Annotated in this window: 96 protein-coding genes, 1 rRNA gene and 4 pseudogenes; 32 read left to right on the top strand and 69 right to left on the bottom strand. The window is 44.2% G+C overall.

Annotation, left to right across the window (positions count from 1 at the left end; translation table 11 throughout):
• The 5 genes and pseudogenes from GVV58_RS11790 to GVV58_RS11770 form a co-directional block, all read right to left on the bottom strand.
• Positions 1-76, bottom strand: a pseudogene (locus tag GVV58_RS11790) (elongation factor Tu); the annotation flags it as partial.
• Positions 77-168: 92 nt separating this feature from the next.
• A complete protein-coding gene (fusA, locus tag GVV58_RS11785; RefSeq protein ID WP_074384132.1) occupies positions 169-2,304 on the bottom strand; it encodes an elongation factor G in 2,136 nt (711 codons plus the stop codon).
• A gap of 128 nt (positions 2,305-2,432) precedes the next feature.
• The gene (gene rpsG, locus GVV58_RS11780; RefSeq protein ID WP_004279240.1) at positions 2,433-2,903 is read right to left on the bottom strand and encodes a 30S ribosomal protein S7; all 471 of its coding nucleotides are present in this window, start codon (positions 2,901-2,903) and stop codon (positions 2,433-2,435) included.
• 178 nt (positions 2,904-3,081) lie between these two features.
• A complete protein-coding gene (gene rpsL, locus GVV58_RS11775; protein ID WP_002050319.1) occupies positions 3,082-3,456 on the bottom strand; it encodes a 30S ribosomal protein S12 in 375 nt (124 codons plus the stop codon).
• A gap of 154 nt (positions 3,457-3,610) precedes the next feature.
• A complete protein-coding gene (locus tag GVV58_RS11770; protein ID WP_159516626.1) occupies positions 3,611-5,113 on the bottom strand; it encodes an EcsC family protein in 1,503 nt (500 codons plus the stop codon).
• 275 nt (positions 5,114-5,388) lie between these two features.
• Here GVV58_RS11770 and GVV58_RS11765 point away from each other — a divergent pair, with 275 nt between their 5' ends.
• The 3 genes from GVV58_RS11765 (at position 5,389) to GVV58_RS11755 (ending at position 8,568) form a co-directional block, all read left to right on the top strand.
• On the top strand, positions 5,389-6,618 hold the full coding sequence (locus GVV58_RS11765) for a beta-ketoacyl synthase N-terminal-like domain-containing protein (RefSeq protein WP_005096011.1): 1,230 nt from the start codon (positions 5,389-5,391) through the stop codon (positions 6,616-6,618).
• 23 nt (positions 6,619-6,641) lie between these two features.
• Complete coding sequence (locus GVV58_RS11760; protein WP_159516625.1) at positions 6,642-7,094, top strand: CopD family protein; 453 nt, start codon at positions 6,642-6,644, stop codon at positions 7,092-7,094.
• A gap of 349 nt (positions 7,095-7,443) precedes the next feature.
• Entirely contained in the window at positions 7,444-8,568 is a 1,125-nt protein-coding gene (locus GVV58_RS11755) for a hypothetical protein (protein WP_100357335.1), read from the top strand.
• 111 nt (positions 8,569-8,679) lie between these two features.
• Here the strand turns inward: GVV58_RS11755 and GVV58_RS11750 are convergent, their stop codons facing one another.
• From GVV58_RS11750 to GVV58_RS11735, 4 genes are all read right to left on the bottom strand, one after another.
• Positions 8,680-10,119: an amino acid permease gene (locus GVV58_RS11750; protein ID WP_074384173.1), complete on the bottom strand. Its 1,440-nt coding sequence runs from the start codon at positions 10,117-10,119 to the stop codon at positions 8,680-8,682.
• 151 nt (positions 10,120-10,270) lie between these two features.
• Entirely contained in the window at positions 10,271-10,636 is a 366-nt protein-coding gene (locus tag GVV58_RS11745) for a RidA family protein (protein WP_171063333.1), read from the bottom strand.
• Between the two features lie 42 nt (positions 10,637-10,678).
• Positions 10,679-11,791 carry an alanine racemase gene (gene alr, locus GVV58_RS11740; RefSeq protein WP_100534696.1) on the bottom strand — a complete coding sequence of 371 codons (1,113 nt, stop codon included), beginning with the start codon at positions 11,789-11,791 and terminating at the stop codon, positions 10,679-10,681.
• Positions 11,792-11,814: 23 nt separating this feature from the next.
• Positions 11,815-13,074 carry a D-amino acid dehydrogenase gene (locus tag GVV58_RS11735; RefSeq protein ID WP_159516624.1) on the bottom strand — a complete coding sequence of 420 codons (1,260 nt, stop codon included), beginning with the start codon at positions 13,072-13,074 and terminating at the stop codon, positions 11,815-11,817.
• Between the two features lie 138 nt (positions 13,075-13,212).
• Here GVV58_RS11735 and GVV58_RS11730 point away from each other — a divergent pair, with 138 nt between their 5' ends.
• Positions 13,213-13,680 carry an Lrp/AsnC ligand binding domain-containing protein gene (locus GVV58_RS11730; protein ID WP_005095994.1) on the top strand — a complete coding sequence of 156 codons (468 nt, stop codon included), beginning with the start codon at positions 13,213-13,215 and terminating at the stop codon, positions 13,678-13,680.
• A gap of 110 nt (positions 13,681-13,790) precedes the next feature.
• On the opposite strand, the gene lysM is transcribed toward GVV58_RS11730, so the two are convergent.
• From lysM to GVV58_RS11700, 6 genes are all read right to left on the bottom strand, one after another.
• Positions 13,791-14,288, bottom strand: a complete 498-nt coding sequence (lysM, locus tag GVV58_RS11725; protein WP_005095992.1) for a peptidoglycan-binding protein LysM — start codon at positions 14,286-14,288, stop codon at positions 13,791-13,793.
• Positions 14,289-14,473: 185 nt separating this feature from the next.
• On the bottom strand, positions 14,474-14,710 hold the full coding sequence (gene acpP, locus GVV58_RS11720) for an acyl carrier protein (RefSeq protein WP_004646101.1): 237 nt from the start codon (positions 14,708-14,710) through the stop codon (positions 14,474-14,476).
• 83 nt (positions 14,711-14,793) lie between these two features.
• Positions 14,794-15,528 (bottom strand): 3-oxoacyl-ACP reductase FabG, encoded by a 735-nt coding sequence (gene fabG / locus GVV58_RS11715; RefSeq protein WP_005095990.1) that lies wholly within the window; start codon positions 15,526-15,528, stop codon positions 14,794-14,796.
• Positions 15,525-16,511, bottom strand: coding sequence for an ACP S-malonyltransferase (gene fabD / locus GVV58_RS11710; protein WP_005095987.1), 987 nt, complete (start codon positions 16,509-16,511; stop codon positions 15,525-15,527). Before fabD ends, fabG begins: the two co-directional genes overlap by 4 nt.
• A 222-nt stretch (positions 16,512-16,733) precedes the next feature.
• A complete protein-coding gene (rpmF, locus tag GVV58_RS11705; protein WP_004279227.1) occupies positions 16,734-16,916 on the bottom strand; it encodes a 50S ribosomal protein L32 in 183 nt (60 codons plus the stop codon).
• Between the two features lie 77 nt (positions 16,917-16,993).
• On the bottom strand, positions 16,994-17,551 hold the full coding sequence (locus GVV58_RS11700; protein ID WP_005095985.1) for a YceD family protein: 558 nt from the start codon (positions 17,549-17,551) through the stop codon (positions 16,994-16,996).
• Positions 17,552-17,648: 97 nt separating this feature from the next.
• On the opposite strand from GVV58_RS11700, the gene GVV58_RS11695 reads away from it, so the two are divergent.
• The 6 genes and pseudogenes from GVV58_RS11695 to rluB form a co-directional block, all read left to right on the top strand.
• Entirely contained in the window at positions 17,649-18,311 is a 663-nt protein-coding gene (locus GVV58_RS11695; RefSeq protein WP_159516629.1) for an elongation factor P hydroxylase, read from the top strand.
• An 87-nt stretch (positions 18,312-18,398) separates the two neighbouring features.
• Positions 18,399-19,016 (top strand): L-threonylcarbamoyladenylate synthase, encoded by a 618-nt coding sequence (locus tag GVV58_RS11690; RefSeq protein WP_005095982.1) that lies wholly within the window; start codon positions 18,399-18,401, stop codon positions 19,014-19,016.
• Between the two features lie 41 nt (positions 19,017-19,057).
• Complete coding sequence (locus tag GVV58_RS11685; RefSeq protein ID WP_005095980.1) at positions 19,058-19,342, top strand: hypothetical protein; 285 nt, start codon at positions 19,058-19,060, stop codon at positions 19,340-19,342.
• 310 nt (positions 19,343-19,652) lie between these two features.
• Positions 19,653-20,447, top strand: a complete 795-nt coding sequence (locus GVV58_RS11680) for a segregation/condensation protein A (protein ID WP_159516623.1) — start codon at positions 19,653-19,655, stop codon at positions 20,445-20,447.
• Positions 20,444-21,034, top strand: coding sequence for an SMC-Scp complex subunit ScpB (scpB, locus tag GVV58_RS11675; RefSeq protein WP_159516622.1), 591 nt, complete (start codon positions 20,444-20,446; stop codon positions 21,032-21,034). The genes GVV58_RS11680 and scpB overlap by 4 nt, the downstream gene beginning before the upstream one ends.
• A gap of 41 nt (positions 21,035-21,075) precedes the next feature.
• Positions 21,076-21,966, top strand: a pseudogene (rluB, locus tag GVV58_RS11670) (23S rRNA pseudouridine(2605) synthase RluB); the annotation flags it as partial.
• Between the two features lie 255 nt (positions 21,967-22,221).
• On the opposite strand, the gene GVV58_RS11665 reads toward rluB, so the two are convergent.
• The 6 genes from GVV58_RS11665 to GVV58_RS11640 are packed head-to-tail and all read right to left on the bottom strand — an operon-like array spanning position 22,222 to position 31,690.
• Positions 22,222-23,958, bottom strand: coding sequence for an ABC transporter ATP-binding protein (locus GVV58_RS11665; RefSeq protein ID WP_005172396.1), 1,737 nt, complete (start codon positions 23,956-23,958; stop codon positions 22,222-22,224).
• Between the two features lie 10 nt (positions 23,959-23,968).
• Positions 23,969-25,120, bottom strand: a complete 1,152-nt coding sequence (locus GVV58_RS11660) for an ABC transporter permease (RefSeq protein WP_005172399.1) — start codon at positions 25,118-25,120, stop codon at positions 23,969-23,971.
• 7 nt (positions 25,121-25,127) lie between these two features.
• Positions 25,128-26,066 (bottom strand): ABC transporter permease, encoded by a 939-nt coding sequence (locus GVV58_RS11655; RefSeq protein WP_005172401.1) that lies wholly within the window; start codon positions 26,064-26,066, stop codon positions 25,128-25,130.
• A 12-nt stretch (positions 26,067-26,078) separates the two neighbouring features.
• Positions 26,079-28,085 (bottom strand): M3 family metallopeptidase, encoded by a 2,007-nt coding sequence (locus tag GVV58_RS11650; RefSeq protein WP_100534700.1) that lies wholly within the window; start codon positions 28,083-28,085, stop codon positions 26,079-26,081.
• A 19-nt stretch (positions 28,086-28,104) separates the two neighbouring features.
• Entirely contained in the window at positions 28,105-29,910 is a 1,806-nt protein-coding gene (locus GVV58_RS11645) for an ABC transporter substrate-binding protein (protein ID WP_100534764.1), read from the bottom strand.
• A gap of 22 nt (positions 29,911-29,932) precedes the next feature.
• On the bottom strand, positions 29,933-31,690 hold the full coding sequence (locus GVV58_RS11640; protein WP_159516621.1) for an ABC transporter substrate-binding protein: 1,758 nt from the start codon (positions 31,688-31,690) through the stop codon (positions 29,933-29,935).
• A gap of 737 nt (positions 31,691-32,427) precedes the next feature.
• Here GVV58_RS11640 and GVV58_RS11635 point away from each other — a divergent pair.
• From GVV58_RS11635 to GVV58_RS11615, 5 genes are all read left to right on the top strand, one after another.
• Entirely contained in the window at positions 32,428-35,094 is a 2,667-nt protein-coding gene (locus GVV58_RS11635; protein ID WP_159516620.1) for a TonB-dependent receptor, read from the top strand.
• 150 nt (positions 35,095-35,244) lie between these two features.
• Positions 35,245-35,946 (top strand): energy transducer TonB, encoded by a 702-nt coding sequence (locus tag GVV58_RS11630; RefSeq protein WP_159516619.1) that lies wholly within the window; start codon positions 35,245-35,247, stop codon positions 35,944-35,946.
• A gap of 36 nt (positions 35,947-35,982) precedes the next feature.
• Complete coding sequence (locus tag GVV58_RS11625) at positions 35,983-36,882, top strand: MotA/TolQ/ExbB proton channel family protein (protein WP_159516618.1); 900 nt, start codon at positions 35,983-35,985, stop codon at positions 36,880-36,882.
• A gap of 16 nt (positions 36,883-36,898) precedes the next feature.
• A complete protein-coding gene (locus GVV58_RS11620; RefSeq protein WP_159138568.1) occupies positions 36,899-37,324 on the top strand; it encodes a biopolymer transporter ExbD in 426 nt (141 codons plus the stop codon).
• A 21-nt stretch (positions 37,325-37,345) separates the two neighbouring features.
• The gene (locus GVV58_RS11615) at positions 37,346-37,762 is read left to right on the top strand and encodes a biopolymer transporter ExbD (RefSeq protein ID WP_159516617.1); all 417 of its coding nucleotides are present in this window, start codon (positions 37,346-37,348) and stop codon (positions 37,760-37,762) included.
• A gap of 57 nt (positions 37,763-37,819) precedes the next feature.
• On the opposite strand, the gene bfr is transcribed toward GVV58_RS11615, so the two are convergent.
• Positions 37,820-38,284, bottom strand: coding sequence for a bacterioferritin (gene bfr, locus GVV58_RS11610; RefSeq protein WP_159516616.1), 465 nt, complete (start codon positions 38,282-38,284; stop codon positions 37,820-37,822).
• A gap of 341 nt (positions 38,285-38,625) precedes the next feature.
• On the opposite strand from bfr, the gene GVV58_RS11605 reads away from it, so the two are divergent.
• On the top strand, positions 38,626-39,693 hold the full coding sequence (locus GVV58_RS11605; protein WP_159516615.1) for an aldehyde reductase: 1,068 nt from the start codon (positions 38,626-38,628) through the stop codon (positions 39,691-39,693).
• Positions 39,694-39,814: 121 nt separating this feature from the next.
• Here GVV58_RS11605 and rlmF read toward each other — a convergent pair whose 3' ends face one another.
• From rlmF to GVV58_RS11575, 6 genes are all read right to left on the bottom strand, one after another.
• Positions 39,815-40,789: a 23S rRNA (adenine(1618)-N(6))-methyltransferase RlmF gene (gene rlmF / locus GVV58_RS11600; RefSeq protein ID WP_100357348.1), complete on the bottom strand. Its 975-nt coding sequence runs from the start codon at positions 40,787-40,789 to the stop codon at positions 39,815-39,817.
• 226 nt (positions 40,790-41,015) lie between these two features.
• Entirely contained in the window at positions 41,016-43,055 is a 2,040-nt protein-coding gene (gene ligA, locus GVV58_RS11595; RefSeq protein ID WP_159516614.1) for an NAD-dependent DNA ligase LigA, read from the bottom strand.
• Positions 43,056-43,163: 108 nt separating this feature from the next.
• Positions 43,164-44,156 (bottom strand): cell division protein ZipA C-terminal FtsZ-binding domain-containing protein, encoded by a 993-nt coding sequence (locus GVV58_RS11590; protein WP_100355523.1) that lies wholly within the window; start codon positions 44,154-44,156, stop codon positions 43,164-43,166.
• A gap of 1 nt (position 44,157) precedes the next feature.
• Positions 44,158-47,610 carry a chromosome segregation protein SMC gene (smc, locus tag GVV58_RS11585; protein ID WP_159516628.1) on the bottom strand — a complete coding sequence of 1,151 codons (3,453 nt, stop codon included), beginning with the start codon at positions 47,608-47,610 and terminating at the stop codon, positions 44,158-44,160.
• Between the two features lie 11 nt (positions 47,611-47,621).
• Positions 47,622-48,317 (bottom strand): GntR family transcriptional regulator, encoded by a 696-nt coding sequence (locus GVV58_RS11580; protein WP_005095938.1) that lies wholly within the window; start codon positions 48,315-48,317, stop codon positions 47,622-47,624.
• Between the two features lie 199 nt (positions 48,318-48,516).
• Positions 48,517-49,320: a sulfite exporter TauE/SafE family protein gene (locus GVV58_RS11575; RefSeq protein WP_005172427.1), complete on the bottom strand. Its 804-nt coding sequence runs from the start codon at positions 49,318-49,320 to the stop codon at positions 48,517-48,519.
• Positions 49,321-49,347: 27 nt separating this feature from the next.
• Here GVV58_RS11575 and GVV58_RS11570 point away from each other — a divergent pair, with 27 nt between their 5' ends.
• The gene (locus tag GVV58_RS11570; RefSeq protein WP_159516613.1) at positions 49,348-50,103 is read left to right on the top strand and encodes a biotin--[acetyl-CoA-carboxylase] ligase; all 756 of its coding nucleotides are present in this window, start codon (positions 49,348-49,350) and stop codon (positions 50,101-50,103) included.
• 13 nt (positions 50,104-50,116) lie between these two features.
• On the top strand, positions 50,117-50,860 hold the full coding sequence (locus GVV58_RS11565; protein WP_005172432.1) for a type III pantothenate kinase: 744 nt from the start codon (positions 50,117-50,119) through the stop codon (positions 50,858-50,860).
• Here GVV58_RS11565 and GVV58_RS11560 read toward each other — a convergent pair.
• The 3 genes from GVV58_RS11560 to ffh form a co-directional block, all read right to left on the bottom strand.
• On the bottom strand, positions 50,811-51,416 hold the full coding sequence (locus GVV58_RS11560) for an alpha/beta hydrolase (protein WP_005172434.1): 606 nt from the start codon (positions 51,414-51,416) through the stop codon (positions 50,811-50,813). The genes GVV58_RS11565 and GVV58_RS11560 overlap by 50 nt on opposite strands.
• A gap of 137 nt (positions 51,417-51,553) precedes the next feature.
• Positions 51,554-52,126 carry an alpha/beta hydrolase gene (locus GVV58_RS11555; RefSeq protein WP_005095930.1) on the bottom strand — a complete coding sequence of 191 codons (573 nt, stop codon included), beginning with the start codon at positions 52,124-52,126 and terminating at the stop codon, positions 51,554-51,556.
• 150 nt (positions 52,127-52,276) lie between these two features.
• Positions 52,277-53,683, bottom strand: a complete 1,407-nt coding sequence (ffh, locus tag GVV58_RS11550; protein WP_100355530.1) for a signal recognition particle protein — start codon at positions 53,681-53,683, stop codon at positions 52,277-52,279.
• Positions 53,684-53,821: 138 nt separating this feature from the next.
• Between ffh and ccsA (GVV58_RS11545) the strand changes: the two genes are divergently transcribed.
• From ccsA (GVV58_RS11545) to GVV58_RS11520, 6 genes are all read left to right on the top strand, one after another.
• Positions 53,822-54,631 carry a cytochrome c biogenesis protein CcsA gene (ccsA, locus tag GVV58_RS11545; protein ID WP_159516612.1) on the top strand — a complete coding sequence of 270 codons (810 nt, stop codon included), beginning with the start codon at positions 53,822-53,824 and terminating at the stop codon, positions 54,629-54,631.
• Positions 54,632-55,187: 556 nt separating this feature from the next.
• Positions 55,188-55,604, top strand: a complete 417-nt coding sequence (locus GVV58_RS11540; protein ID WP_100534712.1) for a type IV pilin protein — start codon at positions 55,188-55,190, stop codon at positions 55,602-55,604.
• Between the two features lies 1 nt (position 55,605).
• Complete coding sequence (locus tag GVV58_RS11535) at positions 55,606-56,121, top strand: prepilin-type N-terminal cleavage/methylation domain-containing protein (protein ID WP_159516611.1); 516 nt, start codon at positions 55,606-55,608, stop codon at positions 56,119-56,121.
• The gene (locus GVV58_RS11530) at positions 56,093-56,503 is read left to right on the top strand and encodes a type II secretion system protein (protein ID WP_159516610.1); all 411 of its coding nucleotides are present in this window, start codon (positions 56,093-56,095) and stop codon (positions 56,501-56,503) included. Before GVV58_RS11535 ends, GVV58_RS11530 begins: the two co-directional genes overlap by 29 nt.
• Positions 56,504-56,505: 2 nt before the next feature.
• Complete coding sequence (locus GVV58_RS11525; protein ID WP_159516609.1) at positions 56,506-57,132, top strand: prepilin-type N-terminal cleavage/methylation domain-containing protein; 627 nt, start codon at positions 56,506-56,508, stop codon at positions 57,130-57,132.
• Positions 57,133-57,147: 15 nt separating this feature from the next.
• Positions 57,148-59,616 carry a hypothetical protein gene (locus GVV58_RS11520; RefSeq protein WP_159516608.1) on the top strand — a complete coding sequence of 823 codons (2,469 nt, stop codon included), beginning with the start codon at positions 57,148-57,150 and terminating at the stop codon, positions 59,614-59,616.
• A 60-nt stretch (positions 59,617-59,676) separates the two neighbouring features.
• Here GVV58_RS11520 and GVV58_RS11515 read toward each other — a convergent pair.
• Positions 59,677-59,946: pseudogene (locus GVV58_RS11515) on the bottom strand (class I SAM-dependent methyltransferase); the annotation flags it as partial.
• Here GVV58_RS11515 and ccsA (GVV58_RS11510) point away from each other — a divergent pair.
• Positions 59,935-60,327, top strand: a pseudogene (gene ccsA / locus GVV58_RS11510) (cytochrome c biogenesis protein CcsA); the annotation flags it as partial. The pseudogenes GVV58_RS11515 and ccsA (GVV58_RS11510) overlap by 12 nt on opposite strands.
• A 102-nt stretch (positions 60,328-60,429) precedes the next feature.
• Complete coding sequence (locus GVV58_RS11505) at positions 60,430-60,906, top strand: hypothetical protein (RefSeq protein WP_005172445.1); 477 nt, start codon at positions 60,430-60,432, stop codon at positions 60,904-60,906.
• A 55-nt stretch (positions 60,907-60,961) separates the two neighbouring features.
• Here GVV58_RS11505 and GVV58_RS11500 read toward each other — a convergent pair whose 3' ends face one another.
• From GVV58_RS11500 to paaA, 12 genes are all read right to left on the bottom strand, one after another.
• Positions 60,962-61,561: a DapH/DapD/GlmU-related protein gene (locus tag GVV58_RS11500; RefSeq protein ID WP_005172447.1), complete on the bottom strand. Its 600-nt coding sequence runs from the start codon at positions 61,559-61,561 to the stop codon at positions 60,962-60,964.
• Between the two features lie 31 nt (positions 61,562-61,592).
• Positions 61,593-62,531, bottom strand: a complete 939-nt coding sequence (gene paaX / locus GVV58_RS11495; RefSeq protein WP_159516607.1) for a phenylacetic acid degradation operon negative regulatory protein PaaX — start codon at positions 62,529-62,531, stop codon at positions 61,593-61,595.
• 63 nt (positions 62,532-62,594) lie between these two features.
• The gene (paaK, locus tag GVV58_RS11490; protein WP_159516606.1) at positions 62,595-63,887 is read right to left on the bottom strand and encodes a phenylacetate--CoA ligase PaaK; all 1,293 of its coding nucleotides are present in this window, start codon (positions 63,885-63,887) and stop codon (positions 62,595-62,597) included.
• A gap of 60 nt (positions 63,888-63,947) precedes the next feature.
• Positions 63,948-65,159 (bottom strand): 3-oxoadipyl-CoA thiolase, encoded by a 1,212-nt coding sequence (gene pcaF, locus GVV58_RS11485; RefSeq protein ID WP_159516605.1) that lies wholly within the window; start codon positions 65,157-65,159, stop codon positions 63,948-63,950.
• Between the two features lie 11 nt (positions 65,160-65,170).
• Positions 65,171-66,724, bottom strand: a complete 1,554-nt coding sequence (locus GVV58_RS11480; protein WP_159516604.1) for a 3-hydroxyacyl-CoA dehydrogenase — start codon at positions 66,722-66,724, stop codon at positions 65,171-65,173.
• A 3-nt stretch (positions 66,725-66,727) separates the two neighbouring features.
• Positions 66,728-67,519, bottom strand: coding sequence for a 2-(1,2-epoxy-1,2-dihydrophenyl)acetyl-CoA isomerase PaaG (paaG, locus tag GVV58_RS11475; protein WP_159516603.1), 792 nt, complete (start codon positions 67,517-67,519; stop codon positions 66,728-66,730).
• Positions 67,519-68,289 carry an enoyl-CoA hydratase-related protein gene (locus tag GVV58_RS11470; RefSeq protein WP_074384104.1) on the bottom strand — a complete coding sequence of 257 codons (771 nt, stop codon included), beginning with the start codon at positions 68,287-68,289 and terminating at the stop codon, positions 67,519-67,521. Before GVV58_RS11470 ends, paaG begins: the two co-directional genes overlap by 1 nt.
• A gap of 40 nt (positions 68,290-68,329) precedes the next feature.
• The gene (locus tag GVV58_RS11465; RefSeq protein ID WP_159516602.1) at positions 68,330-69,388 is read right to left on the bottom strand and encodes a 2Fe-2S iron-sulfur cluster-binding protein; all 1,059 of its coding nucleotides are present in this window, start codon (positions 69,386-69,388) and stop codon (positions 68,330-68,332) included.
• A gap of 75 nt (positions 69,389-69,463) precedes the next feature.
• Positions 69,464-69,964, bottom strand: coding sequence for a 1,2-phenylacetyl-CoA epoxidase subunit PaaD (paaD, locus tag GVV58_RS11460; protein ID WP_131269247.1), 501 nt, complete (start codon positions 69,962-69,964; stop codon positions 69,464-69,466).
• 28 nt (positions 69,965-69,992) lie between these two features.
• Positions 69,993-70,748 carry a 1,2-phenylacetyl-CoA epoxidase subunit PaaC gene (gene paaC, locus GVV58_RS11455; RefSeq protein WP_159516601.1) on the bottom strand — a complete coding sequence of 252 codons (756 nt, stop codon included), beginning with the start codon at positions 70,746-70,748 and terminating at the stop codon, positions 69,993-69,995.
• Positions 70,749-70,765: 17 nt separating this feature from the next.
• Positions 70,766-71,056: a 1,2-phenylacetyl-CoA epoxidase subunit PaaB gene (paaB, locus tag GVV58_RS11450; RefSeq protein WP_004279183.1), complete on the bottom strand. Its 291-nt coding sequence runs from the start codon at positions 71,054-71,056 to the stop codon at positions 70,766-70,768.
• 31 nt (positions 71,057-71,087) lie between these two features.
• Complete coding sequence (paaA, locus tag GVV58_RS11445; RefSeq protein ID WP_159516600.1) at positions 71,088-72,032, bottom strand: 1,2-phenylacetyl-CoA epoxidase subunit PaaA; 945 nt, start codon at positions 72,030-72,032, stop codon at positions 71,088-71,090.
• 262 nt (positions 72,033-72,294) lie between these two features.
• Here paaA and paaZ point away from each other — a divergent pair, with 262 nt between their 5' ends.
• The 3 genes from paaZ to GVV58_RS11430 all read left to right on the top strand — a co-directional run bounded on the left by paaZ (position 72,295) and on the right by GVV58_RS11430 (position 77,163).
• A complete protein-coding gene (gene paaZ / locus GVV58_RS11440) occupies positions 72,295-74,406 on the top strand; it encodes a phenylacetic acid degradation bifunctional protein PaaZ (protein ID WP_100357368.1) in 2,112 nt (703 codons plus the stop codon).
• A gap of 194 nt (positions 74,407-74,600) precedes the next feature.
• Positions 74,601-76,040, top strand: a complete 1,440-nt coding sequence (locus tag GVV58_RS11435; protein ID WP_159516599.1) for an MFS transporter — start codon at positions 74,601-74,603, stop codon at positions 76,038-76,040.
• Positions 76,041-76,227: 187 nt separating this feature from the next.
• Complete coding sequence (locus tag GVV58_RS11430) at positions 76,228-77,163, top strand: tRNA-dihydrouridine synthase (RefSeq protein WP_005095890.1); 936 nt, start codon at positions 76,228-76,230, stop codon at positions 77,161-77,163.
• A 52-nt stretch (positions 77,164-77,215) separates the two neighbouring features.
• Here the strand turns inward: GVV58_RS11430 and GVV58_RS11425 are convergent, their stop codons facing one another.
• From GVV58_RS11425 to rpe, 4 genes are all read right to left on the bottom strand, one after another.
• Positions 77,216-77,878 (bottom strand): nuclease-related domain-containing protein, encoded by a 663-nt coding sequence (locus tag GVV58_RS11425; protein ID WP_159516627.1) that lies wholly within the window; start codon positions 77,876-77,878, stop codon positions 77,216-77,218.
• A gap of 33 nt (positions 77,879-77,911) precedes the next feature.
• Positions 77,912-78,394, bottom strand: coding sequence for a methylated-DNA--[protein]-cysteine S-methyltransferase (locus GVV58_RS11420; RefSeq protein WP_005095887.1), 483 nt, complete (start codon positions 78,392-78,394; stop codon positions 77,912-77,914).
• Between the two features lie 74 nt (positions 78,395-78,468).
• Complete coding sequence (gene sugE, locus GVV58_RS11415; protein WP_005095886.1) at positions 78,469-78,786, bottom strand: quaternary ammonium compound efflux SMR transporter SugE; 318 nt, start codon at positions 78,784-78,786, stop codon at positions 78,469-78,471.
• A gap of 629 nt (positions 78,787-79,415) precedes the next feature.
• Positions 79,416-80,102, bottom strand: a complete 687-nt coding sequence (gene rpe / locus GVV58_RS11410) for a ribulose-phosphate 3-epimerase (RefSeq protein ID WP_005172476.1) — start codon at positions 80,100-80,102, stop codon at positions 79,416-79,418.
• A gap of 171 nt (positions 80,103-80,273) precedes the next feature.
• Here rpe and GVV58_RS11405 point away from each other — a divergent pair, with 171 nt between their 5' ends.
• The gene (locus tag GVV58_RS11405) at positions 80,274-80,552 is read left to right on the top strand and encodes a DUF2218 domain-containing protein (protein WP_100357371.1); all 279 of its coding nucleotides are present in this window, start codon (positions 80,274-80,276) and stop codon (positions 80,550-80,552) included.
• A gap of 399 nt (positions 80,553-80,951) precedes the next feature.
• Here the strand turns inward: GVV58_RS11405 and fghA are convergent, their stop codons facing one another.
• The 7 genes from fghA to GVV58_RS11370 all read right to left on the bottom strand — a co-directional run bounded on the left by fghA (position 80,952) and on the right by GVV58_RS11370 (position 86,955).
• Positions 80,952-81,788 (bottom strand): S-formylglutathione hydrolase, encoded by an 837-nt coding sequence (fghA, locus tag GVV58_RS11400; protein WP_159516598.1) that lies wholly within the window; start codon positions 81,786-81,788, stop codon positions 80,952-80,954.
• A 44-nt stretch (positions 81,789-81,832) separates the two neighbouring features.
• On the bottom strand, positions 81,833-83,215 hold the full coding sequence (locus GVV58_RS11395) for a C13 family peptidase (protein ID WP_159516597.1): 1,383 nt from the start codon (positions 83,213-83,215) through the stop codon (positions 81,833-81,835).
• Positions 83,216-83,336: 121 nt separating this feature from the next.
• On the bottom strand, positions 83,337-84,146 hold the full coding sequence (locus tag GVV58_RS11390; protein WP_171063363.1) for a class I SAM-dependent methyltransferase: 810 nt from the start codon (positions 84,144-84,146) through the stop codon (positions 83,337-83,339).
• A 5-nt stretch (positions 84,147-84,151) separates the two neighbouring features.
• The gene (locus GVV58_RS11385) at positions 84,152-84,976 is read right to left on the bottom strand and encodes an undecaprenyl-diphosphate phosphatase (protein ID WP_005095875.1); all 825 of its coding nucleotides are present in this window, start codon (positions 84,974-84,976) and stop codon (positions 84,152-84,154) included.
• A 16-nt stretch (positions 84,977-84,992) separates the two neighbouring features.
• A complete protein-coding gene (tsaB, locus tag GVV58_RS11380; protein ID WP_005095873.1) occupies positions 84,993-85,658 on the bottom strand; it encodes a tRNA (adenosine(37)-N6)-threonylcarbamoyltransferase complex dimerization subunit type 1 TsaB in 666 nt (221 codons plus the stop codon).
• Between the two features lie 136 nt (positions 85,659-85,794).
• Complete coding sequence (locus GVV58_RS11375; RefSeq protein WP_005095871.1) at positions 85,795-86,325, bottom strand: gamma carbonic anhydrase family protein; 531 nt, start codon at positions 86,323-86,325, stop codon at positions 85,795-85,797.
• A gap of 21 nt (positions 86,326-86,346) precedes the next feature.
• Complete coding sequence (locus tag GVV58_RS11370) at positions 86,347-86,955, bottom strand: CoA pyrophosphatase (protein WP_005095870.1); 609 nt, start codon at positions 86,953-86,955, stop codon at positions 86,347-86,349.
• A gap of 123 nt (positions 86,956-87,078) precedes the next feature.
• Here GVV58_RS11370 and GVV58_RS11365 point away from each other — a divergent pair, with 123 nt between their 5' ends.
• Complete coding sequence (locus GVV58_RS11365; protein WP_167381261.1) at positions 87,079-87,627, top strand: NUDIX hydrolase; 549 nt, start codon at positions 87,079-87,081, stop codon at positions 87,625-87,627.
• Between the two features lie 66 nt (positions 87,628-87,693).
• On the opposite strand, the gene GVV58_RS11360 is transcribed toward GVV58_RS11365, so the two are convergent.
• The 6 genes from GVV58_RS11360 to GVV58_RS11335 form a co-directional block, all read right to left on the bottom strand.
• A complete protein-coding gene (locus tag GVV58_RS11360) occupies positions 87,694-89,625 on the bottom strand; it encodes a hypothetical protein (protein WP_159516596.1) in 1,932 nt (643 codons plus the stop codon).
• A gap of 21 nt (positions 89,626-89,646) precedes the next feature.
• Complete coding sequence (filE, locus tag GVV58_RS11355; RefSeq protein ID WP_159516595.1) at positions 89,647-90,762, bottom strand: putative pilus assembly protein FilE; 1,116 nt, start codon at positions 90,760-90,762, stop codon at positions 89,647-89,649.
• 7 nt (positions 90,763-90,769) lie between these two features.
• On the bottom strand, positions 90,770-92,434 hold the full coding sequence (locus tag GVV58_RS11350) for an outer membrane protein transport protein (protein WP_005095864.1): 1,665 nt from the start codon (positions 92,432-92,434) through the stop codon (positions 90,770-90,772).
• A 12-nt stretch (positions 92,435-92,446) separates the two neighbouring features.
• A complete protein-coding gene (locus tag GVV58_RS11345; protein ID WP_159516594.1) occupies positions 92,447-93,652 on the bottom strand; it encodes a hypothetical protein in 1,206 nt (401 codons plus the stop codon).
• 34 nt (positions 93,653-93,686) lie between these two features.
• Entirely contained in the window at positions 93,687-94,520 is an 834-nt protein-coding gene (locus tag GVV58_RS11340; RefSeq protein ID WP_005095859.1) for a C39 family peptidase, read from the bottom strand.
• A 188-nt stretch (positions 94,521-94,708) separates the two neighbouring features.
• Positions 94,709-95,827 carry a DUF6160 family protein gene (locus GVV58_RS11335; protein ID WP_159516593.1) on the bottom strand — a complete coding sequence of 373 codons (1,119 nt, stop codon included), beginning with the start codon at positions 95,825-95,827 and terminating at the stop codon, positions 94,709-94,711.
• Positions 95,828-96,087: 260 nt separating this feature from the next.
• Between GVV58_RS11335 and GVV58_RS11330 the strand changes: the two genes are divergently transcribed.
• On the top strand, positions 96,088-97,419 hold the full coding sequence (locus GVV58_RS11330) for an anthranilate synthase component I family protein (protein ID WP_159516592.1): 1,332 nt from the start codon (positions 96,088-96,090) through the stop codon (positions 97,417-97,419).
• A 119-nt stretch (positions 97,420-97,538) separates the two neighbouring features.
• Here GVV58_RS11330 and hisC read toward each other — a convergent pair whose 3' ends face one another.
• The 8 genes from hisC to rrf all read right to left on the bottom strand — a co-directional run bounded on the left by hisC (position 97,539) and on the right by rrf (position 104,992).
• Entirely contained in the window at positions 97,539-98,630 is a 1,092-nt protein-coding gene (hisC, locus tag GVV58_RS11325; RefSeq protein ID WP_100357378.1) for a histidinol-phosphate transaminase, read from the bottom strand.
• 151 nt (positions 98,631-98,781) lie between these two features.
• A complete protein-coding gene (hisD, locus tag GVV58_RS11320; RefSeq protein ID WP_081273097.1) occupies positions 98,782-100,083 on the bottom strand; it encodes a histidinol dehydrogenase in 1,302 nt (433 codons plus the stop codon).
• A 186-nt stretch (positions 100,084-100,269) separates the two neighbouring features.
• On the bottom strand, positions 100,270-100,971 hold the full coding sequence (gene hisG / locus GVV58_RS11315) for an ATP phosphoribosyltransferase (protein ID WP_004646025.1): 702 nt from the start codon (positions 100,969-100,971) through the stop codon (positions 100,270-100,272).
• Positions 100,971-102,227 (bottom strand): UDP-N-acetylglucosamine 1-carboxyvinyltransferase, encoded by a 1,257-nt coding sequence (gene murA / locus GVV58_RS11310; protein WP_005172524.1) that lies wholly within the window; start codon positions 102,225-102,227, stop codon positions 100,971-100,973. Before murA ends, hisG begins: the two co-directional genes overlap by 1 nt.
• Positions 102,228-102,234: 7 nt before the next feature.
• Positions 102,235-102,486 (bottom strand): BolA family iron metabolism protein IbaG, encoded by a 252-nt coding sequence (gene ibaG, locus GVV58_RS11305; protein ID WP_004730742.1) that lies wholly within the window; start codon positions 102,484-102,486, stop codon positions 102,235-102,237.
• 133 nt (positions 102,487-102,619) lie between these two features.
• Entirely contained in the window at positions 102,620-102,952 is a 333-nt protein-coding gene (gene raiA, locus GVV58_RS11300; protein WP_005172527.1) for a ribosome-associated translation inhibitor RaiA, read from the bottom strand.
• A 183-nt stretch (positions 102,953-103,135) separates the two neighbouring features.
• Entirely contained in the window at positions 103,136-104,587 is a 1,452-nt protein-coding gene (locus tag GVV58_RS11295) for an RNA polymerase factor sigma-54 (RefSeq protein ID WP_159516591.1), read from the bottom strand.
• A 290-nt stretch (positions 104,588-104,877) separates the two neighbouring features.
• A 5S ribosomal RNA gene (rrf, locus tag GVV58_RS11290) occupies positions 104,878-104,992 on the bottom strand.
• Positions 104,993-105,261: the final 269 nt, after the last annotated feature.

Below are 105,261 nucleotides of genomic sequence, written 5' to 3'. Positions count from 1 at the left end.
TTTTACCATGGTCGACGTGACCAATTGTGCCCACGTTAACGTGTGGCTTATTACGTTCAAACTTAGCCTTAGCCATGAGATCTTCCTTTTTAAACTACTCATGCAGGATCACTGCATGAGCACTTGGGTTTAACTATGAATTAGTTTGGGCTTATAGTAATCGAAAGATTACTCGTCGTCACCTTTTTTACCGCCAGACTGGAACTTAGAAATGATGCCTTCAGCCACGTTACGTGGAGTTTCAGCATATTTAGCAAATTCCATAGAGTAAGTCGCACGACCTTGAGACATAGAACGCATATGAGTTGCGTAACCAAACATCTCAGCCAATGGAACTTCAGCACGAATGGCTTTAGTACCACCAGGTAAATCGTCCATACCCTGAACCATACCACGACGACGGTTTAAGTCACCCATGATATCGCCCATGTAGTCTTCTGGAGTTTCTACTTCAACTTTCATGATTGGTTCAAGCAAGATTGGATCTGCTTTCATGAAACCATCACGGAATGCGTAAGAACCTGCCATTTTGAACGATAATTCGTCAGAATCGACATCATGGTAAGAACCGTCGAACAATGTCGCTTTGATGCCCACTACTGGATAACCAGCAAGTACACCATTCTTCATACGTTCTTGGATACCCTTGTCAACCGCGCCGAAGAATTCTTTAGGTACTACACCACCTACAACTTCTTCAACGAATTCGTAGTCTTTACCAGCGTCTTCAGCAAGCGGTTCTAGACGTACGTATACGTGACCGAACTTACCTTTACCACCAGTTTGACGTACGAATTTACCTTCTTGTTCAACTGACTTTTTGATCGTTTCACGGTAAGAAACCATTGGTTTACCAATGTTGGCTTCAACACCGAATTCACGCTTCATACGGTCAACAATGATGTCAAGGTGAAGTTCACCCATACCAGCAATAATGGTTTGACCTGATTCTTCATCAGTACGTACGCGGAATGATGGATCTTCTTTCGCCAAACGACCTAAAGCAACTGACATTTTTTCTTGGTCAGCTTTAGTTTTAGGCTCAACTGCAAGTGCAATTACTGGCTCAGGGAATTCCATACGCTCTAGTGTAATTACGTGGTTTTCATCACATAATGTATCACCAGTCGTTGTGTCTTTAAGACCTACACATGCCGCGATGTCGCCCGCACGAATTTCTTCGATATCTTTACGGTCATTCGCATGCATCTGTACGATACGGCCAACACGCTCACGCTTCATTTTTACTGGGTTATAACACGGGCTACCCGCTTTAAGAACACCTGAGTAAACACGAACGAAAGTCAAGTTACCTACGAATTTGTCATTCATAATTTTGAATGCAAGTGCAGAGAACGGAGCTTCGTCAGACGCTTCACGAGAACCTTCAGATTCGTCTTTGTCGTCAAGGATACCCTTGATCGCTTCAACGTCAGTCGGTGCTGGCAAGAATTCAATTACAGCATCCAACATACGTTGAACACCTTTGTTTTTGAATGCCGAACCACAAAGCATCGGTTGAATTTCGTTTGCCAATGTACGCTTACGGATACCAGCAACGATTTCTTCTTTAGTTAGCTCTTCGCCTTCTAAGTACTTGTCCATGAGTTCTTCTGATGCTTCCGCAGCAGCTTCAACCATGTTAGTACGCCATTCTTCAGCAGTAGCAACTAAGTCAGCAGGGATGTCGCCATATTCGAATTGCATACCTTGAGATGCTTCATCCCAAATGATTGCTTTCATTTCGATCAGGTCAATAACACCCTGGAAGTTTTCTTCTGCGCCGATTGGAACAACGATTGGCACTGGATTACCGCCAAGACGTGTTTTAACTTGTTCAACTGCGCGGAAGAAGTTCGCGCCAGTACGGTCCATTTTATTAACGAACGCAATACGTGGAACTTTATATTTATTTGCTTGACGCCATACCGTTTCTGACTGAGGCTGAACACCACCTACAGCACAGTAAACCATGCACGCACCGTCAAGAACACGCATAGAACGCTCAACTTCAATCGTGAAGTCAACGTGTCCCGGGGTGTCAATTACGTTAATACGGTGTTGTTCGAACTGGTTCGCCATACCTTTCCAGAAGCATGTTACAGCTGCTGAGGTAATGGTAATACCGCGTTCTTGCTCTTGTTCCATCCAGTCCGTAGTTGCCGAACCTTCGTGAGTTTCACCAAGTTTATGGCTCTCACCTGTGTAGAACAAAATACGTTCAGAAGTGGTTGTCTTACCTGCGTCAATGTGCGCAGAAATACCAATGTTACGGTAACGAGAAATTGGGGTTTGACGTGCCATGATTTCTAGCATTCCTAAATTTTGTTGTTTAAAACAGGACGCTTTAAGCTGCATAGCAACTTAAAGCGCTTTGGTGACAAAACCATGACGGTTTTAGCACTTTCCTGAATAGGGCCTGTTTTATCTGCTTAGAAACGGTAGTGAGAGAATGCTTTGTTGGCTTCAGCCATACGGTGCACATCTTCACGTTTCTTAACCGCAGCGCCTTTGCCTTCAGATGCATCAAGCAACTCGCCAGCAAGACGTAAAGCCATAGTTTTTTCAGAACGCTTAGCAGCAGCATCTACTAACCAACGCATAGCTAGGGCAGTACGACGGGATGGGCGTACTTCCATAGGTACTTGGTATGTAGCACCACCAACACGGCGTGCTTTTACTTCGACCATAGGACGAACTTTTTCAAGAGTAGTCTCGAAAAATTCAACTGGGTCTACTTTAGATTTTTCTTGAACGCGGTCTAAAGCACCGTAAACGATACTTTCAGCAATAGATTTTTTACCATCTTGCATTACGTGGTTCATGAATTTAGCGATTGTTTGGCTGCTGAACTTAGGATCCGGAAGGATTTCACGAGCAGCGACTACGCGACGTCTTGGCATTTTAAACTACCTATAAAGATGACACTTCAGGTTTATCCAGCATGAGCACAAAGTGTCATGTGCATTCGCTGGCCTTACTACACGTCGCTTGAATTTCACAAAATTAAATGCAGAAATCAGACAAGCGAGACGATAAAGGATTGCGGTTCTACGTTCTTAAAATTTAATTCTCGACGAATTATTTCTTAGGACGTTTAGTACCGTATTTAGAACGAGACTGGTTACGATCTTTAACACCAGCACAGTCTAAAGAACCACGAACGGTATGGTAACGTACACCTGGTAAGTCTTTAACACGACCACCACGGATAAGAACAACACTGTGCTCTTGCAGGTTATGGCCTTCACCACCGATGTAGCTAGAAACTTCAAAACCTGAAGTTAAGCGAACACGGCAAACTTTACGCATTGCTGAGTTAGGTTTTTTAGGTGTAGTTGTGTAAACACGTGTACAAACACCACGGCGCTGTGGACAAGCCTTCAACGCAGGAACTTTAGATTTTTCAACTAAAGTCGTACGACCCTTACGGATCAACTGATTTGTTGTTGCCATTTGGCAATTCTCCCGTTAATAAAAAGCCCCAAAAACATACTGCTTTTTGAGGGCATGCAATTGTAATTCAAGATGTAAAATTGGTCAACCTGCTCAGGTCGACCAAATATAATAACAACTATACGCTATGCTGCTATTTTCTCTCAGAATTCATTTACTTTTTCGGATTCTTCGCAGTTTTTTTTGTAACATCTTGAGCTTTAGATGTTGTTGAGGCTGTTTCAGATGCAGAATCTGGATCCTCCTGCCCCTCTAGCCCCTCATTTTCCACGGTCTCCGATTCATTTTCAGCAGTATTATCTGCTTGTATCTCTGCTTCCACGTCAGGATCAAAAGAAGTTTTGGTTAAAGCAGGCTGTTGCGATTGTTTATCTGCCACAGGTTCAACCAATTCATCACTGAGGGCATCTAGACCTTCACTGACTTTTTCATCTTTTTTCACTTCAGCTTCTTCAGAACTGAGATCATTCTTTTCTTTCTTAACCAGTTTGACCTGAGTAATTGTATCATTGCCTTCAATTGCAATATCCTGATCCAGAATTGGCTCGTCTTTTGGCGCCTCGATCGACTGAGATGAACTGTCTAATAATTTAGGTGCAGCCTGTTGCAATAAATTGACTGCTTTTTCATAGGCCGCATAGGGAGACAATTGCGAATCTTGATGCTGAATCAGATATTGTCGAGCATGTGAGAAAGCTTCTTGAGCTTTCTGATTTACATCATCAACAAAACGGTGACTATAAACTGCTCCGATTCCAGCACTTGCCAATGGTGTCAATTTCGTTAATTTTTCTAAAATAGAAATTTTTGGCAGATTGTTCACCCATTCCCATTTTGCCTCGCCCTCATGGTTGTTTAACCATTGCTTGATGGCATTCATATCATTATCAGAACCCAGCATGGCCTGAAGCTGGGAAATATCGTGGGTTTTAATTGTATTACTCAGCGCTTTTAAACCCAATAATAAGGTTTGCTTTTCAGCAATCAGGCCGAGGTCCAGCTGTCTAAAGATATGTTGTACGATTTCCTGATCATCATCTTTGCTCAGGTCAAAACCATAAGAACGACCGACCTGATAAATGGTACGTAGCGCCATTAACAAAGAAGCCGGAATATCAATCGCTGTACCAAGCACCCCAGAAGCACCGCTGATTGCACCCTGTACCGTTGCAATCCATTTGTTTTGCTCACCCAAAGCCTGTGAAATTCGCTTGGAACGATCGACATCCTGAGTCAATTCTTCCAAGTCTTTTGCCCCTGCTTCATTCAGAATGGTATCGACCGAACTGCTCTGGTTACTAAACTGGTTAAGGCGGTCATAAAAATAGTCTGATACTTTCTCCGTCAGTTCAGGAGAAACAAAATGCGCCACGTTATTGACGGTATTAAAACGGTGTCCTAGAAGCTGGCGAGATACATTTGGCAGATGTTCACGAAGCATTTGCTGTGGATTATCATATTTTTTAGCCGAAAAAACGCTTTTTGTCTTCGCCGAACCGTCAATCACCTGACCGGAATTTGACGGCTTAAGCGCTTTCGTCACCGAGTCTGGTGCAACATGATTCAATAAATCCAATCCGGTTGAACTGAACTTTTTCGCCACTCCAAAGGCATTCGAAATCAGACCATTAGATTGTTTATTATTAGCATTTACCATTTTTTACCTCAGCATTCACGTGCTTGTATTTGATATAAATACTAGGTGTAGTCAGCATTTATCTCAACTTTATTCTGTGTCATTTAGTAAAATCCCTACATGCCGACTCACAAACCCAACCGACTGTCACACGGCATAACATTTGCCATAAGATTTCAAAAGTCTTTCTGCTATCATGTTCTCCATCATGAAATAAGGCTAGAGGCCGGATTTGGCGATTTTATATAGCCCATTTTCTGCCACTGGACGTAGAGCTAAACTATAAGGATCTGTAGATGAAACGTGTTGTCATCACTGGCATGGGTATTAACTCGTGTATTGGTAATACATTAGAGGATGTAAACCATTCTTTACAAAATGGGATTTCAGGAACACGTTTTAATCCGACTTATGCTGAACTCAATTTCAAAAGCCATGTGAGTGCTGCGGCCGAACAGGATTTCGACGGTATTGACCGTAAACTCAAACGCTTTATGGGCGTATGCGCAATGTATGCCTACAACTCGGCACTTGCTGCAGTTGAACATGCCGGTTTAAAACAAGAAGATCTGGCAAATAATCCACGCTATGGTATTGCCGGTGGCTCAGGTGGTGGTTCAACTGCATCAGTGGTTGAAATGAAAGAACTTCTAGATACCAAAGGTGCGCGTAAAATTGGTCCTTTCTTTGTACCACGCAATATGACCAACACCATTACTGCAAACGTCGGTGTCGCTTTTAAACTACAAGGCGTAGCACATACCATTACCAGTGCATGTGCAACCTCTGCCGATGCCATTGGTTATGCTTATAACCTGATTCAACTGGGCAAACAAGATTTGATGCTGGCTGGTGGCGGTGAAGAAGATCACTGGTCACAAAGCTTATTGTTTGATGCGATGGGTGCGCTTTGCTCTAAATACAACGACACGCCTGAAACTGCATCTCGTCCGTACTCTGCTGACCGTGACGGCTTCGTGATTGCCGGTGGTGGCGGTTTTGTGGTGCTTGAGTCACTTGAGCATGCACAAGCACGTGGTGCAAACATCTTGGCTGAAGTGGTGGGCTATGCGGCCAACTCGGATGGTGCAGATATGGTTGCACCAAGTGGCGAAGGGGCTACACGCTGTATCCTGATGGCACTTGAAGAAGCCAAACAACATGGTGTTGAATCGATTGATTATGTGAATACTCATGGTACATCTACACCTGCTGGTGACGTGACCGAGCTTCAAGCGATGGCACGTGCATTTGGTGAAGATAAAGTTCCACCACTGAGCTCAACCAAGTCTATGACTGGTCACAGCCTGGGTGCTGCTGGCGTTCAGGAAGCAATTTACTCGATCCTGATGATGCAAAATGACTTTATTGCTCCAAACATTAACGTGACCGAGCTGGATGAAGGCGCAAAACCATTTGATATCGTGCTTGAAAAACGTGACGCAAAATTGAATACTGTGATGAGTAACAGTTTCGGTTTCGGCGGCGTAAATGCTTGTCTCATCTTCAAAAAATGGGAAGGCTAAGCCGCCCATTTTAGGGTGACTTGATGGATGCTCCTTCTGATGCTTTCCTTTGGGTAAAAGCATTACATATTATTGCTGTGGTGTGCTGGTTCGCTGCGTTGTTCTACTTGCCACGGCTGTATGTTTACCATGCCATGAGCGAAGATGCCGTAAGCCACGCGCGTTTTCAGGTGATGGAACGTAAGCTGTATCGTGGCATCATGTGGCCTGCCATGCTGGCCACCCTCATTACAGCACACTTTCTGGTCGACTGGGGTGATGCAACGCGTCACTACCATGAAGCCTTATGGTTTTACCTTAAAGTTGGCCTGGTCGGCTTATTGGTGATTTACCATCTGATATGTGGTTATTACCGCAAGAAGTTGATTGATAATGCACATTACAAGTCTCACAAGTTTTGGCGTTATTTTAATGAGATGCCAACCCTGATCTTATTTGCAGTGGTGATTTTAGTCGTAGTTAAACCTACTTTCTAATTCACCCACGCAATCAAAAAAATCCCCGATCAGTCGGGGATTTTTTATGTCTGAATATTTAAATCTGCACACAGCTGTCCATTTTAAGATTCAATTCAGAAAGTTTGTGTCTTGGAAATGACTGCACTATACATAACTCTTCCTCTTTTTGAGAAAATTACCTGTATTTTGAAAACTTGATTACTTTATTTTTATTCAATTTTTAATATAATATCTTAAAAATCAAAATACTATAAAAATGAAATCAGACTCATGTACACAATAAAAAAAGAGTAATCTGGATATTTCTGAACGGATTCTTTCCTTTAGCTAACACAAAAACAAGATCATGAAAAATAAAAGGTCAATTATGCAGAACTTTCCATCCGCAGAAATTAAAACAGCCTCAACACCTGAAGCTCAAAAATTATATTCAGATGCTGTGAAAAACTTTAAAAAATTGCATGGCCCAAAGCTTAAGCTTCATCAAAAAATAAAAGCTCGCTTTCATTGGATTTTTGCTATTGGCGCGATTTATCTTGTATGGAATTCTAATAATCCACAACTAACTATTTCTGTACTTTTTCTTGGGCTGTTTACATTAAATGAAATAGAGGGTTTGTATCTATGGCTATATGCTCGAAAAACACGAAAACAATATTCCGACCAATACCTCAAGACATTTGGCAAGATCACCAAAGTTTCAAAATATGATCCCAAATTAAAGCAGCTTAATATTGAACTTAAATTTTATGATTTAAAAAATGAAACCCATAAAAAGACTTTTAATATTCGCTATCCCGATTTCTTAATTTTACAACCCATAGAAGTTAAACCTGAACAACTTGTAGGTCAATCAGTTGAAGTGTGCCTTACACCTGATTTAGCTCTTATTTTACAAATACGTGCTTATCATCCCAACCCTGACGAATTGCCAATTTTCACCCATAATTTCCACAAACACCCACTGTGGCAACGGCATGAAAATTATCTACTGCACCCAAGTTATTTTTATCCAGAATCCATGTTATCGATTCATTTTATCCGCAATGAATACGCTGGAAATTTTCAGCTTGTCTTTCAAGATTTGAATCAGGATTTTAGTGTTAGCACAGCATCACCAAGTTTAGAGCAGATCGAAAATTATATTTTTGCCTCATATTCGGATTTTTTTATGAAGCATGATGCCTTACAGCCCGCTTATAGTGAATACCGACAACTTAAGTTTAGCAATGAGCCAATAAAAATCGAATTGTGGAAAAATCAGACTAAACCAATGTCAAATCAGGAAATTCAAGTCGTTGTAAAACAAAAAAAGAAACGTGTATTGGTATGGATAATCCCGTGTTTGCTCATCATCCTTTTATCATCTTTGTTTGTTTCGCCAGTAGCAAGGGTTGCATTATTTATTCTATGTATTTATACCTGTTTAATTTATTTCGAATATACATCCAATCAAAGTAAATTTTATCAGCGCTGTGTTCCTCAACTTTAATTATCTGAATGATGATTTGGCTTTTTTAGAAAATAGAGGAAGGATGATTCACAAATTATTCTGCTTACAATAAAAAAATCCCCGATCAGGCGGGGATTTTTTTGAGCTATTTTATTGTGTTTCTAATGCCGCTTTTCTCGCGGCTGCGACACGCGGCCGATACAGTACATAATAAGTCACTGCCAAAATAATCAACCATAATGGACTGATTTTTAATGCATTGAATGTATCTGGCTCCAAACTTAAAATGACCAGAGCGAAAGCCAGAAAAGTTAGTACGATATAGCTCATCCATACCCCACCCGGCATTTTAAAGGTGGAGTTGGCATGCTGTTCAGGGCGTAATTTACGGTAGCGTAGATAACACACCATAATTAAGCTCCAAATACTAATAAACAAAATCACGCACAGCGACGTCGCTAAAGTAAAAGCTTCCAAGGTATTGGGCACGAAGTACTGCAAAGCTGCACCAGCCATAATAAAGGCACATGAGAACATTAAACCCTTGGCTGGTACAGAACGTTTCGATAGATGCGCCAAAGCGGCAGGTGCCTGTTGACCACGCGCCAATCCGAAAAGCATACGACTGGTGGAGAATACACCACTATTCATGGAAGACATGACGGATGACAAGACCACCAGATTCATGATGATCGCCGCCGCACCAATACCGGCATGCATGAATAAGCTGACAAAAGGACTTTGATCCGCAGGAATTTTAGCCCATGGAGTCACTGACATCACTACAAACAATGACAACACATAGAACAAGATAATACGTGTTGGAATTGCATTGACGGCTTTGGGTAAATTTTTCTCAGGATCTTTGGTTTCAGCTGCCATCGTACCGAGCAATTCCACACCCACAAAGGCGAATAAGGCAATCTGGAAGCCTGCCAGGAAGCCATCCGCACCTTTGGGAAACATACCACCCGACCAGACATGGCTAAAGCTTGCAGTACTGCCATCTGGTGCCTGAAACTGGTTCAACACCATAAAGCCGCCAATAAAGATCAGGCCTAAAATGGCTAAAATCTTAATCAGGGCAAACCAGAATTCAATTTCACCAAACAGTTTGACCGTCAGCAAGTTCAAACCCAGAACCAGCAATACACAGCCGACACTGATCAATGCCTGCCCGATGGGGGTAAAGGCCACACCCTCAGGCAACCAGAAACTTAGATAATTAATAATCGCTGCTAAATCGGCAATCCCGACCAGAACCCAACCGAGCCAATAAGACCAGCCAATATAATAGGCCGCGCCCGGACCTATGAGGTCGCGCGCCATATCAATAAATGATTTGTAATGTAAATTAGCCAACAATATCTCACCCAATGCGCGCATCAGGAAAAAAAACATAAAGCCAATAATCATATAAATAAATAAAATTGAAGGGCCGGCCAAAGAGATAGTTTTACCCGATCCCATAAATAAACCGGTACCAATTGCACCACCAATGGCAATTAACTGCAGATGCCGATTGGATAGCTTGCGTTGTAGCTCATGTTGCGACGGCGCTGCGTCATCTTTAGCGGATGTTGTATTCATGTTTAGTTCCTTTTTCGCATCAGACCCTTGCCCATCTGATCGGATTTCTTCCTGAAATCCTGAATGCAGATGAAGTTCCATTTAAAAAGCTAAATGACCGGAGCTGATGTCCTTACAAAATTGAGTTGGGAGATATAAAAATCAAAACAACTCAAGCCTGTGCTGCAATCACTGCAATTTCAATCAGCCAGTCAGGATTGACCAGATCTGCCTGAATGGTGGCACGTGCCGGAGTTCCCTGTCCTTGCAACCAGTGAATCCAGATCTGGTTCACGGTTTGAAAATCTTCCAGATTTTTCACAAATAGTTGTGCCGACAGCAGTCGGCTTTTGTCTGTTCCTGCCAGCTTGAGCAGCTGATCAATTTTCGTCAGCACTTCCTGCGTTTGACCGCTAATATCCTGACGGGTGCTATCCGGCACCTGCCCTGATACATACACGGTCTGGTTGTGAATGGTGACAGCACTCATGACCTGATTGCTGTTAATACGCTGGATATCGGTGTGTTCCATCATCATATGTCCTCTCAATTTCTTCCGTTATTTGGTCAATATTTAGTTTTAGCTTTCAATCCGAACCGGTACACGAGCCGTAATCGCACACATCAATTCATAGCCTACGGTTCCTGAACCGGCCGCGACCTCATCAATTGATAAAATTTCACCTTGCGAAGATTTCCCCCAAAGTACCACTTCACTCCCCACAGTCGCCTGAGGGACAGCGGTCAGATCGACGGTAAGCATATCCATACTGACCCGACCAAGAACTTGAGTTCGCACTGAATCCACCAGAACTGGTGTACCTGTGGCTGAAATGCGCTGATACCCATCGGCATATCCACACGCCACTACACCAATGCGCATCGCCTGCTCCGCAACGAAGTTAGAACCATAACCCACACTTTCATCAGCCTGAATATACTGAATCGCAATGATTTCACTGCGCAGGCTCATGCCGGGCTGCAAATTCCAGTCATCAATAGTATGGTCAGGATAGTCAGGCGAACTGCCATACAGCATGATGCCACTACGCACAATGTCGGATTGAATATGGTGATGATGGCGCAGGATGGCTGCACTATTACTGACAGAAGTTTTCCCTGCTAAGGGTTCAATGATTTGCGTGAACATTGAATATTGATAATCAATGCCGTTCTGGCCAAAGCGCTGACCATCTGCATCGGAAAAATGCGTCATATGGCTAATTGAGCGCACATTGCCCAGTGCCTGGACTTGCTTAAAAATATCCGTATATTCGTGGGCCTGAAAACCCAAACGGTTCATACCGCTGTTAAGTTTTAAGTACACATCAAATTTTGCGTCTGGATTGATCTGCTGAAACTGCGTTAACCAGGTGATTTGATGCTGGCTATGTAGACTAAAACTTAAATCTAATGCAGCACAGACGTCTAAATCGTCTACAGCAAAAATTCCTTCGAGCAGTAAAATTTTGCCCTGCCAACCGAGCGCACGCAGACGCTGCGCTTCAGCCAAATCCAGCAAGGCAAAACCATCGGCTGATTGAAATACTGAATAGACTCGCTCAATACCATGACCATAGGCATTGGCTTTAACCACAGCATAGACTTCTGCATTTGGCGCTGCGGCTTTGGCGATCTTCAGGTTATGCTGCAATGCATCTAAGTGCACTACAGCTTGAATTGGGCGTGGCATAGCTTCTTCCTTGAAACAGCAATTTAGGCCGCGTGTGAATAACGTCCGAGTGAAAGTCCTTCAGTGCTGATTTCGGTTTTATGATTCAACACAATGTCACTGATTAACTTGCCCGAACCACAGGCCATGGTCCAACCCAGGGTGCCATGTCCAGTATTCAGGAACAGATTTTTAAAACGCGTTACACCAATAATCGGGGTACTGTCTGGGGTCATTGGACGTAAACCGGTCCAGAAACTCGCTTCTGCCAGATCCCCGCCTGGGAACAATTCCTGAGTGACCATTTCCAGAGTGGCACGGCGGTTGTCTTTCAAATTGTGGTTAAAACCACTCAGTTCGGCCATACCGCCAACACGGATCCGCTGGTCAAAACGCGTAATGGCAATTTTATAAGTTTCATCCAGTACCGTAGATTGTGGTGCAAAGTTGGCATCAACAATTGGAATGGTCAGTGAATAGCCTTTGACTGGGTAAACCGGCAAATCCAGCTCCAAAGGTTTTAAGAAATCACGTGAATAACTACCGAATGCCAATACATATTTATCAGCCGTCAGCACTTCACCATTGACCACGACACCCTTAATTTCATCGCCTTCAATCACCAAACGCTCAACATTTTGGTTAAATTTAAACTGCACGCCCAATTCTTTGGCAACATTGGCTAAGGCATTGGTAAATAAATAACAGTCGCCTGTCTCATCATTGGGTAAATGCAAGCCGCCCACCAGTTTATCCTGGGCATGTGCTAGGGCTGGCTCAACTTTGGCCAGATCAGCGCCCAACAACAATTCATGCGGTACGCCGCATTCTCGCAATACCGCAATATCACGTTGCACCATCTCTAATTGCGCTTCGTTACGAAAGACTTGCAAAGTACCTTTAGAACGGTGCTCATAGCTGATCCCGGTTTCTTTACGCAATTCACGTAAACAGTCACGGCTATATTCAGCCACACGAGTCATACGTTCTTTGTTAATCGCATAGCTGGCTGGATTACAGTTTTTCAGCATTTGTGCCATCCAGTTCAACTGCCACATACTGCCATCTAAATTAATGGCCAAAGGTGCATGATGCTGGAACATCCATTTCACTGCTTTAAATGGAATGCCCGGTGCTGCCCATGGCGTCGAATAGCCCGGAGAAATTTGCCCGGCATTGCCAAAACTGGTTTCTTCAGCCGGCCCGGTTTGACGGTCAAGCACTGTAACTTCTGCACCCTGCTGCGCCAGATAATAGGCACTCGCCACACCGATTACACCACTGCCTAAGACCAAAACGCGCATCTTACTACCCTCAAATTTTTCTAGTTGATTTAACTAGTATATTTTTGGATCAATAGTGAATTTAACTATATTGAGATGATATATTTAGTGAAATAAACATTTTTTTCGGGCAGAATTAAAAAAAAGAGGGAAATATTGATGCGTAAATTAGACCGCATTGATCGCATGATTCTGGATATCTTGCAACGCGATGGCCGGATTGCCATTAGTGAGCTGGCAGCACGTGTGAACCTGTCAACCACACCCTGTTCAGAACGGGTAAAACGGCTGGAGCGCGAAGGCATTATCATGGGTTATTACGCGCGCTTAAATCCGGAACTGCTAGAACGCAATTTGCTGGTCTTTCTGGAGATTAAGCTTTCTGCAAAATCGGGTGATGTATTTGATCAGGTGGCGCGGAATCTGACCGAAATTCCAGAAGTACTGGAATGTCATTTGATTTCCGGTGACTTTGATTATCTGGTCAAGGCACGTCTCAAAGAGATGAGTGCCTATCGGCGTCTGTTAGGCGATTTGCTAAAAAAATTACCTGCTTCTGCTTCCTCACATAGTTATGTGGTCATGGAGGAAGTAAAAGAAAGTCTCTATCTGGATCTTGGCGGGTAATTATTTTTATCTTTCAACATTCAGCGCTCAAACAGTTTCCAAAAAAATAATGCCCCAAATGGGGCATTATGGTGAACAATATATTTAGATATTTATTTTCGACTTAAAAATCAGGCTGGAATACGCAATACCTGTCCCGGGAAAATATCATCAGCATCTTTGAGCAATGGGCGATTGGCCTCAAAGATCTTATTGTACTGATTGGCATCACCATAAAATTCTTTCGAGATTTTTGACAAGCTATCCCCCGATTTTACCGTATAGAATTTGCTTTCTGGTTCAGGGCTGCTGACCGTAAGCTGATCATCCACTTTGGCCACATGATCAATATTCCCCACCGCCAGAATAATTTTTTCACGATCGGCCTGACTTTGCACCTGACCTCTGACCGTGGCCAGATCCGAGGTTGAATTATAACTGATGGATAAACCAGTGATCGGAAGACCCAGACCTTTTACATGACCAAGTAATTTATTTGCGACTTCTTGGGCAGAAGGCTCTGCGGGCTGTGCTGCTGCGGCTGGAGTAGTATTTGCTGGTGCGGCCTGCGGCTCTGCGGCAGCTGTATTTTTCTTACCGATACCTTTTACAAAATCAAAAAGACCCATATGGAACTCCATTCTTATCGTTAATGTCATATCACTCTTATTTTTATAATGAAAATAGCCAAGGCATAGTTAGTCATTGGTGACAGAAAGGTAATCGATTGTAAAATTTCCATTTAGGTGAAAAGCAGACACAAAAAAACCACCGAGAGGGTGGTCTTTATGCTCAGCAAAGCTGAAATCGGCGATTAACCCAGTTTCTTAGAAACATAGTCAATTGCAGATTGAACAGTTGTGATTTCGTTAGAATCTTCATCAGGAATCGTGATGTCGAAATCATTTTCGAAAGACATAACCAGTTCAACTAGATCTAGAGAATCTGCACCTAAGTCATCCATGAAAGACGCTTCGTTTTTAATCTCTTCGATTTTGATACCAAGTTGTTCTGCAACTGCTTGCTTAACACGTTGTTCGATATCGCTCACAGGAATTCTCCTCATTGCTTGTGGCGTTTTTAATGCCGTTAGTTTAATTGAATCTAAAAAATTTGGAAAGTTTATACTTGAGCTTAGCTCATGTATAAGCCCCCATTTACATGCATAACTGTACCAGTAATGTAACTGGCTTTGTCTGAAGCCAGGAAACTTACAGCATTTGCGATATCTTGTGGGTTACCCAAACGGTTTAACGCCACTTGCTCAGTCATTTTTTTACGAATTTCTTCGCTTAACTGTTCCGTCATTTCAGTTGCAATAAAGCCTGGTGCGACCGAGTTAACCGTAATCTGACGGCTACCCATTTCTTTGGCCAAACTACGACTGAAGGCTTCAATTCCGGCTTTGGCAGCAGAATAGTTGGCCTGCCCCGGGTTGGCAAAGTGTGCCACCACAGAGCTGATGTTGATGATGCGTCCGAAACGTGCCTTGGTCATGCCTTTCAGCACACGTTTAGACAGACGGTAAACGGCTTTCAGGTGAATATTTAAAATATCATCCCAGTCATCTTCAGACATGCGAAGCAATAAGTTGTCTTTGGTAATACCGGCATTATTAACCAACGCCAGCACTGGACCATAGTTCTGTTCGATCTCCGTCACCAGTGCATCAATCGCAGCACCATCACGTACATCTAAAACTTTGCCCGCACCATTTTCAGCAAACTGTGCAGATAATTTTTCAGCGCCCGCTTCAGAGGTCGCAGTACCCACGACAAAATAACCATCCTGAATCAACTGTTGTGCGATCGCAGCACCAATACCACGACTTGCACCTGTTACCAAGGCAACTTTCGGTTCCTGTGTCATGCAATTTTCCCTTCTGCCGTCAATACGGTGTTCAATGCATCTTCCAGACGAGATTTGCTATCCAGTGGAAGTGCTTTTTCGATATTCGGTAGGCGTTTCGCCAAGTTACTCAATACATTGCCCGGACCACATTCAACGATGTACTGAATGCCTTCATCTTGAAGGAATTGCAGGGTTTTGGTCCATTGTACTGATTCATAAAGTTGCGCTGTTAAAGCCTGACGCAATGCAGGGACATCAGCCGCAGCTTCAGCGCCTACATTTTGTAATACAGGAATGCATGGCAGCTCAATGGCGGTTTGTTCCAATGCAGGCGCAAACTGTTCTGCCGCAGGTTTCATCAGTGAACAATGCGATGGAACCGATACCGGCAATGCAATCGCCTTAGCGCTATTTTCTTTGGCCAGTGCCATCACTGCTTCAACGCGATCTTTATTGCCTGCAACCACAACCTGCCCTTGGGCATTGTAGTTTGCCGCTTCAACAGAACCTTCACCTGCTGCAGTTGCCTGTGCACACAGCTCAATCACTTTGGCATCATCCAGACCTAAAATAGCAGCCATTGCACCGACACCCTGAGGTACAGCCGTCTGCATCAGTTTACCGCGCAGGTTGACCAGTTTGACTGCATCACCCAGGCTTAGGCTACCCGCTGCCACCAGCGCGCTGTACTCACCCAGTGAATGGCCTGCCAGATATTTCGGTGCCACACCACCAGATTCCAGCCACACGCGCCACAAGGCAATACTTGCAGTCAGCAATACCGGCTGGGTAAATTCAGTTTGATTTAAGTTTTCGCCAGTTTGCGCAATCTGCCACAAATCGAAGCCGACAGCTTCAGAGGCTTCTGCAAATGTCTCGCGAATAGCAGAAAACTGCTCTGCAAGTTCAGCCAGCATGCCGGCTTTTTGTGAGCCTTGACCTGGAAATACAAATGCAGTTTTCGTTGCTTGTGCTGCTTGTTCGAGTTGTGTCGCAGACATAATAAAATCCTTTCATTCAAGAGGTGTCATCTTCAGTTGTAGCAAGAAGACTGGCCAATAAAGCCACCTAAATCATTGTGGAGCGCAATTTAGCATGTAATTTTGCTGGCGGTAATTGCCAAATACAACAAAAAACCGATGCAAGCAAAAATCAAGGACAAAAAAAAGGGAGCTAAATGCTCCCATTTTTTCTACTAAGCTTGACGCTTAATACATCATCAATTATTCAGCAGATGCTTTAGCGAATAATTGACGACCACGGTAGATACCATCTTTAGATACGTGGTGACGACGGTGAGTCTCGCCAGTAGCTTGGTCTACAGTTAATGCATTCTCGGTTAAAGCGTCATGTGAACGGCGCATGTCACGGCGAGAGCGACTTTTACGGTTTTGCTGAACGGCCATGATGGCTCCTTACAAAGATCGAAAAAATGGATCAGAACAAATTCGATTGTCTTATACACAAGAGTATAACACAAAAATTAGTTAAGTTTACCCTTCAGAGCTGCCAAAACATCAAACGGATTATCTCGTTTTTCTTCGACAACTTCTTCTATGGCAGGCTGATGCTTATGTTCGCAAAACTCATGTTTAGGCGACAACGGCATCAACAATAACAGTTCATCTTCTATCAGCGCGAGCAAATCAGCGGTCGCAGGTGCATCATAGTCACCTTTGGTCGTTGCTTCACTTTCACCTAGGACGATGAAATCAGCATCCTCATCCAAGCGCTCTATCAGTGACTCATCATCCACAAGTGCCAAATGGAACGATGAAACCAGTTCAATCTCTACAGTTTCCAGACAACGCTGGCATTCCATAGGAACTTTTGTTTCAACGTGACCATCTAGCCATGCAATACGATGATAGGCATCCATTGATAGCTTACAGTCTATGTTAATCAATTGATCATCAATTGATCCAACAGCTTCACGAGCGATACGAACAAAGCGGGATAAAGGCAGTTGACCTGACCATTTAAAGCCCTGTTCAGCCCATTTAAACGGCTCAATCTGTGCCGGAAAGGTATTTGCTGACATAATTAAGGCGGCAATTCTACAAATTCATCAGTACTCTGTCAAAGATTAAGATACAATTTTGTACTTATTTCGACAGACCATTTGGGTAACTCAAGTCATGCATCTGTTGCAGCCGCAAACAGAAGTGAATGTTTCATCACTCGTTAGCACAATTCCAAGCCTTGATTCTGACAGTTCAACACAACAAGTGCAACTCTCACCATGGACGAATTTATCGTCAGAAGCGCAGCAGGTGGACTGGCTCATCTTACACTTTAATCACTGGTTTTCCCATTTAAATGTGACTTTAGTCCGTGGCGAATTTGAACCTGAATATTTTCCTGCCGATGCCGATACTGCTGCCCGGATTCAGTTTGCACATGGATTCTTTAATAGTGCCTTGCATGAAATCAGCCATTGGACAATTGCCGGGGATAAACGCCGGGAACTTCCGGATCTTGGCTACTGGTATGCCCCGGATGGGCGTACAGCCGAGCAACAAGCGCTGTTTGAACAGGTAGAAATTAAACCGCAGGCAATCGAGTGGATGTTTGCCCAGGCCTTTGGGCGTAAATTCCGGGTATCGCTGGATAACCTGACTGGTGACGGTGGTGACGGAACCCGCTTTAAAGATCATGTCTATGCACAAGTGCAGGCTTATTTTCGTGGTGAGGCAAAATTGCCACGGGATGCACAACGCTTTATTCAATGTATCTGTGCCTGTAGCAGAGGTGGCAAAAGTTTACAATCTGATGAATTTATACGTGAAATGCTTGATTAAATTACACAAATCTACCTTTTTGGTGATTGCCAGACGCTGCCTGAGCGCCACATAATAAGCCATCAGCCCAAGCTTGGAGTAGCCTCTATGCTGCATTTACGCGTACACCCCGATAACCCGCAACCGCGCTTAATCAGTCAGGCGGTAGAACGAATCCGTGCTGGCGATGTGGTGGTCTATCCCACGGATGCTGCCTATGCGATTGGTTGCCAGATTGGGAATAAAAGTGCCATGGAACGCATTGCGCAGATTCGCGGACTTGGCCCAAAACATCAATATGCAATTTTGTGCTGTGATTTATCCGATATTGCCACCTATGCCAAAGTGGACAATGCCATGTATCGCTTACTCAAAAACAATACACCAGCAGTCACCACTTTTATTTTACCGGCCACCAGTGAAGTGCCGAAACGCTTGATGCATCCCAAAAAGAAAACCATTGGCCTGCGCATTCCGAGCAATCCGGTGTGTCAGATGCTGCTCAAAGAACTGGGTGAGCCTCTCTTGACCTCTACCCTGATTTTGCCGGACCAGACCGATCCGCTGGATGATCCTTTTGAGATTGAAATGCAATTGGGCAAACGCATTGATGTGTTTATCGATAGCGGTTTAGGTACATTAAGCACCACCTCGATTATTGATTTATCTGGTGATCATCCAGAAATTATTCGTCGTGGCGTGGGTGATGTCAGCGCATTTGAATAAAGAATGCCATCTTATTTCCAGCCGACTGCAGGAGTCAGTCTATGGATTTATTTTATATCCTGCTGAATCAGCATGAATTCTCTGCCCAATATTGTATCTATGCAGAACTGCCTTGGACACTTCAATCCAGGGCCATCATGATCGAAGCATATCCTTCGCCCAGTCCCACTCTAAACATTGATGCTACTGAATATCAGTTTTTCATGAATTTGGCTTTGCTTCGACAGCTATTACAGATCTATTCAAGCCAGAACCTATGCCTGGCAGAGACTTGCCAACGTATGATTGAGTTTGCACTGAGTGAATATCCTTCCTCACCGCGCTGAAGTTCTTAGCACTCAGATAGGTATTAATCATATCGCAGGATACTAAAACATGGATATGGTCATAGCTTCCACCCGTAACACATTGACTCTTTGCCCCGCTTATCTGGCTGTTTTTTTGGGGCCTTCTTTTAAATTGCAAATAAATTCCATTATTTTTTCAAGTTTTTATGCCTTTGACTCCTTATTTAATTTATTTAGAGTTACTTTTCCAGTACAATGACGGCACTTAATTCTATGCTTTTTCTTTCGATGAGATACCGAAGATCAAGCCTTTGCATGCCTTTGAAAATTCGCGTGGCCTATAATTGTAATGACTCAAATTATCCATAACACAATGGAATCTGCTCCGCACATTCGGGTTCTGGATGAATGGCAGGATACTATTCCAGAGGATCTGTATATTCCTCCCGCCGCATTTGAAATCTTGTTAGAACATTTTGAAGGCCCACTCGACTTTTTAATTTACCTGATTCAAAAAAACGGTTTTGACCTGTTGCAAGTCGATATCGCGCCGATTGCAGCGCAATATTTATCCTATATGGATGCAATGAAATCCCTGAATATTGAGCTGACCGCAGATTATATGGTGATGGCTGCTTTATTGGCAGATCTCAAATCGCGTCTGTTATTGCCTAAACCGAAAAGCCTGTCTGCGATTGAGCAAGATCCAAAACAAGAACTGATCGACCGTTTAGAAAATTATTTAAGAATTAAACAGGCAGCAGAACGTCTGGGGCAAATGCCTATTCTGGAACGTGATACATTCCTGACCCATGTCAGTCTGGGCGACGTTCAGCAGAATAATGAAGGCTATTCAATCGATTTACTGCGTGATGCCTTGTTGTGTGTTTTTAACCGTCCTGAACCGGTGATTCATCAGGTGCAACAGGAACCGGTACTGCTCGAAGAACGGATTGCCTATATTGAAAGCTGTCTGGAATCTGGCGAAGTCTTATCTTTTGCCGATTTACTCAAACCGAGTCAGGGACGCATGGGCATGGTGGTGACCTTTATGGCAGTGCTGGAGCTGACCCGGCAACAAAGAATTCAGATTATTGCTACAGGTATTGAAGCCCCGCTCGCAGTTCAAGGAGCCAGTCAATGACACTAGAGCCAAATACGCTGTTTTCTGCAGAAGATAATCTGCATGAGGTGTTGATGCAGCTTGAGGCGATTATTTTCGCCAGCGACTCTGCGGTTTCACTGGCGCGTCTGAAAGAGGCTTTTCAGGATCGCTATAGCAAACAGGAATTACGTCAGTATTTACAACAACTTTCCATGTTAATGCATGGCCGTTCGATTGAACTGATTGAAACAGCACAAGGTTATCGTTTTCAAGTGCGTGCAAAATATCGTAATATTATTGCACAGACCTGGCCTGAGCGACCAACTCGCTTGTCGCCGGCCTTACTTGAAACACTTGCAGTGATTGCTTATCACCAGCCGGTGACCCGAGCCGATATTGAACAAATTCGTGGTGTGACGAATAACAGTCAGATTTTGCGTACGCTGTTTGACTGGAACTGGATTAAAGAATCCGGATTTCGTGAACTCCCTGGAAGACCTGCGTTGTTAATGACAACGCCACAATTTTTAAATGCGTTTGGCTTGAATTCTTTAGGCCAATTGCCTCCCCTGCAGGATGCCAAGGAAGCTTTTATGGCCCTCGATGCAAATGCACCGAAGTCATAAATAGGTGAACTGTTGATAATTATTTCTAAGGTTATGCTGTCATGAGTGAAAAATTGCAAAAGGTGCTTGCACGCGTTGGTTTGGGTTCTCGCCGTTATATGGAAGAAGTCATTGCCGCAGGTCGTGTAAGCGTCAATGGGCAAATTGCCCAAGTGGGTGAACGAATCGAACCAGGTGATGAGCTTCGCATCGATGGTCGTAAAGTTGCATTTCAGATTGAAGACGAAATTCGTCGTCGTGTGATTATCTATTATAAGCCTGAAGGCGAGATCTGCTCACGTAGCGATCCTGAAAACCGCCCGACCGTGTTTGAACAGTTACCTGCGATTCCGGGCGATCGCTGGGTGATGGTCGGCCGTCTGGATATTAACTCGACCGGTCTGTTACTGTTCACCAATGATGGCGAACTTGCCAACCGCTTGATGCATCCATCCAATGAAATCGAACGTGAATACGCAGTTCGTGTCATGGGTGAAGTGACACCACAAATCAAAAACACCATGCTTAAAGGCGTGGTATTAGATGACGGCCCAGCAAAATTCGAATCGTTCTCTGAACTCGGCGGTGATGGTATTAACCGTTGGTTCCAGGTCGTAGTAAAAGAAGGGCGTAACCGTGAAGTACGTCGTATCTTCGAATCACAAGGTCTGAAAGTGAGCCGTCTGCTGCGTACCCGCTACGGTACTGTGATTCTGCCACGCGAACTGCGTACCGGTCGCTGGATTGAACTGGATAAAAACGATATCGACAACCTGACCAAAGCTGTGGAACTAAAACCACGTCAAGGTACAGGCCTGTTTGGTATGGCGAAACGTCGTAACGAGCGTATGCAGGATAAACCGATGGCTGCACGCCGTGGCGGTTTCTTGCGTCAGCAACGTCGTGACAGTGATGAACAACAACCACAGAATAACCCTGGCCGCGAGCGTCGTGATGACAATGCTTATGGTCGTCGTGACAGAAATGAAAACCAAAATGGTACGCAGTTCGTTCGTCGTGACAACCGTGATGGCAATACTCAATTTCCTCGCCGCGAAACTCGTCCAGATCAAGCTTTTGGTCGCCGTGAAGAGCGTGATGAAAATGCGCCACGTCGTCCATACGGTGTCAATAAAGGCTTTAAAAAGTTTTAATTGATATAAACAAAAAAAGTCAGGCAAATGCCTGACTTTTTTATGCATTATGTATCAGGCGCTTTGTGGAATCCCCTGCGGAATGGCACTGAGTAAACGCTTGGTATATTCATGTTGTGGTGACTGATACAATTCATCTGAATTGGCAATTTCCACCAGTTCCCCATGATTCATCACCATGATCTGATCTGAAATATACTTCACCACCGATAAATCATGTGAAATGAAAATATAACTGAGTCCAAATTCATCCTGCAAATCTTGCAGTAAATTCAAGACCTGTGCCTGTACCGATACATCCAGCGCCGAGACGGACTCATCACAGATTAAAATCTCAGGCTTCAAAGTCAGGCAACGCGCGATCGCAATTCGCTGGCGCTGACCACCGGAAAATTCATGTGGATAGCGATAAAAAGCCTGGGCAGGCAAACTGACCCGCTCCAGCAGGTCCAAAGCCATTTGCTTGCGTTCTGCATCATCCTGACCAATTTTATGAATCTGCATTGGCTCCATCAGGATTTGCCCCACGGTAAAACGCGGATTTAAAGAGGCATAAGGATTCTGGAAAATGATCTGGATTTTACGTTGATACTGGTTAAATTCCTTTTCAGACATGGCCAAAATGTCCCGCCCCTGAAACAGCACTTTACCGCCTGTTGCCTGTTGCAAACGCATCAACAACAAGCCAATGGTGGTTTTGCCCGAACCTGATTCTCCGACCAGCCCCAAGGTTTTACCTTTGGCCAGCTGAAAAGAAACCCCTTTCACCGCCTGAAATTCATCTTTGCCAAACAGACCTTTGCGGCTATAAAAAGATTTTTGCAGATCACGTACATCCAGAATAATTTCTTCTCCGCCCTTGAGTCCGCGTGAGCGTTGCGGAAGTTGAGTATTCAGGTGGATATCGTCCAGCCAGGTTGAACCATCCTGTTTCATAAAATCACTGATCATCGGCAAACGTAACGGACGTTGCGACAATTGTGGACGGCAATGCAATAAAGCCCGGGTATACATATCCTGAGGTCGATCCAGTACGTCCTGAACCAAACCCTGTTCACGAATTTCACCATGTCGCATCACAATCACCTGATCGGCAATTTCCCCCACCAAAGCCAGATCATGAGTAATGAACAGCATCGACATCTGACGGCGCTGACGCAGAGATTCCAGCAAGTCCAGAATCTGCTTTTGAATGGTGACATCCAGGGCAGTGGTCGGTTCATCCGCAATTAACAGCTTGGGTTCACAGGCAATGGCCATGGCAATCATGACCCGCTGCTGCTGCCCCCCCGAAAGCTGTCCCGGATAGGCATCGATTTTAGTTTCAGGTGCAGGAATACCCACTTCTTTGAGCAGTTCTAAAGTACGTTGCCGCGCCTGTTTTTTATTCATACCCAAATGGAGTTGCAGGATTTCTGCAATCTGCATGCCTACCGTAAATACCGGATTGAGCGAGGACATCGGCTCCTGAAAAATCATGGCAATGTCTTTACCACACATCTGGCGCATGTCACGGGTTTTGAGCTTAAGCAGATTTTTCCCTTCAAAGATAATCCGGCTGTCTTCGGAAATACGCGCGCTTTCCGTCGGGAGCAAGCCCATGGTCGCCAGTGAAGTAACCGACTTGCCACTTCCCGATTCTCCCACCAATGCCACCGTAGTATTGGCCGGAATTTCAAAAGAAACCCCTTTTACGGTTTCGATATATTGTTTATTTTCACCTTTAAAACTGACACGCAAATTTTCCACGCGAAGTAACGCAGGTGCTGTACTTGGATTGATTTCAGACATGGTTGCGCTCCTATTTCAGTTTCGGATCTAATGCATCACGGAGTGCATCAGTAAACATCGAGAAAGCCGTCACCAGTATTGCCATGGCAATCGAGGCTGCGGCCAGTTGCCACCATTTCCCTAAAATCAGCTCGCTTTGCGCTTCATTCAGCATGCTTCCCCAAGACACTACTCCGATTGGCACGCCAAAACCGAGGAAGCTGAGAATCACTTCAGATTTGATAAAAGCCACCACCAGAATGGACATTTGTACCAAGGCAATATGACTGACATTCGGAAAAATATGTACAAACATACGCCGTAAATTACTCACCCCAATCGCCTTGGCAGCCAGTACATATTCACGCGCCGTATGTTTCATGTACTCGGCACGAACCAGACGAAAAACCCCAGTCCAGCCGGTCAGACCTAAAATCAGGATGATTGATAAAATCCCTTTCTGTTGTAACACCGCAGCAATTGCCAGAACCAGCAGTAAATAAGGAATTGAAGTAAAGACATTATAAAACCAGTTAAGGAGATCATCGACCCAGCCACCAAAATAACCGGCAAGTGCACCAAGTACGGTGCCAATGATCACAGCGACCAAAGCCGCAACCAGTCCGACCAGAATCGAGGTTTCCGCACCTTTAATGGTTTTCTGTAAAACATCCTGTCCCCATTTATCCGCACCAAAGATCAGACTCTGTTTTAATTCGCTGTCCTGATCCATCAGCTGACCACCGAGCTGCTGGTTAATGACGTGCATGTCTTCTGCCAGCGGATCTGTTACACCATAATAATCGATGCTGCCCCCCATACTTTGCTCTGCAGCAATTTCAGCATTGAGTTCTGCAATCACCTCTTTTAAAGGATCGACTGGATTGACCGGTAAAACGACCGATTCTGCTTCCTGTTCTTCACCGGAAACAGCCGGCACCGGCGCTGCACTGATAAAACTTGGCGGTGCATAACTGACCGCCACTTCTTTATTCCAGTCCTTGGCAATAAAACCGCTCATGGAAAGCAAAAGTAGCAGCAGATAAAACAGCACCACCAATAAGGAGAACATGGCAATCCGGTCACGTTTCAAACGGCGCATGGCCAGTTGCCATAATCCTGTCGAAGTAGACTCAGGCACGGCTTGAGCGTGTTGCTCTTTTTTAAATATCGCACTCAGCATAATTCACCTACTTCAACTGTACGCGTGGATCGACCCATTTATAGATCAGATCGGCAATCAGGTTGAATATCATGGTCGCAGCGGCAACATAGACCGTAATCGCTTTAATCACCGGGAAATCCGAACGCTCTACGGCAATAATCACTTCACGACCAATCCCCGGAATACCGAAAAAACGCTCAATCAGGAAAGCACCGATCAGCAGTGCTGGAAGCCCCGCCATCACATCGGTAATAATCGGAATCGAGGCATTGCGTAGCACATGCACGCCCAGAATCCGGCTCTCGCCCAGACCTTTGGCCCGTGCAGTACGCACATAGTCCTGATTGACTTCATCCAGTACGAAACTGCGGTACAGACGTAAGGTCGGGGCAATACTCACCACCAGCATAATCAGTACAGGCAACAAGGCGTATTTGAAAAGATTGTCAGCGAAATTATCACTCCAGCCCTGCACCGGAAACCAGCTCAGCTCATAAGCGAGGAAGTACTGAAACACAATGATATAGACAAGAATACTGATCGACATACCGATGGTACACAGCATCATGATCATGCGATCGGTCAGACTGCCGCGAACTGACGCCACACCCAAGGCTAAAATGATGGAAATAATGGTTTGCAAAATGGTCAGTGGAATCAGAATGGTCAGTGAGGGTCCCAGACGCGTACTAATAATTTGCGCCACCGACTCGCCGGTACTCCAGCTCACCCCATAATCGAAGGTTAAAATCTGCTTGATGAAAATCCACAGTTGCACATAATACGGTTGATCCACGCCAAGCTGTTGCCGGATGTTTTCAATCTGTTCTGCATTGGCCATTTTACCGGCGAGGATATAGGCAGGATCGCCCCCCACCCAGTTAAACAGCAGGAAGATCAGCAAAATCACCCCGAGCATGGTGGGGATCATTTGCCAGAGCCGTCGAATAATATATGCCAGCATCGCTTGCCTTCCTTAATTTTTTCCAGAGATTTCATTAAAGAAAGCTTTGCTGTCTGGATCACGACCCAGAAAGTCTTTCACCATCTGCTCGCCATGTTTTTGTCCGCCTTGCGCCAAGACCGTATTGCGATAATGCGCACCGACTTTTTTATCCATCAACTGATCGCCAAAGGCAGAGAGCATATCTAGCGCAATCACCTCGGACCACATATAGCTGTAATAACCTGCCTGATAGCCGCCCATCACATGCCCGAACTGTCCCGGGAACTGCTGACCGGGTACATAACCCAAGGCAGTTTTGCTTTCCATCTCTTGCCATAATTTTAATGGGTCGGTCTTGAGGGCATCTTTACTGTGTAAGGCCATATCGTACTGCGCATATAAAGTCTGACGCGCATAATGCAGACCGCGACCATAGTTTTTTACGTCTTTGAGACGCTCAGTCATGGCAGCATCGACACGTGGACAAGCCGGTTCACAATAATCGGCCACTTTTGATAAGGTTTCCAGACGGCGTGCCCACTCTTCATACATCTGTGAAGGTGCTTCCACCAAGTCACGCTCTACCGATGTACCAGACTGTTCGGAATAGCGGGTTTTCGATAAAATCCCGTGTAAGGCATGCCCCATTTCATGCACAAAGGTTTCCAGCTCGTTGCTGTTCAAACCTTTGCGGTTGAAGTTGGTGACCAGTACCGACACCGGACGACGCTGATTCAGGGTACTGCCACCATAGGCGCCCCAGACGGCCGCGTGTCCATATTTACCTTCACGCGGGTATTTATCGACATATAATCCGCCCAAGAATTCACCTGAGGCAGTGTCATGTACCGCATAATATTCCACTTCATTGTGCCAGGCCTTGACTTTCATCGGCCTGAAATCAATCCCGTACAGTTCTGATGACACAGCAAATAACCATTTTTGTGCCGCTTCGGTCGGGAAGTAATCGCGCAGTTTTTCCTGATCGACCTTATATTTGGCCTGACGCAGTTTTTCACTCCAATAGCCCTGATTCCAGCGAGTAATATCTGCTTTCTCTCGTGGAACTTTTAAGGTCTCGGCTTTGAACTGGCGTAACTCCTCTACATCTTGCTTCTCTAAAGGTGCGACTTTGCTATATACATCCTCTAGAAAAGAATTCACCGCTTCAGGGGTTTTTGCCATACGAAATTCAAGGGCTGAATGTGCATAGCTTTCTTTATCAAAAAGTTGGGCCATCTCATAACGCAGATCAATGGCTTTTTTCATAAATTGCAGGTTTTGCTCTGTCCCACGGCGGGTATAAGCCATCTGATAACGTTTACGCGCTTCATCACTTTCTGCCAGCTCCATGAATGGCTGGTATTCCGGATAATCAAAGCCAAGCAGATAATTGCCTTTTTCATTTTTCTTTAACCCCGCCATATAGCTGGCTGGCAGACCTTTCATTTCTGCTGGGGTAAATTCGACTTTATGCGGATTATCACGTACATTTTTGGCGAAATCCTGAGACAGCTTGGTCGATTCTTCGATGATATCTTTCAGGCGCTTTTGTTTTTCTGCACTGAGTTGTACCCCTGTTTTTTCAAACTGCTCCAGAATATCTTGCAAGAATTTTTGATCAATCGGATCGCTGGCCTTCAGTTTCTTGAACTGGGCATACAGTTTCGGATTCTGGTACAGCGTGGTCTGGTACTTGCTGATTTTTAGCTCACAGTCATCTGCTGCCTGACGCAATGCAGGGTCTGGATCGACATTACTATACAATCCGACTGCTGCACCAAAATCCCGGGCTTTGGCATGTAATTCATCCCATTCAGCCAGATAAGGCCCTGCCTTGGCCTTATTTTTAATTTTCTGATTTTCAAATATCTGAATATCTTTTTGCATGCTGGCCAGATTGGCATCACATAAAGATGGAATCTCTGCTGCCTTAAATAATGGCAGCAGCTGCGCTTGAGTCTGTGCCGCTACCCCCTGATATCCCCCCATTATGACTAAACATAAGCTACTTAATTTTAAAGACTTCGATTTCATATTTATCTCCAGATTTTTCTTACTTTTTGCTATCAATATCGATGTACATCCACTCTGAAGACAGAATCGGATGGTTTTTATAACCAATGACCCGGGGTTGCGACAAGACATTACGATAGGTGCTATATAGCATCAGTACCGGCATATTCACTTCCAGAATCCGGGACATTTTGCGATAGATTGCATCACGTTCAGGACTGGCTGGCATACTTTGGGTTTGCTCATACAGGCGGTCAAATTCAGGATGTTTGAAGCAGGCATTGTTGGTGACATTGACATTTTTGCCATAAAAAAGCTGCATAAAATTGTCGGCATCCGGATAGTCTGCAATCCATGCCGAGCTTTTAAACATGGTCTTACACTGTTTTTCCAGCTTGATCGCCTCGGCAAATGGCATGGCTTTACTGACCATCTTGATCTGAATATTGTCCAGGGCTTTTTTCCAGAATTCTGCCTGTTGCTGACCACGACTGGTATTACCGACAATCAGTTCAATCTCTAAAGGCTTACCATCGGGTTGTCTGCGCCAGCCATCGGCCCCGACTTTGTATTGATAACGGTCAAGCAGCATATTGGCCGCCTTGACCGAATAGGGAATACTGCTTTTATAATCCGGTGAATAACCAACCACCCCGGGTGGTACCGGCATCTGTAACTTATTGGCATCGCCCTTGAGCAAGACACTGATCATATTGTCGGTAGAGTAAGCCATGGCCATGGCACGACGTAGCGCAATTTTTTCCTTGCTGAACCCACCAACCACAGGATTCTGCATATTCCAGTAATGGTAGCCAATCAGCGGATCGGTAATCCTAGATAACTGAACCCCTTTTTGTTTTAAGGAAGGTTTGAGTAGCCCATTTTCAAGCGCCTGAACCACCATGTCGCCGTCGATTTCAGTCATGTCCAGTTCATTTTTATTAAAGGCCAACCAGCGTGACTGGGCTTCTTCAATGACCCGGATATCAATCGTACCAATTTGCGGCATTTTTTTGCCTTGCAATGCATCCACAATAGGCTGGTCTTCGCTGCTACTGGCTTTAAAATTCCAGACAAAACTCCGGTAGTTCGGACTGGCTTTTAAAATAATGCGTGAACCCGGAGTCCAGCGTGACAATAAATAAGGGCCTGTACCGACTGGTTTGTCCATCGCAAAGCCTGCTTTATTACGGTACTTTTCAATAACTTCACGGGCAACTGCAGCTGCTGGGCCATGTGCCAGTAACATCGGAAAGTTTTGATCCGGTTGGGTCAGTTTCAGAATCAGGGTATAACGGTCTGGCGTTTGAATGCCTTCAAAGGGGTTTTCATAGACTTTGCCATTCTTTTTGCCTAAGGCGACCCATGCTTCCAGCCCTTTAATCCGGCCATCCAGCAACCAGCTATTTGGTGAATGCAAGTTGGGATCGATCAGACGTTTTAATGAATAGGCATAATCATAAGCCGTCAGTTCACGTTTCTGACCTTTAAAAACGGGATCATCGGCGAAGTAAATGCCTTTTTTGATTTTGATGGTATAAGTGAGACCATCTGCACTGACTTCTGGCATGGCAACCGCGGTATTAGGAATCAGCTTGGCTGGGGTTGCCAGATAGTCATAGCTAAACAGGTTTTCAAAAATCGCGCTATTAACCCGGGCTGAATAGGCATCGTGCGTTGCGGCGGGATCAAATCCGGTTTCTGCCACCGGAAAAACATCCCGAATCACCTTGTTAGGATCTGCAGGATTAATGGCCCATGCAGAAACGATCCCCGAGCAGAGCAAACTTCCCAGCAGAACACTACCCGTCAGTTGCTTGAATTGCTTTGATAAATTTCCCTTCATCATACTCTTCATCTAAATAGGTTTATTTTTTGACTGGTTCAATATCGAGATATTGCCAAACGGAGTTCATGATTGGATGTGCCTTAAAGCCTTGAACCTGAGGATGGATCAGCCAGTTACGCACCCGGGTATTGTGTAAAATCCAGGGATTATCGGCTTCGATTTGCCGGTTCATTTTTTCATAATAGGGCGTACGCTGATCTGGTGGCAGCTTCATGGCAGCCTGATACAGAGCATCATAGGCTTTTGAGGTATAGCAGCTCAGGTTGCCCTGCTGTGCATTTGGGCCATATAAGAGTTGAGCAAAATTTTCACCCTCCGGATAATCTGCAATCCAGGCACCGCCCCACAGCATATGTTTACATTGCGTGGCTTCTTTCAGGTTGTCGGCGAAATTGCTGATTTTAAATTCAATACGTAGACCAACTGCATCCAGATTTTTTTTCCATAATTCCGCTGCAATCACTGAAGAGCTGGAACTGGTCGAGTTCATTTTCAGTGTCAAAGGTTTGCCATCAGGCAAAGTCCGATAGCCATCTGCACCTTTTTTATAACCGAAACGGTCGAGCAGCTTGTTGGCCAAGAGCGGATTATAGGCAATACTATTTTTATAAGCTGGATTATGCCCATTCACGCCTTCGGGAATGGTCATTTCAGCTTTATCTGCATGTCCCTTATACAACTGTTTAATGGCTTCATTCTGGTTATAAGACAAGGCGATTGCTCGACGCAGAGCGATTTTTTCTAGTGAATTTCCACCGACCACAGGATCGCGCATATTCATGATGGTATAAGTGATTTCTGCGTCTTTATTTGGATAATGCAAAATGCCTTTTTGCTTGTATTCGTTTTTGAGCTGTTTATTGACCAGGGCCTGTTCGGCACCGCTTGCAGTGAGCCGGTCATAATCCAGTTGACCCGATTTCAGCGCCAACCAGCGCGATTGTTCTTCTTCAATAATACTGACCTTGACCATCCCAATTTGCGGCATTTTTTTGCCACTCATTTCTTTTACCAGACGTTGATCCCAGGCCGTATTTTCACCCTTAAAATTCCAGCTAAATCCCCGGTAATCTGGATTGGCCTTTAATTCAATCCGGCTACGCGGCACATATTTATGCAATTGATAGGGCCCTGTCCCGACTGGATGCTGACCTGCACGCGCGCCATAATGCTCAATGACTTCTCTAGCGGTACCGCTAAAAGTGACATAGGCCATGATATAAGGGAAATTAAAGTCGGAACGCGTAAGCGTGATTTGTAAGGTATGTTTGTCCAGTGCCTTAAGTCCTGCTATCGGCGCATTGTAATTAAATTGACCAGAACTTTTGGCCTGCTGGATGACAGCATCTGCGCCGAGAATTTTACCCTCGATAAACGAAAATGTCGGCGAATGATTTTTAGGATCCATGACCCGCTTCATGGAATAAATATAGTCCTCAGCAACCAGCTCACGCTTTTTACCCTTAAATGCCGGATCATCACTAAAATAGATGCCGGGTTTAATCTTGAAGGTATAGACCTTGCCATCCTGCTCGATCTTGGGCAAGGCTTCCGCAGTATTCGGAGTTAAAGTGGCTGGTCGCGCCAGATAGTCGTAACGTAATAAGGGTTCAAAAATTGCTTCAGCAATACTGCCACTATAAAAATTATAGGTCTTGACCATGTCGAAACCATCATCAGGCGCTTCAAATGCAATATTCAAAACTTTATCTGGTTGTGCAGGCGATTTTGCTGAAACCCCTTCTGCCGAGACCATTGCCAGTGCTAGAACTGTCATCCTTAAAATTACTGATTTCAAATTCATACCTATTTTTGTTGGTTTAAGTCATTAAAATGAGTAAGTTTTTTATACGCATTAATCACTTTTCATTTGCCTGATGTTTTTGTTATTGTTCAACATTCAGCCTCTATGATGAATTTAGTCTTTTAAAGCTAATTTCATGCCACCCTAAGTTTTAAGTAACAATTAAGTTCTTTGTATAGCAAAAAGTATATTTTTATTAATCATTTAAATTAATATTTATTTAAAATATTACTTAGATACAATTTGTAGTATTTATTGCATTAATCCTACAATGAGTTTCAAGTTGTTGCACAAAAATAAGTCACTCATGAGTCATTTTATAGCACATCTTATTTCAGCTATTAACAATCAGATCAAATAAATCCATATTTTTTAGTCATTAATCTATAACGATGAGTCAATAATATTTTTCTAATAAAGTATTCATACTCTGTGTTTCAGAATTTTAAAATATCGACTAGTTCACATATTTTTCACATAATGCTTAACAATAATCCATATTACTGATTTGCAATATCATTTTTTCTTATCATTTCCAATACAGCTCATCCGTTTTCGCTGACGCACAAGTTCTTCCTTTCTAAACTGTTATAAATTAAATACTTCTTAATATTTTGAATTTTTTACAAGACTTCCAGCCAACTTGGCACTTGCTTTGCTTAAAAAAAATACAGCATTATCTTCACACAACAAGAAAGGTGAACTTTACGATGAAAATAAACAAATTAGTCGGATCTATGGGGGCTCCAACAGTTGGCAAAACAATACTCAAGTTAAGTACGCTTACCTTGAGTATGATGTGTTTGTCTTTGGCGCATGCAGCCGATGAACCAGAAAACTCCGCTACACAACCGACCAAGGTTCAAAAAGTGACAGTGACGGGTTCATCTATCAAAGGGGTAGCTGCACAAAGTGCCTCTCCTATCACTGTACTTAAAGTTGAAGATCTGGTGAATCAGGGGGTCACCACGGTTGAAGAAGCCATTAATAAAGTAAGTGCGAACCAGGCAGGTTTTGCAGTTTCCCAAAATATCGGTAAAAGCAATACTTCGGGTTCTGCTGCCAACCTTCGTGGTATAGGTACCGATAAAACCCTGGTTTTATTAAATGGCCGTCGTTTAGCCAACAGCCCCTTCAGCACTTCTGAAGTTAACCTGAATATCATTCCACTGGCAATGGTTGAACGTATCGAGATTCTGCGTGATGGTGCTTCTGCTGTATATGGTGCAGATGCAATTGCGGGGGTAATTAACTTTATTATTAAAAAAGAATATCAAGGTTTTGGTATTTCCGGTGGCCTGCAAGCACCTGAAGAAAAAAATGGCGACAAGTATGATGTCTCTATTTTCGGTGGTTATGGCGATCTGGATGAACAAGGTTTTAACGTTTACGGGGTAATCGATTATCGTACTTCTGACATGATCATGGCCAAAGATCGTAAAGTCAGCCGTCGTGGTGGCCTAATTCCTGAACTCAACATGGCAATTGGTTCCGGTTCGGGCTTTCCTGCCAACTTGCAATCATCAACTCTAGGCATAGTTAACCCTTATATTAATCAGAACTGTAATAATGCTCCAAATATGTTCATCTCAGGGAGTCGCTGCCTGTTAAATACTCAAGCACTCATTGGCATTACTCCAGATGAAGAAACCTTTTCTGCTTTAGCCAAAGGTACATTTAAACTCACCGACTCATTAAATGCCGTTGCTGAATATATTTATACCGAAAGTGAAGTGACCACTTCAATTGCCCCAGACGTATGGGCTGGAACCCTTTCTATTCCAGATACCAGCAAATACTACCCGGGCCAAGGTATTACGCCAGGCATTGATGGTCTTACAGATACAAGAGTCCCACTTTTTTTACGTTCACAGTCAGGTAACCGTGTTTCTCAGTCAGTGAATGAATCTAACCGCTTCTTTGCAGGAGTCGAAGGTGAAGTTTTAGGCTGGGATGTAAATGGTGGCGTAACCTATGCCAAAAGTGAAGCAACTGACAATTTCGTCAGTGGTTATCTGAACCAGAGTCAGGTTCAGGCTGCACTTAACGATGGCACTCTGAATCCATTTGGCCCTCAGGCAGCTGCAGATGCTGGAAAATGGTCGACCTTTGATGTAGCAGGCGCGACCAATATGGCTAGCCTGGATTCCACCACAGTAGACTTCACTATCAGTCGTCCAATCTACGAACTGCCCGCTGGTGAGGTTGGCTTTGCTTTAGGCGGCAGCTTTACCACCCAGGACTGGGAAGCCAAGGTCAATGCGGATCTGGTTCGACAGGTTCCAGGTAGTGGTATTGATCCGGACAAGCCTGCAAGTTCTGGTGACCGTGATATCACTGCAGTATTTACCGAATTTCACATTCCAATCTTGCCGAGCTTAGAAGCTCAACTTGCGGCGCGTTATGATGACTATAGTGACTTTGGTGACACTTTTAATCCAAAAGTATCTCTACGCTGGGAACCAATGAAAGAACTGATGTTCCGTAGCTCTTATAGCACCGGATTCCGTGCACCAAGTATGTGGGAAATTAACTCCTTACAAAGTGAAACCAATACCAGCACCAACTTTAATAACCCGCGTTTTTGTAATGCAGACGGCACACCGAACAACATCGAGTTTGCCGATCAGTGTGGTATGCAGTTCAAGCGTAAACAGGGTGGTAATCCGGACTTACAGCCGGAAGAGTCAACCTCTTTTACAGCCGGTTTCGTGTATGAGCCGATCAAGAATCTGGTCTTCACTGCCGATTACTACAATATTGACATTGAAGGTCTAGTTAGCTCAGTTACACCTAATGATATTTTCAATGATCTTGATCGCTATGGCAACCTGATCGTTTATGCACCAGATGGCCGTATTCAGTATTTAAACACCACCTTACAAAATATGGGTGGCTTAAAAACTGAAGGGATTGACCTTAGCCTGAATTATTTAACCCCAATGACAGCGACCGGCCGCTTCGGTTTCGGCATTGATGGGACCTATGTCATCAAAATGGATGAGCAAGAAGAACCGGGTGGCTCATGGAAAGGTTTGGTGGGCATCTATGATGATCCTGCAGTCGTTCGTTGGAGACATATTGCCAATATCAACTGGTCTTATGAAAACTGGAAAATGAGACTAGAACAACAATATATCCGTGGTTATGAAGACTTTTCACAAGAACGTGATGTAAGTGCTTATACGCTTTATAACTTTGCAGGAACCTATAACGGATTCAAAAATCTGGAGCTAACTGCTGGTATCCGTAACATGTTTGATGCAGAACCACCTGCTTCTGATGCAACCAATAATGCCCAATACGGCTATGATCCTCGTCATGGTGACCCAATGGGCCGTACCTACTTCTTACGTGGTACCTATAAATTCTTTTAATTAATCTTTTCGCAAACACTGCTGCCAAGCGGTGTTTGCAGTTTTCCCCGTTTAATTTTAGTCGAACAAAAAAATAATGCTGCCTGTAACCAAAAACAATTTTCTCATCAGTGCACTATTTCCTGTTTGTCTTAAATTCTAGGAGTCATGATGGGCACAAAGTTTGAAGACTTAGAAAAAAACTCCGCCAAGAAACTGACGGGTATTGGGGTGGTGGTTTTTTTGCATATCCTGGTTGGCCTGGTACTCATGGCTGGTATGGCAAAAGACATTATTAAACCAACGGAACAGCCGGTAGAACTGATGATCATTCAGGATATCAAACCGCCTGAACCTGAGCCACCAAAAGAAACACCACCTGAACCACCAAAAATCGTGGAAAAAGTGGCACAAGTGCCTGAGGTGAAACCGGTTGAAAAAGTCGTTCCTGTACAGAAAACACTTCCAACGCCAACCCAACCGACAACTGCTGCAGTACCTACTCCCGTTGCAGCGAGTCCTTCGCCAAGTCCGGTAGCAGCACCGGCTCCAGTAGTCGCAGCCGCTCCAGCACCAGCTCCTCCACCCGCTGGTGTCACTCGTGGGGTGACACAAGGTGAAGCAGGTTGTAAACGCCCAGACTATCCACGTGATGCACTGATGAATGAAGAGCAAGGTGACGTTCTGATCTCTGTATATGTAAATACCACCGGCAAGGTCCAGGATGCCAAAGTAAAAAGTTCGAGCGGTAGTCGCTCACTGGATCGTGCAGCATCTAAGGCATTCAGTTTATGTACCTTTAAGCCGGCCATGAAAAATGGTGAGCCGCAAGAATCTTGGTATGACATTCCCTATGAATTTGTCCTTGACTAACAGATACAACAGATAAAGAAAAAAATCAGGAGATCTATGATGAAAAAATCACTAAAACCTTTAAAAAATATGACTGCTGCTGGTGTGATTGCCATAAGCGCCTTATTACCTTTGCAAGCTGTTTTTGCAGAACAGTCCGCTACTCCAAATACGAGTGCAACCACTGAAACAACGGCTACAACACCCGCAACACCTGCAACACCTACTCCGCCACCACTTCCGGCTGAACCCGTAGCCGAAGAGCCTGCGTATAATCCTTATGGTTTAGAAGCCATGTGGAAAGAAGGTGATATCGTTTCTAAAATCACCCTCTTTATTTTGGTTGTCATGTCGATCGGTACCTGGTACATCATGATCAGCAAATGCCTGCAACAAGGCAAAATACGCAAACAGGCCAAACAAGCTGAAAATACCTTCTGGGAATCTTCTTCTCTGGATAATGCGACCGAAAACCTGGACGAAGCCAGCGTCTACCGTTTTATTGCGGAAAAAGGCATCAATTCAACCAAAAATCATGGTGGTAATTTACTTGAGCGTATCGATTTCAATACCTGGGTCACCATTTCGATTTCGCGTGCAATCGACAAAATTCAGAACCATCTGAGTGGCGGTCTGGCCTTCCTTGCGACAGTCGGTTCGACTGCACCCTTTGTTGGCCTGTTTGGTACAGTTTGGGGGATCTACCATGCACTGACTGCCATTGGTGTTTCAGGTCAGGCATCAATCGATAAAGTTGCTGGCCCGGTAGGTGAAGCACTGATCATGACTGCAATCGGTCTGGCAGTCGCAGTACCGGCAGTACTCGGTTACAACTGGTTGACTCGCCGTAATAAAGCGGTCATGGAAGAAGTGCGTACTTTTGGTTCTGATTTGCACGCAGTATTACTCAGCGGTGAAATCACGACCAATAATTCTGTTAATCGTGACGTAAAGTAAGAGTGAGGCATCAGCCATGGGAATGATGGTCAATTCAAACGACAGCGATGATGAGGTAATTGGAACCATTAATACCACACCTCTGGTTGATATTATGCTGGTTCTGCTCATTATCTTCCTGATTACTGTGCCGGTCGCAATCCATACCGTCCCTGTCGATCTACCTGAAGAAAGAAATGTGCCCTATGAAACCAAACCAGACAATGTTCAGCTGGCCGTCAATAAAACTGGAGATATTTTCTGGAACGAAATTTATATTGCAGATAAATCCGTTTTACTGAGCCGCTTACAGGCTGAAGCGCAAAAGACACCTCAGCCTGAAGTACATATCCGCGGCGATCAGTTAACCCCTTATGAGGCGATTGATCAGGTGATTAGTACCACCCAACAAGCCGGTATTGGCAAAATTGCTTTTGTCACGACACCGCCCGCTACACCTTAAAAGCGAAGAAGGATTAAGTTTATGGGTATGAATGTGGGTTCGAATCAAGATGATGATGTGATGTTGGATGTCAACATGACGCCACTGATTGATGTCATGCTGGTCTTGCTGATTATGTTTATTATCACGATTCCATTACCAAATAATTCTATTAATATCGATCTGCCCAACGGAACGCCACCTGTGACCGATGAAAAACCGCCTGAGCTGGTGGAATTACGTCTGGATGCACAAGGCAAAATGTTCTGGAATGAACAGCCCGTAGAAAGCCCTCAGGCTCTGGAAATTCTGTTTCAAACAGTGGCCAGAAAAGCAGATCAGGATCAGATTAAAATCAAAGCGGATCGTGCCACCGAGTATAAACATATTGCGATGGTCATGGCTTCTGCACAGCGTCTGGATGTCAAAAAAATTGGAATTATGAGTAATAACAACTAACTATTTACAACATATAAAAAAAACCCAGCATATGCTGGGTTTTTTCTCAATCCGATTTTACATCTGTGATTGAATATAATTTTGCAAGCCAATCAGTTCAATTAAACGCAACTGTTTTTCTAACCAGTAGGTATGGTCTTCTTCAGTATCTGACATTTGCTGGCGCAGCATATCACGGGTGATATAGTCACCTTTTTCTTCGCACAGCTTGATGCCTTGTGCCAGTTTTTCCCGCACATGATATTCAAGTTTCAGATCGGCTTTCAGGCAGCCCACGACATCTTCACCAATCTCAACGTCATCGCGTTGCATGTTCGGTGTACCTTCAAGGAACAATACACGGCGGATAATCGCATCCGCATGCTGGGCTTCTTCCTGCATTTCGTGGTCGATACGTTCAAAGATTTTGGTTAAACCCCAATCTTCATACATACGAGAGTGAATCAAGTATTGGTCACGAGCAGCCAGTTCGCCACCGATCAACATATTTAAATAATCTACGACTTCTGGATTACCGCGCATTTGAATTACTCCCTACCTTTATGCTGCTATTATGGAGAAAAGCATTCAGATTTGCAAAGCCTAACCAGGTTAAATATTTGATTTTTATATAATTAAAATGAGAAGTACTTGCATTTACACTTCGTTCTGAATCAAATCCCATTTATAAAACAATACTTTGCATTTTTACAGCGCTCGGCTCTACAGCTAAATACACCAAAGAATATTCAGGTTAAATTTTGTAAATATTCATGAAGATCAGTCAGATTAATAGTTTTTGTATAAACATCACCGCATTGGCGTACTTCATGCTTAAATTTCGCTTATGATGCAGACAAATTTAAAACAACAATGGTTTAACTATGACACATCTACATACTACAGCGCCGGTTCTGGTTACCGGTGCATCGGGTTATATTGCCAGCTGGGTCATCCAGAAATTACTCACGCAAGGCTATAGCGTACATGCCACGGTACGCGATCTGAATAAAACTAAAAGCTTTACTCACCTAGAAAAAATTGCTGACAGTAGTGCGGGAACTCTCAAGTTATTTCAGGCCAATCTATTAAGTCCAGGCTCTTTTGATCAGGCCATGCAAGGTTGTGAAATTGTTTTTCATATGGCCTCGCCTTTTGTGGTGACCAATTATAAAGATGCGGTCAAAGACATTATTGAACCTGCGGTTTTAGGCACTGAAAATGTCCTGAATAGTGTCAACCATACCGAATCCGTAAAACGCGTGATCGTCACGTCGAGTATTGCTTCCACTTATGGCGATGCGGTTGATATTCTGCAAACTGAAAATAACAGTTTTGATGAATCACACTGGAATAGCACCAGTTCGGCCACACATCAGCCTTATCCTTATTCCAAAGTCATGGCAGAGCGCAAAGCCTGGGAGATGGCAGAAGCACAGGATCGCTGGAAGCTGGTCTGTATTAATCCAGCGCTGGTCTTTGGTCAATCCTTAACCCCCAACACCCAGTCTGGCAGTGTCGAGGTCTTGCAGCAATTCGCCAATGGCATGACGCTACTCGGTGTTCCACCCATGTGGAATGGTGTGGTCGATGTGCAGGATGTCGCTGAAGCACATCTCCGTGCTGCATTTAAACCGGAAGCACATGGGCGTTATATTATTTGTAGTGAAAGCCTGAGCCTGCTGGAAATGGGTCAGATTTTACGAGAAAATTTTGGCAATAAGTTCCCCTTCCCGCGCAATCAGTTGCCAAAAGCGGCCTTTAAACTGTTTGGGCCATTGGCAGGCTTTAGCTCTAAGTTTGTGGAACTGAATATGGGTTATCCAATTTTCTTTAATGCCCAGAAAAGTAAAGATGAGCTCGGCATTGAGTATCGTCCGGTACAAGAAAGTCTGGTCGAGCATTTCCAGCAATTACTCGATGATGGCGTAGTCAAAAAATATATTCCTTAATCGTACTAGCTCAAACCTGATCTGACAGTTACCGATTTTTTTATTGTATCTGTCAGATTAAATTTGAGCGACTACACCGACTTATGCGCCCACAAGCTCACTATTCCTGCCTAAAAACAAGCTAAGCAGAAGTCCAACGCGCATTTTTCCACGCTTGCTGTTGCTTTGCATCTAGGAAAGTCCAAGCCACAAAACGACTCTCTTTTTGCCCCTGCGTCATTTTAATGGTTTTTAAATCCACTGCACCGCACTTACGCAAGGTATTTAACAGCATAGGCAATGTGGTTTTCTTAGAAACCAGTGTACTAAACCAAAGACATTGCTCAGCAAATTGTGTGCTCTCTTGTACCATCTGGCAAACAAAGCGTTCTTCTCCACCGTCACACCACAGCTCGTTCTTTTGTCCGCCAAAGTTTAACACCACTTTAGACCGATCAACCGGTTTGCCAAGTTTGCGTAATTTTTGCGTTGCTGTGGCATTTGCTTCATCTTGCGAAGCATGAAATGGTGGGTTACACAGGGTCAAATCAAAACGATCTGAAGGTTTAATCACGCCTTTGAAAATATTGCTCGGTGTCTTTTGCAATCGAATCTGAATCCCCTTTTTGAGATTTGGATTTGCCTCCACAATAAATTGAGCACTTTTAACCGATGCAGGATGAATGTCTGAGCCAACAAATTTCCAACCATAACTACGATGACCAATAATCGGATAAATACAGTTCGCGCCCACCCCAATATCTAATACGTGAACGGCGTGTCCTATTGGAATCTGACCTTTATTGCTATCACTCAACAAGTCCGCCAAATAGTGAATATAGTCGGCTCTACCCGGAATAGGTGGACAAAGATAATCTTGAGGAATATCCCAATATTGAATACTATAAAAATGCTTGAGCAATGCTTTATTGAGCATTTTCACAGCTTGAGGATCAGAAAAGTTGACTGAAAGATCGTTATATTGATTCGGGCTGACAAAAGGCGCAAGTTCCGGACAACTCTTGATTAACTGAGGAAAATCGTAACGACTGCGATGCAGATTTCGTGCATGTAATTGCGATTTTTGTTGCAGAAAAGATTTCTTTGCTTGAGCCATGTGTATGTCAATCATCAACGGGAGAACAGAATCAATAAGGCAGGATCTATACCTGCGAATGAATCGATATTGTACGTGAATTCAACTCACATTGCCGAACCCGTCCTTGTATTTGTCTATCCTCCCCCCTCTCATTCACCTATAGTTTTGAACTAGCAATAAAAAAGACACCTCAAGACTCATCATCCTTAGTGTCTTTTTTATTTAAGTCATTGTTTAGAACTGATTAGTCTTCGATTTGCCCATGCTCTTTCATCAGGGCAATGAACTGTTCCTCATTGATGACCGTTACACCCAGCTTTTCTGCCTTGTCCAGTTTAGAACCAGCTTTTTCACCGGCTACCACGCATTTGGTTTTACTGGATACACTGCCGCTGACTCGCGCACCCAGTGCCTGAAGTAATTGAGTCGCTTCATCGCGCCCCATACTGCTTAAGGTTCCGGTCACGACCCAACTTTCGCCATTGAGTGGCTGACGGGTCGGTGCAACTGGCGCATCCCAGTGAATGCCCGCGGCCAGTAAACGGTCTAGAACTTCCAGATTATGCGGTGCCTGGAAGAAATCCAGAATCCATTCAGCAGTAATAGCGCCCACATCCGGAGTTTTCTTTAATGCCTCCAGATCTGCCTGACGCAGTGCCTCCAGTGTCTGGAAGGTATTGGCCAGCATACGTGCTGTGGTTTCACCGACGCCACGAATACCGAGTGCATAAATAAATGCGGCCAATGTGGTTTTCTTACTGTTCTCAATAGAGTCTATTAAATTCTGAACCGATTTGGCTCCCATCTTTTCAATACCGAGCAAGGTCTCACGATGTTCATGCAGGTGGTAAATATCCGAGACATCCTTGAGCAGGTTCAGATGCAGCAAAGATTCTGCCCAGCGATCGCCCAGACCTTCAATGTCCATGGCCTTGCGCGAAACAAAATGACGAATCGCCTCAATCCGCTGTGCGGCACAATACAGTCCACCCGAACAACGTGCCAAAGCTTCACCTTCAGGCATCACTACCGGTGAATCACAGACTGGACATTTTTCTGGTAAATGCACTTCAACGGTATCTACCGGACGGAATTCCGGCCAGACTTTTTCGACTTTAGGAATCACATCACCACTGCGGTAAACACTGACCGTATCGCCAATGCGTACATCCAGACGGTGAATTTCACCAATATTATGCAGGGTCACATTGGACACCGTGACACCGCCGACCGCCACCGGATTCAAACGTGCCACCGGTGTCAGAGTTCCGGTACGACCCACCTGCCAGTTAATATTTTCAACGGTGGTCAAGGCGGCAACTGCCGGAAATTTATAGGCGGTGGCCCAACGCGGCTCCCGGCTCAGAAAACCGAGTTGCTGCTGCTGTTTCAGGTCATTGACTTTAATCACCATGCCATCGATTTCTACACTGAGACTGGCACGTTCCTCAATGATCTGTTCATAGACTTTTTGCACGTCCTGAATACTGTCACAAATAAAGTGGCGCTCACCTACAGCAAAACCAAACTGACTCAGCCATTCCAGACTGTCCGACATGCTGCGTTGACCATGATACGGTACACACTGCGCAATTCCATAAGCATAAAAAGCCAGTGGCCGTGATGCGGCAATATTCGGATCGAGCTGGCGCAAACTTCCTGCCGCGGCATTACGCGGATTGGCAAAGGTCTTTTCACCTTTTGCTGCATTGGCGGCATTCAGTTTTTCAAAGCCCGATTTCGGCATCAATACTTCGCCGCGTACTTCCAGCAAATCGGGAATAACGCCATTTACTGCTGATAACAGCTTCGGCAGGTTGCGAATGGTTCTGACATTCTGGGTAATATCTTCACCGGTTTCCCCGTCGCCGCGAGTCACACCACGGGTCAATACGCCATGCTCATACCACAGGGAAATGGCCAGACCGTCAAATTTCAGTTCTACATCATATTCGATTTTTTGATTCGGCAAACGCTCTTCAATACGGCGAGCAAAAGCAAAAAGATCGTCCTGATTAAAGACATTGCCCAAGGACAGCATCGGAACGGCGTGAGTAATGCTCACAAATTTTGCAAGTGCCTGCCCGCCGACTTTATCGGTCGGGCTATCCGGCTGGATCAGATCGGGATATTGTTGTTCTAAAGCTTTGAGCTGATGAAAGAGCTGATCATATTCACTGTCTTCAATGCTCGGTTGATCCATCACATAATAAGCATGATTATGCTTGGCAAGCAGTTGAATCAGTTGACGCATTTGCGCAATGACAGTGGCATCTTGGGTCATAATTTCACCATAAAAAAGGGCGGAAAATCCGCCCTGTAGAATATTCAGCTTTTGGCTATTATAAAAATTGCAGTCCACAGATTCAACTTGCAGATCGAACAAAACCGCTTAAACTTCTGTAGGTTGACCCGCGCGATAATCAATCGCCTGATGGCGCCAGAATTCACGTAATTGTGGGGTAAATTCCTGCTGGTTCTGATCGTAGACCAGACCATCCACTTCACGGGCAATCAGACGTGAAATACTGTCCATGGTATCAAAGGCATTTTGTACATCGCTATGCGGCAAAGCCAGGAAGAAGGCCAGACCTTTGACTTCCTGAGTCGAGAGAGTTTCCAGATCAAAACCTTCCATGCCGGTATCCGTCATTTGCAGTACCGAAAACAGCAGTTTTGAATCATCTTCACTATAGCGGTGGAAACAGGCCAGTTCGCCATAACGCAGACCATATTTCAACAAGACTTTCAGGGTTTTATCACCTGAAAGTACCCGGCCTTGCGGATAGATATGCAGAGAAATAATCGTTTCAGCATTGGATAAGGCACTTTCTTCATCCACTATTTTCTGTTCATGCAGATGAGCATCCAGAATACTGCTTTCATCATTAAATTCAGAAATTTCTGCTTTTTCAATACTGCTGTTCAGACTGAATTCAACAGCGGTATCTTTATCTTCCGTCTGGTTATTTTCCGCTTCTACTTCGGCCGGCTTTTGCTCCACTGATGTTTCGGCTGCTTCTGTGCTTGCAGAACTTGCCACGACTTCAGCTTCGGTCACTGGACTCGGCTCGACCGCTGCAGCTGTCTCAAGCACTGCTGGCTCAGCCAAGATCGGTTCAGGCTTGCGAAATGCTGAGGGCTTTTCAGGGGCCGGTTCTTCTACACGCAGGCTTGGCTCTACACGCTGTGCCGGTTCTGCTTCCTGTTTCGCCAGTTGCGAACGCACATGCCTTGGAATGACAGGGGTCTGGCTGTCAGGATCGATATGCAGGTTGGCATCCAGTGACGGTACAGCCTCTACAGGTTTTTTGAACAGCATTCTGATGCCGAACAGCATGATGACAATTGCTATCACAATCCCGATAATGGTGGTGATTTCCATATTATACCTCCGCAGCTAAGCCGTATTCTTTTGCCTGTTCCAAATTTACTGTCACTAATTTTGAGGTTCCCGGTTCAGGCATGGTTACACCTAAAAGATCAGTCGCCATCATCATTGCAAGTTTGTTATGGGTAATATAAATAAATTGCACGTGTTCAGAAAGCTCTTTGACTAAATTACAAAAACGTCCCACATTGGCATCATCTAGTGGTGCATCGACTTCATCGAGTACACAAAAAGGTGCCGGATTTAAGCGAAAAATCGCGAATACCAGTGCCAATGCAGTTAAAGCCTTCTCCCCACCGGAGAGTAATGCCAAGGAGCTATTACGTTTACCCGGTGGTCGGGCCATCAGTTTTACACCCGATTGCCATCCATCTTCAAGACTTAAACTCGCCTCGCCCCCTTCAAATACTTTCGGGAACAGGTTTTGCAGTTCGGCATTGACTTGATCAAAAGTGTGCATAAACAGTTTGCGGGTTTCCTGATCAATACTTTTCATCGCAGCTTGTAGCTGTTCCACAGTATTTTCCAGATCCTGCATCTGGTGGCTCAGTTCCTCATAGCGTTTCGAGACTTCTTTATATTCTTCAGAAGCCGCCAGATTCACTGCACCGAGCTTATCGAACTGCACCTGAGCTTTTTCCAGTTTCGCCTGATGGGTTTTGACATCAATAGTTAAACCGCTGATGACTTCATGATTCAGTTCTTTTAATTGTTCTGAATAATGCTGCAAATCAGATTTGGCTGCCTGCCAGGCCAGACGTTTGGCTTCCAGTGCTGTACGCAGTTTTTCATCCTGCTGCTGGAAACTGTGACGCTGTTCAGTCAACTGCTGCTGCTTGCTCTGCACCTGATTTAATTCGATCTGCCAGTCGGCCCAGGTTTTTTGCAGCTTTTCAGTGATCTGCGCCTGTTCATTAAACTGGCTCTGTAAAGCAGGCAATTCCAGCTGTACCGGATCGACAAATTTCTTGGCTTGCTCGATTTGTAGATTAATTTGTTGATACTGTTCTATTAAAAATACCTGATCTTTTTCCAGCAATTCAATCTGCTGCTGACTCTGTACGCTTTGACGGCGCAGCAGTTCCAGTTCCTGCTGCGCTTGCTGGCTAAGCTGCTGCGAGTCATCTAACTGAGTGCTCAATGCTTCCAGCTGGAATTGCAGGGTTTTATAATTTGGTAGCGCTTGTTCCAGCTTGATATTCAGGGCATGCAGGTCAATTTCCAGATCGTCTTTCTGCATGGCATCTTCTCCTAGCTGCTCATCCAGTTGTTGCAGCTGATGCTGTAATTGCTGCTTCTGTAATGCGAAAGCCTGAGCACTACTTTGAACTTTGGCAATATTGACATCGAGTTGTTGCAGTTGCTTTTGTGTGTGCTTGTACTGCTCACTGATCGTTTGAATCTGGGTTTTTAACTCCTTCATCCGAAGATTCAGTTCAGGCAGTTGCTCTTCAGCCTGACTAAGTTGGCTATTCAGTGCTGATAACTGAAGCTCGATTTCCTCCAGACGGATACGATGACTCAATGCGCCCTGAGCGGCTTGGCTCGATTCATCATAATCCAGCGCAATCACCCAATCAGGCCCAACCTGATAGCCATCCAGACTGAGTAGGGTCTGACCTTGCAAAAGCCCAGTTTGAAGTTTCAAGGCTTGCGCTAATGAATCTACAACTGCAACCTGCTGCCACAGTGAATGCTGTGGAGATTCAATCCAGTCGGCCAGACACACCGTATTGGCAATCTGAATTTTATCCTGTACAGCATATGGCTTTAACTGACGCGCCCGATCTTCAAGAAAGTTTTCACCCTCTGCCAGAATCTGGGCAGACAGCCATTTTGCCAGAAACTTTTCGATCAGCTTTGCATGGTCTTTGCCTGCATCGTTGAGCTTAAGTACATGCATTAGCTGTAGTGCATCGGCCTTGGCATGTGGATTGGCTTTGGTCAGCAATTGACTGAGGTTGTTCTGTTCTGAATGCAGCACCTGAATTTCAGATTTTAACTGCATCAAGCACTGCTGCTGTTCTGCCTGCTCGGTCTGAACTTGAGCCAATTGATCTTGCAATACAGTGCGTTGCGCTTCACATGTGAATAGCTGCTGTTCGATCTCAGTCTTGTCTTGTTGATATTGTTCCAACTCATCTTGTTGCGCTTGATGCTGAATCTGTATGCTCTGTTGCTGTACGGTCTGTTTTTGCTGTTCAATCCGCTCAATATTCTTGGCCAGTTGCTCGCTTTGAGCCAACATCTGTAATTTACGCTGCTGCTGCTGTTCGACCTGAGTTTTGATCTGGGCAAATTGTGCCGCGACTGTTGTATGTTGTGATTTGAGATCAGCCAGATTTTGGCTCTGCGCCTGATTCTGGCCATCTTGCTGCTGCAATTGTGTTTGCTGATCTTCAGCTTGCTGCTGCAAGGTATCGAGTTGCAGTTCAATCAATTGCAAACGCTCTTTGGTCTGGGCTTTTTGCTGTTCCAGCTTGACCAGACTGGTGGAATTTTGCTCGAGCAAAGACTGTTTTTGCTGCAAGGTCATTTCCAGTTCGGCCAGTTTTTTCTCGGCCTGTTGCCATTCACTTTGCAAAGGTGTCGATTGCTGAATCAGACGCTGAAACAGTTCACTGGTACGACCTAAATCATGTTCAACCGTAGTCAGCTCGGAACGCACCAGCTTAAAATTATCTCCGAGAGTATTCATCTCCACGGTATATTCTTCTTGCAAGCGCTGGCTTTGTTCACACTGGAAAGACAGGATTTCAATCTTGATGCTGCGAATCTGTTCTTCCAGTTGCTTATATTGAATCGCGCTTTCAGCCTGACGTTTCAGGGTTTTTAACTGAGATTTAAGTTCAGAGGCAATATCTTCCAGACGCGACAGGTTTTGCGTAGTGTGATCCAGATGCAGCATGGTTTCACGGCGCCGTGCCTGATAACGCGAAACCCCGGCAGCTTCTTCAATATAGACCCGCATTTCATCCGGTTTGGCATCGACCAGACGGTTGATCATGCCCTGTTCAATAATCGCGTAAGAACGTGGCCCCAGACCGGTGCCCAGAAAAATATCGGTAATGTCACGACGACGGCATTTGCTGCCATTCAGGAAATATTCAGACTTGCCATCGCGGTTGACCTGACGGCGGACTGCCAGTTCATTATAGGCATTATAAGCACCGCCCAGTTTGCCATAGGTATTGTCAAAGCGCAGTTCTACACTGGCCATACCCACCGGTTTACGCTTGGCAGTTCCGGTAAAAATCACGTCCTGCATGCTGCCACCACGCAGCTGGCGCGCACTGGACTCGCCCATGACCCAGCGTATGGCATCAATGACGTTAGATTTACCACACCCGTTCGGTCCCACGACTGCAGTACGATTATCTTTAAAATGTAAAGTGGTACTGTCGGCAAAAGATTTAAAGCCTGAAAGTTTTAAACTGCTTAAACGCATAATGTCCTGATTTAACGTCGTGAGCGTCTGGCCCACGCGAGTTCAATTTGTTTCATCCGTGTCAGAGATTCCAACACAAGGTTGCGTAAGTGTCGACAAAAATCTTCCATAAATAAAGCGGCCTGATGGGTTTTTCGTATCAAAATTGCTTCAGTGACCAGTTTAAATAAGTCGAAAGATTCCTGTAACTCGCGTCTGGAAATATTCAGGGTCAGGAAATAGCTACGCCGCAAGCAAGGTAACAGTTCCTGATAGTAGCGCATCAGATAGGGATTTCCGACCATCTCATGTTGCTGGGCCATGCCCTGAAAGATCAGATCATAAAACTTTTCTGTATGTCCTTGGCGAGTTTCTGCTTCTAATTGTTCTAATAATAGCTGAATGCGCTCGGCTTCATGACTCCGCCAGGTTTCAGCCATACGATGCACCATCTGCCCCAGCAATAAAGAGGTAATATCAAATAGGGCACGCACCTGCAAGGCCGACATTTCCGAGACAATGGCACCGCGACGCGGATAAATTTCAATCAGCTGGGTGCGTTCCAGCAACAGCAGGGCTTCACGAACCGACCCTCGACTGACATCCAGCTCCGAGGCAATCCTGAGTTCCTGTATACGTTCGCCTTCGACCAATTCGCCGCGAATAATCTGTTCGCTAATGTGTTTGGCAATCTGCTCAGACAAACTGTGTGCTTGTTCTAATGGCATACCGTTCCTGTCTTTATTTTTATGGATACTGGTTCAGCCCGTGATTTGGGCTATGTTGCTATTAGACAGAATTTTTTCAATAATTACTGTGACATTGTCAGACAATCTTGTGTCTCTACAGCCAACTCAAGTTCACAAAAAAGGAGAATAGTGAACCATTCTCCTTAGGTGATACATCAGTTCAACCTAAAAACTTAAATCAGGCCATAAAACCTTGATAAATAAAATACAGGCCGACGGTGGTCAGTAAAGCCGCAAAACATTTTTTCAGTACCGCAGGTGAAAGTAAATGTGCCACTTTTGCACCGAGTTTGGCGGTAAAAAAACTCATCATACTGATGCCAATAAAGGCATAAATATGGATATAGCCAATCGTATTTGGTACTGTGACCTGGGCCTGTTGACCAAACCAGATAAAGCCTAGTGCGCCTGCCACGGCAATCGGCAATCCACAAGCCGCAGAGGTCGCCACGGCTTTTTGCATCACGATGCCACAGCGATTCAAAAACGGGACTGTCAGACTACCGCCACCAATCCCAAAGATCGCCGATGCCACACCAATCCCACCGCCCGCAGCGAGTTGTACCGGGGTTGAAGGCAATTTTTTATTCGGATCGACCTGAACATTGGCGCCTTTAAACATTCTAAACGCCACCCAGACTGCAAAGAACCCGATCAACAGCTGCAAGCCTTGACCAGATAAATAGTCAGCAATCCCTGCGCCCAGGAAGGAACCAATAATCAAGCCGGGTGCCAGATTACGAAATACCGACCACAACACGGCACCTCTTTGATGATGCGCCATGACCGAACTGATCGAGGTGACAATAATGGTAGCCAGAGAAGTCCCCACCGCCATGTGCATAATCACGCTGGGATCGTACTGGAGCTGGGTAAAAACAATGTACAGAATCGGCACAATAATCAAACCACCACCGACCCCAAACAGGCCAGCGGTAAATCCTGCAATTGCACCAATCAATAAATATATGATTAACTCCATAACGATATTTACCACGTTTAGATTCAAATGGATGTAGAAACTCGTGAACTGCAACAACGATTAAGCGATGCAGGCCAGCTTCCGGAAGTATTGCTCATCAAACCGATTACCACATCGACCAATGACGATGTGCGGGAATTGGCAACCAAGGGGGTACAGCAGGTTCTGGTCTGCAGCCATGTGCAGACCCAAGGCCGTGGACAGCGCCAGCGTCAGTGGATTTCACCTGAAGGGAATATCTATTTAAGCACATTGCTGCATACACAAAAACCCATCGATGGCCGTTTGGCTCTGGAAATTGCGTTAAATATCCTGCAAATGCCCAGTCTACAAGGGCAGGACTTGCAAGTAAAATGGCCGAATGACCTGTATAGCGTCAAAGGCAAATGGGGCGGCATTCTGGTGGAACCGATTTCACCTACGCAGGTGGTGGTCGGGGTCGGGATCAACCTCAGCCCAATGTCTGCTGAGGTTCCCGAGCAGCAAGTGACCTCATTGAATGAGTTGGGCCTGCATCCGGGTTCACGCATTCAGCTGATTGCAGAACTGTATCTGGCGATTCAGCAAGCCGGACAATGGTTTAGTTATGGCAGCCAGAATCTGTCTGGTCGTTTCAATCGACATGCCGCTTTTATCCAAGAGAGGGTTGAATTTACCGATCTGCAAGGGCAATATTCAGGAAAATTTCTGGGTATTCAGGATGATGGCGCGGTTAAAATCGTGACTGAAACAGGTGTCCACATCTTTTACCAAGGTCAATTACGGCTCAAAAATAATCCTTGAACAGGCATAATCCATGAAGAAACTATGGCTAGATATTGGCAATACCCGACTCAAATACTGGATTACCGAACAAGATCAGATCATTGAACATGCAGCGGAATTACATTTACAATCCCCTGCCGATTTGTTACTTGGCCTGATTCAGCACTTTAAAACGCTGGATCTGGATCAGGTCGGATTGTCTTCGGTTCAGGACAAGGTCAATAATGAGCGCATTCTTAGTATATTAGATGGTCTGCATATTCCAGTGATTTTTGCTCAGGTGCAGGCCCAATATGCTGGCCTGATTTGTGGCTATGATGAACCGGCACAACTGGGGATTGACCGCTGGCTACAGGTACTTGCTGTCGCGACCCAGCCTCATGAGAATTATTGTGTGATTAGTTGTGGTACAGCGCTGACCATTGACCTGATTCAAGGACAACAACATTTAGGCGGTTTTATTCTGCCAAATTTATATTTACAACGTGATGCACTGATTCAGAATACCAAAGGTATTAAAATTCCGGATGCCGCATTTTCTGAGCTCAATCCCGGACGCAATACCATCGATGCAGTACATCATGGCATTCTGCTCGGTCTGCTCAGCACCATTGAAAAAGTGCTGCATGATTTTCCGGCACAGCTGGTACTAACCGGTGGAGATGCTCCACTGTTTGCCCAACATCTTGAGCCGTATCAGCCGAGGATTGAACCTGATCTTCTGCTTAAAGGTTTGCAGCATTTTGCGGCTCATTTGCCAGACACAGTTTCATGATTTCGAGCAATTGAGGAAATTCGGTAAATCCATCACATTTGTTAAAATGTCCGGCTTTTTTAATCTCAAAAATTTGAGCATTTAAGCTGTGGGCCAGGCGCAGGGAAACCGGTGCAGGTACAAAAGGATCATTACTGGAGATCAGCATGACCGCGCGTTTATAGCTATACGGCAGGTTGTTCAGATCCAGTCGTGTCGCCTGCAGCATTTTATTCAGTTCCGACCAGGCCACCAGCGGTGTATCGAAAGCTGAAACCAGAATGACCCCGCCGGTCTTGCGGTGCTGCTGGAGATAATGTTGCTGTAAAAAACTTAAAACACTGAGTCCACTCAGGCCATGGGCAACTAAAAACGTATGCTCATCCAGGTGTGGAATATGCAGTTTCAGATTCTGCTGCCATTCTTCTAGATCAGGCTGAAAAGGATTGGCCAGCATAATCCGTTTTGAATCAACACCGACATTTTTGAGTTGGCGACTCAGCCACGGATACCAATGGTCATTTGAGGTGGCCTGATAATCAGGCACGATATAAACTTTATTGATTATATTTTTCATCGTGTTTTACTTATTATAATTGAGCACAAAGTGCTTTGACAAAAACTACCATTAAACAGTCTGAAGATGAAATTCAAGTAACTTTTTGCATCCCATCTCAGACTCAATTTGCAAATTGAACGAATCCAACAACCTGCTTAAGATTCAGCTTTAATCAGATAAGGCTCAATCACTTTCCAGAGTTCTGGCAGATCGGTACAGCCTTCTGAATCGATAAAATGTCCCTGATGCTTGGCACTCACCACAATCGCATCCAGACTGTCTGCCTGTTCCAGGCTAAATTCAGGCTCCACCCGATCATCGCCTTCAGAATAAATCACCACACGTTCTGCCACCTGCTGTTTAAGCAGATCAAAATCGATCTCAGCAGCATCAATAAACGGATTGACTTCATCTAAACGACCCAAGCGGCCATTAAATCCTGCGATCAATACCAATTGCTGAATCTTTTGCTGTTTTAATTCTCTGGATAAGTAATGCAATACAGCCACAGTTCCCAGGCTATGCCCGATAAAAATACTGTCTTCATCAATCCCCTCAATCTGCTCACGCATTTGCTGGTCCCACACCTCCAACTTGGGTGTGGTCGATGGGTCAAGTCGCAGTACTTTTAAGCTGACATTTTCCTGTTGGGCTTTTTCCTGAATCCATGGAAACCAGTTTTCTTCCGGGCTTGCAGTATAACCATGGACGATGATCACTTGAGCCATTTTAAATTTCTCTTTGTTTTGTGCTGATGTTCCTGAGTCTGCCTGATTGGATTTTTATTTTGGGTAAGTAAATGTTGTTTTGTTTAAACCGGTTTTCTGATTGATACATAATAAAAAAGGCGCATTTCGCGCCTTTTTTAAATCAGAATCTTATTTCTTGTCATTGCCGCCGAACAGTGGACCCATGCCACCGCCGCCGCCAAACTGTTTCTGCAAACCACCGAGTGATTTCATCATTTTTGCCATACCTGACGGATTGGCAAATTTCTTCATCATCTTGGCCATTTGCGCATGTTGTTTAATCAACTTGTTGACTTCCGCCACTTCCATACCACAACCTGCTGCGATACGTTTTTTACGGCTTGGGTTCATCAAGTCTGGATTACGGCGCTCTTTGATGGTCATCGACTGGATAATCGCTTCCATTTTCTTGACCTGCTTTTCAGGATTGGCCTGGGCCAACGCATCTTGCAGACCGGCATTGCTCATGCCAGGAAGTTTGTCCAAGAAGCCCATCATGCCGCCCATCTTGTTCATCTGCTCAAACTGCATCAGCATATCTTCAAAGTTGAAGCTGCCGCCTTTTTGCAGTTTTTTCGCCATTTTTTCGGCTTTTTCTTTGTCGACCTTGCGCTCAAGTTCTTCGACCAAAGAAAGGACGTCACCCATACCCAAAATACGCTGCGCGATACGTTCAGGATGGAATGGCTCCAAGGCATCAAGCTTTTCGCCCATACCCAAGAATTTGATTGGCTTACCGGTAATGGCACGCACAGACAGTGCCGCACCACCGCGTGCATCACCATCGGTTTTGGTCAGGATCACACCGGTTAAAGGCAAGGCATCGTTGAATGCTTTGGCAGTATTTGCTGCATCCTGACCGGTCATGGCATCGACCACGAACAGGGTTTCAGTCGGGTTAATCGCTGCATGCAGCTCTTTGATTTCACCCATCATGTCATCATCGATATGCAAACGACCTGCCGTATCGACAATCAGCACATCAGCAAACTGGATTTTTGCCTGTTCAATTGCACGTTTTGCAATATCAATTGGGCGTTCATCTGCGTGAGATTCTAAGAAAATCGCACCTACTTCGCCTGCAACCGTTTGTAGCTGTTTGATCGCTGCTGGACGGTATACGTCAGCAGATACCATCGCGACTTTTTTCTTTTGACGTTCTTGTAAGAAGCGTGCAAGTTTCGCTGCGGTTGTTGTTTTACCCGCACCTTGTAGACCTGCCAGCAGGACAACAACAGGTGGTTTTGCAGCGAGGTCGAGGCTTTCATTGGCCTCGCCCATCATTTTGGTCAATTCGTCATGAACGATTTTGACAAAAGCCTGTCCAGGAGATAACTGAGTCATCACTTCCTGGCCCAATGCTTCTTCCTTAACTTTCGCGATGAATTCACGAGTTACAGGTAACGCAACATCGGCCTCAAGAAGCGCCATACGCACTTCACGTAACGTATCTTTAATATTGTCTTCGGTTAGCTGCCCTGAGCCAGTAACATTTCTTAAACTCTGCGTGAGTCGTTCTGTTAAGGTATCAAACATTGCAAAATCCGCTTAAAATAGCCATGAGCAAAAAATTGTTTCTTAAAATAGAAAATTTATGCATAGAATGCTATAGGATACTGTAGTTCGCAGCGAATTTATATAAATGAATATTCATCACCCTTAAAAAGGTTTGACATGGTTAGCCTCCCCTTGGTTTACACGATCTTAGCATTAGTCGCTTATACCGCTTCCTTCTGGTATCTGTTCATTCATTTAATGTCTAAACGTACTCCTAATCAATGGTTTGTTTCGCTAACTGCCCTGCTTGGACTGGGCTTACATGCGCTGGTTTTATATGGCGATATGCACACCCCGCTTGGCATCAATTATGATGTCTTTGCCCTGTTTTCCTTTACCTCTGGTCTGATGCTGTTACTCAGCATTATTTACAGTACTTATCGTCCAATTATTGCCCTGAATCTGATCGGGATTCCAGTGGCTGCCACGGGTTTAATTCTCGGCTTTGTCTTTACCCAGCCTGCAAAAATCATCGCACAAAACTCTTTGGGTCTGGATATTCATATTATCCTGTCTTTGTCTGCTTATGCGGTATTGCTCATGGCGACCATTCAGGCCGTGATTTTGCGACTGCAGGATCGCGAGCTGAAAAAGAAGCAAAAACGCCGGGTTTGGGTCAGTTTATTACCCTCTTATCAGGACATGGAATCACTGCTGTTTGACATGCTGATGACCGGTTTTGTTTTACTTACCCTCGCTCTGGGCTTTGGCTTTTTTACCATCGACAATTTCTTTGCTCAGCATCTGGCACATAAAACTGCATTCAGTATTATTTCCTGGCTGGTTTATGGTTCACTATTAATCGGACACTGGAAGTTTGGCTGGCGTGGCCAGAAAGCCGTGCGCTTTACCCTGCTCGGTTTTGGCTTGCTGGCACTGGGTTTTATTGGGTCTAAATTTGTGCTGGAAATGATCTTGGGGCGATAATTCTGAGCCTTGAAATATTCAATTCATTGTTCAATGAAAAGGCTTTAGCTTGAGTATTCTTTAAAGGATTATACGCCCCGCACGCACTGATAATGGCCAGTACATCTCCCTGTTAAGTTCTGCATCTCCTCACACAGGCAGAATCTTAAGTACAAACTGTTGCAAAAGTTCATATTGCAAGGCTTTTTCGCTGCTCTGATGGTTGATCAGATACTCCCCATTTTCTATACGAAAATACTTGAAGACAAGTAAGCTTCTTGTAGACCCATGCAAACATGAGACAGTATTTTTATAATTTTTATCCGAATATTACTTAGCTCTTTTTCATCGCATTTTTATATTGGATTTATAACAAAAAAACTACACCTTACCTTATATGGGTTACTAATTTTTACTCCTTGATATAGCTTAAGTTTTAGTTTTGTAATGATTCATGTTTCTCAAATTTTTCTATTTATTTTTTACCTATAATTATAATCCTTTTCTAGAAAAATCTGGATTTGCATTAATTTTTGCAAATTATTCAAAAGGATAAATAAAATAAGATGAGGTAAATATGAATAAGATAAAAGGCTTTACTTTAATTGAGCTAATGATTGTGGTGGCAGTGATTGCAGTCCTTGCGATGATTGCTGTGCCCAGCTATCAGAACTATATTACCAAGTCGAAGATTAAAGAAGCACAGTCGAATTTAATTGCCTTATCCCTCTCAGCAGAAAATTTTTATCAACGTACTTTAAATTATCCAATTGCAAACCTCAGCAATAGTGCTGCTTTAAAGAGCAGTACTATGTTTAGTACCTGGAACCCAACCTCTGATACTTTTTCCTATCAGTATCAATCTACTGATGGCTCCACCTATACATTGAAAGCCACTGGTACTGACTCACGGGTAGCAGACTGCCAACTCAGTCTGAACCATCAAGGCACCCGCACAGCAACCGGTTGTGGAAATACAGAGTGGACCAACTGATATGTGCTCACAGCCTTTTCTATTGCGCCAATCCGGTGGTTTCACCCTGATCGAATTAATGATCACCATTACCGTGTTAAGTATCTTGCTGTTGATCGGAAGTGCCTTAACGCGAAGCTGGGTGGATCGTAGCCAGATTAATAGTGGAATTTCGACTTTAAAAAATACAGTTGCCCAAGCCAAGACAGCTGCCCTAAGAAATACCAATAACCAGCCTTTAAACCATCCCGCAGTCAGTGTGTGCTGGAATGCACTTTCACATACTTTATCTGTACTCCGTCTTGCACAAAATAGTAGCGATCTCTGCAATGTGGCATCTGCCGATCATACCGTTCTTTTCAATTCATCCTTGGCTCAAGGCATTGTTATTCGCCAGGATCAGACTGCTTTTCAATGTCTGGCATTTAATGCCGCCGGCGTACTGATTGCACCGGCCGGATCGTCTTGTGTGAACAGTAGCAGTCTGAGTTTAAAAGTGGAGAAGAATAATGAAAATGCTGAATTCACCCTCTTTTAAACAATCTGGCTTTACCCTGATCGAGTCTCTAGTGGCTCTGATGATCTTCGGTATTATCATTTTGGGAAGTACTGCCGCTGTGTCTTATATGTTAAAGCTACAAAAAGAGATGCAGGTGAACTCTATCATTATCAATACCATGCAAAATAAACTCCAAAATGCATTAAATACTCCGGCTTCTGCATCACTTTGCAGCTCGATTGATTTGAATAGTTTCAGTTTGGCCCAGCAAACTTATCACATGGCGTGTGCTACCGAAAAAATTGACATCAATGGGATTCCGGTTGAATGGCCTGTACTGGCCGTTAGTACCCAAAAGAATATTGCCCAATCCTGTGCAGAGGGAACCCTCAGTTCTGATTGCTATATCGTGGGGAAATAGATATGCGTGCGAATGGCTTTACCCTGATTGAACTGATGATTGGCCTGCTTATCTCCATGTTATGCATGATTATGCTGCTGATGCTGTTCAGACAGATTTCACAAATTTCGGTCCGCTCTTCTCAAAGTGCTGAATATGATGCCCAGATCCAGACCGGTTTACTGGTTCTGGAAAAATTTATTCAGAATGCCGGTTATGGTTCAGGCTTGGCAAATGATATTCAGATCGGGACGCATTTTGGAAATCCGGCCGTTTTTTGGCGTTTTATCCCCGAGCTAGACAGTGTTCCCGTCAGTTATCAGTGTCAGGGGGTGGCTGAAAAAATCACTACTGAAAATGGCTTAAGAATGCATCGACTGGTACTTATGAAAAAAGATGCTTGTGGCACGACCACCGCATTGACTGAGGGAACCTGGCAGGAGAGTCAGGCTATTGTTTCCATTAACAATAACTCCACCACGCCGATTTTTCGCTATGCCTTGAGTCAGGGAGAGTGCCGACCTTTTGGAATTAACAGTACTCCAGTAGGTACAAAGCAGATCAGCTTGACCGCTTTCCGTCCTGAGATGACAGGCTTGGGAGAAAAAATTCAAAGCCTGATTTGTCTCAATAACATCAAGGCCACTTAGTAAAGGGGAACACAGATGCAGGCGATTCATCATCAAAAAGGCATGGCGACAATTTTGCTGGTTTTGCTGATTGGCATCAGTGTAATGCTGATTACAGCCTCTGTGGCCAAAACCTTAGCCAGTAAAAAAGATGCCTCTGTGGCTGCTCATGCCCAGACCAATGCTCAGTTGATGGGCTGGGCAGGTGTCAGCGCCTTTCGTGAATACCTGCTACAACAGGGCAAAATCAATATCAGCAAAGTGGCTGACCTCCATGGCGAAACCCTACCCTTACGCTATGAAGCGAACAGTAAAGAGATTATTGCCCAGAATATTCGGGTGTCCGGCTGTACCGCCTCAGGAACAACTTGTGTCGTGACCGCTGACATCAGCTCGAATAACATGACCGCCAAAGCGGCGACTACCATTCAGGCAGTCTATGAACTGACAGTGAAAAATGGTCAAATCACGGCTGTTCAGGAAAATCTTGCATTGAATTTCACCGGAACGACTTTTATGTCCGGTACAGAAATCAAAGCTGAAACACCTAATAGTCAGGTCACCTTAAATGTGGATGGCAATACCTCGATCCAAGCAGGATTTAAAACCAGCAATATTAGCCAGTTGACTATCAATTCTACTGGAGATGTAATTATTGATTGTTCCACTACCCGCTGCGGCAATACCAAAATTGATATCAATGCCAGAGGGAATGTACATATTACCAATCCTGGAAACTTTGGGGAGATTAATGCCAAAGGCTGGGTCAAACTGCAAACCGGGGTGAATGCCGAAAATATTTCTTCTTTAAGCAGGGTTCATCTTGCTCTCAACTCTACGGCTAAAACGATCCAGGCCCAAGGTGAAGTCGAAATTGCTGAAGGTTCTTCGGTACAAAATATTTACTCGAATGACAAAGTCATTTTAAGAACCAATGCCAAAGCCAATACCATCCAGACGCATGGTGCAGTCTCCGTATCCATTTTTAGTAAGGTTTATGGAAATATTGAATCTGGTAAACAGGTAGATATTTCTAATAGTGAAGTGACAGGTGATGTCAAAGCCTATGATTATGTTGATCTGGATACCAATGCCAAGGTCAATGGTTCGGTCTATGCTAAGGGTCTCAATACTATTTCATTGACCAATAATGTTGCGGTACGACTCAGTACCAGCTGGATTGGCAAAAATGTCTATGCCAATAAAAATTTACGCTTACTGGATGGCCTGATTGGTAAGGATATTGAAGGCAGTGTTTATCTGACTGGAGAAGTGATTGGAATCAAGTCGGGCATTAAAGGCTCTGTCAATGAAAAACAGAAAACAGTGCCGGGACTGGATTTTACCATTCCCCAGACAGTAGATACCGCACTGATCGGCCAGCGTATTGATGACAAAATGAATTTCTCCACCAAAGTCGATGTACGCGTCTACAAATATGATGCCAACTATATTTTTACCAAACAAAATGGCATCTCTTATGTCTATCTGAATTATTTGCAAAATAAATCCACCAACATCACTTATCTGTATCAGGACAATAAACAATATGCCGTGGCAGCCAACGGGACTAAAACTTTAGTCAGCGAACGCGGTTTTGCCATTGGGGATTACAGTTATGGGGGCAAAAAATATATTGGTGCGATCTGCCTGACTGCAAGCAATGGCACCTGTACCAGCCCGATTATCAGCTATTTACCACGGATCAGCGTCGGGAAAACCTTGGGAGTGGATAATGACTATGACTATCTTGCTGGGGTGAATACCTGGCATATCCGGACCACCTCAGAAGCTTCACCTCTAGATAATGCTGCATTTGCACCCGGGATTTTTTATTTTGAAGGTAAACTGATTTTAACCGGCCATACCCGTACAGGTACCTTTACCAATACTTTTCTGGCTGAAGAAGATATTGATGCCGTTGCCCTCTCCCCTTATATCTACTCACCTTATAACGTTTTACGGAATGGTTTAGCAGCCCTGATTTGTGACCGGCCATATAAAACTGTCACTGGTACTACGATTTCAGGTGCACCCTTGACTCAACCTGCAACTGAATCAAGCCGCTATTTAACACCGACCAATCTGTGTAAAAGTGCCAATGAATTTGCCTATCGTATTGGCCAAGATGCTTCTGGTAATTCTTTAATGGTCACGATTAATGATACTGCGGTAAAAAAACTAGATCTGGGCTATGTGGCGTTGATGTCAAATCGGGTAATTCGTGTTGGCACCTGTGCACAGGTCTATGGAGATGTCTATGCCAGAAGTACAGTCGAGAGCAGTTCTGGTTGTAGCAGTGGTCCTTCGATTGTAGGTGCTATCAGCACCCAAGGTAAGCCGCCTTATACCAATACCATCCAGCAACAGAATACCTTTGGCGCGGGTTCTAATATTGTGGTGCCTCGTTCTGAATTTATCGCGCCAAGCAACAAAGGTAGTACAGCTCCAAGTAGTGGCAGTACTGTAGAAAATGTATTGTTAAAATGGTCAAAATATATTTAAAGATATTCAATACCAGGAATCTAGTTGCTGAATATCCGGAAGTTTAGCTGTATGAAAATATCATTTCGGATGAATGTTCCCTACCCGCACCGACAATGGCCAGCGAATGACTCTAGGCAATTCTGGATCTTCCCATTCTGGCAATAAGGCATCTGCCAGTACATTCAGTGGATTATGTCCGAGTGCTTGAGTTGCTGCTTTTACGGCTGACCAGGTACTCATATAACCAATTAACTGATAAAAGTTCCATTCAACCTGTAATACAGGTGGCTGAATTGCAACTTCCTGAAATGGAAATGATAGATTTTTATATCCTTCATCTACATGGCGACCATTCAGGCCGTGATCTTGCGGCTTCAGGATCGCGAGCTGAAAAAGAAGCAAAAACGCCGGGTTTGGGTGAGTTTGTTACCTTCTTATCAAGACATGGAATCACTCCTGTTTGATATGCTGATGACCGGTTTTGTTTGACTTACGCTCGCTTTGAGCTTTGGCTTTTTCACCATCGATAATTTCTTCGCCCAACATCTGGCACATAAAACTGCGTTCAGTATTATTTCCTGGCTGGTTTATGGTTCACTATTAATCGGACACTGGAAGTTTGGCTGGCGTGGCCAGAAAGCTGTGCGCTTTACCCTGCTCGGTTTTGGCTTGTTGGCACTGGGTTTTATTAGTTCTAAATTCGTGCTGGAAATGATTTTGGTACGTTAACATACGCTAACCTAAAGCCCACACTACGTTTGAGTGCCGTCATCAAAATGTCATATTCAAAAATTATGGTTAAAGTGCATTAAAAATACACCAAGGATCATGATGATAAAATTACTTTCAGGTTTAGCACTACTTTGTTTATCAAGCGCAAGTTTCGCAGATTATCACTGTCACGGTAGCATTAAAGATCGCACGATTGATGATAATGTCAGTATCAGCCAAAACTGTCAGATTGATAATGCCACCATTAAAGGCAATGTCATGCTGTATCAGGGTGCTCAAGCAGTAATTTCAAATACTGCGATTGATGGCAATCTGGAATCGAAAGGACGTTTTAGCTCGGTTCTGGCACAACATAACCGGATTGACGGCAATATCCAGCTAGAAGGCGGTCAGACGATTCAGCTCACTGCCAATCAGGTAGAGGGTGATATCCAGCTGAAAAAGAATACCCAAAAAATTACTGTAAATGACAATGTGGTGGACGGTAATCTGCAATGCGAATCCAATCTGATTCAACCGATCGGTGGCAATAACCGGGTCAATGGTGACAAAGAAGGTCAATGTCGCCGTTTATAATTTTTATAAATGAAATAAAAAACTTGGCTGATACAATCATCAGCCAAGTGCTAAATTAATGATTCTTTTTAATTTGATATTCTGCATCAAAGGCCTGATAGTTCAGGCGATCTGCTGAATCTTCAGACAACGGTTCAACTTCCTGCATCGAGGACAAGCAGCGCTCTGTCAGCTGAATATATTCCTGCGTCCCTTTGCTTTTCCAGACGATTTCTTTGACATCCAAGGGACGAATCACCCGCGCTGGACTACCGAGTACCAGTGAGTTTTCCGGAATTTGAGCTTTGGCTTTAACCGTACTATTAGCACCGATAATGGTATTTTCACCAATTTCGGCTTCATCCAGAATCACGCTGTTCATGCCCACCAGTACATTTTTGCGAATGATACAACCATGTAAAATCGCGCCATGTCCGATATGGCCATATTCTTCGACCAGCGTGACGCTACCGGGAAAGCCATGAATGGTACAGGAATCCTGAACATTGGCATTTTTCTGGATATGAATCCCGCCAAAGTCGGCTCTTAAAGTAGCAAAAGGCCCGATATATACACCCTCTTCAATCACCACATCCCCGATCAGAACGGCTTGCGGATGTACATAAGCACGAGGGCTGACCACAGGAATCACACCATCAATGGCATAACACGGCATTATTTTATTCCTTTAAAAATGCAGAATTAGATTAACTGACGGCTTCTAGTCGCAAACCGCCAAAACGTTTATAAAATTGTGGATGTACCGGCGGCATCGAACCTTCCGAAGTCCGCGCGATTTCTATAAAGAATTCATCACCTGCTGCAACCACAGTTTGATATAAATTGCTGCTCAGATTACGGGCATTCAGGGAAAGCCAGTTAGATGGCAATAACTCAAAAGGCAGATTCGGATCTTTTAATAAAATCCGGCGGAATTGATGAATCAGCAAAATACGCAACTGAAATGCCTGTAGCGGATCTAGCTCATCTTCCTGTTCCACCAGATGAAAGAATTCCCGAAAATCGGTGATAAATTTTTCATAACGCTGATGTAATTCCTGCACCGGCCAGTTGGTAGCAACCATGCGCTTCACGGTTGGATAAGATTCCTGCCAGAGCTGTAAGGTTTCGGCTTTAAACACCACCACCTGATCGGTCATTTTCAAATTCAGCAGCAGGTTTTGCAGTTTCTGGTGGTCACAGCCCGGATAGGCCATAACATTGGTGGCGATATTGGCAAAGCCCAGCCATTCCAGTTCTTTTTTCAGAATCAGTTTATTGTCCAGTTCCACTGAACTGAGCAGCACCAGATCCCATTTCTGATCCCATTCCTGATGGCTAAAACTGTAAATCTTTTGGTCAGCCATAACAAAACGCTGGCGGCTGCTTTCGGTGACACGGTAATAACTGGTGCGGCCAATTTTCTCCGAGACCAGCCAGCCATTTTGTACCAGACGAAATACAGCAGTTCTTACTGAACGTTCATTAAAGCCGAAGACATCCATGAGCTGGATCAGGCTGGCCAGACTGATAATGCCACCGCGGTGAAAAATACAGTCACCGAAGATGGTCATGATTAATGAGGTTCCGCTGAGTGCTTCATTTTGAATAAAGTCATCAATGATTTGTTTTAATTTCGGATTCATTACGCTTAACTTTACCTTGTAGAAACTGGATGATAGACCATTTAGTCATCATCCAGTAGGACTTCATGCAGACTTGCGGATATCGAAAATGCGCTGTGCCTTGCCTTCAGAACGTGGCAGACTGCCTTCTGGCAAAACTTCGACACTGACACTGATACCAACCATGGTTTTAATCTGGCTTTTTAGCTGAGTGGCCAGCTGGTGCGCCATAATATCACTGCTATCTTTACGCATTTCGGTACGGATATGCAATGTATCCAGATGGCCTTGTTTACAAATCTGGATCTGATAGTTCGGAATCAGTTGCTGGATCTGTAAAATCTGCTCTTCAATCTGCGACGGAAACACATTCACTCCACGGATAATCATCATGTCATCACTGCGGCCAACAATCTTGTCCATACGGCGCATGGTACGTGCCGTGCCAGGCAATAAACGGGTCAGATCACGGGTACGGTAACGGATCACCGGCATACCTTCTTTGGTAATGGTGGTGAAGACCAGCTCACCGAGTTCGCCATCGGGCAGCACTTCACCGGTTTCAGGATGGATAATTTCCGGATAAAAATGATCTTCCCAAATGGTTGGGCCATCTTTGGATTCCAGACATTCCATGGCGACGCCCGGGCCCATCACTTCTGACAGGCCATAAATATCCAAGGCATCAATACCCAGACGCTCTTCAATTTCCTTGCGCATTTCATTGGTCCATGGCTCTGCACCAAAGACGCCGGTTTTAATCGAACAGTTTTTGGCTGTACCAAATTTCTTTTCCAGCGCTTCAATAATATTCAGACAATAAGATGGCGTAACCATTAATGCCGTCGGCTTAAAATCATGAATCAGTTGCGCCTGTTTATCGGTTTGTCCGCCAGACATTGGGATCACAGTTGCACCCAAGCGTTCAACGCCATAATGCGCACCTAGACCACCAGTAAACAGGCCATAACCATAAGACACCTGAATGATATCTTTACTGCTCAAGCCGGCTGCGCGTAATGAACGTGCCACCACGTCTGACCAGACATTAATATCATTCTGGGTATAACCGACCACGGTCGGCTGACCGGTGGTGCCAGAAGAGGCGTGCACACGTACAATCTGTTCCTGTGGTACAGCGAACATGCCAAACGGATAGTTATCGCGTAAATCCTGTTTGGTGGTAAACGGGAATTTGGCCAGGTCTTCCAGAGAATTAAAATCATCCGGATGCACACCCGCATCATCAAATTTCTTTTTATAAACAGGGCTATTCTGATAGGCATGCTGCAGGGTCTTTTTCATCCGCTGTAGCTGGACACTGCGTAACTCATCAACCGATACTTTTTCAATTTTTTCCATTGCATTGTTATTCATATTCTTACTCCTGACGCAGTCTTCCTGACCAAGGTTTAATTCATTGATTGAATGATGTGTTTAATCCATATTTTCTAAAACCAGTGCAACACCTTGACCGACACCGACACACATGGTGCACAGTGCATATTTTCCTTGACGGCGTTTCAGTTCATGCATAGCGGTAATCACCAGACGGGTACCACTCATACCCAGTGGATGACCCAAAGCGATAGCACCGCCATTCGGGTTGATTCTTGCATCATCATCTTGCAGGCCCAATTCCCGAATCACAGCCAGCGATTGCGCTGCGAATGCTTCATTCAGCTCGATCACGTCCATCTGTTCCAGGCTGAGTCCGGTTTGTTTCAAGACTTTCTGTACCGCTGGCACCGGGCCAATGCCCATATATTTGGCTTCAACACCGGCACTGGCCATCCCGATCACTTTGGCTTTCGGGCGCAAACCATACTGCTCGGAAAATTGCTGATTGCCGAGTAATACGCAAGCCGCACCGTCATTGACACCTGAAGCATTACCAGCCGTGATCGAACCGCCTTCTTTACGAAATGGGGTTTTTAAGGCGGCCAGATTGTCCAGTGTCGTCTCTGCGCGCGGGTGCTCGTCCTGGGAAATGGTCAGGATGGTTTTCTTTGGCCCTTTAACCTCTACCGGCAGAATTTCTTCGGCAAAAATACCTTCTTGCTGTGCTACTGCGGTTTTCTGCTGGCTGCGATAGGCAAACAGGTCCTGATCTGCGCGACTGATCTGATACTTTTCAGCCACGTTTTCGGCTGTTTCCGGCATGCTGTCAACGCCAAACTGGGCTTTAAATTTTGGGTTGATAAAACGCCAGCCAATGGTGGTGTCATAAATTTCTGGAGTACGGCTAAACGCTGAGGTCGGTTTAGACTGCACAAAAGGCGCACGGCTCATGGATTCTACCCCACCCGCCAAAATAAATTGTGCTTCACCCGATTTGATAGCACGTGCTCCCAGTCCAATGGCATCCAGACCTGAGGCACATAAGCGGTTCACGGTTAGCGCTGGAACAGATTCAGGTAGTCCTGCGAGTAAAGCCGCCATACGAGCCACATTACGGTTATCTTCACCGGCCTGATTGGCACAGCCTAAAATGAATTCGTCCAGTTCTGCCCATGGCAATGCAGGATACTGATCTTTGAGATATTGAATCGGTAGCGCTGCCAGATCATCGCTACGGATACTGCTCAGTCCACCGGCGTAGCGTCCGATCGGGGTGCGTATTCCATCAAAAATATAAACCTGTTGCATGATTCTTCCTTTTAGCCCGCCACGCGTAATGGTTGCTGCTGAGTTTTCTGTGCATGTCCCTGCACCGCTTTCTTTGCTAAATATATACTAGTTCTATAGCGATCTTCACCATAAACATGATACATATTTTCTAAAATTTGCAAAATTGTGTAATATCCAATTCTATCTGCCCAATCAAATGGACCACAAGGATAATTCACACCATATTTCATAGCAGAATCAATATCTTGTTCTGATGCAATATCATGCAAAACGGCTTCACACGCTTCATTCACCAGCATGGCGATACTACGTATAACATAAAGACCTGGATGGTCCTTAGACCAAATTGGTATCACATTCATACCTATTAGGAATAGTTCTGCCGCTTGACGCTGTTCTTCACTACAAGCCGGTGATGCCACCACTGGAATCGCCTTAGCATTGCTCCAGTCTGCATGCCAGTCCATCAACACCACCGGGTCATGCGGATAAGCCAGTTCAACCGACTCTCCAAGCGATAAACGCAAGGAAAGATCACCAATCAGGATTTCATTCTGTTCTGCTACCTGAAAACTCAGTTCCACATGAGATGCCTGTTTTAAACGTTCAATCAGTGCTAATGAATGCAGCCATTCACCTTTTACCGTGACTTTGAGCTTATTCAGCAACTTGGCATAACACACTGGCAATTCATACACTGATGCAGGCTTGGCCTGAGCGTAATCATAAAAACCCTGTCCAGACTTGCGGCCGTAACAGCCGGCATCGACCAGTTCTTTTTGAATCAAGGATGGGCGGTAGCGTGGCTCATAGAAAAATTCCTGATAGACACTTTGTGTCACCGAAAAATTCACATCCTGTCCAATCAAGTCCGTGAGTTCACACGGCCCCATGGCAAAACGGCCACATTCGCGCATGATGTAATCGAGCTGTTCCGGTGTGGTGGCATTTTCCTGCAAGGCACGAAAGGCTTCGGCATAATAAGGCCGTGCGACACGATTGACGATAAAACCGGGAGTCGATTTGGCTCTGACTGGAACTTTGTTCCAGCCCTTCATTAGCTCAAATACTGCATCGGCAATCGCTGCTGAGGTTCTCAGTCCGCGGATAATCTCGACCAGCTTCATGATTGGTGCCGGATTAAAGAAATGCAGCCCAATCACCCGCTCGGGATTCGGAATAGCCGAGGCAATTGCGGTAATGGAAATCGATGAGGTATTGGAAGCAAAAATCGTCTGTTCCGGGCAAATGGCAGCCAGCTGTTGAAACAGATTTTGTTTCACTTCTTTCTTTTCGACAATGGCTTCAATAATCAAGCCCGCATCGACCAACTGTTGAATATCTTCGGCCACGATCAGATTGGCGAAGGTACTCTCCAGCAATTGCTGGGTCATTTTGCCATTCTGTACCCGCTTGCCAAGCTGCGCCTTTAAAGCAGTCAAGGCACTCTGAACTTTGCTGCGATCGAGGTCAAACACATAGGTCGGATGCCCGTGCATGGCGGCCAGTTGCGCAATGCCAATTCCCATGGTTCCCGCACCCACCACAGCAACTTTGACGTGTTCCAAATTGATCTGCTGCATGATTTAGCATCCTTTATATTCAGGTGTACGCTTCTGCATAAAGGCTTGTACACCTTCTTTATAATCACTTGAACGTCCAGCCAGACGTTGCAGGTCACGTTCCAGAATGAGCTGCTGATCCAGATTATTGTCGGCTGCGGCATGAATGGCTTTTTTGATTAGTGACAGGCCATAAGTCGGCTGCTTGGCCAAATGCTCGGCCAGTTTTTTCGCTTCCACTTGCAGTTGCTCATCTTCAACCACCTGCCAGATCATGCCCAGTTGTGCTGCGCGCTCAGCCGGAATTTTATCGCCGAGCATCGCTAAGCCCATCGCCTGGGCACGCCCGACCAGACGCGGCAAGAACCAGGTGCCGCCTGAATCTGGTACTAAACCTAGACGACAAAAGGCCTGAATAAAGGAAGCCGATTTTGCAGCAACTACAATGTCACAGGCCAGTGCAATATTGGCACCGGCCCCTGCCGCCACACCATTCACCGCACAAATCACCGGTTTTGGCATTTCAGTAATCAGTTTGATTAAAGGGTTGTAGTATTTTTCAATTGACAGGCCTAAGTCCGGTGCATCAGCATTCGGATCGACCACACGATCATTTAGATCCTGGCCGGCACAGAAACCACGGCCTTCAGCTGAAATCACCACGGCACGAATCTGGCTGTCTTTGGCCCAGGCCTTGATGACCCTGGAGACTTCCTGATGCATGGTTTCATTAAAGCTGTTGAGCTGTTTTGGACGGTTAAAGGTCAGGTAGCCCACTGCATTTTTTTCTTCGACAATAATTGTTTGATAATCCATTACACACCTCTAAATTCTGGTTTTCTTTTTTGTAAAAATGCATTGATGCCTTCTTGGCGATCTTGGGTCGCCGCCAGCCAGACAAAATGCTGACGTTCCAATTTCAGTCCCTGACTTAATGTCACTTCATGAATCGACTTTAAAGATTGCTTGATGGCGCGAATGGCCAGCGGTGCCTGCTTGGCAATTTTTTCTGCCAGTTCCAGTGCGTATTGCACGGTCAATCCTGTCGGACAAATCTGGCTGCTCATGCCATGTTGCAATGCGGCTTGTGCTGAAATCATTTCACCGGTCATGGCCCAGCGCATCGTCAATTGCTGACCGACCAGACGTGCCAGACGCTGTGTGCCACCGGCGCCCGGCAACATGCCTAAACCAATTTCAGGCAAGGCAAATTGGGCATTTTCTCCGGTCAGCACCATGTCACCATGCAAGGCCAACTCGAAACCTGCACCAAGAGCATAACCATTCACGGCCATGATTAAAGGTTTGGAAAATTCATCAATTTTTTTCCACAGCAGTGGCCGCTGATCCTGCTGGATGCTGACCACATCTAACTGCGCCAATTCATTTAAATCAGCACCGGCAGCAAAGCATTGCGTATTTCCGGTAATGACCACGGCTTTCACAGCAGCATCTGTTTCCAGGTTCTGCAAACAGGCTGCAATACCTTGCAAGGTCGCATTATTTAGGGCATTGCGCTTTTCCGGGCGATTCAGCTCAATCAGGACTACGCCGGGTTTTGGTGAGCTGGTTTTAATGTAAGTCATCCTTGAACTCCTGCTGTGCTCAGTGCTGTAAATTCAGCTGTTATTCATCAAAACTGAGTCGGACATTGGCTGTGGTTGGACGTGCCTGACAACTGAGCACATAGCCTTTCTGGATTTCATCTTCTTCCAGACTGTAATTCACCGCCATTTCAACCTGGCCCTCTAACACCTTACATTTACAGGTGGCACAAACACCGCCCTTACAGGCATAAGGCAGATCGGCTCCGGCACGTAGCGCAGCATCTAAAATACTGTCATCCTGTTTGGAGACTTCAACAATCAGCTCGCGACCATCGAGGATAATATTGACACGTTCTTCACTGCGGCTTTCCATCTGCTGGGCGGTTGCTTTCGGTGCAGTACCCGTATTGAAGCGTTCAGTATGAATCTTGCTGCGCTGAATGCCCCAAGTCGGTAATACCGTTTCGACCGCTGCCATCATTTCTTCCGGACCACAGGCAAAACAGTGATCGGTGTCTGCTGAAATCAGATTGGCCTGAAACAGCTGCTGCAATTTGTCCGCATTGATACGACCGTTAAAGATGTCACTATCATTCAGTTCACGTGAAAAAATATTCACCAGTTGCAGACGTTCCTTAAAACGGTCTTTCAGGTCCATGATCTGTTCAGAGAACATGGTCTGTTTCCAGGAACGGTTGCCATACACCAGGGTGAATGTTGCGTCCGCTTGACGGTTTAGCACCGACTTTACAATCGATAAAATTGGGGTAATGCCACTGCCTGCGGCGAAACCTAGATAATTCTGACCACCGGCCTTGGCTGCTTTTTGAAAGAACACCCCTTGCGGAGGCATCACTTCCAGCACATCACCGGCTTTTAAATTTGCATTGGCCCAGCTCGAGAACTGACCCTGATCAATTTTTTTAATCGCAATGCTCATATCTTCTTGAGTATCACTGCAGATCGAATAACAGCGACGCAGCTCGCCATCATTGGTTAAATGACGAATGGTGAGGTGCTGACCTGGCTGATATTGAAATGCATCCAACTGCTCAGGCGCGAGATCAAAAGCAATGCAGATCGCCTGCTCGGTTTGTGGCTGAATCGATTTAATGGTTAATGGTATAAATTGGCTCATGGCAAAATCCTTCTTTTAGATGGCGGTGTTCAGGCTTGTTATTGGTTTACCCTGCCCACCGTACAATCGTTACAATTAAATACATTTGAAATAATCAAAAGTTTCTAAGCAGTCCCGACATTGATATAAAGCTTTACAGGCGGTCGAACCGAATTCACTTAATAATTTGCTGTTGTTACTTAAGCACTGTGGACAAGTGATGCCATCGGTCAGTGCCACATGCGTGCCGCAGCTATGTGACTGGCCTTGCGGCGGGGCAATACCATACTGCTGTAATTTGTGTTTGCCCGATTCACTCATCCAGTCCGTGGTCCAAGCTTCAGACAGATCGACAATCACTTTGACTGGCGTCAAACCGTTGGCCTCGAAAGCCTGGGTAATTTCTGCTTTTAATAAATCCGTGGCCGGACAGCCGCTATAGGTCGGCGTGAGTCGCACCACAATTTCATCCTGCTGATTCAGCTCGACGCCACGAATCATGCCCAGATCAATCACTGACAATACTGGAATCTCTGGATCAGAAACCTGCTGTAAAACGTCCCAACATTGATCTTCTACGTGTCGAATCAGATTCATGCGACTCACTCCCTGTGATTGTGCCGAATTACCAGTTCATGTTTGGATATGAGCGCTGCATGTATTGCAGTTCAGCCAAAACAAAACCGAGATGTTCTGTATGTAAACCCTGTTTAGCCCCACTACGATAAGCGCCCAGCTCTGGCAGGCTTAATTCAAATCGGGCTAATTCGGCTGTAATTGTTTCTAGCCACTGGACTTTTAACTTTTCAATATCTGGAAGGACACCACTATTGACCAGCTGTTTTTCAGCGGCCGTCAATACAAAAAGTTCCTCAGTAAAACGCCATAATTGGTTTAAACCTTGCTGGGTTTTTTCATGCGCTTCTGCGGTACCCAAACTTAAACGCTCCATCCAGGTGGTGGAAAAACGCTGGTGATATTTCACTTCTTTGAGTGATTTCACTGCAAAAGCCGCCAATTCAGCATGCTGACTTTGACTTAAGGCACTAAACAATAAAGCGTGATAGTGATCCATCAACCACTGGCGTACCAAGGTCTGGGCAAAGTCACCATTTGGCTGTTCGCATAGCAGCAAATTACGATAGTCACGCTCAGTGCGGAAATAAGCCAGCTTGTCTTCATCACGGCCCAAGCCTTCCACTTCACCGGCCAGACTGAGTGCAGTACGTGCCTGACCCAATAAATCCAGTCCGATATTGGCCAAGGCAATATCCAGTTCCAGTTCAGGGGCATGGCCACACCATTCTGCCAAACGATGCGACAACACCAGTTGACTGTCGCCCACATGTAAAAGAAATTCTGCCAATACTTGATTTGTCATAATCTTCACCTTTCCCTTTACATGTGCTCGATGCCAGCTGGAATGTTATAAAAGGTTGGATGGCGATAGACCTTGTCCAAAGCTGGTTCAAAAAATTCTGCTTTTTCATCTGGCTGGGAAGAGGTAATCAATTCAGATTTCACCACCCAGATACTGATACCTTCATTGCGGCGGGTATATACATCGCGGGCATTTTGTAGTGCGACTTCCTCATCCGGTGCACGCAGGCTGCCAACATGACGGTGACTCAGACCCTGTTTACTACGCACAAACACTTCATAAAGTGACCAGTTGTTTTTGTTATTCATGAGCAAAATTCCCTATATTGATCAAACTGTTTTAAGCAACTTTTTGTGCTGCTGACTGTTGCTGCTGTTTTTGCGCATAGACTGCTGCTGAATCACGTACCCACTTACCGCCTTCCCAAGCTTTGCGGCGTGCTTCAATACGCTCATGGTTACACGGTCCCTTGCCTGCAAGAATCGCAAAGAACTCATCCCAATTGATTTCACCAAATTCATAATGTCCGGTTGCTTCATTAAAATTGAGGTCTGGATCGGGAACCGTTAACCCGAGCTGCAACACTTGTGACACAGTGTTATCAACAAATTTCTGACGTAGCTCATCGTTGCTGAATAATTTAATTTTCCACTGCATACTTTGTGCACTGTTCGGTGAATTATCATCACTTGGACCAAACATCATCAGTGCCGGCCACCAGAAACGGTTCACGGCATCCTGTGCCATCTGCTTTTGTTCCGATGTACCATTGGCCAGTTCCATCATGGCTTCAAAGCCCTGACGCTGATGGAAACTTTCCTCCTTACAGACACGCACCATGGCACGTGCATAAGGACCGTAAGACGTACGGCACAGCGCAACCTGATTGACAATAGCCGCACCATCCACCAGCCAGCCAATCGCTGCAACATCGGCCCAGCTCAGGGTTGGATAGTTAAAAATTGAGGAATATTTCATGCGACCGGCAATCAGTTTATCCATCATGTCGTCACGATCGGCACCCAGGGTTTCTGCAGCACTGTACAGATACAAAGCATGACCGGCTTCATCCTGAACTTTTGCCATCAGCACGGCTTTACGTTTTAAAGTCGGTGCACGGGTAATCCAGTTGCCTTCCGGCAACATGCCCACCACTTCAGAGTGTGCATGCTGACCAATCTGACGAATTAAAGTTTTACGATAAGCCTCCGGCATCCAGTCCTTCGGCTCGATGGAAATATCCTTTTCAATCTTTTGATCAAAGATTTGTTGTTGATTATTCATTGTTCCCTCACTTATCCCAAGTGTTGATACACTCAAATTAAAACGATACAAAATTAAAATCAATATCTATTTATTGGTATCATTTAATTTTTATTGCTTATTTTTAATAAATGATTGTTTTATATAGTTTAATATTTTTTATTTTATTCCTAATCATTTTTAAACACAGATTTATGATTGACATTTTCACTTTTTCAACACAAATTATGAAACATCAAAATTAAAATACATCTCAAAACGTATCATAAATGGAGTTTTTACCATGTTAGAGTTAGACAGCAACTCAAGCACAATGGATTATCAAGATACTGAATCAACTCATAATCCTATTGCCATCAAAAGCTTAGCTTCACTGGTGTACGGCCAGGAATACACAGCGCAAGCCGATTTACGTACGGTTTATCATGCCATTAGCGGTGAAGCGGTTTATCAGGTCGGCAGTCAGGGCATCGATACCCAAGCTGTAGTCAAGTATGCCAAACAAAAAGGCGCGACTATCGCCACATGGACCTTCCATCAACGTGCCAATGCACTGAAGCAAGTGGCACAGTATTTGATGGAGCGCAAAGAAGACTTTTATGAACTTGCCAAGGCGACCGGCTGTACCCGTAAAGATGCCTGGATTGATATTGAAGGCGGGATTGGCACCTTATATGCCTATTCGAGTTTGGTGCGTCGTGAACTGAGTGATGAAACAGCATGGGTCGAAGATGCCTGGATTCCTCTTTCTAAGCAAGGTAGCTTTGGCGCGAAACATATTCTGACGCCTAAAGCCGGTGTTGCCGTGCATATCAATGCCTTTAACTTTCCAATCTGGGGCATGCTGGAGAAAATCGCTCCTACGCTACTGGCAGGCGTACCCTGTATTGTCAAACCGGCGACCGAAGGTGCCGAGCTGACCCATGCCGTGGTCAAAGCCATTCATGAAAGCGGTTTCTTGCCAGAAGGTTCATTGCAGCTCATTTGCGGACAGGTTTATGATTTGTTTGATTATTTAAATCCTCAGGATACGGTCACCTTTACCGGTTCTGCATCAACAGGGCAAAAACTGCGTTCGCATCCACACTTAAATGCCTACTCGATTCCATTCGCTATGGAAGCAGATTCGGTCAATAGTGCGATTTTGACGGCGCAAGCCAATGATGAAACGATTGATTTATTTGTCCGTGAAGTTTTCCGTGAAATGACCAGCAAAGCCGGACAAAAATGTACTGCCATTCGTCGCGCTTTTGTTCCAGCCGAGCTGCTGGATACCGTGCAAAGTCGTCTGATTGAAAAACTGAAAAAAGTGGTCGTGGGCGATCCGGCTCAGGAAGGCGTGACAATGGGTGCTTTGGCCAGTGTCAAACAGAAACATGATGTCGCTGCAAAAGTTGAACAGCTCAGCCAGGATGCAGAAATTGTGTTCGGTAGCCATTTACGTCAGGACTTTAAGCTTCAAGTACAAAATACGGAGAAATCTGCATGTTATCCGCCCACCGTCTTGTTATGCAAAGCGCCGGCTCAGGCAGAGAATATTCATAGAATCGAAGCCTTTGGGCCTGTTGTCACTTTAATGCCATATAGTGACCTGGCTCAGCTGGCTGACCTGGTGGCACGTGGCGAAGGTAGCCTAGTCGCCTCCATCGTACGCAATACTGATGAAAATATTGAACAACTGCTCAGCAAAATTGCGCCATGGCATGGTCGTGTCCATATTCTGGATGCAGAAAGTGCCAAAGAAAGTACCGGACATGGTTCTCCATTACCTTTGCTGGTGCATGGTGGACCGGGACGTGCTGGTGGCGGTGAGGAGCTCGGTGGCTTACGTGCAGTGAAACATTATATGCAACGGACTGCGATTCAAGGTTCCCCGAATGCCATGACCCAAGTCGGTCATAGCTGGACGGCTGGTGCTCAGGTCTTTGAAGACCGTGTGCATCCATTCAAAAAATCATTTGATGAATTGCGTATCGGTGAGCGTTTACTGACTGCACGACGTAGCGTGACCGAAGCCGATCTGGTGAATTTCGGCTGCCTGAGCGGTGATCACTTTTATGCGCATATGGACAAAATTGCTGCGGCAGAATCACTGTTTGGTGAGCGCGTGGCCCATGGTTACTTTGTGGTATCTGCCGCGGCCGGTTTATTCGTCGAGGCTGCTCCAGGCCCGGTCATTGCCAACTATGGCATGGACAACTTGCGCTTTGTAGAGCCGGTGAAAATTGGCGATACCATTCAGGTAGAACTGACCTGTAAGCAGAAAACTCCAAAAGCACTGCGCGATCCGGCACAGAAACCACATGGTGTCGTGGTCTGGGATATTAAAGTCAAAAATCAGCGCAATGAACTGGTCGCAACCTATGATATTTTGACCCTGGTTGAGCGTGGCTAAACATTTAAACTCAAAAAAGGAATCATTATGATTCCTTTTTTTTTGATTCAAATATTATTTGTATCTATTCTTAAAAAACAGATTGACGTCAATCCAATTAAACTTTAGATTGATCAAACGCGATACAAAATAAAAATAATATATAAATTAAAAGTATCAAATAAATATCTCAAACGATCAGCACAGGATGTTGCATGATGAATGATAAATCGCTAGACATAGACATGGTTGAAAGGACGATTCAACCGCCCAATCAAAGTTTTGAGCCTACACCGACAGAAACGGCCGTGCCGCTGTCTGAACAGATTGAACCACCACCGGAAAGCAGCACCTATCAATGGTATGTGGTCGTCATTTGTATGGTGGCTTACATTCTGTCATTTGTAGACCGTCAAATTTTATCCTTAATGATTGAACCGATTAAAGCCGATTTAATGCTAAGCGATACCCAGTTCAGCCTGTTACAAGGCCTGGCCTTCTCTCTGTTTTATGCCATTATGGGTCTGCCCATTGCCGCGCTGGCGGATCGAAAGTCCCGGATTAAAATTATTGCGACCGGGATTGCATTCTGGAGCCTCGCTACAGCGGCCTGTGGTCTCAGTAAAAACTTTATTCAAATGTTTATTGCTCGTTTGAGTGTCGGTGCCGGTGAAGCTGCGCTTTCCCCTGCCTTTTATTCAATCGTTGCCGATTTATTTCCCAAAGATAAATTAGGCCGTGCACTCGGGGTATATGCGATTGGTGCCTTTATTGGTTCGGGTTTAGCTTTCCTGATTGGCGGCTATGTGATTGGCCTGCTAAAAGATGTCAGCTTCGTGGCTTTACCGCTCATTGGTGAAGTAAAAACCTGGCAACTTACCTTTATGATTGTGGGTCTACCAGGCGTATTGCTGGCCCTGCTGATGGTTTTGACGGTGCGTGAGCCTGCACGTAAGGGCATGAAAGTCGGTCAGGATGGTCATGTCATTAAAGCCTCTTTCAAAAATTCGATCGGTTTTATCAAGACACATAAAAAGACCTTTTTCTGTCATTTTATCGGCTTTTCTTTTTACACCATGATGCTGTATTCGCTGCTGGGCTGGGCACCTGCCTATTACATGCGTAATTTCGGTCTGGATGCGAGTCAAACCGGTTATATCCTCGGTACGATTATCCTGGTCGCGAATACTTCGGGAGCCCTGTTCTGTGGCTGGCTGATCGACTTCTTTTCAAAGCGTGGCTATAGCGATGCTGCAATTCGTACCGGTGCCATTGGCTGTGCGGCGCTGATTATTCCGAGTGTGCTGTTTACTCAGGTCGATAATATGCAGCTTTCATTTGCGCTGATTTTTGTGGCGATGTTCTTCTCCACTTTCCCGATTCCTGCATCCGCTGCTGCTACGCAAATGCTGACACCAAACCAGTTACGAGCCCAGGTCTCTGCCAAGTTTCTGCTAATTTCAAATCTGATTGCCTTAGGCATCGGAACCACCGCAGTGGCGTTGATCACGGATAAATATTTTCAGAACACGATGATGGTTGGTAATTCTATTTCGATCGTCAATGCCATTGCCGGAGTGATTGGCTTCTTCTTGTTGTATAAGGGCTGTCAGTATTATCGTGAGAGTATGAAAGTCGAAAAACTGGCTGACTAAAATAGCTGGATATGAATCAGCCATCTTAAGCTTCACTGTGAAAGGCCTTTAATCCACATTAAAGGCCTTTTTTATATCCATTCCACAAGCTCAATTTTCAAGTTCTCAAATTTCAATTCTCCCTCCAACCTAGACAGGCTGGCTAAAAAAACGTATAACACCGTTTTAAATTTACAGGTGTGCACCGTTGAAACTTGTGCTTGCTCCCATGGAAGGCTTAACCGATCCGATTATGCGTGATGTGCTGACATCCGTAGGTAGCTTTGACTGGTGCGTGACCGAGTTTATCCGTGTCACCGACTCTATCCTGCCCGATCATGTTTATCACAGTTACTGCCCGGAACTGTTAAATGATGGCAAGACGGCGGCGGGTACGCCGGTACATGTGCAGTTTCTGGGAAATAATCCGGAAATGCTGGCAGCAAATGCAGCCAAAGTTGCCGCAATGGGCGCACCGGCGATTGACCTGAATTTTGGTTGTCCTGCGAAAACCGTGAACCGTCATCGCGGCGGTTCCGTTTTACTGGATGAACCCGAAGTGGTACATGAGTTAGTCAAAGCCGTGCGAGATGCAGTACCGGCGCATATTCCGGTGTCTGCGAAAATGCGTTTGGGTTATATGGATCGCAACTTTATGCTGGACAATGCCCATGCTATTGAAGATGCAGGAGCATCTTGGGTGACGGTGCATGCGCGCACCAAAGCCGATGGCTATACCCCGCCTGCTTTTTGGGACCAGCTACAACCGATTCGTGAAGCACTGAAAATTAATGTGATTGCCAATGGTGAAATCTGGAACAATACCGATGCCAAACAGTGTCGTCTGGAATCCGGTTGCGAAGACCTGATGATTGGCCGTGGTGCCGTGACCACACCCGACCTGACCCAATGTATCCGTCAAAATTCGGATGCACCTTTGATGAACTGGAATGAACTGCTGGAACTGCAAATTCGTTTTATCAATGGCCCCGCCAAAACTGAGATCGGGATGGTCGGTCGTTACAAGCAATGGCTCGGCATGATGTCGAAACATTATCCTGAAGCCAAAGCCTTATGGGATGAAGTAAAGCGGATTAAAGTTCTGACTGAAATGACCGAAAAACTGAAAGCCTCAACTATGTAAATGCAAAAGCCTTTGAATGATTCAAAGGCTTTTTTTGATTCTATAAATCATTTTAAGGCTGCTTATGCTGTTTTAAGCTTTCTACATGTTTCCGATTGGTTTTCCAGGATTTTTCTAAAAGCTCTTTTTCTAAACGCAGTTGTATCCGTTTTAATTTTGTTTCAGAAACCATCTGTTGATCAAAACTTTTCACATAATCGGTCCAGCCTGCACCGCAAAATACCTCATTCGGCATTGGTGTTTTAAATACCGCATCCGGCATAAATACAATCACGGAATGCAAAAGATCTGGCTCCACAATATCAGTCAGTAATTGTTCCAGAACTTTGATGTGTTTATAGTTTTGATGAATCGGATTTTGAAATGTATAACTGTTTTTATAAATTTTCTGGGTCCATTGTTTCTGACGCGCGCTTGCAAAAATCCAGCCCTTATAGTTTTTGGTTTCAATCACAAAGATGCCATAAGGACTTAATAGCAGATGATCGATTTGTGTGGTGGCACCTGCTCCATCTGGAAGGGTCAAATCATTCAGCAGAATGTATTCAGGGTCTTTTAAATACAGTTTGACATGGGCAGCAACCGCAAATTCTCCTAATTTCCCTTTTAAAAATGGCTTAAATAATTTAAAAACAATCACGCCAAAGAACAGCAGAAAAATCCACCATACACTGGACCAGAGCGAACTTAATATCTGTAATGTGGAATGTTCAATATTCTAATTTTCATTTATTTTAAGACTTCGATCTTAATGCGTTCGCTCAATATTTAACAGAATTTCTTTTTTATCCAAACCACCGGCGAAGCCCACCAGCTTACCACTGCTGCCAATCACCCGATGACAGGGTGCAATAATCGAAATCGGGTTTTTCCCGTTGGCTGCACCCACGGCACGCACTGCTTTAACATTACCCACCTGCTCGGCAATATCGCGATAGCTTCGGGTCTGGCCATAAGGAATATTCAGCAGAGCCTGCCAGACTTTTTTCTGAAAATCGGTTCCGGCAAAGTCCAAAGGCAAGTCAAAAACATTGCGCTGACCAGCAAAATACTCCTGAAGCTGGCGTCTGGTTTCAATCAATACCGGATGCTGCGGATCTTCCACCAAGGTCGCCAGTTTCACCCGATTCGGCTGTTCACAATCCCAAAGCACAGCTACCAGTGCGGTGTCATTCGCGACCAGTCGTAACTGACCGACTGGAGAATCCATATAGAGATAACTTAAGTTCATGCTTACACCCTATCCCGGATCAGCGGAGTTTATTTTCTATTTTAACTCAGTTCACCGAGACAGGCTGAAACAAATTATGAAGAAGATACTTTCATCAGCACCAGACCGGAAATAATCAATACTGCAGCCAGCATACGCATGGCTGATGTCGGCTCACCCAGAACTAAAATCCCGATCAGAAATGAACCCACAGCCCCGATTCCGGTCCAGATCACGTAAGCTGTGCCTAATGGCAAAGTACGCATGGCATAGGCCAGTAAGGCAAAGCTGAGAATCATAAAGAAAATGGTGATGATACTTGGCGTTAATCGGGTAAATCCTTCGGACAATTTCATGGAATATGCCCAAACGATTTCAAAAACACCTGCGAATATAAGTGCAATCCAGGCCATGCAGCCCTCCTCTTTTATCTAAGAATCAGGCCGTCCTGACGATTTTTCCTGTGCATTTCAGCATGAAATAGACAAGGGAGGTCGTTCCTCCTACCTATAAAAAATTTTATAAAACCAGATTACGCACACCTGATTATTTTTACAAAACATGACTCTTAGAGATGCAACTTAACCTGATCTTACTCAAATCTTCAAGACATTTGTCGCTGCTGTTATTATGGTAGATATTCAAAATGATCATTCAGAAATAGCCCCCATGATCAGGCAAATTCAGCAACAACAATTTCACAAAAATAAGTGCAGCATATCAAGTTATACACATCCATTAAATTTAAATAACGAGCAAAGAGATTACACAATGAAATACAATTTCAAGACCTATTGATCACTTTTTATTTAACATGATTATGAACCTGTGATGAATAAACAACCCCTAAACAAGAGGGGTTGGAAGGTATAAAAAGAACCAAATTTGAGCTCTTTTTATACAAATTTCGTCTAAGGCATAATCAATCTGGCTACAAACGATTACATTTTACACAACATATCCATATGGTTACCCACATGGATATCTACACACTTATCCATAAAGTTATCCACATATTTATGTGCACACTACTTTTTAGCGATTAGAGTTGAACCTGACCGACTTTGGCTAATTCTGCACGCATTTCATCAATTACAGCTTTATAATCCGGCTTGCCAAAAATAGCAGATCCAGCGACAAACATATCCGCACCCGCTTCGGCAATTGCACGAATATTGCTTGGGGTAACACCGCCATCGACTTCCAGCTGAATATCACGCCCTGAAGCATCGATCAGTTTACGGGCCTGACGCAGTTTATCCAAAGTCATCGGAATGAATTTCTGTCCACCAAAACCCGGGTTCACACTCATCAACAGAATTTGATCTACTTTATCTAATACATAATCCAGATAATGTAGCGGTGTGGCCGGGTTAAAGACTAAACCGGCTTTTGCACCACCCGATTTGATCAACTGTAAAGAACGGTCAATATGGTCAGATGCTTCCGGGTGGAAGGTAATGATATCGGCACCTGCTTCAAGGAAATCCCCGATCATACGATCTACCGGTTTCACCATCAAATGCACATCAATCGGGGCTTTGATCCCATAGTTTTTCAATGCCTTACAAACGCCTGCACCAAAAGTCAGATTCGGTACATAATGATTATCCATCACATCAAAATGAACAACATCTGCCCCTGCTGCCAAGACGTTCTCGACTTCTTCACCTAATCGGGCGAAATCGGCAGATAAAATTGAAGGTGCAATTAAATATGGCTTGGACATGGGAGAACCTGGCTAGCTAAAATTGGATTTTTCTCATTATAACAAATCCAGTCCCGCTACTGTGACCTTGATGTTGCAAGAATAAAACGCTGTGTAACGCTTTAAGGCTTATGAATGCCTTTCAATTTGGTTTAAAGTCCTGACAAGGATAAAAAGTTTAGAGGAGTAAGAATGCAAAGTACCGCCCAGATCCAGACTCAACAGGCGCAGCGCCTTGCCAAACGCCTGGCCAATCACTGGAAGCATAAGTTTACCATCGAAGAAACAGACCAGCAGTTCCTGATTCATTTTCCGAGTGCAGAGCTGATGTTAGTTCCTCAGACTGAACACTTGCTGGTGACCATCCAAAGTAGCGATGAATCTACCGATTTCGATAAACTGGAAAATGTGGTTCTGGATCATCTGATCCGCATGGGACAGGAAGATTTAACAGCCGACTGGCAAAGATAAGCGATAAAAAGCCCCTGTTATTCAGTAATGCCAGTCAGTTAAGGAATTGACTGACATTTTCTTTTTCAAATTCATGATTATATCTGATAGATAGAAAAGTCATCCGCAACTGTTTGAGGCAGGACTACATTTAAAAATGATTGTTTCTGCGACAAGCTTACTAGTCGATGGTGGCTGACGAGTTTTGCGGTGAGGAGTGTTGCTCCGCAAGATGCCTTCCTTGCGAAGCTTCGCTTCTCATTTGGGCGAAACCAAAGTAACAAATAATTTACAAGAATTTGATTTATAAAATTAATACTCCGCTGTGAGTGACTAAAAAATTAAAGAGTCTATTTCTAAACTCCTTAACTGATCAACATTACTGTTATTCAGGGCTTTTTTGTGCCAGCAGTTTTGAGTTTAAGGCTGAAGCTGTACCGCATGAAACTGTAGATGGTCATCCATAAAACTTTGAATAAAGTAATAGCCATGATCATAACCCTGATGTTCACGCAAGGTCAGCGACTGGTTCACGACATCACAGGCCTGCTGGAACAGCGCCGGATTCAGCTGGCTATAGAACTGGTCTGAAAAACCCTGATCAATCAGGATGTCAGCGAATAAGGCCCCTTTCTCTTTAACCAGTACAGTCGCATCATGCTTGAGCCATTCTTCACGGTTTTCACCCAGATAATTCGAGAAAGCTTTGTCTCCCCAAGGACATTGGCTTGGTGCACAGATCGGTGCAAAAGCCGAAACTGAACTAAATTTTTCTGGATATTTAAAAGCCAGAGTCAATGCACCATGTCCGCCCATACTGTGACCGAATATGCCGATCTTGCCCGGCTGAATCACAAACTCTTCTGTGACCAGTGCATAGAGTTCATCGACGATGAAGCTTTCCATCTGATAATGTTCAGCCCACGGCGCTTCGGTGGCATTGATATAAAAACCTGCTCCCTGACCGATATCCCAGTGATCGCCTTCTGCCACAGCTTCACCGCGTGGCGATGTATCCGGTGTGATTAAAATCAGGCCCAATTGTGCTGCCAGACGCTGCGCATGTGCCTTAATCGCAAAGGTTTCCTCGGTACAGGTCAAGCCTGCCAGATAAAACAATGCCGGACAGCTATGACCTTCTAGGGCTTGAGGCGGCAGATAAATACCAAATTTGGTCGATGTTTTCAGTACTTTCGAATCAAAGCGATAAATCCGCTGTTCACCTTCAAAGCTTCTATTGTTCTGTACGAGTTCCATGGCATATTCCTTATGATTGCAGCATATCTGCTGATGACATTGATCTAAGGTGATTGTGTCATTGTACTGGTTTGCGGAAATAAACGTTGTTCCAGCTGTGGCAACATCAATTGCATATTCTTGCCAATCACCCATTGCGGCTCTGAAGGCTCAAAGCCTTGTGCTGATTCCCATTTTGCCACGGTCGCTTTGGCCTGTTCGAACGCGGCTTGCAGACTGCTATTTTCACGCATCGCTTCATCAAAGAATGCACGGCCGAAATAGGTATAATCCGCTTCATTGGAGCAGCCAAAAGACTGACGGTCGGCTGCCGAAGCCGTAATCACCAGGGTATTGTCATTCTGCAGGGCCGAAGCAAAGCTGCCGGAAAAACAGGCCGAGATCACAATCACACGCCAGCGAATGCCTGCTGCATCCAGCGTTTCACGTAACCATTTTGGATCGACCTGGGCCAAATCCAGCGGCGCATTTTCCATTTCAAACACATTTGGCAGGCCATGAGAGGTCATATATAAAAATAACACATCACTTTCACGGTTCATCTGCTGGCCCATACGGCGCAATGCCAGTTCCATACTTGTTTTGGAGGCAATCGGCAGGGTGGTACGTGTTGCCGGATGATTGACCAAAGCAATAGAACGGCCATAAGTGCCAAAACGGGTATCAAACTGCTCTTTAATCCGCTCAATTTCAGAATGAAATACATCCTGATAACTTGCGCCAGCCACGCCCATAAAATACCAATGCGATTGGGAAAATTCACCGTATTCGATATTTTCCAGGGCTTTATTCAGCAAAATTGGCTGCGCATAAAATGCATCTTCGGCAAAGCTCGGTGGAATTTCTTCGACTTTCCAGATCGGTTGATCTTTGACTGAAATTTGCCAGACCACCAGCGTAAACAAGGTCGCCAGCATAATCAGCGCACGCTCCCACCAAGGCCATTTTAATTCACGTGAAATTACCCAGACCACAGCCAGACTTTGCCAGACAAATAACATGACAAACAGGGTCGGAATATAGTCATAGAGGATATAAGGCAGATAGTCCAGATCGCCCAGATATTGAATCAGGCACTGGAACAGCATGATATGGGTATCTAAAACCAACCATAACAATGCCGGCACCAGCATCAAACGCAGGTTATTGATCCGTTGCGACAGAAAGATACCCACAATCAGCGCAATAAAAGGCCAAAGTGCATAACTAATCAGACCTTGAGAGTTAAAATCTCCCATACGGCCTGAACTGAGCCAGCTAAATAGGCTGTTGGCACAACCACCCAGAATCCCCCAGAACACCAATTGCATGATCGATGGACGAACCAGTTGCAATGAACGCCGAGATCCCAGAAATAACCACATCCCGGCAATTTGGTTGCTCTTAAAATCGTGCCAAAAATTAATGGAGGGTTTAAAGTCGATCATAGAATTTCAAGGAGATCAGTGGCTCGCTAAGGTGCTGAATAAGTTTATGCTTGATAACGGTTTTATCAATGCCAATTGTTAAATATACAACAAATCCTTGCTTAATATTGAAACAATTATCTTATTCAGCCACAAGTTCATGCTGAAAATATGCATCAAAACGGCAGGCATCACCCTGCCATTGATGATGAGGTTCTTTTTCTGCCAAAAACACCGCCAGACGTGGACGTTTGACTACCACACGTTTGGCAATTTTTTGCGCCAATTCCAACAGGTTATCTCCCAGATCCATTTCGCCATCTTCAGGCAAAAGCATGTGCAAGAGCTGCATCTGTTTTTTGACTTGCGCCTGTTTCTTGACCGCCTGCTGGTTCTGATCCCGCTGCGGGAACATCGGATCCAGATAGACCACATCTACAGTTCGATGCTGCTCGGCTTGCTGCTTCAGATAATCGGCTGAATCAGAAAAGACCAGTTGAATCCGTGATACGACTTGACTCAGAAATACATCAGATTGTGCACGGGTATGGGTATCTTCAAGTAAAGTAAATAATATGGGATGTCGTTCGACCAGCGTGACTTGGGCACCTAAATGCGCCATCAATAAACTGTCATGTCCCAGACCCGCGGTGGCATCGATCAAGCTCGGTTTCTCGGCTAAATGACAGGCACGTGCAATCATTTCAGATTTTAAAGATGCACGTTTTAAACGTCCGGTCTCGGCTTGCCAGTCCGGTTGCATTTTCATGCCATGGGCACAAAGCCAAAGTCCATTCTCATCCACACATAAGGCCAGTTCAGGATTCAGACGAAAGAAACGTGCATTGAGTTTTTCAACCGTTTCAATTTCGACCTGCACCCCACGAGAAGAAAGCACAGCCCCGAAGTGCTGTGCTTTCTGTTGATCGTCAGATTCGGCATATAAGCGAATCGCGCTTACCATAATTTCCAACCTGTATAGGCAAATAATAAAATCAGCAGACCCGAAGCAATACGATACCAGGCAAAGATCATAAAGTCGCGTTTAGCGACATAAGCCACCAGCGCGCGGATGAGTAACAGTGCCGAAATAAAAGAAACCAGAAGCCCGACCCCGATCACGGCCCAGTCTTCAGTAGTATTTAGCACATCATAACTTTGATAAAGATCCAGCAGGCCGGCACCAATAATGACCGGAATACCCAGAAAGAATGAAAATTCAGTCGCGGCCTTACGTGATACACCTAAAAACATCGCACCGATAATGGTCGCACCTGAACGAGAGGTTCCCGGAATCAAGGACAAGACCTGAATCAGACCAATCCAGATGGCATCTTTAATACTGAGATCTTCAACTTCATGTGCACGAACTTGAGGTGGATGTTTTTCAATCCAGATAATGATCAGGCCACCCACAATCAAACCAATGGCAATGGCAATATCATTAAACAGAAACTGTTTGACCGTTTGCCCCAAGGTCAGTCCAATCAATATAATTGGAATCGAGGCCAAAATCAGGCCAATCCCTAAGCGACGACCCTGTGGCTCACCGCTGACAATTCCGGTTGCTGCTCCCCAAAGACGGGCCCAATATTCATAAATTACCGCTGCAATGGCACCCATTTGAATAGCAATGACGAATACATCACTCTTTTCCTTGGTCCAGAAATTCATTAATTCTGATGCCAAAATTAAATGGCCAGTACTGGAAATCGGCAAAAATTCGGTAATACCTTCGATAATACCCATGATTGCCGCTTTGAGTAGCAGTAAAAGATCCATGCTTTATCCTAATTAATTATGCTTTGCCTTGTTCAGGAATTTTTTTCCACGCGTTATCACGTAAATAGACCGGCAGCGCCAATTCTGCACTGACCCAGTTTTCTGTGTGTGCTGCTGCACGTGCGATGCTGGCAATATCCTGTGCGGTCGCATGCACATTTTTATACATTGAAGTTTCAGTTTGTACCAGCTCAGCACCAGAGCCCACCGGCGTAAACCGAACAGCCTGACTGCCTTCGGCATAACTTAATAATTGTTCTTCATCGACCGGCTGCATGATCCCCTCTGCATCCAGTTGATAGCTCGCGATATAAACTTCGCTCATGCGTGCATCTAACACGGCAGAAACTTCGCTTAAACCATGTACACGGTAAGCTGCCTGCGCCAAGGCCTGTAAAGTCGACACCGGAATCACCGGCACATCATTTGACCAGGCCAGCGCCTGCGTGACTGCGGCATTAATCCGCACGCCGCTAAAAGAACCCGGACCACGACTAAAAGCAATCGCGGTTAAATCGCCAATCGTCAATCCAAGATCTTGCAGACCTTGTTCAATCATTGGGAGAATCGTTTGCGTTTGTGCCTTGGCGCGCGCATCAAGCTGAAAAAATAGTTCTTGAGTATCATCGATCACAGAGACGGAACACTGCTCATTGGCAGTCTCCAATGCCAGCACTTTCATGCACAACCTTAATTCAGAGAATATAAAAAACGCGGATATAATACTCCACTCATATCCGCTACGCGAGATTTTCCCGAAACAGATACAAAAATGCCTAGAAAATTCTAGGCTTATCATGATTCTCTAGAACATCGTATTAAAGCTGAATTTGTTCCAGATCCTGAAATTTCTGAAAATGCCCGGCATAGTGCAGGGCACTCATTTTCAGCTTTTGAATACTGTCTTGATCCAGCGTTTTTACCACTTTGCCCGGTGAACCCATCACCACCGAATTATCCGGAATGATCTTGCCTTCAGGAATCAGGGCATTGGCCCCAATAATACAATTCTTGCCAATCACCGCATGATTCAGAATCACCGCCTGAATCCCGATCAGGCTATTATCACCAATGGTACAGCCATGTAACATGGCCTGATGTCCGATGGTGACATAATTTCCAATTTGCATCTCAATACCAGCATCAGTATGCAGCACGGCATTTTCCTGCACATTGCTGAAATCACCCAGTTTAATTTTACTGTTATCTGCCCGTACCACAGCACCAAACCAGATGCTGACCTGTTGCCCGAGTTCGACTTGTCCAATTACTGTTGCAGTTGGTGCGACCCAGCCATCCCATGGCTGCTGTGTAGCAGTCGGTGTGTGTCCCTGAAATTTATACAACATTGATAAAATCCTGTTCAATGGTTAAAAAAATTTGGAGCGTTTAAAACTTGGTGAATTGAGCAGGAATGGCCAGTCTTTTTTATAATCCAATCCATACTGGAACAAAGAAATCAGCATACGTGCCGTCAATCCCCAGACCACTTCATTTTCTACCCGCATACTTGGAAAATATAAAGATTGCTGGGCAAAGCGGACTTCATAAGGTGTGGGCGTGGCTTCAAGCAAATGTTGCAATGAGGCAAAGAAAATCCGGTCGATTTCCGTTGGTTGCGGAATCAGCTGCACTTGCGGCGGAATCAGCCCGACAATCGGCTTAACCAGCATGCCATTACGGGCTTTCTGCATGGGCAAGTCCCCCATCAGCTGCACATCAAAGGGATTTAATGCCGTTTCCTCATAGGCTTCTCTTAAAGCCACGACAATATTGCTGGTATCTTGTGGATCGCGCTTGCCACCCGGAAACGAAACCTCTCCGGCATGATTATTCAAATAGGCCGAACGGCGGGTCAGCAATACTTTGGGATCAGCTTCATCGGTGATCGCAATCAACACGGCAGCATGCGCAGATCGAATACGCCTGGAAAAGCGTAATCGTTGCTGCAACTTTTGTGTCAACTCACGCGCATCCATTCTTTCAGCCCTAGCCATGATCATAATTTCATCATAGCTGATTTTTGATTCAGCGGGATAGAAATGATGCCAAATTTTGATTTTTCAGTTATCCTGAGCTTACTTTTATCATTGATGATGAATATGAACTTCTGTGTGAATTGTGGACATAAAACGACCGAAAAAATTCCTTTGGGCGACCAACAAATCCGCAGTGTGTGTAATTCATGTGGCTCTATTCATTATATTAATCCAAAAGTCATTTGTGGCGCGCTGGTACTCTGGGACAATAAAGTCCTGCTGTGCCGCCGCGCCATTGAACCGCGTTACGGTTTATGGACTTTACCTGCCGGCTATATGGAACTGTTTGAAACCATGGAGCAAGGTGCTGCACGGGAAACCCGTGAAGAAGCTGAAGCCGAAGTGGAGATTGAGCAGTTGTACTGTATGTATAACATTCCGCGTATTGGCCAGATTTATGTGCTGTTCAAAGCCAATCTGATTGATGGAAAATTTGGTGCTGGTGAGGAAACCATCGAAGCACGTTTATTCGATGAAGCAGATATTCCGTGGACCGAGCTGGCTTTCCCAAGTGTAGAACATACACTAAGACATTATTTTGCAGACCGTAAAAATAATATTTTCCCGATGCATTTAGAAACCTTAGGTTCGCGTCTGGATCATACCGGTTAAATCCAATAGATTGAGCGCGCATAAAAAAATCCCATACGCAGATGGGATTTTTTTATTTATGGGACATTACGCTTTAGCTTTGACGCGATAACAATCTGCAAGTTTAAACTCAACAGACCCACCGCTTCGTTTGGCCAGATCAATATCGTCAGGCGTTTCATCCTCATTATTATTGTTATAAATTTTCTGGAAACTGGCATAGGTATTGGCCCATTGCACGCCGTCTCCGACCGAATTCAGGAAGGTGACCCGCCCATTCTGACCGGCAGCAGTATCCAGTACATTGGACAAATTCAGCAGAGCACCGCCAATCACAATCGAATCATTTGAATTTGGTGAAGACTGGATGCGTGAATCGACCCCAACCAATGCACCATTCAAATCCCCTAATTTTACATTGGCCAAAATCAGACGCATCGAAACCGATTTATCACGAACAAATGCACGGCCTAAAGTTCCAAGCCGGTATTGCTGTACGCCATTCAATAATAAATTGTTATCAAGCACATCGCCCTCACAGCCTGTTATTGGGTCGGTCGCAAGATTATTCTCAGATTGCATATTGGTTCGCACATCACCATTACTATCAATCACAATCCCCAAAGTAACTGGACTGACCGTTGTATCACTAAACTTAAACTCCAGATTGGCATACATCGGGAAGATATACTTCTCCCTACTGGCTACATTCTGCTCTGTTTTAAATACCGCACGATCCAGATAGCTGATTGGGAAAATTTTATATAAATCAATACTTCCATTATATTGATCACCATCCGCATCCAGACGCCATGCCCCTAAACTGGCTTGATCAGATGCATCCAGCTGTGTTTTTCCAGTGACCATCTTATAGAAAGCTTCTTTACCCGCAATTACATAATCATTCAGCAAACTACCCCGATACAGTTCAAGTGGCGTAGCGTTATTTGCGACATTTAAACGATAAGGTGCAGTAATCGTTTTGCTGGTAGGATGAATCCATGAACTTTGCGGATCGGCCGTCATTTGTGCAGGTTTCACATTACGAATGAGTTCAGCATTAATTCCACCCAGTGAAGATAGATTTTTTGCGGGCAGTTTTAACTGGCTATCACGCCATTGCAGGCCACTGCCAAAGGTATAACCCTGACGGTCTGTGATTAGCATAAAATGACCAAATAGATGTTTGGTAGTCTGATCTTTAATATCACAAGGTGTTTTATTGCATCCCACCAGTCCATCTGAACCCGACTGGATGCTACCAATCACACCAGAGGTTGAAAATAGTGAAAATTCCGGCTGATAAACCGCGGCATTGGCAATGGTTACCAGTTTTTTCACTGTAGCAAAAGCAGCTTCATCAGAAATCTGGTCAACATCGATAAAATCCTTAATTTTTGTGGCGAAGCTAGCATCCGTCAGACTGATATTTCCACTCACTTTAGCCAAGTCTTTACGCATTTCTTCGGTAATATACAAGGGCTGCACATCCGTTGGATTCACAATACGGCCTTCTTGTGTCGCCAGAGCTTGCAGAATTTTCACCAGACGCATGGCAACCTGAACTGTAGGATCATTCTGATCCAAGTTATTTACCCGACGTCCCGTAATTCCTTTTGCAATATCGACCACACTTAAACGTGGCAGCTGAGTCTGGGTACTGAAGGTGGCATAATCGCTCAGCTTAAGTTTGCCGAGAGTAATTTTGCTTGAACCAAAACTCTGAATATAAAATTCAACCTCATCCGTCTTTTGACAGGTTCCGGATGCCACGCCAGCATTACTATCAAATAGAGTAATGAAGGTATTTTCTTTATCGCCACTACAATTAAAATTCAAGCCGTCCAGCGGATATTCAAGCCCCCATTCCACACAATTATCTGTCCCTGCTGTACAGGTCCCATTGGTTGTGGCTTCATTATTTTTTTCTGGAATCACATTGGCACTCTCCCCACCACATCCTGCGAGTGCAGCCAAAAGTGTAGTTAAAGCAAATGGATATAATATTTTATTTTTCATCTTGTTATACTCGAATAGTCCTTATCGAATGGCGACTAATTTTAGTTGTCCATAATTAGTGAGCATCTTGTCTTCAACATCGATTGCTGAGGCTAAAGGCGTCAATAACACATACTCACTTTGCGCAGGGATCTGAATAATGCCTTCAATACGCTCATGTTGAATAATATTTGCTTGTCCTTCCTGGTTTTTAAAACCACCCGCTCCTTCCATAACACAGCCTCTATTGTCTAAAAAGACCACAAAAGGCCAATAATAAGTAGGATTTTTTTGGCGTGAAGCATAAGAGTTAATCTGAATATTCTTGATATCAGACTGTAATTGCACGACTTCAAAATCAAACTCATCTGCTTTCAAAGGCGCACGAGGCCATAAATTGACTTCTTTTTTAAGGTTGATCTGTTTGGCTTTTTTGATTTTTTTGTCATTAAAGCACTGTTTTCCCAAACTCTCTCTAGTTTCAGCTTGTGAAATACGGTAATAACTTTGTGCCAGCACCACTGGACCTGTATCCAGTGTAGGCGTTTTAAATAAGGATGTTAATACTGATTGACCAAGCCCTTTTTCACGCTCAATGGTCTGGATTCGGGTAAAGTCGATATTTTTATCTACCACGCCCTCGGGCATACTGTAGAAACGTTTCCTGCCTTCTAGATTAAATTCTTTATTCTCAAGATATTCACTGTCTACATAGTCCACGCCTTCAATCTGACTGAATCCGGTTTTCTGTAGCATCGGGCTTGAAGCGGGTGTCATAGCCTTAGGCATTTGAGTCAATTGGGTTTCAGATCTTATTAATGGCTTAGATTCTGTCAGTTCTTTCACAATCTGCGGTTGTACTGGTTGTACAACCAGATTATGGTCTGACTTAAGTTCTGCTGGTCTATTTTCTAGGGCTGATACTGTTTCTAAGTTTTGCTTTACAGGAGGTGACTGAACCACTGCAACTGCTATTTTTTTCGATGCTAGAGATTTTTCTTCTGTTTTTTTCTGTGGGTTATGATTACGTGGCACGACTAATGGTCGCCCATCTGGACCGATAATCGTAATAAATTCTCTGGCGCTTGTATAAAAAGATAAGGGTACCAGACTTAATGCCAGTACCACTTTCAATCCAATTTTTTCTGTCTTGATCATTTCTTCCTTACCAACGAGTGCGATAGTTCAAACCTAAAATGGTAATCTTGGTATCTGTTTTCACGTTTAAACCTGCATATGGGTTTAATAACAGGTTATTCACGCCGGTCTGGTTGGCTAAACTACTGGTATTTGCTGGAATTTGATCTTTACTGCGCAAGAAACCAATCGAGAGATCCAAATCAGTATCTGCATCAAAACGATAACCCACACCTAATCCAAATAGCTGTGCACCATTAATAGGAACCATCGTATTGCGCTTATTTTTTGGAATAGCGCTGGTTCGTGGCTCATAACCTGCGCGAAGTTTTAAACGGTCGGTGGCGGAATACTCCATCCCGATTCCGAAATTCCACGGCGATTCGAATCCCATCGGCAAAGCCAACGTGGAATCAGTGACATTAGCAGACAAGATTTTGGCAATTTTTAAGGCTGAAATGGTACGGTCAAACTCGAACTTAAACTCATCCCAAACCTTGTAGTCTGTCCAGCCAATATCAAAATTTACCTGCAAATCTGGCATGACTTTATATTTGATACCTGCCTGAAAATGCGCCGGATATTCAAAATCCATCGACACCAAACCAGACTCACTGGATGGAATATAATTAGGAAACCCAAGAATTGCTGCCAGAATCTGACCCGTCGGTGAAGTCATTAAACCCTTGATCATTTCCTGTGGTGCTTTGGCATTATCAATATGATATTTACCTTTTAAGCGCATTTTTGCCGCACTTTGGTAGACCATACCAAAACTGAAATCTTCGCGTGGCTCCCACAATATCCCGAGGTTATAGCTTGGACTTAAATTCTGCTCAAGCTCCAGTTGCATCTGACCAAACTTGCCAAATGGGTTCATTCCCTCATCCGCATTACAGATCCCCAGCAACAGAATATCGGTAATAATGTCGGAGTTTTCTTTAAATGGTGTACAGACAACTTCATCGATCATACGCAACATCCCGATCAGCTCATTCGGGAAACGTAAATCTGTTTTCATCCCAATGGCTTGATAGGACATTCCGACAGAAGCACCAATGGACAGTTGGTCATTGACCTCATAACCAATCGATGGAGACAGGTAAGTAATCCGCTCCAAAGCAACTTGCTGGCCCATAAAGTTTGCCGGATTACCATCTTCATGACCGAAACCAGCGACTAAAGGCGCATATACCGCTGTTGCATAGGTCGCTTTAGAACCAGGCGGGTTATAAGCAATCCCCATGGTGGGCGCAGCCAAAGGGAGACCTTCGCCTAAATCCACCATCTTTTTCAGAAAAGGGACATACAGGCTGACATATTCCACATCACCACTGACCGGCCCTTTAAAATCAGTACATAAATCAGATGAAACTTCCGGTCCATCATTACAGACGATAGGGTCATCAGAATAGCCAAATACGTTATATCCAGCCGGCACTGTAAACTCCCGCTGGATATCAAAATTCGCCACAATAATCTGCTGTTCGGTTTGCAAACCATCAATTTTAGTTAGAGCAGCCGGGTTAAAGTGAATGGCATTGACTCCCGGGGGATCCGCCGTAACTGCATTCCCCATGGACAATGCACGTAAATCAACCGAAAGGTTGGTTCCCAATTGTGCAAAGGTATAACTTGAACAGCCCGCAAGAATAATTCCTGTTAATAACGGGCTAAGTCGAATGTTTTTCATACGACACCCCTATTAACTGATTTTTTTACCAAAACCTAAAATATCAAGCGGGAATGACAATCCCAACGAAACATCAGGCGCATCTTCGGTCAGCCCTAAGCCGACGGTACCATTCACAATCGTTTCTGGAGAGACTCGCACCCCTAATGAAATTGCCAAGGTGGAACTGGTCTGATCCGCGGCAGAGTAGCTTTCTCCTGTGTTATAGCTAAACTCAGCTCCCGTATTAAAGCTTTGCTGATAGGACATGGTCATCGAAACGTCATAGTTAAATGAGTATGCGAAACCGAATGCAAAACCCCCACTAATCCCCGGTTCAAACTCTTCAATAATGCGATAACCGCGACGCTGGTTCAGGCCTGATTCTTTAAAACCATAGTTTGCAGAAACGGAGGCAAACAGCACGACCGGATCGATGTATTTACGTGTACTGGCACCCACTCCTGCTGAGTAATAGCCCTTCCCTGCTGCCAGATCTGTCGCTGCATTGATTTCATAAGGACTGTCGCCTGTTTTTGTTGATAAATTACCAAATAAAATTAAAGGTAAACGGCCAGCTTTTAATGGAAATGGTTCCCAGCGTGCCCCAACACTGATATCACCTAGTCCGGCAGTCGAAGTGTCTTTTAACAAGTCGGTCTTGGCCACTAAAGGCAAGGATGCAGTTAAGGTCAGGTTATCTTTCACCCCATATTGGAATGTGAAAGTATTGGTCAAACTATGCGTGGCATTCTCTTGTACACGAAGTTGATATAGTTGACCCTGAGCCATTTCAATATCAAGTTGAGTGTCACGATAGTAGGTATAATCGATATCGTAATATGATGAAATATCACCTTTTTTAATGAGTGAGTACTGACGTTCATTTGAAGTAAATACTTCTTCCAGATTAGCTGCTTGGGTAGCATCACCTTCCTGTTTCTGTAAAGCTTGGGATGCATCTGCTACTTGTTTAGTCTGAGCCTCTACCGGTGCGGCAGTTTCACTCACTGCTTCTTCAGCTGTTTCATATCCACCGAGTTCCGGCTCTTGTGCAGCCTGTGTTTCCACTTGCTCAGTCTGGGCCTTTACAGGTACAGCAGTTTCAACAATAACTTCCTCATCAACCGTTTCGTATTCACCCAGTGTCGGCTCTTCTGCAGCAAATGCAACGCCCATAACCATTTGAATGCTCAGTGCCAAGAACGTCTTGTTCATCCATTTACTGTTCATATCCATTTCACCATTTTAATTTTTATTACTATTTTTCATTTTATTTATTCTTGTAATACAATCTCAGGAAATTATATTGATATTCTCCAAATTTTTCTGATTCTATATTACGATTACGGTCCATACGGATCGTCGAGGCTTTATCGGCAATTTTATCCATATAGAACTGTGGATACTGCATGTCGACCAAGGCATAACGATTAATCGTGGCATCTTCCACATGGCGCATGTCGGCTTCTTTCAATGCCAGAAAGTTTTTACGATATTGTTCAGGGACATTAATCAGGAATAATGTATTATTTTCCCAAACATCCTGAAAACGCCGCTCGTCAAAACTGATATTACCGAGTGCTGGATCTGCGACATACACCCGGCCATTTTTATAGCCTTTATAAACTACGAAATGTTTGAATCCGGCATAAGAAATTGGAACAATAGCAGGCTGATCTTGATTAACTAAATCTTTGAACTCTCCTCGATAGCCTCCGCTTTCTAGCCCTAAAGCCGAGACAAAGCGCTTCATATCAAGTAAAGAGAAACTGCGGCGTTCAATAATTTTATCGGTTTCGCCGAATTTCATCAGTCCATTCATGACTTGCTGTTCATCTAGCTGTGTACCGATATAACCATTGAGTAGGGTGGTAAGGGCTGCTGAACCACAACTATAGTCATAGGCTTGACGTACAATGCCCTGAAATTGATCCAGAAGTGCAGGCTTTACTTGTACAGCTTCACGGTGCATACGCACAAAAGAGTCATTTCTTGAATCAAGAACTTCAGTATAGTGCACAGCGCCATTTGGCTGTTTTTTGATATCCAGAGCTTCTTTGGCAGCGTAATACATCAATGCCGAGCCCAACGCGATCTCTAACATAATTATTAACTTTTCTTATAATGGGCATAATGTGCCTATTTTTCTTTTTATAGAGCATTCACTCTACTTCCCTGTAACTAGAAAGATACCTGCTTTTTCAAAAAAATACAGTATTTTTTTTATTTTTTGGATAAATGATTTAGTCATAAAAAAGCGCGTGTAAACACGCGCTTTTTTTTAAATAAAGATTAGTGACCTGAAATAGTAATAACTGCGCCTGGATGGTATGTACCTTGCGCTGGACTGTAATAAGTCTGCATTCCTTGAACTTCCATATCACCAATTGATGCTGCGTTACGGCTACCTAAATGAATACCTTTCACATAGTTATCATGCGCACCACTTGTACTGACAATACGAATAAAACCTTTATTTGCAGCTGACTCACCAAATACACTAATATTTTGATTTAAAGTTAAATTTTTAGAATTAGCATCTGTAAGCTTGATACTCTCGATAAAGATTTCACCGGGACCATCCGTTGTTACACCTGCAGCAATTGTTGCACCATCTGTTGAATTATCAAGAATACCCAAATCGTTGATTGTCAAACCACCAATCATTGTCGCATTCAACTTGATCATCGCGCCTTGAGGTGCTGCACCCAATTGAATGTTTGCAGACATAGGACCTGTTTTAAGAGATAAGCCAGACAAAATGTCATTAACCTTGCCTTGACCACCACGACGAATAGTATTTGCATTAGCAGCTGGTTCAGCACCACTTGCTACAACACCAATTTTACCAATACTGATGTCTAGGCCTGAAACTTCAGCTGCAATGTTAATGAACGGATCACCACCATTTGCATCAGAATCAATTTTTAAATCCATAAGGTTGCGCGAAGCTAGTAAGTAAGCCCCATTGTCATCATAGTTTGCACCAACAACAACACCATGGTTTTCATTCTTATGACCTGCTTCACCATTACCATAGATTACGATTGCAGCAGCCCCACCTGTACCACCTAAGCTAACATCTTTTGCAACAGGGTCATATGAAGCGGTTCGTGTATCGAGCTGTACTACAGTCCCACCTTGATTCGTTGCCAATGTACCAGTTTTATATACAACACCACTTGCATCTGATAATAAACCAGTTGACTTCATTGTAGAACTAGAAGATAAACCATCATTGTCATGAATAAATAGTTTTTCAATTTCAATTTTTGAAATACCGATACCAATACTAATACCGTCTTGACCCGTTGTTTCGCTTAGAGATGCATCATCCATTGCTTGCATCGCCATCGCATTGGCACTAAATGCAACTGAAGTCGCTAAAACTAATTTTGTAAATTTTTTCATTGTTTACTCTCCCAAGAGTACTATTTTTTTTGGTTGTGAATTACTCAGTGTTTAGGCTGTATTTTTTATTTTCTGACAGCTTAAGCATCTTTCCTTGAGTAATTTGCTAGCCCACTTAAATTAGCCTTGAGTCAGTTTTTGATCAACTGTTGTTGGTCGCAATCTGTCGCTTACCGATAAACGGTATTTCATGATTTAAAAATATTTCCCCTGACTTCTTGATATAAAATAGTGAGTCATATCGAACTCTCTATAACTGAATGACCGAAGCTCTCTATCATCGTCCCTTAAAGTTTGAATCACGTCTGGTTGCAGATCTATTGTCCGCATTGAAGACATTGGATCATCTGGTGTATTTAAATAATAATGGTCAGCCTTTTATTGCCTGCTGCGCTCAAGAATATTTTGTTGCGCAGACATCACAAATTCAGTCTTTTAAAAGAACAGGGATTGAACAATACCAGCCCAGCCCATCTGAATTTAATTTAGCAATCGATGCATTAAAAAATCTTCAAAAGAATGGATTTCATGGAGGTTATGTTGGTTTTATCGGCTACGATTATGCGGCTCAACAATATATTCAGTATCCGGACCGCTCTCAACCTGGTTTATTTATTGGTCAATTTTCTTCCTATATTAAACCAAGCTCTGAGGGATGGATGTTCTATAGTGATGATCCAGAGGCAGAACAGATCTTCAATTATATTCAGAACTTACTTAATCAAAATAAAATTCGTCCGACGTTTCAGTTAATAAGCCCTTGTACTTCACGCTGGACCAAAACGGTCTACAGCAAGGCATTTCAGAAAATTCAGGATTATATTATTGCAGGTGACTGCTATCAGATTAATCTGACACAAGAATTTAATGGTCGCGCCCAAGGTTCCCTCTTAGCAACCGCCCAAGCCTTCTGGACATTAACCGAAGCGCCTTATGCGGGTTATTTGCGTATTGGTGATTTTGAATTATTAAGCTGCTCACCCGAGTTGTTCATTGATTTTGAAACGAAGCGAAAAATTATTACCAAACCGATTAAAGGCACAATGCCCCGTTTTACTGATCCAGTGCTCGATGAACAATCCAGACAAACCCTAAAAGCCTCAGAAAAAGATCAGGCAGAAAATGTCATGATTGTGGATTTATTACGTAATGATTTAAGTGTTTATGCCGAAACAGGCTCGGTCAAAACACCGAAATTATTTAGTATTGAAAGCTTCAATCAAGTTCATCATATGGTCAGTGAAGTTGAAGCGACTTTAAAAGCAGATATCAATCCTTTTGAAGTACTCATGTCTGCTCTTCCAGGTGGCTCGATTACAGGCGCACCCAAAATTCGGGCCATGCAGATTATTGAAGAACTTGAGGGTACACCACGTGGTGCTTACTGTGGTTCTATGGGCTATTTCAATTTCGATGGCACTGGCTCCTGGAATATTCTGATTCGCTCGATTCAAAAGTATCAGGAAGATATTTCTTTATGGGCCGGTGGTGGTATTACCATTTCTTCTGATTGTGATGCTGAATACCAAGAATGTTTTGATAAGGTTTCAGCGATGCTTGATCTGTTAAATACCTGGTATCAGCCTGAATAAATAAAAAGTGAATTTTAAGATTCGCTTTTTACTACAAATCTCCCCCTTGCGCAGCAATGCTTCTCACCTTTAATAAAGGTGAGAATGCCTCCCTTTAAAACGGGAGGCTAGAAAGGATTTTAATTACACAAAATCTCATTTTTTAGCGTATCTACTAAACGCTGATTTTGCTCATCTGTACCAATCGTAATACGCAAGAATTGATTAATACGAGGTTTGTTGAAATAACGCACGATAATACCACGCTCACGTAACTCACTCGCGAGCTCACCTGCATCTTTAGATACGAATGTGGCAAAAATAAAGTTTGCACTCGAAGGTAATACCTTAAAACCAAGCTCATTCAGCTGAGCTACCAACTTTTCACGACTGGCAATGACTTTATGATTTTGTGCTTCAAAGTATTCCTGATCTTCAAAAGAAGCCACCGCTGCCGCAATGGCAAAACGATCCATCGGATAAGAGTTGAAACTATTTTTGACTGCTTCAAGTGCTGCAATTAAATGTGGCTGAGCAATGGCAAAACCCACACGTAATCCTGCAAGAGAACGCGACTTCGATGTAGTTTGACATACCACTAAGTTTTCGTATTTCTCAACCAGCTTGACTGCCGATTCAGCGCCAAAGTCGACATAGGCTTCATCAATCACCACCACTGAATCTGGATTGGCTTGCAGAATTTCTTCAATCGCACCTAAGCCAAGATCAATACTGGTTGGCGCATTCGGATTGGTGATAATGATACCGCCATTGGCCTGTTTATAATCATCTACCACAATTTCAAAGTCATCATTGAGTGGTAAAATTTTGGTTTTTACCCCAAAGAACTGACTATATACCGGATAGAAACTATAGGTGATGTCTGGATAAAGCAATGGCTGTTCTTGAACAAAGAATGCTTTGAAAATGTGCGCTAAAACTTCATCCGAACCATTCCCGACAAAAACCGTCTCTACAGGCACATGTTGCTGTTTCGCAATCGCCTGTTTAAGTTCAGATGCGTCTGGATCTGGATAAAGGCGCAAAACGTCAGCTGAATTGGCCAATACCTGCTGCACTGCCGCAACCACTTTAGGCGATGGCGGATACGGATTTTCATTGGTATTCAGTTTTAAAATATTCTGGATTTTTGGCTGTTCACCCGGCGTATACGGTTCTAATTCACGTACGTCAGGACTCCAAAAACGCATTTGTTCTGTGGTGATATTCATTTTTAAATTCTCAAAGTTCCCTCTCCTAACCTCTCTTACATTCACTTTAAAACAATGCTTAAAGCTCATTCAGAGAGAGGAATATTCATTCTTTATAATATTTCCCCTCTCCTTAGTAGGAGAGAGTTAGGGAGAGGTTTTATATTTTTAATTACTGATAACGATAACGCGCCGATCTCGCATGCGCATCCAGATTTTCCTGCTGTGCCAAAATATCTGCTGTTTTCGCCAAGGTTTTAACACCCTCTTGTGAACACATGATCAGGCTTGATCGCTTCTGGAAATCATAAACCCCCAGCGGTGATGAAAAACGTGCTGTACCTGAAGTTGGCAAGACATGGTTTGGCCCGGCACAATAATCACCAATCGCTTCAGGGGTGTAACGACCCATGAAAATCGCGCCTGCATGGCGAATATCTTCTGCCATCTCTTGTGCTTCATCTAAACATAGCATGAGATGTTCTGGCGCCACTTGGTTAATCAGCTCAGCACCTTCAGCACGGTCTTTTACCAATACCAAAGCACCGCGGTTCTCAATTGAAGTACGTGCAATATCTGCTTTCGGTAATGCTTCTAAGTGTTTTTCAATCCACTTTTCAACAGCATCTAAAAGTGCTTCATCAGGTGTAATGAAAACGGCTTGTGCCACAGTGTCATGTTCAGCCTGTGACAATAAGTCCATCGCCAACCATTCAGCGTTATTCTCGCCTTCGGCATAGACCAGAATCTCAGAAGGGCCTGCAATCATATCGATACCGACCTGACCAAACACCGCACGTTTTGCTGCAGCCACAAACCGGTTACCTGGACCAGTAATTTTATCGACAGGTGGTACGGTTTCTGTACCATATGCGAGTGCTGCAACGGCTTGTGCACCACCAATCGTAAAGACACGTGTTACGCCAGCCAAATATGCAGCAGCCAATACCAATGGATTGAGTTCACCATTCGGGGCAGGCACCACCATAATAATTTCAGGGACACCCGCCACATGTGCAGGCACTGCATTCATCAGTACTGAGGATGGATAAGATGCCAGACCACCCGGCACATAAATCCCGACACGATCCAGTGGAGTCACTTTCTGACCGAGCGTATTCCCCAAAGCATCGACATAAGTCCAGCCATCTTGTTTTTGGGCCTGGTGAAACTCACGCACACGCGCTGCAGCTAATTCCAGTGCTTCACGAACTTCAGTCGTTAAACCTTCAAAGGCAGCTTTGAGCTGCTCTTGTGTCAGTTCTAGCTCTGAAAATTGATGCGCCGGATGTCGATCGAACTGTTGAGTGAGTTTAAGAACATGTGCATCACCATGCTGACGAACATCAGCAATAATTTGATCTACAGTTTTTAAAAGTTCAGGATCATTCACAGTCTCAAAAGCCAACAAGTCAGCAAATGCTTGCTTGAAGTTTTGATCTTGGGTCGATAAACGTCGCATCAATTTACCCATCAGGTTTGAATTCGAAGGCTTTAGTTTACCTGTTTTCTAGGCTTTTGTCGGCAGACATAGTGCTCTAGCTCTATGAGTTTTATTGAAAATAGCTTTGGGTAAAATTGATGAAAGGATTTAAATAGAATCTGATATATAGAGAAATAAGAAACCGCCCGGATTGGGCGGTTTCTTAAGCAATCAATTTTAAGCCTGTTTTGCCTTTTCGCGTTCTTCGACTGCTTTTTCAAGCTGAGCCAGAATCGGATTTAACAAGGCTTGCTTACGTTTGAAGCTGGCTTTATTGACGATTAAACGTGAAGAGACTTTACAGATTTCTTCAAGTGGCTCTAAACCATTGGCACGTAAGGTATTACCAGTATCGACCACATCGACAATGTAATCGCCCAGACCGACCAATGGTGCAAGTTCCATTGAACCATACAACTTGATCACATCGACTTGCTCACCCAAGCTGGCATAGTATTGCCGGGTTAAATTCACGTACTTGGTCGCAATTTTCAAACGACCTTTAGGACGCTGCATCCCGACTTTACCAGCTGTCATCAATTTACAAACCGCAATTTTCAGGTCTAATGGTTCATAGACATTTTGCGCACCATGTTCCATCAATACATCTTTACCCGCTACACCAATATCGGCTGCACCATTTTCTACATAAGTCGGCACATCAGAAGCACGTAAAATTAAAATACGAACCTGTTTATGCGTAGTGGGGAAAATCAGTTTACGTGATTTATCCGGATCTTCCAGTAAATTAATCCCTGCTGTTTCAAGCAGTGGCAATGTTTCTTTTAAGATACGACCCTTACTTAATGCCAAAGTTAAACCATGATCAAAATTGCCCATTACGTCAAAGTTTGGATCATCGTTTCTCATATCGCTCATTAATTTACTCGCTTAATTTGGGCACCTAAACTTTGTAACTTTGCTTCTACATTTTCATAACCGCGGTCAATGTGATAAATACGGTCAATCAGTGTTTCACCTTCAGCGGCAAGTGCTGCCAGTACCAAAGAGAAAGAAGCACGTAAATCTGTTGCCATTACGGGTGCGGCAGAAAGTTTTTCTACCCCAGTTACGACAGCATCATTACCTTCGACCTGAATGTTTGCCCCCATACGGGCCAACTCAGGAACATGCATAAAACGGTTTTCAAAAATCGTTTCTGAAATTGTCGCAAAGCCTGCAGCAATGGCATTTACAGCCATGATCTGGGCTTGCATATCAGTTGGAAATTCTGGATGTGGCAAGGTCTGGAAGCTTACGGCTTTCGGACGTTTACCCAGCATATCTAACTCAATCCAGTCGTCGCCACGAGTGACTTCTGCGCCCATTTCTTCAAATTTATCCAGCACAGCTTCCATGAGGGATGGATCTGTGTGTGTGGTTTTGATACGACCACCTGTGATTGCAGCCGCCGCCAGATATGAACCCGTTTCAATCCGGTCAGCCACCACTGCATATTCACAGCCATGCAGACTTTCAACACCAGTCACGATTAACGTATCGGTATCCAAACCTTCAATTTTGGCCCCCATCTTGATCAGCATTTGCGCAAGATCAGTGATTTCAGGCTCACGTGCTGCATTGCGAATTGTGGTCACACCATCGGCCAAGACTGCAGCCATCAGAATATTTTCTGTACCACCGACAGTCACCATATCGAAAACGACTTCGCCACCTTTAAGACGGCCATCGACTTTGGCATGCACATAGCCTGCTTCAACTTCAATCTCTGCACCCAAAGCTTCCAACGCTTTTAAATGCTGATCAACAGGACGTGAACCAATTGCACAACCACCCGGCAAAGACACTTTTGCACTGCCATAACGCGCCAATAAAGGGCCAAGCACTAAAATAGAAGCACGCATGGTTTTCACGAGCTCATATGGTGCAAACTGGTTATCTAATGTCGAGGTATCCGCAGTAACGGTATCACCTTCATAAGTCATGGTGATCCCAAGACCGGCAATCAGCTTCACCAATGTATTCACATCTTTCAGATCAGGAACATTTTTGAGCGTAATTGGCGTATCGGCAAGAATCATTGCTGCTAATAATGGAAGCGCGGCATTCTTAGCACCAGAAATACGCACTTCACCTTCGAGCTTGATACCGCCCTGAATTAAAAATTTATCCATTAATTTATTAAGCTCCAAATAAGCTTGCTTTGCGCCATTCTTCTTTTGTCATTGCTCGAATTGTCACTGCGTGAACTGCACCACTGGCAATATGGGCATTGAGAGGAGCATAAACAGCTTGTTGACGTGCAACTGGACGCTTACCTTCAAATTGATCATCCACAATACGGAGATCAAATTTTCCGCCCTGACCACTCACAGCAACATCCGCCTCGGGAAAAGCGGCTTCTAAAATTTCAGCGAGCTGTTCATTATTCATCACAAGACCTCTTATAGGACTAAGGGTGTAAAACGAGCCATTTTACTATAAATAGCAAAAATAATTCATGGATCCATACATTATATATATAAAAAAAAGAGGCTTTTAAAACCTCTTTTTCATCATTTGTCCTTTACAAAGCCAAAGCATGCTGCTGTAAATGTATTTCCCGATATCGATCGATCTGGCGTTTTAATTTTTCTGTCAGAAGTTTAATGGAAGTATACATATCATCTGCTGTGGCATGGGCAAAAAACTCGATGCCCGGCAATCGGATAATCGCTTCTGCGATATGATTACTACTGCCTTTTCTGGAGCGTTTATCAATTTGATGATCTTTAGAGAGTTTCACTTGCATACTATTCACCTGATCAAGATGCTTGGTCATCTGTGAAAATTTGGTTTTTATACGTTCTTCAATTGCTGGCGTAATAGATAAATGATGTCCACGAATTGTTATTTGCATAGTTCTATCCCTCACCTTCGTTAGGATTAGAAGAGTCACAATATAAAATAATTTAAATACAGCAACTTATAACTAAAAAATTGTATTTTAAGCACTGATTCAAGTCATTTTCACTGTTCCTCAAAAGAAAAAAGATTCATTATGCTGTCATAATGAATCTTTAGAATAGCCAGATTTTAAATTTTAGATCAAGACCTTTCGCTCAGAAGATGAAGGAATATGTAACGATTCACGATATTTCGCCACCGTCCGTCGTGCCACATCAATCCCTTCATCTTTCAATATATTGGCGATTGCATTATCAGACAAAGGCTTACGGGCATTTTCTTCAGAAACCAGTTTTTTGATCTTGGCACGTATGGCTGTAGATGAAGCCTCTCCACCTGAAGTCGTACCCACATGACTCGAGAAGAAATATTTTAATTCAAATAAGCCGCGCGGCGTCAGCATATATTTATTGGTGGTCACACGAGATACGGTCGATTCATGCAATTCTACTTCTTCGGCAATATCTCTTAAAACCAAAGGTTTCATCCCTTCAGCGCCAATTTCCAAGAACATTTTCTGATGTTCGACAATACAGGTTGCCACTTTTAATAATGTTTTATGCCGCTCATCAACGCTTTTAATGAAATTTTTTGCTTCTAGCATCTGGTTACGTAAATATTGATTATCGTCACTTTGATCTGCACGACGAATCATTTTGGCATAGAAAGGATTGACGCGTAATTTTGGCAGTACATCCGGATTTAAATTGACATGCCAAGCGTTATTCTTTTTCATGACCACAACATCTGGCACCTGATAATCCGATTCTTTATTTTCAAATTCCAAGCCCGGGTGAGGTTTCAGAGTTTTTAATAAATCTACCGCACAGCGTAACTGCTCTGGATTTAGCCCGGTTTGTTTAATTAATTTTGGCAGTTCATTACTAATCAGTAATTCATAATGTTGTAGAAGCTTGATTGCATCATTTCGGCAAGGCGTTGAGGCAGGTAAATGATCAAGCTGAACCAACAGACATTCTGCCAAACTTCTAGACCCTACACCCACCGGATCTAAACGCTGAATATGCTTTAATACGACCGCAACTTCATCATCTTCAATTTCCTCCTCACTCCCCATCAAGGATAGAAGATGTTGTACCGATGCAGTAATTTCAGTCAGCTCAGCATCTAAAAAGCCTTTGTCATCCAGGGAATCGACAATGCAATAAGCGATTAATTTATCAACCTGTGAAAAATTTAACAGGTTAATTTGCTCAAGCATATATTCCTGTAAGCTCTGATGCCCTTGACGATTGTCTTCGCGCTCTTCGAATTCAGCCGCACCTAAGCTGGTAGGTTGATGAGTATAGACATCATCCCAATCGGTATCTACAGGTAGGTCATCGGGAAGGTGATCCACATTGAGTTCATTAGTTAGATCTTTGTGTTCATTATTTGATTCAAGTGTCGATAAGCGTTCAAGGGTAATCTGTTCTTCAACTTTTTCTAATAGAGGGTTACTATCAAGTTGCAGTTGAACTTCTTGTTCCAGTTCCAGACTCGATAATTGTAATAGCCGAATTGCTTGCTGCAATTGTGGAGTTAATGACAGCGAGTTCGCAATTTTTAAGCCCACTGATAATCTCATTATAACCCCCTTAATTAAAAATCTTGTTCTATAAGCAATTTTTATGCCGTTTTAATTTTTATAACACAGTTTTACCAAAAAACATACGAACTGGCTTTCAAATTCTTATATTTCCCAAATTAATAATTCTCAAATATTTGATTTACAAGAACAAAAAATACCCATTAACGATTTCGCTAAGGGGTGTTTTGAGTAAATTCAGAATATTATTTTTACTTTTTAATTTTGCTATAAACTCCGCACACAAAAAAACACCCCCAAGCCTTGGCTTGAGGGTGTTTCGAATAATGAGCTGGCGATGACTTACTCTCACATGGGTAACCCCACACTACCATCAGCGCAAAGAGGTTTCACTTCTGAGTTCGGGAAGGGATCAGGTGGTTCACTCTTGCTATTGTCGCCAGCACAACTGTTTATGGACTTGTTCGGGTCTTATTTAACTGCTTTGCAGTATGTGCCGTACTTCGTACCAAATAGAATACATTAACAGGTATATCTGAGTTGAATATTGTCTTACTAACGGTCTTCTGAATCAAGATCAGTCAGTATTGACTGTTTGGTTTTGAATCAATTTTAGCTCACTGCTTACGCAGTTCGTACAACAACTGTTTGGGTGTTGTATAGTCAAGCCTCACGAGCAATTAGTATTGGTCAGCTTCATGCATCACTGCACT

The sequence above is a fragment of the Acinetobacter sp. 18QD2AZ41W genome (assembly GCF_009829025.1).
In the GTDB taxonomy this organism is placed as follows: domain Bacteria; phylum Pseudomonadota; class Gammaproteobacteria; order Pseudomonadales; family Moraxellaceae; genus Acinetobacter; species Acinetobacter pseudolwoffii.
This window is presented reverse-complemented; position numbering and strand designations above follow the sequence as displayed.

Bases quoted from the DNA above. Each gene is read 5' to 3' on its own strand.
- paaC (WP_159516601.1), bottom strand. From the start codon at position 70,748: ATGACAAATCAAGTATTGGCAGAATTTCTTTTACATGTGGGCGACAGT.
- paaB (WP_004279183.1), bottom strand. From the start codon at position 71,056: ATGAATAACAAAAACAACTGGTCACTTTATGAAGTGTTTGTGCGTAGT.
- GVV58_RS11615 (WP_159516617.1), top strand. From the start codon at position 37,346: ATGGGTATGAATGTGGGTTCGAATCAAGATGATGATGTGATGTTGGAT.
- GVV58_RS11605 (WP_159516615.1), top strand. From the start codon at position 38,626: ATGACACATCTACATACTACAGCGCCGGTTCTGGTTACCGGTGCATCG.
- GVV58_RS11640 (WP_159516621.1), bottom strand. From the start codon at position 31,690: ATGACAGTTCTAGCACTGGCAATGGTCTCGGCAGAAGGGGTTTCAGCA.
- GVV58_RS11630 (WP_159516619.1), top strand. From the start codon at position 35,245: ATGGGCACAAAGTTTGAAGACTTAGAAAAAAACTCCGCCAAGAAACTG.
- GVV58_RS11625 (WP_159516618.1), top strand. From the start codon at position 35,983: ATGATGAAAAAATCACTAAAACCTTTAAAAAATATGACTGCTGCTGGT.
- GVV58_RS11695 (WP_159516629.1), top strand. From the start codon at position 17,649: ATGCATCTGTTGCAGCCGCAAACAGAAGTGAATGTTTCATCACTCGTT.
- GVV58_RS11520 (WP_159516608.1), top strand. From the start codon at position 57,148: ATGCAGGCGATTCATCATCAAAAAGGCATGGCGACAATTTTGCTGGTT.
- GVV58_RS11660 (WP_005172399.1), bottom strand. From the start codon at position 25,120: ATGCTGAGTGCGATATTTAAAAAAGAGCAACACGCTCAAGCCGTGCCT.
- GVV58_RS11530 (WP_159516610.1), top strand. From the start codon at position 56,093: ATGAAAATGCTGAATTCACCCTCTTTTAAACAATCTGGCTTTACCCTG.
- GVV58_RS11365 (WP_167381261.1), top strand. From the start codon at position 87,079: ATGAACTTCTGTGTGAATTGTGGACATAAAACGACCGAAAAAATTCCT.
- GVV58_RS11645 (WP_100534764.1), bottom strand. From the start codon at position 29,910: ATGAAGGGAAATTTATCAAAGCAATTCAAGCAACTGACGGGTAGTGTT.
- GVV58_RS11560 (WP_005172434.1), bottom strand. From the start codon at position 51,416: ATGAAAAATATAATCAATAAAGTTTATATCGTGCCTGATTATCAGGCC.
- ligA (WP_159516614.1), bottom strand. From the start codon at position 43,055: ATGACCCAAGATGCCACTGTCATTGCGCAAATGCGTCAACTGATTCAA.
- smc (WP_159516628.1), bottom strand. From the start codon at position 47,610: ATGCGTTTAAGCAGTTTAAAACTTTCAGGCTTTAAATCTTTTGCCGAC.
- GVV58_RS11465 (WP_159516602.1), bottom strand. From the start codon at position 69,388: ATGAGCCAATTTATACCATTAACCATTAAATCGATTCAGCCACAAACC.
- GVV58_RS11500 (WP_005172447.1), bottom strand. From the start codon at position 61,561: ATGCCGTGTTATGCCATTGATGGTGTGATTCCTGTGGTCAGCCCTCGT.
- GVV58_RS11565 (WP_005172432.1), top strand. From the start codon at position 50,117: ATGAAGAAACTATGGCTAGATATTGGCAATACCCGACTCAAATACTGG.
- GVV58_RS11420 (WP_005095887.1), bottom strand. From the start codon at position 78,394: ATGAACTTAAGTTATCTCTATATGGATTCTCCAGTCGGTCAGTTACGA.
- GVV58_RS11655 (WP_005172401.1), bottom strand. From the start codon at position 26,066: ATGCTGGCATATATTATTCGACGGCTCTGGCAAATGATCCCCACCATG.
- GVV58_RS11395 (WP_159516597.1), bottom strand. From the start codon at position 83,215: ATGATCGACTTTAAACCCTCCATTAATTTTTGGCACGATTTTAAGAGC.
- GVV58_RS11765 (WP_005096011.1), top strand. From the start codon at position 5,389: ATGAAACGTGTTGTCATCACTGGCATGGGTATTAACTCGTGTATTGGT.
- filE (WP_159516595.1), bottom strand. From the start codon at position 90,762: ATGATCAAGACAGAAAAAATTGGATTGAAAGTGGTACTGGCATTAAGT.
- GVV58_RS11350 (WP_005095864.1), bottom strand. From the start codon at position 92,434: ATGAAAAACATTCGACTTAGCCCGTTATTAACAGGAATTATTCTTGCG.
- paaA (WP_159516600.1), bottom strand. From the start codon at position 72,032: ATGAATAATCAACAACAAATCTTTGATCAAAAGATTGAAAAGGATATT.
- rpe (WP_005172476.1), bottom strand. From the start codon at position 80,102: ATGTCCAAGCCATATTTAATTGCACCTTCAATTTTATCTGCCGATTTC.
- GVV58_RS11405 (WP_100357371.1), top strand. From the start codon at position 80,274: ATGCAAAGTACCGCCCAGATCCAGACTCAACAGGCGCAGCGCCTTGCC.
- ibaG (WP_004730742.1), bottom strand. From the start codon at position 102,486: ATGAATAATGAACAGCTCGCTGAAATTTTAGAAGCCGCTTTTCCCGAG.
- GVV58_RS11650 (WP_100534700.1), bottom strand. From the start codon at position 28,085: ATGAAATCGAAGTCTTTAAAATTAAGTAGCTTATGTTTAGTCATAATG.
- GVV58_RS11330 (WP_159516592.1), top strand. From the start codon at position 96,088: ATGACCGAAGCTCTCTATCATCGTCCCTTAAAGTTTGAATCACGTCTG.
- GVV58_RS11575 (WP_005172427.1), bottom strand. From the start codon at position 49,320: ATGGAGTTAATCATATATTTATTGATTGGTGCAATTGCAGGATTTACC.
- GVV58_RS11665 (WP_005172396.1), bottom strand. From the start codon at position 23,958: ATGTCTGAAATCAATCCAAGTACAGCACCTGCGTTACTTCGCGTGGAA.
- GVV58_RS11370 (WP_005095870.1), bottom strand. From the start codon at position 86,955: ATGGATGCGCGTGAGTTGACACAAAAGTTGCAGCAACGATTACGCTTT.
- GVV58_RS11770 (WP_159516626.1), bottom strand. From the start codon at position 5,113: ATGGTAAATGCTAATAATAAACAATCTAATGGTCTGATTTCGAATGCC.
- GVV58_RS11680 (WP_159516623.1), top strand. From the start codon at position 19,653: ATGACTCAAATTATCCATAACACAATGGAATCTGCTCCGCACATTCGG.
- paaX (WP_159516607.1), bottom strand. From the start codon at position 62,531: ATGAATCCGAAATTAAAACAAATCATTGATGACTTTATTCAAAATGAA.
- ffh (WP_100355530.1), bottom strand. From the start codon at position 53,683: ATGTTTGATACCTTAACAGAACGACTCACGCAGAGTTTAAGAAATGTT.
- ccsA (WP_159516612.1), top strand. From the start codon at position 53,822: ATGGTTAGCCTCCCCTTGGTTTACACGATCTTAGCATTAGTCGCTTAT.
- sugE (WP_005095886.1), bottom strand. From the start codon at position 78,786: ATGGCCTGGATTGCACTTATATTCGCAGGTGTTTTTGAAATCGTTTGG.
- GVV58_RS11755 (WP_100357335.1), top strand. From the start codon at position 7,444: ATGCAGAACTTTCCATCCGCAGAAATTAAAACAGCCTCAACACCTGAA.
- GVV58_RS11345 (WP_159516594.1), bottom strand. From the start codon at position 93,652: ATGGATATGAACAGTAAATGGATGAACAAGACGTTCTTGGCACTGAGC.
- hisG (WP_004646025.1), bottom strand. From the start codon at position 100,971: ATGAGCGATATGAGAAACGATGATCCAAACTTTGACGTAATGGGCAAT.
- GVV58_RS11295 (WP_159516591.1), bottom strand. From the start codon at position 104,587: ATGAGATTATCAGTGGGCTTAAAAATTGCGAACTCGCTGTCATTAACT.
- fusA (WP_074384132.1), bottom strand. From the start codon at position 2,304: ATGGCACGTCAAACCCCAATTTCTCGTTACCGTAACATTGGTATTTCT.
- GVV58_RS11525 (WP_159516609.1), top strand. From the start codon at position 56,506: ATGCGTGCGAATGGCTTTACCCTGATTGAACTGATGATTGGCCTGCTT.
- GVV58_RS11745 (WP_171063333.1), bottom strand. From the start codon at position 10,636: ATGATGATGGAACACACCGATATCCAGCGTATTAACAGCAATCAGGTC.
- GVV58_RS11760 (WP_159516625.1), top strand. From the start codon at position 6,642: ATGGATGCTCCTTCTGATGCTTTCCTTTGGGTAAAAGCATTACATATT.
- rpmF (WP_004279227.1), bottom strand. From the start codon at position 16,916: ATGGCCGTTCAGCAAAACCGTAAAAGTCGCTCTCGCCGTGACATGCGC.
- paaK (WP_159516606.1), bottom strand. From the start codon at position 63,887: ATGAATAACAATGCAATGGAAAAAATTGAAAAAGTATCGGTTGATGAG.
- rpsL (WP_002050319.1), bottom strand. From the start codon at position 3,456: ATGGCAACAACAAATCAGTTGATCCGTAAGGGTCGTACGACTTTAGTT.
- GVV58_RS11580 (WP_005095938.1), bottom strand. From the start codon at position 48,317: ATGCCATTAGAACAAGCACACAGTTTGTCTGAGCAGATTGCCAAACAC.
- fabD (WP_005095987.1), bottom strand. From the start codon at position 16,511: ATGTCTGCGACACAACTCGAACAAGCAGCACAAGCAACGAAAACTGCA.
- hisD (WP_081273097.1), bottom strand. From the start codon at position 100,083: ATGGGTAAATTGATGCGACGTTTATCGACCCAAGATCAAAACTTCAAG.
- GVV58_RS11620 (WP_159138568.1), top strand. From the start codon at position 36,899: ATGGGAATGATGGTCAATTCAAACGACAGCGATGATGAGGTAATTGGA.
- GVV58_RS11685 (WP_005095980.1), top strand. From the start codon at position 19,058: ATGGATTTATTTTATATCCTGCTGAATCAGCATGAATTCTCTGCCCAA.
- GVV58_RS11340 (WP_005095859.1), bottom strand. From the start codon at position 94,520: ATGTTAGAGATCGCGTTGGGCTCGGCATTGATGTATTACGCTGCCAAA.
- GVV58_RS11700 (WP_005095985.1), bottom strand. From the start codon at position 17,551: ATGTCAGCAAATACCTTTCCGGCACAGATTGAGCCGTTTAAATGGGCT.
- pcaF (WP_159516605.1), bottom strand. From the start codon at position 65,159: ATGCAACAGGTTTATATTTTTGATGGAATACGCACCCCGATCGGACGC.
- GVV58_RS11480 (WP_159516604.1), bottom strand. From the start codon at position 66,724: ATGCAGCAGATCAATTTGGAACACGTCAAAGTTGCTGTGGTGGGTGCG.
- GVV58_RS11570 (WP_159516613.1), top strand. From the start codon at position 49,348: ATGGATGTAGAAACTCGTGAACTGCAACAACGATTAAGCGATGCAGGC.
- hisC (WP_100357378.1), bottom strand. From the start codon at position 98,630: ATGAATATCACCACAGAACAAATGCGTTTTTGGAGTCCTGACGTACGT.
- alr (WP_100534696.1), bottom strand. From the start codon at position 11,791: ATGCCACGCCCAATTCAAGCTGTAGTGCACTTAGATGCATTGCAGCAT.
- fghA (WP_159516598.1), bottom strand. From the start codon at position 81,788: ATGGAACTCGTACAGAACAATAGAAGCTTTGAAGGTGAACAGCGGATT.
- GVV58_RS11690 (WP_005095982.1), top strand. From the start codon at position 18,399: ATGCTGCATTTACGCGTACACCCCGATAACCCGCAACCGCGCTTAATC.
- GVV58_RS11555 (WP_005095930.1), bottom strand. From the start codon at position 52,126: ATGGCTCAAGTGATCATCGTCCATGGTTATACTGCAAGCCCGGAAGAA.
- paaZ (WP_100357368.1), top strand. From the start codon at position 72,295: ATGTTAGAGTTAGACAGCAACTCAAGCACAATGGATTATCAAGATACT.
- scpB (WP_159516622.1), top strand. From the start codon at position 20,444: ATGACACTAGAGCCAAATACGCTGTTTTCTGCAGAAGATAATCTGCAT.
- bfr (WP_159516616.1), bottom strand. From the start codon at position 38,284: ATGCGCGGTAATCCAGAAGTCGTAGATTATTTAAATATGTTGATCGGT.
- lysM (WP_005095992.1), bottom strand. From the start codon at position 14,288: ATGGGTCTTTTTGATTTTGTAAAAGGTATCGGTAAGAAAAATACAGCT.
- GVV58_RS11360 (WP_159516596.1), bottom strand. From the start codon at position 89,625: ATGAAAAATAAAATATTATATCCATTTGCTTTAACTACACTTTTGGCT.
- GVV58_RS11385 (WP_005095875.1), bottom strand. From the start codon at position 84,976: ATGGATCTTTTACTGCTACTCAAAGCGGCAATCATGGGTATTATCGAA.
- rlmF (WP_100357348.1), bottom strand. From the start codon at position 40,789: ATGGCTCAAGCAAAGAAATCTTTTCTGCAACAAAAATCGCAATTACAT.
- paaG (WP_159516603.1), bottom strand. From the start codon at position 67,519: ATGGATTATCAAACAATTATTGTCGAAGAAAAAAATGCAGTGGGCTAC.
- tsaB (WP_005095873.1), bottom strand. From the start codon at position 85,658: ATGAAAGTGCTGGCATTGGAGACTGCCAATGAGCAGTGTTCCGTCTCT.
- GVV58_RS11505 (WP_005172445.1), top strand. From the start codon at position 60,430: ATGATAAAATTACTTTCAGGTTTAGCACTACTTTGTTTATCAAGCGCA.
- murA (WP_005172524.1), bottom strand. From the start codon at position 102,227: ATGGATAAATTTTTAATTCAGGGCGGTATCAAGCTCGAAGGTGAAGTG.
- GVV58_RS11375 (WP_005095871.1), bottom strand. From the start codon at position 86,325: ATGTTGTATAAATTTCAGGGACACACACCGACTGCTACACAGCAGCCA.
- GVV58_RS11470 (WP_074384104.1), bottom strand. From the start codon at position 68,289: ATGACTTACATTAAAACCAGCTCACCAAAACCCGGCGTAGTCCTGATT.
- GVV58_RS11535 (WP_159516611.1), top strand. From the start codon at position 55,606: ATGTGCTCACAGCCTTTTCTATTGCGCCAATCCGGTGGTTTCACCCTG.
- raiA (WP_005172527.1), bottom strand. From the start codon at position 102,952: ATGCAAATAACAATTCGTGGACATCATTTATCTATTACGCCAGCAATT.
- GVV58_RS11730 (WP_005095994.1), top strand. From the start codon at position 13,213: ATGCGTAAATTAGACCGCATTGATCGCATGATTCTGGATATCTTGCAA.
- GVV58_RS11735 (WP_159516624.1), bottom strand. From the start codon at position 13,074: ATGCGCGTTTTGGTCTTAGGCAGTGGTGTAATCGGTGTGGCGAGTGCC.
- GVV58_RS11750 (WP_074384173.1), bottom strand. From the start codon at position 10,119: ATGAATACAACATCCGCTAAAGATGACGCAGCGCCGTCGCAACATGAG.
- rpsG (WP_004279240.1), bottom strand. From the start codon at position 2,903: ATGCCAAGACGTCGCGTAGTCGCTGCTCGTGAAATCCTTCCGGATCCT.
- paaD (WP_131269247.1), bottom strand. From the start codon at position 69,964: ATGAATCTGATTCGACACGTAGAAGATCAATGTTGGGACGTTTTACAG.
- fabG (WP_005095990.1), bottom strand. From the start codon at position 15,528: ATGACACAGGAACCGAAAGTTGCCTTGGTAACAGGTGCAAGTCGTGGT.
- GVV58_RS11590 (WP_100355523.1), bottom strand. From the start codon at position 44,156: ATGGAAATCACCACCATTATCGGGATTGTGATAGCAATTGTCATCATG.
- GVV58_RS11335 (WP_159516593.1), bottom strand. From the start codon at position 95,827: ATGAAAAAATTTACAAAATTAGTTTTAGCGACTTCAGTTGCATTTAGT.
- GVV58_RS11540 (WP_100534712.1), top strand. From the start codon at position 55,188: ATGAATAAGATAAAAGGCTTTACTTTAATTGAGCTAATGATTGTGGTG.
- GVV58_RS11635 (WP_159516620.1), top strand. From the start codon at position 32,428: ATGAAAATAAACAAATTAGTCGGATCTATGGGGGCTCCAACAGTTGGC.
- GVV58_RS11435 (WP_159516599.1), top strand. From the start codon at position 74,601: ATGATGAATGATAAATCGCTAGACATAGACATGGTTGAAAGGACGATT.